The sequence below is a fragment of the Thalassovita taeanensis genome, assembly GCF_900110775.1.
Classification (GTDB): Bacteria; Pseudomonadota; Alphaproteobacteria; order Rhodobacterales; family Rhodobacteraceae; genus Litorimicrobium; species Litorimicrobium taeanense.
This window is the reverse complement of the sequence record NZ_FOEP01000002.1, coordinates 330957-442292: the sequence shown is the minus strand read 5'-3', so window position 1 is coordinate 442292 and position 111336 is coordinate 330957. Positions and strand designations below refer to the sequence as shown.

At 62.5% G+C, this 111336-nt stretch carries 111 protein-coding genes, 2 pseudogenes and 1 riboswitch (2 of these 114 running past the window's edge); of the genes and pseudogenes, 59 read left to right on the top strand and 54 right to left on the bottom strand.

Going from position 1 to position 111336, the window contains the following annotated elements; translation table 11 throughout:
- On the bottom strand, positions 1-101 hold the 5' portion of the coding sequence (locus BSF79_RS04595; RefSeq protein ID WP_090268650.1) for a hypothetical protein. 157 nt of this gene lie to the left of the window's left edge; the window shows 101 of its 258 coding nt (coding positions 1-101); the start codon lies at positions 99-101; its stop codon lies beyond the left edge, outside the window.
- Positions 102-210: 109 nt separating this feature from the next.
- Between BSF79_RS04595 and BSF79_RS04590 the strand changes: the two genes are divergently transcribed.
- From BSF79_RS04590 to BSF79_RS04565, 6 genes and pseudogenes are all read left to right on the top strand, one after another.
- Complete coding sequence (locus tag BSF79_RS04590; protein ID WP_090268732.1) at positions 211-903, top strand: M48 family metallopeptidase; 693 nt, start codon at positions 211-213, stop codon at positions 901-903.
- Positions 904-914: 11 nt separating this feature from the next.
- Positions 915-1266, top strand: a pseudogene (locus tag BSF79_RS04585) (YigZ family protein).
- Between the two features lie 77 nt (positions 1267-1343).
- Positions 1344-1616 carry a DUF6455 family protein gene (locus tag BSF79_RS04580; protein WP_090268649.1) on the top strand — a complete coding sequence of 91 codons (273 nt, stop codon included), beginning with the start codon at positions 1344-1346 and terminating at the stop codon, positions 1614-1616.
- 68 nt (positions 1617-1684) lie between these two features.
- Positions 1685-1954, top strand: a complete 270-nt coding sequence (locus tag BSF79_RS04575) for a DUF6455 family protein (RefSeq protein ID WP_090268648.1) — start codon at positions 1685-1687, stop codon at positions 1952-1954.
- Positions 1955-1956: 2 nt separating this feature from the next.
- Positions 1957-2220, top strand: a complete 264-nt coding sequence (locus BSF79_RS04570) for a DUF6455 family protein (protein ID WP_090268647.1) — start codon at positions 1957-1959, stop codon at positions 2218-2220.
- 20 nt (positions 2221-2240) lie between these two features.
- The gene (locus BSF79_RS04565) at positions 2241-2489 is read left to right on the top strand and encodes a DUF6455 family protein (RefSeq protein WP_090268646.1); all 249 of its coding nucleotides are present in this window, start codon (positions 2241-2243) and stop codon (positions 2487-2489) included.
- Positions 2490-2757: 268 nt separating this feature from the next.
- On the opposite strand, the gene BSF79_RS04560 is transcribed toward BSF79_RS04565, so the two are convergent.
- Positions 2758-3243, bottom strand: coding sequence for a DUF4405 domain-containing protein (locus tag BSF79_RS04560; RefSeq protein ID WP_090268645.1), 486 nt, complete (start codon positions 3241-3243; stop codon positions 2758-2760).
- Between the two features lie 128 nt (positions 3244-3371).
- On the bottom strand, positions 3372-3617 hold the full coding sequence (locus tag BSF79_RS04555; protein ID WP_090268644.1) for a CDGSH iron-sulfur domain-containing protein: 246 nt from the start codon (positions 3615-3617) through the stop codon (positions 3372-3374).
- On the opposite strand from BSF79_RS04555, the gene BSF79_RS19715 reads away from it, so the two are divergent.
- Positions 3616-3846, top strand: a complete 231-nt coding sequence (locus tag BSF79_RS19715; protein ID WP_175545257.1) for a hypothetical protein — start codon at positions 3616-3618, stop codon at positions 3844-3846. The genes BSF79_RS04555 and BSF79_RS19715 overlap by 2 nt on opposite strands.
- Positions 3847-3856: 10 nt before the next feature.
- A complete protein-coding gene (locus BSF79_RS04550) occupies positions 3857-4615 on the top strand; it encodes a FadR/GntR family transcriptional regulator (RefSeq protein ID WP_175545256.1) in 759 nt (252 codons plus the stop codon).
- Between the two features lie 30 nt (positions 4616-4645).
- On the opposite strand, the gene BSF79_RS04545 is transcribed toward BSF79_RS04550, so the two are convergent.
- Positions 4646-5437: a helix-turn-helix domain-containing protein gene (locus BSF79_RS04545; protein WP_175545255.1), complete on the bottom strand. Its 792-nt coding sequence runs from the start codon at positions 5435-5437 to the stop codon at positions 4646-4648.
- 301 nt (positions 5438-5738) lie between these two features.
- Between BSF79_RS04545 and BSF79_RS04540 the strand changes: the two genes are divergently transcribed.
- From BSF79_RS04540 to BSF79_RS04525, 4 genes are all read left to right on the top strand, one after another.
- Entirely contained in the window at positions 5739-7019 is a 1281-nt protein-coding gene (locus BSF79_RS04540) for an acyl-CoA dehydrogenase family protein (RefSeq protein WP_090268641.1), read from the top strand.
- Between the two features lie 88 nt (positions 7020-7107).
- Positions 7108-7764, top strand: coding sequence for a glutathione S-transferase family protein (locus BSF79_RS04535; protein WP_090268640.1), 657 nt, complete (start codon positions 7108-7110; stop codon positions 7762-7764).
- A 76-nt stretch (positions 7765-7840) separates the two neighbouring features.
- Complete coding sequence (locus BSF79_RS04530; protein WP_090268639.1) at positions 7841-8698, top strand: beta-keto acid cleavage family enzyme; 858 nt, start codon at positions 7841-7843, stop codon at positions 8696-8698.
- Between the two features lie 87 nt (positions 8699-8785).
- Positions 8786-10819 (top strand): NADPH-dependent 2,4-dienoyl-CoA reductase, encoded by a 2034-nt coding sequence (locus BSF79_RS04525; RefSeq protein WP_090268638.1) that lies wholly within the window; start codon positions 8786-8788, stop codon positions 10817-10819.
- Positions 10820-10894: 75 nt separating this feature from the next.
- On the opposite strand, the gene BSF79_RS04520 is transcribed toward BSF79_RS04525, so the two are convergent.
- Entirely contained in the window at positions 10895-12064 is a 1170-nt protein-coding gene (locus BSF79_RS04520; RefSeq protein ID WP_090268637.1) for an acyl-CoA dehydrogenase family protein, read from the bottom strand.
- 203 nt (positions 12065-12267) lie between these two features.
- Between BSF79_RS04520 and BSF79_RS04515 the strand changes: the two genes are divergently transcribed.
- Genes BSF79_RS04515 through BSF79_RS04505 form a run of 3 tightly spaced genes read left to right on the top strand, consistent with a single transcriptional unit; the run spans position 12268 to position 16644 of the window.
- Entirely contained in the window at positions 12268-13884 is a 1617-nt protein-coding gene (locus tag BSF79_RS04515) for an acyl-CoA carboxylase subunit beta (RefSeq protein WP_090268636.1), read from the top strand.
- Between the two features lie 22 nt (positions 13885-13906).
- Complete coding sequence (locus BSF79_RS04510; protein ID WP_090268635.1) at positions 13907-15871, top strand: acetyl-CoA carboxylase biotin carboxylase subunit; 1965 nt, start codon at positions 13907-13909, stop codon at positions 15869-15871.
- Positions 15868-16644: an enoyl-CoA hydratase/isomerase family protein gene (locus BSF79_RS04505; RefSeq protein WP_090268634.1), complete on the top strand. Its 777-nt coding sequence runs from the start codon at positions 15868-15870 to the stop codon at positions 16642-16644. Before BSF79_RS04510 ends, BSF79_RS04505 begins: the two co-directional genes overlap by 4 nt.
- Here BSF79_RS04505 and BSF79_RS04500 read toward each other — a convergent pair.
- The 8 genes from BSF79_RS04500 to rimO all read right to left on the bottom strand — a co-directional run bounded on the left by BSF79_RS04500 (position 16641) and on the right by rimO (position 25496).
- Complete coding sequence (locus tag BSF79_RS04500) at positions 16641-17423, bottom strand: SDR family oxidoreductase (RefSeq protein WP_090268633.1); 783 nt, start codon at positions 17421-17423, stop codon at positions 16641-16643. The genes BSF79_RS04505 and BSF79_RS04500 overlap by 4 nt on opposite strands.
- Positions 17424-17426: 3 nt before the next feature.
- On the bottom strand, positions 17427-18218 hold the full coding sequence (locus tag BSF79_RS04495) for an SDR family oxidoreductase (protein WP_090268632.1): 792 nt from the start codon (positions 18216-18218) through the stop codon (positions 17427-17429).
- On the bottom strand, positions 18211-18939 hold the full coding sequence (locus BSF79_RS04490) for a GntR family transcriptional regulator (RefSeq protein ID WP_090268631.1): 729 nt from the start codon (positions 18937-18939) through the stop codon (positions 18211-18213). The genes BSF79_RS04495 and BSF79_RS04490 overlap by 8 nt, the downstream gene beginning before the upstream one ends.
- A gap of 6 nt (positions 18940-18945) precedes the next feature.
- Positions 18946-19992 carry a phosphotransferase gene (locus BSF79_RS04485; protein ID WP_090268630.1) on the bottom strand — a complete coding sequence of 349 codons (1047 nt, stop codon included), beginning with the start codon at positions 19990-19992 and terminating at the stop codon, positions 18946-18948.
- A gap of 170 nt (positions 19993-20162) precedes the next feature.
- A complete protein-coding gene (locus tag BSF79_RS04480) occupies positions 20163-21035 on the bottom strand; it encodes an SDR family oxidoreductase (protein WP_090268629.1) in 873 nt (290 codons plus the stop codon).
- Between the two features lie 58 nt (positions 21036-21093).
- Positions 21094-22662 (bottom strand): class I adenylate-forming enzyme family protein, encoded by a 1569-nt coding sequence (locus BSF79_RS04475; protein WP_090268628.1) that lies wholly within the window; start codon positions 22660-22662, stop codon positions 21094-21096.
- 120 nt (positions 22663-22782) lie between these two features.
- Positions 22783-23937 carry an acyl-CoA dehydrogenase family protein gene (locus BSF79_RS04470; RefSeq protein WP_090268627.1) on the bottom strand — a complete coding sequence of 385 codons (1155 nt, stop codon included), beginning with the start codon at positions 23935-23937 and terminating at the stop codon, positions 22783-22785.
- Positions 23938-24113: 176 nt separating this feature from the next.
- The gene (gene rimO / locus BSF79_RS04465) at positions 24114-25496 is read right to left on the bottom strand and encodes a 30S ribosomal protein S12 methylthiotransferase RimO (protein ID WP_175545254.1); all 1383 of its coding nucleotides are present in this window, start codon (positions 25494-25496) and stop codon (positions 24114-24116) included.
- Positions 25497-25714: 218 nt separating this feature from the next.
- Between rimO and BSF79_RS04460 the strand changes: the two are divergent.
- Positions 25715-27268: pseudogene (locus BSF79_RS04460) on the top strand (AsmA family protein); the annotation flags it as partial.
- 586 nt (positions 27269-27854) lie between these two features.
- Here BSF79_RS04460 and BSF79_RS04455 read toward each other — a convergent pair.
- The 15 genes from BSF79_RS04455 to BSF79_RS04385 all read right to left on the bottom strand — a co-directional run bounded on the left by BSF79_RS04455 (position 27855) and on the right by BSF79_RS04385 (position 44159).
- On the bottom strand, positions 27855-28877 hold the full coding sequence (locus tag BSF79_RS04455) for an aspartate-semialdehyde dehydrogenase (RefSeq protein ID WP_090268625.1): 1023 nt from the start codon (positions 28875-28877) through the stop codon (positions 27855-27857).
- Positions 28878-28949: 72 nt separating this feature from the next.
- Entirely contained in the window at positions 28950-30128 is a 1179-nt protein-coding gene (locus tag BSF79_RS04450; protein ID WP_090268624.1) for an MFS transporter, read from the bottom strand.
- Between the two features lie 142 nt (positions 30129-30270).
- Positions 30271-31326, bottom strand: a complete 1056-nt coding sequence (locus tag BSF79_RS04445) for a branched-chain amino acid ABC transporter permease (protein ID WP_090268623.1) — start codon at positions 31324-31326, stop codon at positions 30271-30273.
- Position 31327: 1 nt separating this feature from the next.
- Positions 31328-32359: a branched-chain amino acid ABC transporter permease gene (locus BSF79_RS04440; RefSeq protein ID WP_090268622.1), complete on the bottom strand. Its 1032-nt coding sequence runs from the start codon at positions 32357-32359 to the stop codon at positions 31328-31330.
- On the bottom strand, positions 32356-33081 hold the full coding sequence (locus BSF79_RS04435) for an ABC transporter ATP-binding protein (protein WP_090268621.1): 726 nt from the start codon (positions 33079-33081) through the stop codon (positions 32356-32358). The genes BSF79_RS04440 and BSF79_RS04435 overlap by 4 nt, the downstream gene beginning before the upstream one ends.
- Complete coding sequence (locus BSF79_RS04430) at positions 33074-33838, bottom strand: ABC transporter ATP-binding protein (protein ID WP_090268620.1); 765 nt, start codon at positions 33836-33838, stop codon at positions 33074-33076. The genes BSF79_RS04435 and BSF79_RS04430 overlap by 8 nt, the downstream gene beginning before the upstream one ends.
- Positions 33839-33915: 77 nt before the next feature.
- Entirely contained in the window at positions 33916-35037 is a 1122-nt protein-coding gene (locus BSF79_RS04425) for a substrate-binding domain-containing protein (protein WP_090268730.1), read from the bottom strand.
- 194 nt (positions 35038-35231) lie between these two features.
- Positions 35232-35972 carry an SDR family oxidoreductase gene (locus BSF79_RS04420; protein ID WP_090268619.1) on the bottom strand — a complete coding sequence of 247 codons (741 nt, stop codon included), beginning with the start codon at positions 35970-35972 and terminating at the stop codon, positions 35232-35234.
- A complete protein-coding gene (locus BSF79_RS04415; RefSeq protein ID WP_139246377.1) occupies positions 35969-36421 on the bottom strand; it encodes a hypothetical protein in 453 nt (150 codons plus the stop codon). Before BSF79_RS04415 ends, BSF79_RS04420 begins: the two co-directional genes overlap by 4 nt.
- Before the next feature lie 4 nt (positions 36422-36425).
- The gene (locus BSF79_RS04410; RefSeq protein WP_090268617.1) at positions 36426-37880 is read right to left on the bottom strand and encodes an aldehyde dehydrogenase family protein; all 1455 of its coding nucleotides are present in this window, start codon (positions 37878-37880) and stop codon (positions 36426-36428) included.
- 11 nt (positions 37881-37891) lie between these two features.
- Positions 37892-39481: an ABC transporter ATP-binding protein gene (locus tag BSF79_RS04405; protein ID WP_090268616.1), complete on the bottom strand. Its 1590-nt coding sequence runs from the start codon at positions 39479-39481 to the stop codon at positions 37892-37894.
- Entirely contained in the window at positions 39478-40296 is an 819-nt protein-coding gene (locus BSF79_RS04400) for an ABC transporter permease (protein WP_090268615.1), read from the bottom strand. The genes BSF79_RS04405 and BSF79_RS04400 overlap by 4 nt, the downstream gene beginning before the upstream one ends.
- The gene (locus BSF79_RS04395; protein ID WP_090268614.1) at positions 40296-41243 is read right to left on the bottom strand and encodes an ABC transporter permease; all 948 of its coding nucleotides are present in this window, start codon (positions 41241-41243) and stop codon (positions 40296-40298) included. Before BSF79_RS04395 ends, BSF79_RS04400 begins: the two co-directional genes overlap by 1 nt.
- 118 nt (positions 41244-41361) lie before the next feature.
- Entirely contained in the window at positions 41362-42846 is a 1485-nt protein-coding gene (locus BSF79_RS04390; RefSeq protein ID WP_090268613.1) for an ABC transporter substrate-binding protein, read from the bottom strand.
- A gap of 17 nt (positions 42847-42863) precedes the next feature.
- On the bottom strand, positions 42864-44159 hold the full coding sequence (locus BSF79_RS04385) for an acetylornithine deacetylase/succinyl-diaminopimelate desuccinylase family protein (RefSeq protein ID WP_090268612.1): 1296 nt from the start codon (positions 44157-44159) through the stop codon (positions 42864-42866).
- A gap of 85 nt (positions 44160-44244) precedes the next feature.
- Between BSF79_RS04385 and BSF79_RS04380 the strand changes: the two genes are divergently transcribed.
- Positions 44245-44790 carry a PAS and helix-turn-helix domain-containing protein gene (locus BSF79_RS04380; RefSeq protein ID WP_090268611.1) on the top strand — a complete coding sequence of 182 codons (546 nt, stop codon included), beginning with the start codon at positions 44245-44247 and terminating at the stop codon, positions 44788-44790.
- Positions 44791-44859: 69 nt separating this feature from the next.
- Here BSF79_RS04380 and rpe read toward each other — a convergent pair whose 3' ends face one another.
- Positions 44860-45540: a ribulose-phosphate 3-epimerase gene (rpe, locus tag BSF79_RS04375; RefSeq protein ID WP_090268729.1), complete on the bottom strand. Its 681-nt coding sequence runs from the start codon at positions 45538-45540 to the stop codon at positions 44860-44862.
- 88 nt (positions 45541-45628) lie between these two features.
- Entirely contained in the window at positions 45629-46591 is a 963-nt protein-coding gene (locus BSF79_RS04370; RefSeq protein ID WP_090268610.1) for a class 1 fructose-bisphosphatase, read from the bottom strand.
- A gap of 208 nt (positions 46592-46799) precedes the next feature.
- On the opposite strand from BSF79_RS04370, the gene BSF79_RS04365 reads away from it, so the two are divergent.
- From BSF79_RS04365 to BSF79_RS04355, 3 genes are all read left to right on the top strand, one after another.
- Positions 46800-47579, top strand: coding sequence for an SDR family NAD(P)-dependent oxidoreductase (locus BSF79_RS04365; RefSeq protein WP_090268609.1), 780 nt, complete (start codon positions 46800-46802; stop codon positions 47577-47579).
- A 21-nt stretch (positions 47580-47600) separates the two neighbouring features.
- On the top strand, positions 47601-49292 hold the full coding sequence (locus BSF79_RS04360) for a long-chain-fatty-acid--CoA ligase (protein WP_090268608.1): 1692 nt from the start codon (positions 47601-47603) through the stop codon (positions 49290-49292).
- Between the two features lie 102 nt (positions 49293-49394).
- Positions 49395-50225: an IclR family transcriptional regulator gene (locus BSF79_RS04355; RefSeq protein ID WP_090268607.1), complete on the top strand. Its 831-nt coding sequence runs from the start codon at positions 49395-49397 to the stop codon at positions 50223-50225.
- Between the two features lie 12 nt (positions 50226-50237).
- Here the strand turns inward: BSF79_RS04355 and BSF79_RS04350 are convergent, their stop codons facing one another.
- Positions 50238-51206 (bottom strand): NADPH:quinone oxidoreductase family protein, encoded by a 969-nt coding sequence (locus tag BSF79_RS04350; RefSeq protein WP_090268606.1) that lies wholly within the window; start codon positions 51204-51206, stop codon positions 50238-50240.
- Between the two features lie 207 nt (positions 51207-51413).
- On the opposite strand from BSF79_RS04350, the gene BSF79_RS04345 reads away from it, so the two are divergent.
- The 7 genes from BSF79_RS04345 to BSF79_RS04315 all read left to right on the top strand — a co-directional run bounded on the left by BSF79_RS04345 (position 51414) and on the right by BSF79_RS04315 (position 58348).
- Positions 51414-53045: a long-chain fatty acid--CoA ligase gene (locus tag BSF79_RS04345; RefSeq protein WP_090268728.1), complete on the top strand. Its 1632-nt coding sequence runs from the start codon at positions 51414-51416 to the stop codon at positions 53043-53045.
- 254 nt (positions 53046-53299) lie between these two features.
- Positions 53300-53770 carry a MaoC family dehydratase gene (locus BSF79_RS04340; RefSeq protein WP_090268605.1) on the top strand — a complete coding sequence of 157 codons (471 nt, stop codon included), beginning with the start codon at positions 53300-53302 and terminating at the stop codon, positions 53768-53770.
- A 40-nt stretch (positions 53771-53810) separates the two neighbouring features.
- Positions 53811-55013 (top strand): acetyl-CoA C-acyltransferase, encoded by a 1203-nt coding sequence (locus BSF79_RS04335; RefSeq protein WP_090268604.1) that lies wholly within the window; start codon positions 53811-53813, stop codon positions 55011-55013.
- 98 nt (positions 55014-55111) lie between these two features.
- Positions 55112-55780, top strand: coding sequence for a histidine phosphatase family protein (locus BSF79_RS04330; protein WP_090268603.1), 669 nt, complete (start codon positions 55112-55114; stop codon positions 55778-55780).
- 10 nt (positions 55781-55790) lie between these two features.
- The gene (locus BSF79_RS04325) at positions 55791-56825 is read left to right on the top strand and encodes a phosphotransferase family protein (protein ID WP_090268602.1); all 1035 of its coding nucleotides are present in this window, start codon (positions 55791-55793) and stop codon (positions 56823-56825) included.
- 19 nt (positions 56826-56844) lie between these two features.
- Positions 56845-57267 (top strand): PaaI family thioesterase, encoded by a 423-nt coding sequence (locus BSF79_RS04320; protein WP_090268601.1) that lies wholly within the window; start codon positions 56845-56847, stop codon positions 57265-57267.
- Positions 57268-57307: 40 nt separating this feature from the next.
- On the top strand, positions 57308-58348 hold the full coding sequence (locus BSF79_RS04315) for an NADP-dependent oxidoreductase (protein WP_090268600.1): 1041 nt from the start codon (positions 57308-57310) through the stop codon (positions 58346-58348).
- A 184-nt stretch (positions 58349-58532) separates the two neighbouring features.
- Here BSF79_RS04315 and BSF79_RS04310 read toward each other — a convergent pair whose 3' ends face one another.
- The 6 genes from BSF79_RS04310 to cobN all read right to left on the bottom strand — a co-directional run bounded on the left by BSF79_RS04310 (position 58533) and on the right by cobN (position 69216).
- Complete coding sequence (locus BSF79_RS04310) at positions 58533-59606, bottom strand: acyl-CoA dehydrogenase family protein (protein ID WP_090268599.1); 1074 nt, start codon at positions 59604-59606, stop codon at positions 58533-58535.
- A 3-nt stretch (positions 59607-59609) separates the two neighbouring features.
- Positions 59610-60797 carry an acyl-CoA dehydrogenase family protein gene (locus BSF79_RS04305; RefSeq protein ID WP_090268598.1) on the bottom strand — a complete coding sequence of 396 codons (1188 nt, stop codon included), beginning with the start codon at positions 60795-60797 and terminating at the stop codon, positions 59610-59612.
- Between the two features lie 2 nt (positions 60798-60799).
- Positions 60800-62899, bottom strand: a complete 2100-nt coding sequence (locus BSF79_RS04300; protein ID WP_090268597.1) for a 3-hydroxyacyl-CoA dehydrogenase NAD-binding domain-containing protein — start codon at positions 62897-62899, stop codon at positions 60800-60802.
- 160 nt (positions 62900-63059) lie between these two features.
- Positions 63060-64754 (bottom strand): adenine deaminase, encoded by a 1695-nt coding sequence (ade, locus tag BSF79_RS04295; RefSeq protein WP_090268596.1) that lies wholly within the window; start codon positions 64752-64754, stop codon positions 63060-63062.
- A 71-nt stretch (positions 64755-64825) separates the two neighbouring features.
- Positions 64826-65344: a DUF2478 domain-containing protein gene (locus BSF79_RS04290; protein ID WP_090268595.1), complete on the bottom strand. Its 519-nt coding sequence runs from the start codon at positions 65342-65344 to the stop codon at positions 64826-64828.
- Positions 65345-65475: 131 nt separating this feature from the next.
- Positions 65476-69216, bottom strand: coding sequence for a cobaltochelatase subunit CobN (gene cobN, locus BSF79_RS04285; RefSeq protein WP_090268594.1), 3741 nt, complete (start codon positions 69214-69216; stop codon positions 65476-65478).
- 71 nt (positions 69217-69287) lie between these two features.
- Between cobN and BSF79_RS19710 the strand changes: the two genes are divergently transcribed.
- Entirely contained in the window at positions 69288-69458 is a 171-nt protein-coding gene (locus BSF79_RS19710) for a hypothetical protein (protein ID WP_175545252.1), read from the top strand.
- A gap of 5 nt (positions 69459-69463) precedes the next feature.
- Here BSF79_RS19710 and BSF79_RS04280 read toward each other — a convergent pair whose 3' ends face one another.
- The 3 genes from BSF79_RS04280 to BSF79_RS04270 form a co-directional block, all read right to left on the bottom strand.
- Positions 69464-69919: a GNAT family N-acetyltransferase gene (locus tag BSF79_RS04280; protein ID WP_090268593.1), complete on the bottom strand. Its 456-nt coding sequence runs from the start codon at positions 69917-69919 to the stop codon at positions 69464-69466.
- The gene (gene cobW / locus BSF79_RS04275) at positions 69916-70986 is read right to left on the bottom strand and encodes a cobalamin biosynthesis protein CobW (protein WP_090268592.1); all 1071 of its coding nucleotides are present in this window, start codon (positions 70984-70986) and stop codon (positions 69916-69918) included. The genes BSF79_RS04280 and cobW overlap by 4 nt, the downstream gene beginning before the upstream one ends.
- Positions 70987-71072: 86 nt before the next feature.
- Positions 71073-71750, bottom strand: coding sequence for an energy-coupling factor ABC transporter permease (locus BSF79_RS04270; protein WP_090268591.1), 678 nt, complete (start codon positions 71748-71750; stop codon positions 71073-71075).
- A gap of 36 nt (positions 71751-71786) precedes the next feature.
- Positions 71787-72006, bottom strand: a riboswitch (cobalamin riboswitch).
- Positions 72007-72209: 203 nt separating this feature from the next.
- Between BSF79_RS04270 and smc the strand changes: the two genes are divergently transcribed.
- Positions 72210-75665, top strand: a complete 3456-nt coding sequence (smc, locus tag BSF79_RS04265; protein WP_090268590.1) for a chromosome segregation protein SMC — start codon at positions 72210-72212, stop codon at positions 75663-75665.
- A gap of 79 nt (positions 75666-75744) precedes the next feature.
- Here smc and BSF79_RS04260 read toward each other — a convergent pair whose 3' ends face one another.
- The 5 genes from BSF79_RS04260 to BSF79_RS04240 all read right to left on the bottom strand — a co-directional run bounded on the left by BSF79_RS04260 (position 75745) and on the right by BSF79_RS04240 (position 79759).
- Entirely contained in the window at positions 75745-76293 is a 549-nt protein-coding gene (locus tag BSF79_RS04260) for an MOSC domain-containing protein (protein WP_090268589.1), read from the bottom strand.
- On the bottom strand, positions 76290-77468 hold the full coding sequence (locus BSF79_RS04255; protein WP_090268588.1) for a lytic murein transglycosylase: 1179 nt from the start codon (positions 77466-77468) through the stop codon (positions 76290-76292). The genes BSF79_RS04260 and BSF79_RS04255 overlap by 4 nt, the downstream gene beginning before the upstream one ends.
- A gap of 61 nt (positions 77469-77529) precedes the next feature.
- The gene (gene cbiB / locus BSF79_RS04250) at positions 77530-78426 is read right to left on the bottom strand and encodes an adenosylcobinamide-phosphate synthase CbiB (protein ID WP_090268587.1); all 897 of its coding nucleotides are present in this window, start codon (positions 78424-78426) and stop codon (positions 77530-77532) included.
- Positions 78423-79382, bottom strand: coding sequence for a threonine-phosphate decarboxylase CobD (gene cobD / locus BSF79_RS04245; protein ID WP_090268586.1), 960 nt, complete (start codon positions 79380-79382; stop codon positions 78423-78425). The genes cbiB and cobD overlap by 4 nt, the downstream gene beginning before the upstream one ends.
- 2 nt (positions 79383-79384) lie before the next feature.
- Entirely contained in the window at positions 79385-79759 is a 375-nt protein-coding gene (locus tag BSF79_RS04240) for a DUF1636 family protein (protein WP_090268585.1), read from the bottom strand.
- A gap of 167 nt (positions 79760-79926) precedes the next feature.
- Here BSF79_RS04240 and BSF79_RS04235 point away from each other — a divergent pair, with 167 nt between their 5' ends.
- The gene (locus BSF79_RS04235) at positions 79927-80289 is read left to right on the top strand and encodes a response regulator transcription factor (RefSeq protein ID WP_090268584.1); all 363 of its coding nucleotides are present in this window, start codon (positions 79927-79929) and stop codon (positions 80287-80289) included.
- A gap of 18 nt (positions 80290-80307) precedes the next feature.
- On the opposite strand, the gene BSF79_RS04230 is transcribed toward BSF79_RS04235, so the two are convergent.
- Positions 80308-81282 carry a glutathione S-transferase family protein gene (locus tag BSF79_RS04230; RefSeq protein WP_090268727.1) on the bottom strand — a complete coding sequence of 325 codons (975 nt, stop codon included), beginning with the start codon at positions 81280-81282 and terminating at the stop codon, positions 80308-80310.
- 307 nt (positions 81283-81589) lie between these two features.
- Between BSF79_RS04230 and BSF79_RS04225 the strand changes: the two genes are divergently transcribed.
- The 8 genes from BSF79_RS04225 to BSF79_RS04190 all read left to right on the top strand — a co-directional run bounded on the left by BSF79_RS04225 (position 81590) and on the right by BSF79_RS04190 (position 88769).
- Positions 81590-81826, top strand: a complete 237-nt coding sequence (locus BSF79_RS04225; RefSeq protein ID WP_090268583.1) for a DUF6732 family protein — start codon at positions 81590-81592, stop codon at positions 81824-81826.
- 3 nt (positions 81827-81829) lie between these two features.
- Positions 81830-82972 carry a sirohydrochlorin chelatase gene (locus tag BSF79_RS04220; RefSeq protein ID WP_090268582.1) on the top strand — a complete coding sequence of 381 codons (1143 nt, stop codon included), beginning with the start codon at positions 81830-81832 and terminating at the stop codon, positions 82970-82972.
- Between the two features lie 72 nt (positions 82973-83044).
- Positions 83045-83683, top strand: a complete 639-nt coding sequence (locus tag BSF79_RS04215; RefSeq protein ID WP_175545251.1) for a precorrin-8X methylmutase — start codon at positions 83045-83047, stop codon at positions 83681-83683.
- A 72-nt stretch (positions 83684-83755) separates the two neighbouring features.
- The gene (cbiE, locus tag BSF79_RS04210) at positions 83756-84958 is read left to right on the top strand and encodes a precorrin-6y C5,15-methyltransferase (decarboxylating) subunit CbiE (protein WP_090268580.1); all 1203 of its coding nucleotides are present in this window, start codon (positions 83756-83758) and stop codon (positions 84956-84958) included.
- Positions 84959-85012: 54 nt separating this feature from the next.
- Positions 85013-85714 (top strand): precorrin-2 C(20)-methyltransferase, encoded by a 702-nt coding sequence (cobI, locus tag BSF79_RS04205; protein WP_090268579.1) that lies wholly within the window; start codon positions 85013-85015, stop codon positions 85712-85714.
- Complete coding sequence (gene cobJ / locus BSF79_RS04200; protein ID WP_090268578.1) at positions 85705-87522, top strand: precorrin-3B C(17)-methyltransferase; 1818 nt, start codon at positions 85705-85707, stop codon at positions 87520-87522. The genes cobI and cobJ overlap by 10 nt, the downstream gene beginning before the upstream one ends.
- 35 nt (positions 87523-87557) lie before the next feature.
- On the top strand, positions 87558-88328 hold the full coding sequence (gene cobM, locus BSF79_RS04195; protein ID WP_090268577.1) for a precorrin-4 C(11)-methyltransferase: 771 nt from the start codon (positions 87558-87560) through the stop codon (positions 88326-88328).
- A gap of 93 nt (positions 88329-88421) precedes the next feature.
- Entirely contained in the window at positions 88422-88769 is a 348-nt protein-coding gene (locus BSF79_RS04190; RefSeq protein WP_090268576.1) for a hypothetical protein, read from the top strand.
- Positions 88770-88799: 30 nt separating this feature from the next.
- On the opposite strand, the gene BSF79_RS04185 is transcribed toward BSF79_RS04190, so the two are convergent.
- The gene (locus BSF79_RS04185; protein ID WP_090268575.1) at positions 88800-89969 is read right to left on the bottom strand and encodes a MalY/PatB family protein; all 1170 of its coding nucleotides are present in this window, start codon (positions 89967-89969) and stop codon (positions 88800-88802) included.
- A gap of 142 nt (positions 89970-90111) precedes the next feature.
- Between BSF79_RS04185 and def (BSF79_RS04180) the strand changes: the two genes are divergently transcribed.
- The 6 genes from def (BSF79_RS04180) (at position 90112) to BSF79_RS04155 (ending at position 93255) form a co-directional block, all read left to right on the top strand.
- On the top strand, positions 90112-90633 hold the full coding sequence (gene def / locus BSF79_RS04180; RefSeq protein WP_090268574.1) for a peptide deformylase: 522 nt from the start codon (positions 90112-90114) through the stop codon (positions 90631-90633).
- Positions 90630-91127: a peptide deformylase gene (gene def / locus BSF79_RS04175; RefSeq protein WP_090268573.1), complete on the top strand. Its 498-nt coding sequence runs from the start codon at positions 90630-90632 to the stop codon at positions 91125-91127. The genes def (BSF79_RS04180) and def (BSF79_RS04175) overlap by 4 nt, the downstream gene beginning before the upstream one ends.
- On the top strand, positions 91124-91618 hold the full coding sequence (gene def, locus BSF79_RS04170; RefSeq protein WP_090268572.1) for a peptide deformylase: 495 nt from the start codon (positions 91124-91126) through the stop codon (positions 91616-91618). The genes def (BSF79_RS04175) and def (BSF79_RS04170) overlap by 4 nt, the downstream gene beginning before the upstream one ends.
- Before the next feature lie 233 nt (positions 91619-91851).
- Entirely contained in the window at positions 91852-92757 is a 906-nt protein-coding gene (gene fmt / locus BSF79_RS04165; RefSeq protein ID WP_090268571.1) for a methionyl-tRNA formyltransferase, read from the top strand.
- A 15-nt stretch (positions 92758-92772) separates the two neighbouring features.
- Positions 92773-93009, top strand: coding sequence for a hypothetical protein (locus tag BSF79_RS04160; protein ID WP_090268570.1), 237 nt, complete (start codon positions 92773-92775; stop codon positions 93007-93009).
- Between the two features lie 9 nt (positions 93010-93018).
- Positions 93019-93255 (top strand): GlsB/YeaQ/YmgE family stress response membrane protein, encoded by a 237-nt coding sequence (locus BSF79_RS04155; RefSeq protein WP_090268569.1) that lies wholly within the window; start codon positions 93019-93021, stop codon positions 93253-93255.
- Positions 93256-93410: 155 nt separating this feature from the next.
- Here BSF79_RS04155 and rnhA read toward each other — a convergent pair whose 3' ends face one another.
- The 4 genes from rnhA to ispH form a co-directional block, all read right to left on the bottom strand.
- Positions 93411-93878 (bottom strand): ribonuclease HI, encoded by a 468-nt coding sequence (gene rnhA / locus BSF79_RS04150; protein ID WP_090268568.1) that lies wholly within the window; start codon positions 93876-93878, stop codon positions 93411-93413.
- On the bottom strand, positions 93871-94464 hold the full coding sequence (locus BSF79_RS04145) for a class I SAM-dependent DNA methyltransferase (protein ID WP_090268567.1): 594 nt from the start codon (positions 94462-94464) through the stop codon (positions 93871-93873). The genes rnhA and BSF79_RS04145 overlap by 8 nt, the downstream gene beginning before the upstream one ends.
- A gap of 20 nt (positions 94465-94484) precedes the next feature.
- Positions 94485-95093 (bottom strand): LysE family translocator, encoded by a 609-nt coding sequence (locus BSF79_RS04140; protein ID WP_090268726.1) that lies wholly within the window; start codon positions 95091-95093, stop codon positions 94485-94487.
- 84 nt (positions 95094-95177) lie between these two features.
- Positions 95178-96128 carry a 4-hydroxy-3-methylbut-2-enyl diphosphate reductase gene (gene ispH, locus BSF79_RS04135; RefSeq protein WP_090268566.1) on the bottom strand — a complete coding sequence of 317 codons (951 nt, stop codon included), beginning with the start codon at positions 96126-96128 and terminating at the stop codon, positions 95178-95180.
- A gap of 132 nt (positions 96129-96260) precedes the next feature.
- On the opposite strand from ispH, the gene BSF79_RS04130 reads away from it, so the two are divergent.
- The gene (locus BSF79_RS04130) at positions 96261-96758 is read left to right on the top strand and encodes a c-type cytochrome (RefSeq protein ID WP_245776311.1); all 498 of its coding nucleotides are present in this window, start codon (positions 96261-96263) and stop codon (positions 96756-96758) included.
- 56 nt (positions 96759-96814) lie between these two features.
- Here BSF79_RS04130 and BSF79_RS04125 read toward each other — a convergent pair whose 3' ends face one another.
- Positions 96815-97387, bottom strand: a complete 573-nt coding sequence (locus BSF79_RS04125) for a LabA-like NYN domain-containing protein (RefSeq protein WP_090268565.1) — start codon at positions 97385-97387, stop codon at positions 96815-96817.
- A gap of 140 nt (positions 97388-97527) precedes the next feature.
- Here BSF79_RS04125 and folK point away from each other — a divergent pair, with 140 nt between their 5' ends.
- The 11 genes from folK to recO all read left to right on the top strand — a co-directional run bounded on the left by folK (position 97528) and on the right by recO (position 106201).
- On the top strand, positions 97528-98094 hold the full coding sequence (gene folK / locus BSF79_RS04120; protein WP_090268564.1) for a 2-amino-4-hydroxy-6-hydroxymethyldihydropteridine diphosphokinase: 567 nt from the start codon (positions 97528-97530) through the stop codon (positions 98092-98094).
- Positions 98095-98171: 77 nt separating this feature from the next.
- On the top strand, positions 98172-98528 hold the full coding sequence (gene rpoZ, locus BSF79_RS04115) for a DNA-directed RNA polymerase subunit omega (RefSeq protein WP_090268563.1): 357 nt from the start codon (positions 98172-98174) through the stop codon (positions 98526-98528).
- 31 nt (positions 98529-98559) lie between these two features.
- Entirely contained in the window at positions 98560-100692 is a 2133-nt protein-coding gene (locus BSF79_RS04110) for a RelA/SpoT family protein (RefSeq protein ID WP_090268562.1), read from the top strand.
- Between the two features lie 17 nt (positions 100693-100709).
- Positions 100710-101372 carry a DUF2062 domain-containing protein gene (locus BSF79_RS04105; RefSeq protein ID WP_090268560.1) on the top strand — a complete coding sequence of 221 codons (663 nt, stop codon included), beginning with the start codon at positions 100710-100712 and terminating at the stop codon, positions 101370-101372.
- 47 nt (positions 101373-101419) lie between these two features.
- On the top strand, positions 101420-102187 hold the full coding sequence (locus BSF79_RS04100) for a pyridoxine 5'-phosphate synthase (RefSeq protein ID WP_090268558.1): 768 nt from the start codon (positions 101420-101422) through the stop codon (positions 102185-102187).
- A 1-nt stretch (position 102188) separates the two neighbouring features.
- Positions 102189-102590, top strand: a complete 402-nt coding sequence (gene acpS, locus BSF79_RS04095; protein WP_090268555.1) for a holo-ACP synthase — start codon at positions 102189-102191, stop codon at positions 102588-102590.
- 57 nt (positions 102591-102647) lie between these two features.
- Positions 102648-103478: a signal peptidase I gene (lepB, locus tag BSF79_RS04090; RefSeq protein WP_090268553.1), complete on the top strand. Its 831-nt coding sequence runs from the start codon at positions 102648-102650 to the stop codon at positions 103476-103478.
- Positions 103475-104158, top strand: coding sequence for a ribonuclease III (gene rnc, locus BSF79_RS04085; RefSeq protein WP_090268551.1), 684 nt, complete (start codon positions 103475-103477; stop codon positions 104156-104158). Before lepB ends, rnc begins: the two co-directional genes overlap by 4 nt.
- Positions 104155-105057: a GTPase Era gene (era, locus tag BSF79_RS04080; RefSeq protein ID WP_090268549.1), complete on the top strand. Its 903-nt coding sequence runs from the start codon at positions 104155-104157 to the stop codon at positions 105055-105057. The genes rnc and era overlap by 4 nt, the downstream gene beginning before the upstream one ends.
- A 4-nt stretch (positions 105058-105061) precedes the next feature.
- Positions 105062-105397 carry a DUF1491 family protein gene (locus BSF79_RS04075; protein WP_090268546.1) on the top strand — a complete coding sequence of 112 codons (336 nt, stop codon included), beginning with the start codon at positions 105062-105064 and terminating at the stop codon, positions 105395-105397.
- Between the two features lie 45 nt (positions 105398-105442).
- Positions 105443-106201 carry a DNA repair protein RecO gene (recO, locus tag BSF79_RS04070; RefSeq protein ID WP_090268544.1) on the top strand — a complete coding sequence of 253 codons (759 nt, stop codon included), beginning with the start codon at positions 105443-105445 and terminating at the stop codon, positions 106199-106201.
- On the opposite strand, the gene BSF79_RS04065 is transcribed toward recO, so the two are convergent.
- On the bottom strand, positions 106169-106699 hold the full coding sequence (locus BSF79_RS04065; protein WP_090268542.1) for a TetR/AcrR family transcriptional regulator: 531 nt from the start codon (positions 106697-106699) through the stop codon (positions 106169-106171). The genes recO and BSF79_RS04065 overlap by 33 nt on opposite strands.
- A 217-nt stretch (positions 106700-106916) precedes the next feature.
- Here BSF79_RS04065 and BSF79_RS04060 point away from each other — a divergent pair, with 217 nt between their 5' ends.
- Positions 106917-108248 (top strand): NAD(P)-dependent oxidoreductase, encoded by a 1332-nt coding sequence (locus BSF79_RS04060; RefSeq protein ID WP_090268539.1) that lies wholly within the window; start codon positions 106917-106919, stop codon positions 108246-108248.
- A 37-nt stretch (positions 108249-108285) separates the two neighbouring features.
- Positions 108286-109593: an NAD-dependent dihydropyrimidine dehydrogenase subunit PreA gene (preA, locus tag BSF79_RS04055; protein WP_090268536.1), complete on the top strand. Its 1308-nt coding sequence runs from the start codon at positions 108286-108288 to the stop codon at positions 109591-109593.
- Between the two features lie 80 nt (positions 109594-109673).
- Here preA and BSF79_RS04050 read toward each other — a convergent pair whose 3' ends face one another.
- Positions 109674-110300: a TetR family transcriptional regulator C-terminal domain-containing protein gene (locus tag BSF79_RS04050; protein WP_090268533.1), complete on the bottom strand. Its 627-nt coding sequence runs from the start codon at positions 110298-110300 to the stop codon at positions 109674-109676.
- 207 nt (positions 110301-110507) lie between these two features.
- Here BSF79_RS04050 and BSF79_RS04045 point away from each other — a divergent pair, with 207 nt between their 5' ends.
- A protein-coding gene (locus BSF79_RS04045) for a Zn-dependent hydrolase (RefSeq protein WP_090268529.1) crosses the window boundary here: on the top strand, positions 110508-111336 show its 5' portion. It continues 422 nt past the right edge of the window; the window shows 829 of its 1251 coding nt (coding positions 1-829); the start codon lies at positions 110508-110510; its stop codon lies beyond the right edge, outside the window.

Here is a 111336-nt window from a genome sequence, read left to right as displayed (position 1 = left end):
TCTTCGAACGCGTTTACGGTAATGTCCTCTTGCAAGGGGGACTGCCCCTCGTCCATCAGGGTGACCACGGTCGCGTCGAAGTCGTGCTCAATCGTAAACATACGGTGAGGATACGCTTTGTCGCACAGGGCGCAAGGGGTGAAAATCGTCGAAGCTCTGGCGCTTGTCGTTTGGCCTGCTACATTTACAGAAAAGATGCTGAGGATTGCGATGCGGTGGATTGTCTTGAGTGTGATGCTGGTGCTGGCGGGCTGTGCCGCGCCAATGCCCCAGTCGGCAGTGCAGCCAGCGGGGCGTTCCGTTGTTGCGAGCCCAGAGGAACTGGCGCGGCAATTCGTGCAGGTGGTCGACACCGTTGAGCCGGTGGCCGAACGAGAATGCAGGCAGCGCGCCCCGGCGGCCAATTGTGATTTCCGAATTCTGGTCGATGCACGCGAGGGGCAGCCCGCCAATGCCTATCAGTCGCTGGACGAGGGCGGGCGGCCGGTGATTGTCTTCACGCTTGCGCTGATCTCCGAGGTGGAGAACGCGGACGAGCTTGCCTTTGTCATGGGGCATGAGACTGCACACCATATTTCGGGCCATATCGCCCGCCAGCGTCAGAACGCAGCTGCAGGGGCCGAGATTTTCGCAGGATTGGCCACGCTGACCGGGGCAAACGCCAGCGGCGTTCGCTCGGCTCAGGAATTGGGGGCTGCGGTCGGTGCGCGGAGTTATTCCAAGGAATTCGAGCTGGAAGCTGATGCTTTGGGCACGATTATCACCAAGCGTGCAGGGTACGACCCGGTGCGCGGCGCGGCGTATTTCAGCCGCATCCCTGACCCCGGCAATCGGTTTCTGGGCACGCATCCGCCAAATGCACGGCGGATCGATGTGGTGCGGCGCACCGCGGCATCGCTTTAGGTGCAAGCCAGGTGTTGCAGCTTGAAAATGTCGTTTCGGATCGCGGGTCGCGCTATGCGGTGTCGGGCGGCGCGGTGGAAAGTGCGGCTGAGGTCGAGGCATTTCTGAAGGCGCTTTTGCGCGGCAAGAAGTACGCCAAAGCAACGCACAATACCTGGGCTGTGGTTTTGTCAGACGGCACGCAGATGAAAGGTGACGACGGCGAAAGCGGCGCGGGGAACGTGATTTTGCGGATGCTGGCGCGAGGGGATCACCGGGCAGATCGTTGTGGTGACCCGGTGGTACGGTGGAAAACACCTTGGAGGAGACCGGTTTCGCCATGTTCAGACCTGTGTACGGGCTTGCCTGAAGGCCATGGTTTGACGCAGGTCAAAGACGTGCGGTGACCCTTTGCTAGCCTGTTTGCCAAACGCAAACAGCGCAGTGAGAAAGGCCACAACATGCAAAGCCATGACAAGATACGCAAGCATGCAGACTTGGTGGACCGCATGGCCGGTGCCATGGGGCTGGACCTGGAAGAAGAGGCGATGAGCGGGCGGCTGGATATGGAAGAGCTGACCGACGTGGTGCTGAGTTGCACCAGTTGCAGCGCGTCGGAGGCCTGCAACGATTGGCTGGCAGAGGCGCGCGCAGAGGAGCCCTTGCCGCCGGTGTATTGCCGCAACAGCGCCTTCTTTCGGGTGCTGCGCGCGACATCCCGTTCTGGCGCTTGATCCGTGTCAAGGCCACCAGATGTGTGGCGCGGTATGATTCATAAAGATTGCAAGGAGGGATCGCCGCGATGAAACCTTTGGGCGACATGACCCGCCATTATTGGCTGGCGCAACGGATGGCCAAGACGACTGGAACCGATCTGGTTGCGGCGCAGGAGGTTGGCGCGCTGGATCAGAGTGCTTGGGCCGAGATGGTTCAGACCTGCCGCAGCTGCGATTGGACCGAAGGGTGTGAACGTTGGCTTACCACGCAAGCAGAGACCGCTGATGTGGTCGAGACCTGCCCGAATTGCAACAAATTCAGAGACTTGCAACAAACGCTGGCAAAGGATGAATAAGCATGGGTGTTGTCATTCGCTTGGGCAGTACGGAGCGCCATTTCTGGCTGACACGCTCGGTCGCGCGGACGATGGGGCTGAGCATGAGTGCCGCCATGAAAGAGGGGCGGCTGAGTGCGCAGGGGTATTCCGAGATGATTACGAAATGTCGGCGGTGCGAGTTTGTCGACCAATGTGAACAATGGCTGGCACACCGTGGTGATGGCGCACAAAGCGCGCCCGAGCCTTGCGTCAATGCGGCCATGTACGAGGCGCTGAAACCTTAGTTCAGACGATGGAGAGTTCTATGAGTATATTCGAAAAATTTGCCAGACAGGCCGATGTCATGCAACGCATGGCTGACACGGTTGGCGTTGATTTTGTTGAAAAAGTTCAGGCTGACGAGCGGGTAGCATATCGGTATCGCGAGGCGGTGATGCGGTGCGGGCACTGCGGACAGGCGGCGGCGTGCACCAGCTGGATGGACGCGCATCCCACTGCTGCTGAGACGCCGGATTACTGCCGGAACAAGGATCTTCTGGCAAGCCTGATCTAAGGCCACGCGGCAGAGTTTACCGCGGAAACCGGCGTGCACGTCCTATGCACAAAGCATGCACATACTGTGCATATCGGAGAGCCGTGATGCGGGGCAGAAGCTGTGCCGCCATCGCGTGAGAGACGCGCCGATGCCTGATCAATCGTGTGCTGCGGAGTGGCCTGAAACCCAGCCCTGTGCGGCAAGGCTTGCCGTGAAAACCGGCCTACACATCCCATGCACAACACATGCACATAGGATGCATATCGCGCGGCTGCGGCCTGAGGGATCAGGGCGCCGAGATGCGGACCAGAAGCTGGGCCGCCGCGCGCAGGTCATCGCCTGAAAGCTGCGCCAGTGTCTGATCGGCGGTGGCCTGAATGTCGGCGGCTTGCAGACGGGCGATCACCCCATCGGTATCGGTGCCCAGCATCGGCCCCAAGGTCGAGATCGGCGCGCCGGTCACAAGCTGAATGGCAACCAGATCGGGGCGGGGCTGCTCTTGCCCGGTGAGGGGCAGGAACGACAGCCCAAGCGCCAGCACAAACACCCCCATCACCCCCATGGCCAGCGGCCGCTTGAAGTAGAGGGTGAACGCGCGCCAGTTCAGAATCACGTGCAGGACCACGGCGGCAATCATCCCCAGCCCGATATATTCATGTGCGAATTTGTTCAGCGGGGTTTCGGCATGGAAAAACATCAACGTGCCAGTGGTGCCCATCAGCACAAAGGTGCCGATGGTCAGCGGGGTGGCGATCTTGCGAAGGGTGGACATGGGAAACCTTTCCTTGAGGACAAAACATGGCCTCGCCGACAAGGCGCTGGGCTGCGCCTGCGGGGGATGCCATGAAATATACGCGGGAAAGGCGGGGTTCTGTCGCGGAAAAAAGGGCGTTTTTCGGGTCAGCCAAGTTTGGCGTGGCTTCCGTCGCAGAGCGGTTGTTTGGCGGTGGCCTTGCAGCCGCAGAAAAACACCTTTTTGTCAGCCTCGGCGGTGTATTTGACGGGCGAGAAACCGGTGTCTTTGTGGCTGCCATCGCAAAAGGGTTGCTTGGCGGACAGGCCGCAGGCGCACCAAAAATAGGATTTCCCGGCCTCGACCTCGACGGGGAAGGGGGCGGTCTGGGCGATTTTGGGAAGGTCGGGCATGGCGCTGGCTCCTGTTGGCTGGCTGCTGCGAGCTTGCGGCACGAGGGCCGAGCGCGTCAAGTGGATCCGGGGGGCGACGGGGTATGCGGTGTATTCGGGGTTGGACGTTCCCTTGGCAGATGGGATAGAAATCGTAGAAACCGCAATTCAGCAGGTTTTCAAATCCGACGACGATGCCGAAGGTCTGGCAGGGATCGCGGAGAAGAGGCCGCCGAATTTCAACGATTAGGATCAGTGCCTTGAACGAGCCCGTCACGACCATTTCCATCAGCAAATCCGAGCAAGTTGCGCGGTTGCTGCTGGACCGTATCGTTGAAGCCGATCTGCAACCCGGCAGTATTTTCGGCACCGAGGCTGAGCTGCTGAAGCAAATTCAGGTCAGTCGACCGACGCTGCGCGAAAGCCTGCGCATTCTGGAATCGCACGGGGTGCTGACGCGCCGACCGGGGCCGCGTGGCGGGATCGTCGTAACCCGGCCAAGCGTGGATTTCGTGACCCATTCGCTGTCGGTCTTTTTGCGGCTGAACAACGTGCCGCTGGTTGATATCGTGCGGGCACGGCAGGCGATCGAGCCAAGTCAGGCCCGTCTGGCGGCCAAGCACGGCACCGAGGCCGAGTTTGACGAAATGGATGCCTCGATCGCGCGGATGGCTGAGATTGGCGATGATACAGCGGCGTTCGTGGGCGAAAACCGCGCGTTTCACAGCATCATCGCGCGGGCGGCCGGCAATCAGGTGTTGGAAACGTTTTGGGCGTCGATCAGCGCGCTGGCCAGTGGCGAACAGCACGGTTTGAGCTATTCCGAGAAGAACCGTCGTTACATTGTCGAGGCGCATCGCGAGATTGCGAAGGCCTGTCGGGACCGCGACGAGGTGCTGGCGTCGAAGCTGGCCTCGAGCCACGTGGACGATCTGGATACGCTGATGCAAAGCCGGTTCAAAGGCGGTCTTGATGAGCCGACAAAAATCACGCGGCAGCCGCATACGAAGCTGGGCTGAAGGTGGTTTGGCGCGGCAATCGCGCCAGAGTTATGCGGTCAGCATCTGGTTGGCGCTGTTGAAGTCGCGCCCGGCGTATACTTTCAGGTGGCGCGAGCCGTCGCGGATCGAGCGTGGCTTCAATCCATAGGTTTTGCGAATTGAGTGGCTGAAATGGCTGGAGTCCGGGTAGCCGAGGTCCAGCGCCACTGTGGTCAGGCTGCTGCTGAGGTTGGCGTATGCCAGAAACTGCCGGGCGCGTTTCCACATGCGAAAGCTGCGAAAGGACGCGCCTGTCGAATCCTTGAAAAGGTGCAGGAACCGCGAGGTCGAGAGCTGTATCGCCTCGGCGCAATCGCGCGCGGCAAGCCCGGTGTCGGTCATATCGTTTTCAAACATCGCGAGCACGGTTTCGATGCGGGGGTCGATTCGCTTGGTGCACAGCGCTTGGCCGAAGATCAGCCGGTCGAAATCACTTGCGGACAGGTCGCCGGAGCGGTCGGGGCACGAGAAGAAGTCGCGCGAGGCGATCAGGTTTTCGACAAGCGGGTCGGAGCGCGTGCTGACGGCGTTGACTTTGGTCTGAATGTCGCGAAGGCATTCAGCCGTGATACGCTCGGGTTCGATGCCGAAGGATATGATCGTGCCGCAATCCGACATGATCTGATGGCTGGCGTTCGCGGGCACGGCGATAACTGTGCGTTTCATCCATTCGCCAGAGCCGAATCTGATTTGGAAATGCGTTGTCGGCGCAAGATAGATGCCAAAAGCGCCCAGCGTGCGGGGCTTCATCCCGTCGCCTGAAAGGCCTTGATAGAAAAACCGATCTTTTCCCAAGAACATGGTTCTAGGGTTTTTTTCGCGATTTTTCATTCTGTCCCTCCCAAGACGAACTTCGTGCAAAGAGGCGCCTTCGAGCCTTGCCACGCGAAATTTTAGCGTACCGAAAAGGGCCGCGCGCGTGTGCCTGATGCTGGATCGGTGCCGTCCTTACTGTTTCGTTTAGACTTGGGGGGCGGGTGTGTCAATATATATCGTCTGACGATATTGCGCGGCGACGCTGGGTCCGCTAGGCTTTGGGCAATAATTGAATGCGCGGGTCCGGGGATGTGGGGCGGGCGCCAAAATTTTCGGAGGGCCATCAATGATACCAGAAAAGTCACCCAAGGTTGTCGAGTTGGAAGGCAGGCTTTTGAGCTTCATGGAGGAGCATATCTATCCGAACGAAGCCCGGTTTTACCGCGAATCCGAGGACCTTGGGCCTTGGGCCGTCACGCCGGTGGTCGAAGAACTGAAGGTCAAAGCCAAGGCGGCGGGGCTGTGGAATTTGTTTTTGCCCGCATCCGAACGCGGCGCGGGATTGAGCAATCTGGAATATGCGCCGCTGTGCGAAATCATGGGCCGCACCCATATGGCGCCGGAAGTGTTCAACTGCTCGGCGCCCGATACCGGCAACATGGAAGTGTTGGAGCGCTATGGCTCGGACGCGGATAAAGAGCGCTGGCTGAAACCGTTGCTGAATGGTGAAATCCGGTCGGCGTTTGCGATGACCGAACCGGCGGTTGCCTCGTCTGACGCGCGCAATATCGAAAGCTCGATCCGGCGCGAGGGCGATGAATACGTGATCAACGGCCGCAAATGGTATACGACCGGGGGCACTGACCCGCGCTGCAAGATCATCATTTTCATGGGAAAAACCGACCCTGAGGCGGAGACCTATAAGCAGCAGTCGATGATTCTGGTGCCAATGGACACGCCCGGCATCACAGTTGAACGCGCGCTGCCGGTGTTTGGGTTTTACGGCGTGCCGGACCGCGCGGCAGAGATCTTGTTTGAAAATGTGCGGGTTCCTGCCAGCAATATGTTGCTGGGCGAAGGGCGCGGGTTTGAGATTGCGCAGGGGCGGCTGGGGCCGGGACGGATTCACCATTGCATGCGGTTGATTGGCCTAGCGGAACGGACGCTGGAAAAGATGTGTGCCCGTGCCGAGGACCGCATGGCCTTTGGTAAATTGCTGTCGGAACAGTCGGTATCGCGCGAACGGATTGCGCAATCGCGGATCCTGATTGAACAGTCGCGCCTGCTGACGCTGCGGGCGGCGCATCTGATGGATACGGTCGGCAACAAACAGGCCCGCGCCGAGATTGCGATGATCAAGGTGGCGGTGCCGGACATGGCCTGCAAGGTGATCGACTGGGCGATCCAGATGTTTGGCGGCGGTGGCACCGGCAATGATTTCGGGCTGGCTGCGGCCTATGCCACGGCGCGTTTGCTGCGTCTGGCCGATGGCCCCGACGAGGTGCACCGCGATCAGATTGCGCGGCTGGAATTCAAGCGGCAAGCGGGGCGCAACGATACCGGCGGGGTGCGCAACTGGGCGCCGGCGGTCAGCGCGATGGCCTTGGGCACCGCGCCGCGGGCCTGAGGTGAAAAACCGATGAAATAACCAGATCACGCAAGTCAGCCTTGCGTGATTTTTCTATCCTGTCACACATACCGAGGGAGGAACCGGCATGATCGAATTGTGGCACTGCGCGGATGCGCGGTCATTTCGGGCGCTTTGGGCGCTTGAGGAACTGGGCTTGGAATACGAGCTGAAGATGCTGCAGTTTCCGCCGCGGGTGTTCAAGAAGGACTATTTGGCGGAAAATCCGTTGGGGACGATCCCGCTGTTGGTGGATGGCGACACGCGGATGACCGAATCTGCGGCGATCGCGCATTATCTGGCGATGCGCCACGGGGGCGGAAAATTTACGCCCGCGCCGCAGGATGCGACCTATGGCGCGTACCTCAACTGGCTTCATCATGGCGAGGCGACGCTGACGTTTCCGCAGACGATTTACCTGCGCTATACGTTTCTGGAGCAGGGCGAGCGCCGATCGCCGCAGGTTGCCGAGGATTACAAGAAGTGGTTTCTGGCCCGGTTGCGCCTGCTTGAGCAGACGCTGGGCGATGGGCGGATGTATCTGCTGGGGGATGAATTCTCGATGGCCGATATATCGGTCGGGTATGCGATTTTGCTGGCCCATAGCCTGCATATCGAGGATGAGCTGCCGCCTTTGACGGTGGCGTGGTATGCGCGCCTGACCCAGCGGCCCGCGTTTGTTGCGGCGCAGGCCAAGCAGCGCGAGGCCGCAGCGGCGCAAGGTGTCGAGATCGCAAAATTCTGACGGTGTAGCGTCTGGGCGCAAGCTGCTGGCGGTGGGAGCGTTTATTCCTCTGGCGAGCTGAAAACAACGAGGCCAAATGACCAAAGCGATTATCTGTTGCGCCATCAACGGCGTGCTGACGGACCCCAAGCAGCATAACGTGCCGGTAACGCCCGCCGAAATGGCGGCCGAGGCGCGCCGTGCCTATGATGCGGGGGCGTCGATCATCCATTTCCATCTGCGCCAGCAGGAAGAGGGCAAAGGCCATCTGATGTCGTGGGATGTTGATCTGTCGCGCGAGGTTCAGGCCGCGATCCGCGAGGCCTGCCCCGGTGTGATCCTGAACCACACCACCGGGGTTGTCGGGCCGGATTACAAAAAGGCGTTGGAGTGCGTGGCCGCGACCAAGCCCGAAATGGCCGCGTGCAATGCGGGGTCGCTGAATTACCTCAAGACGCGGGCAAATGGTGGCTGGGCCTGGCCGCCGATGATGTTCGATAACCCGGTTGAAAAGGTGCAGGAGTTTCTGGACGTGATCCTGGCGGCGGGGGCCATCCCCGAGTTTGAATGCTTTGACACCGGGATTGTACGCAGCATCGAGATGTATCGCAGCGCGGGCATGTTCACGGGCGTGCCGCAGATGAATTTTGTGATGGGGGTGGCCTCGGGGATGCCGGTCATGCCGGAGCTGCTGCCGATCTTGGTGGATCTGGCGCCTGACGATGCCCGTTGGCAGGTCACCGCGATTGGCCGAGGAGAGATTTGGCCGACGCATCAGAAGGCCGCCGATCTGGGCGGGATGCTGCGGGTCGGGCTTGAGGATACGTTTTATTTGCCGGGGGGCGAAAAAGTATCGTCGAACGGCCCGCTGATCGAACAGATGGCGATCTGCGCACGCAATGCGGGTCGTGATGTTGCCTCGGCGACCGAGGCCCGCGCGATGTTGGGGCTTTAGGGGCCTGCGCACCGTTGAGTTTTGCTTGGCCCGCCCGACGCGTACCGTTGGGCGGGTCGGGGTGTATTTAGTAAGGAGACCCGCACCATGACAGCCGCGCCGCATTACCCCGCGCTTTTCTCGCCGCTTGATATTGGGGTTACGCGCCTCAAGAACCGGATATTGATGGGGTCGATGCACACCGGGTTGGAAGAGGCCGAGGGCGGATTTGAGCGCATGGCGGAATTTTACGCCGAGCGGGCGCGCGGCGGTGTTGGTCTGATCATCACCGGCGGCATCTTTCCCAACCATGAGGGCGGGCGGGGCAGCAAATTGTCAACCGTGCAAGAGGTGGCGCAGCACCGGGTGGTCACCTCGGCCGTGCATGCAGCGGACCCGGACGTGAAGATCTGCATGCAAATCCTGCATATGGGGGCGCTGGCGGATACGCCCGATCTGGTCGCCCCCTCGGCGGTGAAATCGCGGATCTCGAAGCGGGTGCCACATGCGCTGGACGAGGCGGGCATTCAAAAGCAGCTGGATGACTTTGAGAATTGCGCGCTGAAGGCCAAGGAGGCGGGGTATGACGGGGTCGAAATCATCGGGTCCGCCGGATATTTGCTGAGCGCCTTTCTGGTTGAGAAAACCAACCAGCGGACCGACGCATGGGGCGGCCCGTTCGAGAACCGCATGCGCTTTGTTCTTGAGGTGGTGCGGCGCGTGCGTGCCGCCGTGGGTGATGACTTTGTGCTGATCTTTCGGATTGCGGCGATGGATATGTTGCAAGACGGCATGTCGTGGGACGAGGTTGTGACGCTGGCGAAGGCCGTCGAGGCCGCTGGCGTGACGATCGTCAGTACCCATTTTTGCTGGCACGAATCCTTTGTGCCGACGATCGCAACGATGGTCCCGCGCGCGGCTTTTGCCGTTGTGACGGGGCGTTTGCGCAAGCAGCTGAGCATTCCGGTCATCACCAGCAACCGGATCAACATGCCCGACGTGGCCGAGGATGTGCTGAACTGCGGTGATGCCGATATCATTTCAATGGCGCGTCCGATGCTGGCGGATGCCGATTTCGCGCGCAAAGCGCGTGAAGGCCGCGCGGATGAGATCAACACCTGTATTGCCTGCAATCAGGCCTGCCTTGACCATGCGTTCACCGGGCAGGAAGTCAGCTGTCTTGTGAACCCGCGCGCCTGTCACGAGACGGTCTTGCGGTACGAACCTGCGGCGGTGCCCAAGCGTATTGCCGTGGTCGGGGCGGGGCCTGCGGGGCTGTCATTCGCCGATGTCGCTGCGCAACGCGGTCACAAGGTGACGTTGTTTGACGCGGGCAGCGAGATTGGCGGTCAGTTCAATCTGGCCAAGCGGGTGCCGGGCAAGGAAGAGTTTTATGAAACGCTGCGCTATTTCGCCCGTATGATCGAGCTGCGCGATGTGGATCTGCGCCTGAATACCCGCGTCAGCGCCGAGATGCTGCGCGCGGGTGGCTATGACCAGATCGTGATTGCAACGGGCATTGTGCCGCGCACCCCAGACATTGACGGGATCGGGCACCCGAAGGCGATCAGCTATGTCGATGCGATCACCGGGGCCAAGCCGGTGGGGCAGAAGGTGGCGATCATCGGGGCGGGCGGTATCGGTTTTGACGTGGCCGAGCTGATCACCCATCAGGGCAAAAGCAGCGCACTGGATATTGATCTGTTTGCCAAGGAATGGGGGGTCGATTTTGCCAACCATCCGCGCGGCGGGGTGTCCGGGGTGGAGCCGGTTGTGCCAACGAACGGGCGCGAGGTGGTGTTGTTGCAGCGCAAGGAAAGCCCGGTTGGGGCGGGGCTTGGGCGCACGACCGGGTGGACCCATCGGTTGTCGTTGCAGCGGCGCGGGGTCGAGATGATGAACGGCGTGACCTATCTTGGGCTTGATGACGACGGGCTGAAGATCGCGGTCGGCGGCGCGCCGCGTGTGCTGGATGTGGATACGGTGATCGTCTGTGCGGGGCAAACACCGCTGCGCGGGCTTTTCGATGAACTGGCCGACACGGATGTGCTGGTGTGGCTGATTGGCGGGGCATTCGAGGCGGCCGAGCTTGATGCGAAAAAGGCGATCAATCAGGCGTGTTTTCTGGCGGCTGAGGTCTGACCGCCGCGTGAATGTCGCCACCAGCGGGCAGGGGATCCTGCCCGCGATTGGTGTCGCGATGTTTTGCCGGGCGGGTCAGATGCCCAGTTGGCTGGACGCAAGATTGCGCATGATTTCATCGGTGCCGCCGCCGATCGAAAGCACCTTGGTCTCGCGGTAAATCCTCTCGGATGCCGTGCCCTGCATATAGCCCATGCCGCCCAAAATCTGCACCGCGGCATCGGCACAGAACTGCATGGTGTCGGTTGCGGTGATCTTGGCCATGCTGGTGCGCGCGATGTGCACGTTCAGCGGATCCATCTTGTGGATGTGGCGATAGACGATGTCATAGGTCAGCGTTTTGGCGGCGTCGATTTTCATCGCCATATCCACCAGTTTATGCCGGATCACCTGCTGTTGCGACAGGGGCTTGCCAAAGGCCTGCCGGTCCTGCGCCCAGGCCAGCGCCTCGCGGTAGCAGACCTCGGCAAACGAGTAGGCCTGCGAGGCGATGGTCAGGCGTTCGGCGTTGAAGTTCATCATGGCGTTCTTGAAGCCTTCGCCCTCTTGCCCGATCAGGTTGGTCACCGGGACGCGGCAATTGTCAAAGGTCAGATGCGCGGTGTCAGAGGCCCACCAGCCCATTTTCTTGAGCTGGGTGCGGCCAAGGCCGGGTGTGTCGCCCTCGATCATCAGGAACGAGATGCCGCCGTGGCCCGCCTTCTGCGCGTCGGTGCGCACAGCGACGGTGAAGAAGTCAGCCTGCATCCCGGAGGTGATAAAGGTCTTTTCGCCGTTGACGATGAAGTGATCGCCATCGCGCACGGCGTTGGTGCGCAGGGCGCCCACGTCGGACCCGCCGCCGGGTTCGGTGATCGCCAGCGCCGATATCTTGTCGCCCGCAATGACAGGCATGGCGACGCGGGTTTTCAGGTCGTCGCTGCCGTGGTTGACGATGGGGGGATTGCCGATCGAATGGCTGCCCAGCGAGGCGCATACGCCGCCCGCGCCGCAGCGCGACAGTTCTTCCGAGACAACAATTTGCATGAAGAAATCGCCGTTCGAGCCGCCCAGGTTGGTGGGGCAGATCACGCCTTGCACGCCCATATCGCCGATCTTCTTGAAAATCTCGCGCGGCATTCGGCCTGCGTCCTCCCAGGCGGGGACGTTGGGGGTGATTTCCTTGTCCACAAAAGCCCGCAGCGCATGGCGAAAGGCGGTGTGATCTTCGGAAAAGTAGTGCGTATTCGGCGAAAGTTCGAACATCTGGGCGGCCTTTGTTGGTGGTCGTTGCGCAAGGGTTCCACGTTTTTGCGCGCGTTGGCTTGTCTTAAGGCGCTAGGGCGCAAGAAAACGCGGGGAGCTGGCGGCGGCGTAGCCGAAACACACAAGAAAATGCCGGGGTCACAAGGTAGCATCCGCTCAAGTGTCGGCTGTGGCCGGGCAAAACCTAACGATATGGATGCACAATGGCGAAAATTGAGACACGGGTATCGAACAGTTCCGACGGGTATGTTTCCAATCGCGATGGGATGCTGGGGCTGCTTGAGCAGATCAAGGAGGTCAGCGCGCGGGCGCGGATCGCCTCGGACAGCGCGCGGGAACGGTTTGAGAAGCGGGGGCAGTTGGTGCCGCGCGACCGTCTTGCCCTGCTGCTGGACCCCGATACGCCGTTTATCGAGCTTTCGGCGCTGGCGGGGTACGGGCTGGATCATCCTGATCCGGCCAGGTCGGTGCCCGGCGGCGGTGTGATCGCGGGGATCGGGTATGTGTCGGGGGTGCGCTGCATGGTTAACGCATCCGATTCCGGGATCGCGGCGGGCGCGCTTCAGCCGATGGGGTTGGACAAGCAGTTGCGGGTTCAGGAAATCGCGCTGGAAAACAAGCTGCCGTATATTCAGCTGGTGGAAAGTGCCGGCGCCAACCTGATGGCTTATAAGGTCGAAGACTTCGTGCGCGGTGGCAGCCTGTTTCGCAACCTTGCGCGGTTTTCGGCGGCGGGTCTGCCGGTTGTCACGATCACGCATGGCAGTTCGACCGCTGGAGGGGCCTATCAGACGGGTCTGTCGGATCATATCATCATGGTGCGCGGACGCACGCGCGCGTTTCTTGCCGGGCCGCCGCTGTTGAAGGCCGCCACCGGCGAGGTCGCAACCGAAGAGGATCTGGGCGGGGCCGAGATGCACACCGGCATTTCAGGTCTGGGCGATTATCTGGCCGAAGACGACGCCCACGCCATCGGTCTGGCGCGGGATGTGATGGCGAATATTGATTGGGACGGCATGAAGGTGGACGCGCGCGACTATGCGCCGCCCGCCTATGACACCGAGGAACTTCTGGGGGTCATGCCGTTGGATCACAGTCAGCCGGTGGATATGCACGAGATTATCGCGCGTCTGGTGGACGGGTCGGACTTCATTGATTTCGGCGAACGCTATGGCAGTGCCACGATCTGCGGCACGGCCAAGATCAAGGGCTGGCCGATCGGGATCGTCACCAACAACGGGCCGATTGACCCGGCAGGCGCCGCGAAGGCGACGCATTTCATTCAGGCTTGCTGTCAGGCGGGCACGCCGATCCTGTATCTGAACAACACCACCGGGTTCATGGTCGGACGGATTTACGAAGAGGCCGGGATCATCAAGCACGGCTCGAAAATGATTCAGGCGGTGACCAACGCGACGGTGCCGCAGTTCACCATCTATTGCGGGGCGTCGTTCGGGGCGGGGAATTACGGCATGTGCGGGCGCGGGTTTAATCCGCGGTTCTGCTTCTCGTGGCCGAATTCGAAAACGGCGGTGATGGGGGGCGAACAGGCCGCAGGCACGATGGCCATCGTGCAAGAGGCCCGCGCCGCACGCAAAGGCGAGACGGTGGACCAAGAGGCGCTGAATGCGCTGAAGACCAAGATCATCACCAACTTCAACAGCCAGATGAGCGCGTTGCACACCAGTGCGCGTATTCTGGATGACGGTATCATTGATCCGCGCCAGACCCGCGAAATCCTGGCCGAGGTCATGCAGATCAGTCGTGCTGCCGAAGGGCGCACGCCCAACAAGATGCAGTTCGCCGTCGCGCGCCCCTAACCTTTGCCGAGAAGTATTTGACATGAATAAGAGAACACCATTCACAAAGCTTCTGGTCGCCAATCGTGGCGAGATCGCAGTGCGGGTTTTGCGCAGCGCCCGGAACCTTGGGTATCAAACCGTCGCGGTCTATTCCGAACCTGATGCCGATGCCGTGCATGTGGCGATGGCCGATCAGTCGGTCTGCATCGGGTCGGCGGCCCCTGCCGAGTCGTATCTGCGGATCGACCGGATTATTGAAGCGGCCAAGCTGACGGGCGCGGATGCGATCCATCCCGGATATGGCTTTCTGGCCGAAAACCAAGCTTTGCCTGCGGCCTGTGCGGCGGCGGGTATCGTTTTTGTCGGCCCCAGCGCGGAGTCGATTGTTAAAATGGGCGACAAGGCCGGGGCGAAGGCGTTGATGATTGCCGCAGGCGTGCCCTGCGTGCCAGGGTATCAGGGCGACGATCAAAGCCTTACGACATTGCAGGCCGAGGCGGATCGCATCGGGTATCCGTTGATGATCAAGGCCACGGCAGGTGGCGGTGGGCGTGGGATGCGTCTGGTGCAAGGTGCCGCCGGGTTTGCCGATCATCTGAAGTCGGCGAAATCCGAAGCCAAATCGGCCTTTGGCAATGACATCGTTCTGTTGGAGCGCGCGATCATCAATCCGCGCCATGTCGAGATTCAGATCATGGCCGACCGGCACGGCAATGCCATCCATTGCGGCGAACGCGATTGTTCGGTCCAGCGCCGCCACCAAAAGGTGATCGAAGAGGCTCCGTCGCCCGCCGTGTCGCCCGCGTTGCGGGCGCGGATGGGCAAGGCTTCGACCGATGCGGTTCTGGCGATCGGATACGAGGGGGCGGGGACTTTCGAGTATCTGCTGGATGAGAACGGCGATTTCTTCTTCATGGAAATGAACACGCGGCTTCAGGTCGAACACCCGGTGACCGAGGCGATCACCGGTCTTGATCTGGTGGCGCTGCAACTGCGCGTGGCCAGTGGCGAGCTTTTGGGCCTGACGCAGGAGGACGTGCAGTTCAGCGGCCATGCGATCGAGGTGCGGCTGTGTGCCGAGGATCCGGGCAATGATTTCATGCCGCAAAGTGGTCGGTTGAACATGTGGAAGCCCGCCGCGTTTCTGCGTGTCGAACACGGGCTGCGCGACGGGTCGGATATTCCGCCGTTCTATGATTCCATGATCGCCAAGCTGATCGCCTTTGGCGACACCCGCGAGGATGCGCGGCGCAAGCTGATCTCGGGGGTTGAGGCGACGATTGCGCTGGGCGTTCGTACCAATCAGTCATTTCTTGCAAGCTGCCTGAAGCATCCGGTGTTCGGCGCAGGCGGCGCAACAACCGGTTTTATCGAGCAGAACCGCGACGCGCTTTTGCCCGACACCGAAACAGCCGAGCGGCAGGCGGCGATGCTGGTGGCGGCGTTGCTGCGCGCCTCGCCCAGCACGTCGCTGGCGCACGGGTATTCGGCGCCGATCCGTTTGAGCCGTGGCGCGGCGGAACATACCGTCAAGGTGATCGCGCGGGGGCTGGGCGAGTGTCTGGTCGAGTGTGACGGCGAAACGATGGCGCTGACGGTCAGATCGGTCACATCCGGCGTCTACGACTATGTTCTCAACGGGCTGGCGACGCGGGCCGCGCTTTCGCGCGATGGTAACGCGGTGTTTGCGCATATCGACGGGGCGCAGTGGGATTTCATCGACAATTCGCTGACGGCCAAATCCACGGGCGAGGTCGCCGGAAGCGATGGCAAAGTGCGGGCCTCGATGAATGGTGGTGTGGTTTCGGTGGATGTCGTCGTTGGCGATACGGTGACCAGGGGGCAGAAGCTGCTGGTCGTGGAAGCTATGAAGATGGAGCACACCCACGCGTCGGTGGTCAATGGCGTGGTGACGGCGGTTCATGTTGTGGTCGGGGGGCAGGTCACGGCGCACAGTCTGGTGGTCGAGGTCGAACCCGAAGCCATCACGGGGGATGCGGCATGAGCGCCCCGGCTGTTTTGCACGAAAAACGCGGGGCTGCGTTTTGGATCACGCTGAACCGTCCCGAAAAGCGCAATGCGATCAACAACGACGTGATCGCGGGCATCAGTGCCGGGATCAGTGCGGCCATTGCCGATGGTGAGGTGCGCGCGATTGTTCTGACCGGGGCGGGGGACAAAGCCTTTTGCGCGGGCGGGGATCTTGCGCCGGGTGGGGGCTTCAACTTTGACTTTTCGCAACCGCAGACGGCCTATGGCAACTTGATGCGGCAGGCGCAGAATTGCCCGCTACCGATCATCGCGGCGGTAAACGGCGTTTGTGTTGCGGGCGGCATGGGGCTGTTGGTGATGGTCGATATGGCCGTGGCGGCCGAGGGGGCGCGCTTTGGTCTGCCCGAGACGAAAATCGGGCTGTTCCCGATGCAGGTTCTGAGCCTGATGAAAGATCTGGTGCCGATGCGTATCCTGCGCGAGTGGGCGCTGAGCGGCGAGCCGTTCGATGCAGCCGAGGCGAAAGCGGCCGGGCTGCTGAACCATATCGTGCCGCAGGGCGACTTGATCGCCAAGGTCGATGACATGGTGGCCAAACTGGCGAGTTGTTCGCCCACGGCGCAGCGGCGCGGCAAATATGCGATGCGCGCGCTTCAGGGCATGAGCTTTGATCAGGCGATCGCCTTCACCGAAGGTCAGCTTGGCCTGATGACGCTGACAGAGGATGCCAACGAAGGCCTTGCCGCGTTCAATGAAAAACGCAAACCGCAGTTTTCGGGAAACTAGGCCTGCATCGCGCGTTGCAGTTTGACCATTCCGCCGATCCAGCGGTCATAGTCTTTGGTCTTGTTCTGCATATAGCCCAGAACCTGAGGGTGCGGCAGGGCCAGAAATTCCTCGTTTGAAATCGCTGTCAGGGCGCATTGCGCGACCTGTTCGGGCGACAATGCGCCGTCCAGAGATTGCGGGCCGTCGGGGATGTTGCGCAGCATATCAGTGTCGACCCCTTGCGGGCACAAAATGGTGACGCGAATACCGTCATCGCGGTGCGTGATCGCCAGATTTTCGGCAAACCCGACAGCCGCGTGTTTGGTCGTGGCATAGGTCGCACTGCCAACTTGCGACAGCAGCCCGGCCGCCGACAGCGTGTTCAGGAAATACCCGCCGCCGCGCGCCTTCATCCGGGGGATCAGCGCGCGCGCCGCATAGACATGGGCCATGACGTTGACCTGCCACGACAGCGCCCACAGGTCGTTTGACGCTTGGGCGGCATTGGTGAAGTCGGCGTCAAACCCAAGTGCCACGCCCGCGTTCGAGCAGAACAGCCCAATCGGGCCATGCGCCGCCTCGACGGCGTCGATCATGTCGGTGATTTCACGCTCTTGCGAGACATCCACACGGTAGGCGTCGCCATCAATGCGGCGGGCCACGGCTTGCGCGCCGGCAAGGTCAATGTCGGTGACGACAACCTTGCGCGCGCCCGCCTGATGGCAGGCGTCGCACAGCGCCTTGCCAATGCCGTTTGCGCCGCCAGTGACGACGACGACCTGATCGTGAATATCCATCGCTTAAATCCCCGTGATGGTGGTGCCGCCGTCCACGACAATCGTCTGCCCGGTGACGAAAGCCCCGGCTTTTGCGGCCAGAAATACGGCGGCTCCGGCGATTTCATCGGGCTGGCCGATCCGTGCCAGCGGCGTCTTTTCGACATAGGTCTGATAGGATTTGGGATCGTCCCACAGCGCCTTAGCGAAAGCGGTCTTGATCAGGCCGGGGGCGATGCAATTCACCCGAATGTTGCTGCCGCCGAACTCGACCGCGAGGTTGCGGGCCAGCTGCATATCGGCGGCTTTCGAGATGTTATAGGCACCGATGACCGGCGATCCGGCCAGCCCGCCAATCGACGAGACGATGATGATCGCGCCGTCCTTGGCCTTGATCATGTAGGGCGCCACCATCTGAACCAGCCAGTGATTGGCGATCACGTTGTTTTCCAGAATTTTGCGGAACTGATCGTCGTTGATGCCACTCATCGGGCCGAAATAGGGATTACTGGCCGCGTTGCAGACAAGGATATCGACCCGCCCCCATTTTTGAACCGTCCGGGCCACCAGATTTTCCAACGAGGCCTTGTCGGAAATATTGGCCGGGATTGCGATGGCGCGATCTTCGTCGATGTCGGAATTTATCTTTTCCACCGCGGCGGCGCAGCTGTCTGCCTTGCGCGAGGAAATGACCACTTTCGCCCCGGCTTTGGCCATCTGTTCCGCGATGGCCAGACCGATGCCGCGCGACGATCCGGTGATGATTGCGACTTTGTCGCGTAGTGAGAACAGCTGGTTTGAGGTATCGTTATTCATCGCTTTGTTTGCCCTGTTTCTTTTTCGGAGTTCCGACTTCTTCCTCGAAATAGGGCAGTGTGAAGCCCGCTATTTTCTGCACATATTCCCGCGTTGCGGTTTCGGCCCTTTCGCCGTTCCCCGACAGGATTTCCTGCGCCATCATCGAATACCCGGCTTCGCGCTCGGCCTTGGGAACAAGCAGGCGATTGCGAACAAGGTGAACCTGAAGCTTCGGGATGATCGTGTTCAGTTCGGTATTGCCGCTGATCTGCACGACCTTCTGGAAGAACCGATTGCGCAGCCGGATGAATTCGAACCGTTCGTTCCCGTCCTCATAGCCGCAAATTGCCGCGACGCAGTCCAGCAGTTCGTCCTTGGCGCCGGGCTGTTCGATGTTTTCAGCGGCCTGGCGTGCGGCAAGGCCAAGGATGACTTCGGTAATCGCAAAGATATTGGCCGCGTCCCGGCGCGTTAACCGGCGAATATGCGCGCCGCGAAACTGCACATAATTGGCGATGCCATCGGCGGTCAGCTGCTTGATGGTTTCGCGCACGGTGCTGCGGCTGACGCCGTATTCGCGCATCATATCGGGTTCGACCAGGCGCTGCCCCGGAACATAGCGCCCTTCATACAGGCCCCGCACGACATCGCGGACGATGGTATCGGACGTGCATTCGCGGTCGGGGCTGCTGTTCTTCTGAGGGGTGTAGAGTTTGAGTTTCTTGTTCTCTTCAGGCATGTCGTCTTATCCTTCTCGTGAGGCGATGATGCCCCACGCCAGTTCCGAGATGGGGACGGCCTTGGCGCCGACCTCGACCGCGTCGGCATTGGCGGCGGTGCCTGTAATCGCGCGTTTGGCAATGCCCTGGAGGATCGAGGCGAGCCTGAACATGCTGAGGATAACGTAGAACTCCCAGTCATCGGGCCTATCGAAGCCGGTGCGGCGCAGGTAGGTTTCCAGATATTCGGTCTCGTCAGGGATTCCGAGCGTTTTCAGGTCTTCCCCGCCCAGCCCCCGGAACAATTCGGGCGCGAACCGCCAGGTCATCACGTGATAGGCGAAATCCGCAAGCGGGTTGCCGATGGTCGAAAGTTCCCAATCAAGCACAGCAACGATACGCGGTTCTGACGGGTGGATCAGGACGTTGTCCAGCCGATAATCCCCGTGCACGATGCCCGAGATGTTATCTTGGGGCAGGTGTTTGGGCAGCCATTCGATGATCTTGTCCATCGCCGGGTTTTCGATGGTGGCCGAGGCGTGGTATTGCTTGGTCCACCGGGACACCTGCCGTTGCAGATAGTTTTCGCTGCGGCCAAACCCCTCCAGCCCGACCGATTTCGGATCAATGCTGTGGATGGCGGCGATAGTCTGGTTCATCCCGTCGAAAATCGCCGCGCGTTCCGCCTTGGTTTGATCGGGCAGGCGCGGGTCCCAGAAGGTGCGGCCGGGGATCATGTCCATCACGTAAAACATGCTGCCAAGGACCGCTTCATCAAGGCAGAGCGCGTGCACTTTGGGAACCGGAACAGCGGTTTCGGACAGGGCCGACAGGACGCGATATTCGCGGTCAACCGCATGGGCGCTGGGCAGCACCGGACCCGGCGGCTTGCGGCGCAAGACATAGTCGCCCGAGGCGGCGGCGATTTTGAACGTTGGGTTCGATTGCCCGCCTTCAAACTTTGTGATCTGCATCGGGCCTTGAAAACCGGCGACATTCTGCGACAGCCAAACGCGAAGCCGGTCCGTATCCATTTGACCGGACGCGCGCGCCGTATCGGTGTCGCCTTGCATTCCTCACCCCGTTTTGCTTTTTCGTCTGTATGCATAGCATGTTGGCGCGCAATTTAGTCAAGCAAAATCGCCTGACGAAATGTGCGCGGCTTGTTGGCGCGCGCCCAAAAAGAAAAACCGCGCCAGCTTGTGCGGCGCGGTTTTCGAGTGTCACAAAGGGGCGTGAGGGGTTATTTCACAGCGGCGAGCGTCGATCCTTTGGGGAAGGGGCGGCTGTTCTGCACGAACATGTCGATCTGCAACGGGCAGGACGGGTTCACGCGGTATGTGTCGAAATTGCTTACGCCTGCTTCGGCCAGAACTTCGTCGTCCAACACGAAATTGCCGGTAAAGGTCGACGCATCGCGGCAGAATATGGCATAGGCCGCATCGGCCATGATTTCGGGCGTTCTGCTGGAATTCATCAGCGCGCTACCGATGACATTCTGGACGGCAGAGGTTGCCACCGTGGTGCGCGGCCAAAGCGCATTTACCGCAATGCCATCGGCGCGCACCTCTTCTGCCAGACCCAGCACGCACATGCTCATGCCGAACTTGGCCATCGTATAGGCGATATGCGGCGCGAACCATTTTGCATCCATATCCAGGGGCGGCGACAGCATCAGGATATGCGCATTTGCAGACTTGCGAAGATAGGGCAGGGCGGTCTTGGACATCAGATAGGTGCCGCGCGTGTTGACCTGATGCATCAGGTCAAACCGTTTCATCTGCACATCGTCGGTGTTGGCCAGATTGATCGCGCTGGCGTTGTTGACCAGAATATCAATGCCACCAAAATGCTGCGCCGCCTGCGCCACCGCTTTTTCGACGGCTTTATCGTCGCGCACGTCCAGCTGAAGCGGCAGGGCTTTGCCGCCAAGCGCCTCGATTTCGTCGGCAGCGGTGAAAATGGTGCCGGGCAGCGTGGGGTGGGGTTCCATCGTCTTGGCGGCCACGACGATATTGGCACCGTCCCGCGCTGCGCGCTTTGCGATTTCAAGCCCGATGCCACGCGACGCGCCGGTGATGAACAGGGTTTGGTTTTCAAGGGGTGTCTGGGTCATTCTTCGGCTTTCGGTTGGGCATGGCGCGGATCGGGAACGCCCCGACCCGTGCGCATGCTCAGGCGGATTCATCCGCATAAAGGTCGGCGTATTGCTGGCGCATCTCGATCTTGCGCAGCTTCCCGGTGGCGGTTGTTGGAACGCTGTCCACAAAGATCAGCTTTTTCGGCATCTGGAATTTACCAAGATGCACGCTGATCTGCGCGAGAATGGCCTGCTCATCCGGTTCGGCGCCGTCATCAAGAACCACGAACCCGGTAATCGCTTCGCCCCAGCGCGCGTGGGGAATGCCGATCACGATGGCGGCCTTCACCTGCGGACAGGCCAAAAGCTGTTCTTCGATCTGAATGGACGAGACATTTTCGCCGCCGGTCTTGATCATGTCCTTGTTGCGATCAAGGAACAGGAATTCGTTGTCATCGGTGATCATCCCCAAGTCGCCGGTATGGTGCCAGCCATGGGCGCGCGCGGCCGCTGTCGCCTTGGGGTTCTTGTAATAGCCAAGCATCACGTTCGGGCCACGATGGACCAATTCGCCGATTTGGTTGCGCGCAACGAGGCTGCCGTCGTCGCCCATGATGGCCATGTCGTTGACGATGGTCGCCTCGCCCCAGTAGTTGCCAAAGCGGGCAAGCTGCCGGTCGGGCTGCGAGATGGTGGTGATCGGATACATTTCAGTCTGGCCAGAGGTCTGCATGAAGGTCGGGCAGAAGTCGGCGATCAGTTTCTTCAGCAGCGGCGCATCCATCGGCGCCATGGTGTGCAGGCAGAACCGCAGGCTTTCGACAGAATATTTTGCGCGCGACGGGTGGTTGATCATCGCCGCGTACATCATCGGCAGGCCAACACAGATCGTCAGTTGGTTGTCGTGGATCGTCTTCAGCGTCAATTCGGGATCGAACCCGCGCATCAGCCCGACTTTGGCCCCAACCATGATATGCGACAGCATCAGGCAATGCGCGCCGCAGTGAAACAGCGGCAGTTGCAGCGTGACGCCATCGGTCCGGTCCAGCTTCCATTCGACCGCATTGCTCATCATCGCCATGACGATGGATTGGTGGGTGTGCATCGCGCCCTTTGGTTTCGATGTTGTGCCGCTGGTATAGATAATCGCCGCAACATCGTCGCGGTCGATATCAACGTCCGGTTCGGTCGCAGGTTGGTCTTGGGCGGCCGGAAAGTCGGCTTCGGTTTCGACAAGGGGCAGGCCAAGGCTTTTGGCGACCTGGCCAAGATTGGGGTGATCGGCAAATGCCCGATCAACGATGACGCGCGAAACCTCGGCGTGGACCAGTGTGAACTGTACGTCTTCATCGTCCAGCATCAGGTTGATCGGAACCCAGATCAGCCCGGCACGGTGGATTGCGAAGATCGCCACCAGCAATTCGATCGAGTTCGCGCAGATCGTCGAGGTACGCTCGCCGGGTTTGGCCCCTTGCGACAGCAGGTGATTTGCCAGCCGGTTCGCTTGCTGATCCAGCGCGCGGTAGGTGATCGACCGTTCGCCATCGACGGCCGCGATATTGCCCGGCATGCGACTGGCGGATCTTCGCAGCAGATCGCCAACGGCGATTCTGGCGATCTGCTCCGGCCTGCCGATACCCGGATTAAAATTGTGCTGCGCCATTTTCTCCCCCACGACTTTGTTCAGCTGACTGAACGCTATGGCGGGCGGCGCATTTATTCTTGTGCGGACTTGCTATGGCGCCAAATTGAGCTGAAAACGCGGGGGGCTGCCCCCGCAGCGCTAGTGATTGCTGCCGAAAATGCCCATGTATTTCGTCAGGATTTGCAGCATGACCTCGTCTGCGCCGCCGCCAATCGCGGTCAGGCGCGCATCGCGGTAAAGGCGGGAAATCTCGCTTTCGTCGGAATAGCCCATGCCACCCCAGAATTGCAGGCAGCCATCCGGCAATGTCCGCGACAGTTTGCCCGCCATCAGCTTGGCCATGGTCGCGACTTTTGTGGCATCCTGTCCGGCCACGACCATCTCGACACCCTTCCAGTTGAGCGCGTTCAGGGCCTCGACCTCGGTCTGCATTTCCGCCAGCTTGAAGCCGATCCATTGGTTGTCGCTGAGCGACCGGCCAAAGGCCTTGCGCTCTTTGGTGTAGTCAACGGTGATATCAATGGCACGCTGAAAAACCGCAGCCGCGTTCAACGCGCACCAAAGCCGCTCGTACTGGAACTGCTGCATCTGATAGATGAAGCCCTTGTTTTCTTCGCCGATCCGGTTGCGCTGCGGCACCCGCACATCGTCAAAGAAAATCTGAGCGGTATCTGAGGAATTCATCCCGATCTTGGTGATCTTCTTGGTGACCTCGACGCCTTTGGTTTTCATCGGAACGATGATCAGCGATTTGTTCTGATGTATCGGCCCGTCGCCGGTATTGGCCAGAAGGCAGCAGAAATCGGCCTGCGTGCCATTGGTGATCCACAGCTTGGTGCCGTTGATTACGTAATCATCGCCGTCCTTGCGCGCCGTTGTCTTCAGCGCGGCCACGTCGGAGCCGCCCCCCGGTTCGGACACGCCGATACAGCCGACATATTCGCCCGCGATTGCCGGGCGCAGAAACTCTTCGCGTAGCGCGTCGCTGCCGTGCTGAGCCAAGGCGGGGGTGCACATATCGGTCTGAGCCCCGATCGCCATTGGAACGCCGCCCGCCTTGATGGCGGCCAGCGCTTCGGCCATCACTGCGGCGAAGGAGAAATCCAAGCCCATCCCGCCGAATTTTTCCGGCTTGTGAACCCCAAGCAGGCCGCGATCACCCAAGGATTTGAAGACCTCATGCGCCGGAAAAATGCCTGCGGCTTCCCATTCGTCGATATGCGGGTTGATCTCGTCTTCGACCCAGCGCGTGACGGTGCGGCGCAGTTCGTTGTGTTCGTGGGTAAGCAGCATGGGGTCCCCTCATGTTTTCCGGCCATGCGCCATGAGTATTGGCCGAAGGGGTTTTTGGCTTGTGTTTAGTCGCTAACATCATCCGCCCAACGGCAGGCCGCTGGTCGAAGGTATGGCCGCCCACGCGGCACTAAGATGCGGTCATGCCACCGTTGGGTGGCATGACGAGGTTTGGTTCAATCGGCGCGCTTGCCCCACAGGTCGTAATCGCCGGCCTCATCTACTTCGACCCGCACGATATCGCCCACGGACAGCGCTTCGGTTGCCTCGTCAATGAACAGGTTCCCGTCGATCTCTGGCGCGTCGGCCTTGGTGCGGCAGGTGGCGATGCCGTCCTCGTCGATGTCGTCCACGATCACGTCGATCACCTGACCGACTTTCGCTGCCAGCTTGGCCTCGGAAATCGCCTGTGATTTCTGCATGAAACGGTCCCAGCGGTCTTGCTTGATCTCGTCGGGCACATGGTCGGGCAGCGCGTTCGAGCGCGCGCCAGCGACGTTTTCGTATTGGAAGCAACCGACGCGGTCCAACTGGGCCTCGTCCAGCCAGTCCAGCAGGGTCTGAAACTCGGCCTCGGTTTCGCCGGGATAGCCGACGATGAAGGTCGAACGCAGGGTGATGTCAGGGCAGGTGGCGCGCCAGGCGGCGATTTCGTCCAGAGTTTTGGCGGCGGCGGCGGGGCGTGCCATACGTTTGAGCACATCCGGGTGCGCGTGCTGGAACGGAATGTCGAGATAGGGCAGCACGCCGTTTGCCGGGTCCGCCATCAGCGGGATCAGGTCGCGCACATGCGGGTAGGGATAGACATAGTGCAGGCGCACCCAAGCGCCGAGGCTGCCCAGATCACGGGCAAGGTCGGTGATATGGGCGCGGTGGCCCCGGTCGGTCGCGTGTTTGATGTCGAGACCGTAAGCAGAGGTGTCCTGAGAGATCACCAGCAGTTCCTTGACGCCGCTTTCAACAAGCTTTTCAGCCTCGCGCAGGATCGCGTGGGCAGGGCGCGAGGCAAGGCGGCCGCGCATGTCAGGAATGATGCAGAACTTGCACTTGTGGTTACAGCCCTCGGAAATCTTGAGGTAGCTGTAGTGGCGCGGCGTCAGTTTGACACCCGAGGCGGGCAGCAGGTCGATGAAGGGATCGGGATCAGGCGGAACGGCGGTGTGGACGGCATCAAGCACCTGTTCGTATTGGTGCGGGCCGGTGACCGCAAGGATCTTGGGGTGGTGTTCGCGGATATAGTCAGGCTCAGCGCCCAGACAGCCGGTGACGATGACGCGACCGTTTTCTTTCAGCGCTTCGCCGATGGCATCGAGGGATTCAGCCTTGGCGGAATCAAGGAAGCCGCAGGTGTTGACGATCACCGCATCGGCCCCGGAATAATCGGGCGAGATGCCATACCCTTCGGCGCGCAGGCGCGTGAGGATACGTTCGCTGTCGACCAGCGCTTTGGGGCAGCCGAGGCTGACCATGCCGATGGTGGGCTGGCCATGGCGGGGCGTGTCCGTGAGGCGGGCACGCGGGGCGAGGTCGGGGCGAAGATTCGGCGGGTTCTGGGACATGGGCGGGATATAGCGACGACATGGCGCGGTGGGAAGGGTGTTGCTGTTTTGCGGTGTCGGGCCTCCGGCGGGGATATTTGGAAAATGTGAATGGTTGGGGCGCCTTGCGTGTGGCGGGGGAATTTTGGGCGGATTTCGTCTTTGGCGGGGAAGGCGAGTTGAGCGTGGCAGCAAGCGGGCCTAGGGTGATTGCAAGCACAGCGGAGTGAGGGTTTGTGATGCGGTGGATTTTTCGGCTGATCGGGTTTGTGGTGGTGTTGATCGGGGTGGCGGCGGTGTCGCTGCTGCTGTTGCCGGGGGACCGGATTGCGCGGGTGGCGGTGGATCAGATCCGGGCGCAGACCGGGCGCGAGGTGGTTTTATCAGGCGAGACGCAGGTCAGTTATTATCCGGTGCTGGGCGTCAGCACGGGGGCGTTGACGATTGCCAACGCGGCGTGGTCCGGCGCGGGGCCGATGCTGGAGGCGGACAGTTTGAAGGTTGGGGTCGATCTGATGTCGCTGATCCGCGGCGCGGTGAAGATCACCGGGTTGGAGGCCGTGCGCCCCCGGATTTTGCTGGAGCGGGCCAAGGATGGGCGCGTCAACTGGGAGCTGGGCGTGGCTGGGGTGGCGCCCTCGGGGCAACCGGCGGGGGCGGGCAATGCGCTGGCGCTGTCGCTGGATCGCGCGCTGATTTCGAACGGCAGCCTGCGCTATGTTGATCACGAAACCGGGGCGCAAACGCAGGTCAGCGCGGTGGATTTCGATCTGCGCTGGCCGGAGTACCGCGGCGGGGCCGAGTTTTCCGGCAAGCTGAGCTATGGCGCGTCGCCGCTGAGCATTTCGGGCAAGCTGGGGGACTTGGGCGCATTGATTGATGGCGCGCTGAGCACGGTGACGGTGCTGGCCGAGGCGCGTGGCGGCAAGGCGACGTTTGAGGGCCGGATCGGGGCGCAGCCGCAGGCGCAGGGGCGGGTGAGTGCGGAGCTGTCCGATACGGCGGCATTTCTGGCAGCGCTGGGTGTGGGCGGGATCGATCTGCCTGCCGGGTTTGGGCGCAAGGCGGGGCTGACGGCGGATCTGACGCTGACCAGCGCGCTGGGGCTGAGCCTGCGGGATATGGCGGTGGTGCTGGATCAGAACCGCCTGAGTGGTGCTGCGGATGTGGCGCTGGGCGGGGCAAAACCTGTGGTGACCGCGCGGTTGGCCGCCGGGGTTCTGGACCTGTCGGGGCTGACGGACACGGGCGGCACGGCGCCCCCTGCGGCGGGCAGCGGATGGTCGCGCGACAAGATTGATGCAAGCGCACTGGGCGCGTTTGACGGTGAGGTGTCACTGAGCGCCGAGGGCGTGCGCGTGGCCGGGCTGAGCTTTGGTGCGGCGCAGGTGCTGGCGACGGTGGATCGGTCGCGCGCGGTGGTCAACCTGCGCCAGCTTGCGGGGTATCAGGGCACTGTCGCCGGGCAGGTCGTGGCCAACAATCGCAGCGGGCTGAGTGTGGGCGGCAACGTGACCGCCAGCGGTGTTGAGATGAAGGATTTGCTGGGCGATCTGATCGGCGTGCGGCGGTTTACCGGCAAGGCGCAGGGCGATTTGACATTTCTGGCTGTGGGCAATTCGGTCGATGCGATCATGCACAGTCTTGAGGGCAAGGGCGGGGTGTCGATGGGGCGCGGCACCATTGAAGGGATCGACCTGGACAGTTTGATGCGCTCGGGCGTGAACAGTGGCGGGACCACGGTGTTTGACAGTCTGGGGGCGACGTTCACCATGGCGGGCGGGAACCTGACCAACAAGGATCTGCTGCTGAGCCTGCCGTTGATAACGGCCACGGGCGAGGGGCGCGTGGGCTTGGGGGCGCAGGACATTGACTATCTGTTCACGCCCAAGGCGATCACCGCGCGGGATGGCAAAGGGTTGGCTATTCCGGTGCGCATTCGTGGCGGGTGGGGCAACCCAAAGATCTCGGCCGATCTTGAGAAGGCAATCGATCTGAACTTCAAGGAAGAGAAAGAGGCAGCGCAAGAGAAGGTCAAGGCGAAGGTGGCCGAGAAGATCGAGAAAGAGCTGGGCGTAAAGGTCGAAGACGGCGAGAAGGTCGAGGATGCCGTGAAGAAAAAGCTGGAGGATGAGGCGCTGAAGGGGCTGAAGAAGCTGTTTGAATAACGGCTCTTCGCCGGTCCACTGCGCCATCTTTGCGCCTTGCTGCACCGTCTTGCCATCCCGCAGCGCGAGCCCGCGCTACGGTCGTTTTTAACGCATCAGACCGGTGTCAGTTGCATATCCATTCTTCCGGTTTGGATATGCTTGGTCATTGATCCGATCAGGCAGGGACGGTCAGGGACCAGGCCAAAAGCACTGGCACCTGACATCACGATCAGCCCTTTTTCAGAACCTCACGGCCCAGAACTTCGGCGATCTGCACGGCATTCAGCGCGGCCCCCTTGCGAAGGTTATCGCTGACGCACCACAGGTTGATGCCATTCTCAACCGTGCTGTCCTGACGGATACGGCTGATGAAGGTGGCGTAATCGCCCACGCATTCAACCGGCGTCACGTATCCACCGTTTTCGCGCTTGTCGATCACCATCACGCCGGGGGCCTCGCGCAGGATATCGCGCGCCTCGTCCTCATCAAGGAAGTCTTCGAACTCGATGTTGAGCGATTCCGAATGGCCCACGAACACCGGCACCCGCACGCAAGTCGCGGTTACCTTGACCTTGGGATCAAGGATCTTCTTGGTCTCGGCGATCATCTTCCATTCTTCTTTGGTATCGCCGCTGTCCATGAAGACATCGATATGCGGGATCACGTTGAATGCGATCTGCTTGGTGAATTTCTTCGGCGCGACCTCCTGACCTGGCACATACATGCCTTTGGTCTGGTCCCACAGCTCGTCGATGCCTTCTTTGCCGGCACCCGAAACGGACTGATAGGTGCTGACGACCACACGCTTGATCGTTGCCCGATCATGCAGCGGCTTGAGCGCAACAACCATCTGCGCGGTCGAGCAGTTGGGGTTGGCGATGATGTTCTTCTTGGCATAGCCGTGGATCGCCTCGGCGTTTACTTCCGGCACGATCAGGGGCACGTCGGGATCATAGCGATAAAGCGAGCTGTTATCGATCACGATACAGCCAGCCGCCGCCGCCTTGGGCGCATAGATCTTGGTCGCGTCCGAGCCGACGGCAAACAGCGCCATATCCCAGCCGGTGAAATCAAAGGTGTCCAGATCCTTGGTCTTCAGGGTGGTGTCGCCAAACGTGACTTCCGTGCCCAGCGATTTACGGCTGGCCAGCACGGCAACTTCATCCGCCGGAAAGTGGCGCTCGGCCAGAATGTTCAGCATTTCACGACCCACGTTCCCCGTGGCGCCGACAACGACAACCCTATAGCCCATTTCGGACAACTCCTTATTTTCAGGACGCTGCGGTCTTACAGCAGGCCAAGCCCGGTTGAAAGGGGATTCCGTTCAGTCCAGCCGATCGCGGCAAAACACATAGGGCAGCAAACCCGCCACCAACACGGCCGCGAAAAACCCGAATACCACCTGATAGGGGCGCTCGACCGCGCCGCCTTGTGCCGCAACCGCCGTGTGCAACTGCCCGGTGACGACCTGAAACAGCCCCACGCCGCCGATCCCGAAAAGGTTCATCAGCGTCACCCCCCGTCCGGTCAGATGCGGCGGAATAAAGCTGCGCCCATGCGCCATGATCAGCGGGAAACACATCCCGAAAAAGCCGACCGCCGCACATAAGGCCACGGCAGAAATCACGCCATTGTCGGGCCACAGAACAAGCGCAAAGCAGATCAGCGCAACAATCACATTGCCGGTGAAGATCACCCATTTGCGGGTGCGAAACACCCGGTCCAACGGCCCATAGATCAGGGTGCCCGCAACCATCGCCACCCCCATCACCAGTGTCGCGCGCCCAATCGCAGCGGCATCGGCACCGAACACATCCGACAGATACGGCCCGATCCAAAGTCCCCTCAGCCCGGCGGCAGGCGCATAGCTGACAAACATCAACGGGAAGATCAGCCATAACTCGGGCCTGCGCAGCAGCTCCAGAACCGAACCGCTCAGATTCCCCTCCAGCTTCGGCGGGTCCTGCACCGTCAGCCACACGCCCGCCGCCAAAGCAACCGACACGCCCGCCAAACCGCCCAGCGTCGCGCGCCACCCGACCAGATCAACCGCCATTGCCAGCGGCACAGACCCCGCCAGATTTCCAAGCGTGCCAACCCCGATCATCACGGCGCCCAGCGTGGCGAACATCGCGGGCGGATACTCTCTGGCAAATATGTAATAGGATGCCATCAGCACCGGCGCACAGCCCACACCGATCAGCGCCATCGCCAACCCGATTTGCCCCGGCCCCTGCGCCATCGCAAACATCAACGCGCCGCCCCCGCCGCCAATGGCCAGCAACACCGCCGCCACCCGGCGCGGCCCGATCCGGTCCAACGCCCAACCCACCGGGATCTGCATCGCCGCAAAGGTCAAGAACCACAGCCCCGACGCAAAGGCCAAATCCTCCGGCCCCGCCGCGATATCGCGCTCCAAGGCCTGCGTCAGAACCGCAAGAAACGCGCGAAAAAACTGGCTCAGCACATAGGCCGCGCACAGAAATACCAATCCGGCCTTCATATCGCTCCTCCCACAAAGCCTCCCAGCCATTTCCCAAAACCAAAGGGCGCGCAACCCTTGTCGGTTCCGCGCCCTTCTTGTTTCTTTCTGACCCAAATACTCACTACGCCGCGCGGCAAACCTCTGACCGGCCCGTGTGGGCTCAATCGTCCTGCCGCAAACGCCCGACAATACCGGTCGGAAAGAAATAAACGCTCAGGATGAACAGGATCCCCAGCCACATCAGCCAGCGATCCGGGCTCAGCAGGTCAGGCAGCAGCGGCACGCTCTCCACCGCCCCCGAGGCCACCTGCATCAGCTCTTGCAGATAGTTTTGCGCCACCACAAACAGCGTCGCGCCGATGACCGCGCCATACATCGTGCCCATGCCGCCGATCACCACCATCAGCAGAATATCCACCATGATCTCAAAGCTCAGCACGGTGTCCGGCCCGACATAGCGCAGCCAGATCGCGTAAAGCGACCCGGCCAGCGCCGCGATTGCCGCAGAAATGCACGCCGCGCCTGTGCGATAGGCGATCACGCGGTATCCGACCGCCTCGGCCCGGAAATCATTCTCGCGGATGGCTTGCAGCACGCGGCCAAAGGGCGAATTGACGATCCGCAACAGCAACAGAAACAACATCAGCGCGCCAAAGAACACGACATAGTAGTTCAGCAACTTGCCGTTCAGCTTCACACCCAGAAGCTCTCCGCCGAATTTGAACGCCGGGGTCAGCTCGCGCGGGATCTTGTAATTCAGCCCGTCCTCGCCGCCTGTCAGCCCCGACAGCTGGCTCACCAGAACCGCCACGGCACTGGCCACCGCCAGTGTGATCATCGCAAAGAAAATCGCCCGCACCCGCAGACTGAACAGCCCGATCAGGAATGCCGCAAGCGCCGCGACCACGGCTCCGCTCAGGGTGCCGACAATCAGCGCGCCAAATCCGCGCTCCATATGCGAACATGCCAGCGCCACGCCATAGGCGCCGATGCCGAAAAACATCGTATGCGCAAAGCTGACAATCCCGGTGTATCCCAGCACAAGATCATACGAGGCCACCAGCAGGATAAAGATACAGATCCGCGCCGCCGTATCGACCGACCGGATGCCCGGAAACAGGAAGGGCGCGAAGGCCAGACAGATCAGGATCGCCACCAGAATGGCGGTCAGAAGTTTGCTGCGCGGCAGGTCGCCGGAAAGAAGTTTCACAAGCATCTCATTTCGCCTTCACTACCGGGATCATCCCCTGCGGGCGCCACATCAGGATCGCCACCATCAGGCCGATGTTTGAAATCAACGCCGCCTTGGGTTCAAGAAAGGCGATATAGTTCTGCAACAGCCCCACCATCAGCGCGCCGATGAAACAGCCCTCGACGCTGCCCAAGCCGCCAATGATCACGACGATGAAAATCATGATCATCATCTGCTGGCCCATGTGGGCGGTGATCACCTCTTGGTACAGGCCCCACATCACCCCGCCCAGACCGGCCAGCGCCGACCCGGCGACGAACACGCCGACAAACACCAGCCGCAGCCGGTATCCCAGCGCCTCGACCATCTCGCCGTTTTCCACGCCTGCGCGCACGATCAGCCCGATCTTGGTGCTGCGCAGCACATACCGCATCGCCAGAAACAGCGCCAAACCCATGCCCACGGCCACCAGCCGGTATTTTTCCAGCGCGGCCCCGGCAAAGGTCACGGCGCCTTTCAGCGCCTCGGGTCGGGTGATGTAAATCTCCTCGGGGCCCCACAGCACCACGATCAGCTGTTCAACAACGATCAAGCCGCCCATGGTCACCAGGATCTGCTTCAGATGCGCGCCATAGACGGGTTTGACAATCACCCGCTCAAAGGCCCACCCCAGCGCGCCGGTCGCAATCGTCGCCGCGATGACTGCCAGCAACATCGCCAACAGGTTCAGCACCAACGACGGCGCCGCCGTCATCTGCCCCAGCGCCAACAACACGCTGACCCCGACAAATGCCCCGACCGAGATGAACACCCCGTGGCCGAAATTGATCACATCCATCAGGCCGAACACCAATGTCATGCCGCTGGCCATGATAAAGATCATCATCCCCATCGCCAGCCCGCTGACCGTCAGCGTCAGCCAGCTGGACGTCGACGGGATCGCCGCCAGACCAACCAGCATGATGATCGGCACCAGCAGCACCGGCATCCACGGGGCCAGCCTGTCCAGCAGACCCGCCTGCGCCATTGTCGGCACATGTTTCGGTGCAGCACTCATTGATGCGCCTCCATACTTAATCCCATCAGCCGCTCTTGCAGCGCGGCATCACCAGCCAGTTCGGCCATCGCGCCGGACCAGATCACCCGGCCGTCATCCATCACCGCGCAGGTGTCGCCCAACGCCTTGGCAACGCTGAAATTTTGCTCGACCAGCAGAATGCTGGCCCCCTGCGCCTTCAGGTCGCGCAGCGCCCGCGCCATGGTCGAGATGATCGCCGGCGCCAGCCCCTTTGTCGGCTCGTCGATCAGATACAGCCGCCGTTCTTCCACCATCGCACGGGCGATGCTGAGCATCTGTTTCTGCCCGCCACTCAGGTTGCCCGCGTGGTTCTTCCAAAAGGTCTTCAGCGGCGGGAAGGCTTCGAAAATCCAATCCAGACGGGCTTGATCAATCGGGCCGGATACAGCGGCCAGCACCATGTTTTCCTCGACCGTCAGATCAGAGAAAATGCCCATGTTCTCAGGCACGAACCCAACGCCCGTTCGGGCGATCGCGGGCACCGGCAGGGCGGTGATATCCTGTCCATCCAGCATCACCTTGCCAGCGCGGGCGCGCCAATGGCCCATGATCGTGCGCAGCGTTGTGGTCTTGCCCACCCCGTTGCGCCCCAGCAGCATGGTCACACCGCCGCGCGGCACATCCAGATCCACACCTTGCAGAATGTGATACTGGGCGATGTCAGTATACACGCCTTCCAGCCGCAGCATCGGGTCAGACATCTTCCAGCTCCTTGCCCATATAGGCTTCCTGCACCACGTCGCTGGCCATGACCTCGGCCGGATCGCCGTCCGCCGCCAGCGCGCCGTTGTGCAGAACGATGATCCGGTCCGCGAGGGTACGGATCACATCCATCTTGTGTTCCACCAGCAGGATCGTGCGATCCTTCTCGGCTTTCAGTTCGGCAATCAGATCCAGCACCACAGGCGCTTCATCCACGCTCATGCCCGCCGTCGGCTCGTCAAACATATACACCAAAGGATCGAGCGCGATCAGCATCGCCACCTCCAGCTTGCGCTGATTGCCGTGGCTCAGCTCGGATACTTTTTGCTCGCGCAGATCATACAGCCTGACCTTTTCCAGCACGGAAATCGCGCGGTCTGTGACCTCGCTGTGGCTTTCGGCCATCGAAAACAGGTTGAACCCCATCTTTGCCTTCGCCTGAATAACCAGCCGTACATTTTCCAGCACGCTCAGGTTCGGGAACAGATTGGTCAACTGGAATGCGCGCCCGATCCCACGCTCGCAGCGCTGCGAGACCGACATGCGCGTGATGTCGCGCCCGTTCAGCTCGACCTTGCCTTCACTGGCAGGGATCTGACCGGAAATCAGGTTGAAATAGGTCGTCTTGCCCGCCCCGTTCGGCCCGACGATGGCCGTCAATTCGCCGGCGCGGAAACTGCAACTGACATGATCCACGGCCACGTGGCCGCCAAACCGCACGGTCAGATCGTGGGTTTGCAGCAGAACTCTGCTCATCTCGGTATCCTCGGGGTTTTCAAAAAGGGGAAACCCGCCGGGGCGCAGATGCGCGGCCCCGGCGGGTTCCTGTCAGATCACTTGCCGTTGCGGATCGGGATCGGCAGATCGTCGATCGTCAGCTCGCGCACCAGCTCGGGGATGGCCCAGGCCACACCGTCATCAACGCGGATCTTGAAGTGATACATGCTTTGCAGCGCCTGATGGTCCTCGGCGCGGAACACCATCTTGCCCTTGGGCGTGTCCCACTCCATGCCTTCCATCGCGGTGATCAGGTCTTCGGTGTCGGTGCCACCGGCCTTCTTGATCGCCGCAGCCGCGGCCAGACCCGCCGCCATGCCGCCTGCGGTGAAGAAATCCGGCGGGGTGCCGAAGCGCGCCATATGCTCTTTCACCAGCCAGTCGTTGATCTCGTTCTTCGGGCTTTCGTAGTAGTAATAGGTCGCCCCCTCCATGCCGGGGAATTCCTTATACGCCGCCAGCGCCGCCAGAATGTTGCCGCCCGTGGCGATCTCGATGCCGAAACGGCTGGGGTCCATTGCCTGGATCTTGCTCATCGGGTTGCCGCCACCGGCCCAGATCACGAACAGCTTCTTGTCGCCTTCAATGTCTTTCATCGCATTGAAAATACGCTCGGCTGCGGCGGTGAAATCGGTCGTGTCCGTGGGCACGTATTCCTCGGTCACGATCGTCGTGCCCGTGCCCTCCAGTGCCTCTTTGAAGGCAGAGATCCCGTCGCGGCCAAAGGCATAATCCTGTGCCAGCGTGGCGATTTTCACGTCCTTGCCGCCCAGCGCAATGGCGTTTGCCACCGCATCCTGAGAGCTGTTGCGCCCGGTGCGGAAAATATAGCGGTTCCATTCGGACCCAGTGATGCTGTCGGCCACGGCGGGCTCGACGATCAGGATCTTTTCATATTCCTCGGCGACGGGCAGCATCGCCAGCGCCACGCCCGAACTGACCGGCCCAACCGCCAGATCAACCTCGTCGTCACCGTATGCTTCGGCCAGCAGCGCCTTGCCGTTTTCCGGCTTCAGCTGGGTATCCTTTTCGATCACAACGATCTTTTCGCCGTCGATCTCCATGGTGCCGCCGGTGGCGTATTCCAGCCCCAGCATCAGCCCGTCGTGGCTTTGCTTGGCATAGGCCTCATAGGGGCCGGTCTTGCCATAGATATGGGCGATTTTGATATCGGCCATTGCGCCGCTGGCCAGCGCCAACCCTGACGCCAGACCCAAAATAATGGAACGTTTCACGATGATCCTCCCTGATCACTGACTTTGCACTCGTCTTGGTGCGGCCATGCTAGGGTCCGGGCTGTTTCACTGTCAATCAGTAGTAACGCGTATCCAGCCCGGAGAAAATCAACCATACGTAAGCGTATATATCTGACTCAGATACAGCGCCCGCCGTCCACTTCCATCGCCACGCCGGTGATCATGCTGGCCTCGTCCGAGCACAGGAAACACGCGGAGTTTCCCATGTCCTCGGGCGTGGAAAACCGGCCCAGCGGGATGGTGGACAGGAACTTGGCGCGCATCTCGGGCGTGTCCTCGCCCATGAAGCTGGCCAGCAGCGGCGTTTCCCCCGCCACCGGGCACAGCGCGTTGACCCGCACGCCAAACGGCGCCAGTTCGACCGCCATCGCCTTGGTCGCGGTGATCACCCACCCTTTCGAGGCGTTGTACCAGTTCAGCTTGGGCCGTGGGCTCAGCCCTGCGGTCGAGGCGACGTTCAGAATGCTGCCCGTGCCTGCGGCTTTCATCGCGGGCACCAGATGGCGCGCCATCAGATAAATCGACTTGGCATTCACCGCCAGAACCCGGTCAAACTCGTCCTCGTCGACCTCTTCCATCAGCTTGGGCAAATGGGTGATCCCGGCATTGTTGACCAGAATATCCACACCGCCCATCTGCTCCAGCGCGGCTGCGGCCATCGCCTGCACGCTGGCGTTCTGGGACACGTCAACCTGCACCGCGATCCCGCCCACTTCATCGGCCACCGTCCGGGCCAGTTCGATATTCAGATCCGCCACCATCACCCGTGCGCCTTCAGCTGCGAATTTCCGCACGATCCCCGCGCCAAAGCCCGAAGCCCCGCCGGTCACAATCGCTGTTTTGCCCTGCAATCTCATCCTGTTCTCCCTATTTGGTTCCGTGTCGTCCAAAGCGACATCAATTCCTTCACCGCTGCCTGCCGCACAGCGATAAACTGCGGTGCGGCAGTGTCACGGCCGCGGCCATAGCGGGGATCGTCCTGCCCCGTCACCAAAACGGGCTGCGCGCCAAACTGATCGGCGGTCACATCCAGGATCAGACCGCAGCTTTCCACCCAGGCATGGCCTTTCCAGCCCCAAGGGCTGCGAAATCCCTTGTTGCCCTCGGTCGGGCAACCTGCTGCGAACTCGGCCGCATAGCCTTCGTTGCGCAGCACATCGCGCAAGAACAAGCTGGACCGGCCACAGGTCCCCTGACTTTCTGTCACCAGATCGGGCGTGCCTGCGTGCAGGTGCCACATGCGCCACTGTGGCTCCAGAAACGCGCGAACATCCTGCGCAAGGAGTCGCAAATGCGCGTCGGTCATGTGTTCACCCATGCCAGGCGGCGACGGTCTTCAGCGTGGTAAAACCATACAGCGCCTCGAACCCTTTTTCGCGGCCATGCCCGGATTTCCCCATGCCGCCAAACGGCAGTTCAACCCCGCCCCCCGCGCCATAGTTGTTCAGGAACACCTGACCCGACCGGATCGCCTTGGCCAGCCGCATCTGTCGGCCGCCATCGCTGGTCCAAACGCTGGCGACCAGCCCGTAATCGGTGCCATTGGCGATCACCACCGCCTCGGCCTCATCGTCGAATGGGATCACCACCTGCACCGGGCCGAAAACCTCGTCGCGCGCCAGCGTGTGCGCGGCACTTACCCCCGCAAACAGCGTGGGGCAGACATAGTTCCCGCCTTCAGGCGCACCCTGCAATACGCCTTGGCCGACCGTCTCAAGATCAGCGCCCTGCGCCAGAAATCCGCTGACAATCGCCTTCTGCTTGCCCGAGATCAGCGGGCCAACATCCAGATCGTCCATCGCGGGGCCCACCCTGAGCGCACCATAGCGTTCAGCCATCTTCTCGACGACCTGATCGTAAATCCCGCGCTGCACCAGAATGCGGCTTGAGGCCGAACAGGTCTGCCCGGCGTTCTGCACACCGGCATTCACCAGAAATGGCAGCGCCCGGTCCAGATCGGCATCGTCGAACACCAGTTGCGGGCTTTTCCCGCCCAGCTCCAACGTCACCGGCACCACATTCTGCGCCGCTGCCATCTGCACCTGAATGCCGGTGCCCACCGACCCGGTAAAGCTGATGTGATGCACGCCGGGATGCGCGGTCAGCGCCGCTCCGGCCTCGCTGCCCAGCCCCGGCACGACGTTCAGCGCGCCGTCCGGCAATCCCGCCGCCCGCGCCATATCCGCAAAGGCCAGTGCTGTCAGACAGGCATCCTCGGCCGGTTTCAGCACGCAGGCATTGCCCGTCGCCAAAGCCGCACCAACGCTGCGCCCGATGATCTGCATCGGGTAATTCCACGGTACGATATGCCCGGTCACACCGTGCGGTTCGCGTAGGGTATAAACGGTATAGCCTTCCAGATACGGGATCGTCGCGCCGTGCAGTTTGTCCGCCGCTCCGCCGTAAAACTCCAGATACCGCGCCAGCGCCACCGCATCGGCCCGCGCCTGTTTCAGCGGCTTGCCCACGTCCATCGCCTCGATCCGCGCCAGATCGTCGACCCGCTCCAACACCAGCGCTGCCAGCCGGAACAACACCCGTCCGCGCTCGGCCGCAGGCATCCGGCCCCAAGGGCCTTGCCGTGCCGCCTCTGCCGCCGCCACCGCCGCATCAATATCCGCCGCGCCGCCGCGGGCGATCTGGCCGATTACCGCGCCGGTCGACGGGTTTTCCAACGGCAGCGTCTGCCCGCCCACCGGGGCCACCCATTCGCCGCCGATCAGACATTTCGATGGATCAAACCACAGGTTCAATTCCTTGCTCATGCTCCCCTCCCTCAGGCCGCATCCGCGGGCAACACAGGCGCCGCGGCAATCAATTCCTTGGTGTATTCATGCTGCGGCGTGCTAAACACTGCCTCTGTCGGCCCCTGCTCGACGATCTCGCCGGCCTTCATCACCAACACCCGGTCGGTGATCGAACGAACAACGCTCAGGTCATGGCTGATGAACAGATAGCTCAGCCCGAACCGGTCGCTCAGATCCGCCAGCAGATCCAGCACCTGCGCCCGAACCGAGACATCCAGCGCCGACACCGCCTCGTCGAGGATGATCAGCTCGGGCTTGATGATCAACGCCCGCGCAATCGCGATCCGCTGCCGCTGGCCGCCGCTGAACTCGTGGATGTATTTGTGCTGATCGTCCGACCTAAGCCCGACACTTTCCAACGCCTCGGCAATCGCATCAGCGCGCTGCGCGCCCTTCGGGGGATTGTCCAACAAATGAAACGGTTCGCAGATCAGCCGACCGACCTTCCAGCGCGGGTTGAAGCTGCTGTAGGGGTCCTGAAACACCACCTGCATACGCCTGCGTATGTCGCGGTTGGCGTGGTGCCCGGTAAAGACCGGTTTTCCGTCCAGCGCTATTTCGCCGCTCTGCACCTCTTCCAGCCCCAGAATGGCCCGCGTCAGCGTGGATTTCCCACAGCCGCTTTCGCCCACCAACCCAAGGCTCTCGCCGCGCTTGATGTCGAAACTCACGCCCTTCACCGCGCGGAACGTATGGGTCTTGCCCCACCACCCGCTGGCGTGAATGGTATAGTCCCGCACCACCTCGCGCACCTGCAACAGCGGCGCCTCCTGCGGCTCGGCCACACGGTCAGGCACATGGGTCGAGGCCGCAAGAAGCGCCTTGGAATAAGGATGCTGCATCTCGCGGAACAGCGTCTTTGCCGCGCCGCGCTCGACCACCTCGCCGCGCCGCATGATCACGATCTCGTCGGCCATATCCGCCACCACCGCCAAATCATGGCTGATCAGCAGCAATCCCATGCCATCCTCTTGCACCAACCGCTTCAGCAGCTGCAAAATCTGCGCCTGCGTCGTCACGTCCAGCGCCGTCGTCGGCTCGTCCGCGATCAACAGCTTGGGCCGCAGCGCAATCGCCATTGCGATCACCACCCGCTGCCGCTGCCCGCCGCTTAATTCATGCGGATACCGCGTCAGCGGAAACCGATCATTCGGCAGCTCGGCCCGGCGCAGCGCCTCCGCGGCCCGCGTCATCGCCTCGGCCCGGCTGACCCGCTCGTGTATCAGGATCGTTTCGGCCACCTGATCGCCGATTGTGCGGATCGGGTTCAGCGCCGTCATCGGCTCCTGAAATACCATCCCCACCTCGCGCCCGCGCATCTCGCGCAGATGCGCCTCGCTCAGGGTCAAAACCTCATGCCCACCCAGATCAATCCGCCCGGCACATTCGGCCCCATCCGGCAACAGCTGCATCACCGCAAAGGCGGTCATCGACTTGCCCGATCCGCTTTCGCCGATTACGCCCACGATCTGCCCCGCCGAAACCGACAACGAAACGCCCTTCAAAATTGGCGCCCCGTGGATTTCCAGATCCAGCCCCTCGATCACCAACAGGCTCATCCGCGCACCCTCCGCAATCGCGGGTCAAACATGTCGCGCAGCCCGTCACCCATCAGGTTCAACCCCAACACCGTCAGCAGGATCGCGAAGCCCGGAAACAGCGCCATATGCGGCGCAAACGAAATCATCGTCTGGCTGTCCGCCAACATCCGGCCCCAGCTGGCCGTGGGCGGCTGCGCCCCCAGCCCAACGTAACTCAGCCCGGCCTCGGCCAAAATCCCCAGAGAAAACTGAATGGTCCCCTGCACGATCAGCAGATTGGTCACGTTTGGCAGAATATGCTCGAATGAAATCCGGGCAGCGCCCTTGCCTGCCACCCGCGCGGCCAGCACATAATCGCGCGTCCACAGGCTCAGCGCCCCGCTGCGCGTCAGCCGCGCAAACACCGGAACGTTGAAAATCCCGATGGCGATGATCGCGTTCAGCGCCGACGCCCCGAACACCGCCGTGATCATGATCGCAATCAGCAGGCTGGGGAAGGCAAAGATCAGGTCATTGCCGCGCATGATCAGCTCGTCCAGCAGGCTGCCCTTGTGCGCCGCCGCCGTCAGCCCCAGCGGCACACCAAGCCCCATGCCGATGCCAACCGCCACCAACGCCACCGCGATCGAGGTCCGCGCCCCCGCCATGATCATGCTCAGGATATCGCGGCCAAAGTGGTCGGTTCCCAGAAGATGCGCCCCGCTCGGCCCCTTGATCTTGTTGGGGATGTCCAGAACCGTGATGTCATAGGGCACCCAGATCATACTGATCAGCGCCGCCCCGGTAAAAATCGCCGTCAATACCGCCCCAAGGATCAGGTTTCGGTTCCCCATCAGCGCCGCCCCCGCAACCGCGGATCAACAATGGCATAGGCCATGTCCACCGCGAAATTCACCACGATCACCGCAAAGACCAACAGCATCACCACCGACTCCACCACGATCAGATCGCGCGCTGAAATCGACTGGAACACCAGCCGCCCCAGCCCCGGCAGGAAAAACACATTCTCGATGATGATCGCCCCGGCCAGCAGGAACGAAAACTGCAACCCGATGATCGTCAGCACCGGGATCAATGCGTTGCGCAGCGCATGCCGCCACAACGCCTGCCGCTTGCTCAACCCCTTGGCCCGCGCCGTGCGAATGAAATCCTCACTCAGCGTATCCAACAGGCTTGACCGCATCACCCGCGCCAGAATGCTCGCCTGCGGCAAGGCCAGCGCCACGGCGGGCAGGGTTAGCGACTTCATCGCCAGCAAGAACCCCGCGTCCCATCCGACAAATCCCCCGGCGGAAAACCAACGCAGGTTAATCGCGAACACCAGAACCATCAGCATCGCGAACCAGAAATTCGGGATCGCAACGCCCAGCTGCGTCACCCCCATCACCACCACATCCACAACGGATCCTCGCTTCGATGCGGCCCAGATCCCCGCCGGAAACGCAATCACCGTGCTCAGGCACAGCGCAAACAGCGCCAGCGGCAGAGAGATCCACAACCGTTCGCCAATCATCTCGGCCACCGGGGTGCGATATGTGTATGAAATGCCAAAATCGCCGTGCAGCATCCCGCCTGCCCATCCGGCATAGCGTTCAATCAATGACCCGTTCAGGCCCAACTGCTCGCGCAGCGCCGCCAGCGTGTCCTCCTGCGCGTTGATCCCCAGCATATAGGCCGCCGGATCCCCCGGCACGACCTCCAGCGCCAGGAAAATCACGATCGAGGCCACCACCAGGCTCAGCGCCAAAGACAGCAATCGTTTCAGGAAATAGCGCAGCATTCGCCCCTCGGCTCACTTGCGAAGGCACCGCGCCCCCTTGTTTCTTTCTGACGGAAATACTCCCGCCGGAGGCGTCCGCGCTGTCACCCAACGCGAACGCCCATTTTTTCACACCAGATTATTCGGCCCAGTATACCGCCGTCATGTCGGTCGCCTGCGTCGGGGCATCTTTCCACAAGCCCATCACCTTGGCACTTGCCACGGTGGGGAAGGCCAGCTCGAACAGATAGCCGTTGACGTAATCGGCGCTGATGATCTTCTGCCCCAGCTTCAACAAGGCCGAACGCGCCGCCGGATCGGTGGTGGCATTCAGCTCTTCCATCAGCAGCTGGAACGATTTGTTGTCATACTGAAAATAGTAATCCGGCCGCGCATAGATGCCGACATCCATCGGTTCGGTATGGCTGACGATGCTCAGGCCGAAATCCTTGCCCTTGAACACCTGCTCCAACCACTGCGCCCATTCCAGATTGCTGATCTCGGCGTCGATCCCCACCGCGCGCAGCTGTGCCGCGATGATTTCACCACCCCGGCGCGCATAGGACGGCGGCGGCAGCTTCAGCGTGGTCTTGAACCCGTCGGGGAACCCGGCCTCGGCCAGCAGCTTCTTCGACAGCTCCGGATCATAGGCGCTCATCCCGGTCAGATCGACGTAGTCGGGGTTGTGCGGTGCAAAATGCGTGCCGATGGGGGTGCCGTAGCCAAACATTGCCCCGTCGATGATCGCCTGCCGGTCAATCGCATGCGCCAGCGCCTCGCGCACCTTCACATTGTCAAACGGTGGCATCTTGTTGTTGGTGCTCAGGATTGTCTCACCCTCGGTCGAACCGACCAAGACCTGAAACCGCGGATCGGCCTCGAACTGCGGCAGGTTCTCGGGGGCGGGGAAGCCGACAAAGGCATTCACATCCTCGGCCATCACGGCCGCGAACGCCGCTGTCGGGTCGCTGATGAACTTGAACGCCACCTTGTCCAGCTTGGCAGGCGTGCCCCAATAGGCATCGTTCTTCACCAGGTCGATCTTGTCGCCCTGCACCCAGTTGGCGAACTTGAACGCGCCGGTGCCCACAGGGTTGGTTTTGATATTCTCGATGCTCTCGGGTGCAACGATCACTGCATCGCCCCAGGCCAGATTGAACAGAAGGCTGCCGTTCGGCGCGCTCAGCGTGACCTTGACGGTCAACGGGTCCACGACCTCGACGCTCTCAATCCCGGCAAAAAGCGCCTTTTGCGCGTTCACGCTGTCTTCGGCCCGTGCGCGATCCAACGAAAATTTCACATCCTCGGCGTCCATCGTGCTGCCGTCATGGAACAGCACACCGCCATGCAGCTTGAAGGTATAGGCCAAGCCATCGCTGGAAATCTCCCAGCTTTCCGCCAGTCCGGGGTTGACCGCGCCATCAGCGCCGAACCGCGTCAGCCCCTCGAACACGTTCGAATACAGCACCGAGTCAATCGCACCGGCGGCGGCACTCGTCGGGTCCAGATGCGGCGGCTCAAGCTGCATCGCCACCACGATATCGCTTTTGGCCTGCGCCATGCCAACGCTTGCCGCCAGCGCCAGAACGCTGATCAGCCCGGTGCGGATATTGAGAAGTTTCATCGCCTTACTCCCTGTTATCAGGCCGCGTCACCCGGCTTCGCCAGAAGCTCGATCAACGAGCGGCCCATTACTTTCGCGGAATCAAGCATATCATCCACGCCGACATATTCGTCCGGTTTATGCGCCAGATCCAGAATACCCGGCCCATAGGCGATACAATTCTTCAGTTTGCCAATTCTGTCGATGTGCTTCTGATCATATGTGCCCGGGCTGACGACATATTGCGCCTCTTTTCCCATGGTGGCTTCGATCGCCCGCGCCACAACCTGCACCACCGGCGCGCTTTTTTCGGTCATCGTCGGCAGCACCCGGTGCAGCTCTTGCACGTTATACCGGAACGTCTCGCGCCGCCCTTCGACCGTGCGCAACAGGGCCATGACCTCTTCCTGCACGTCGTCGATATTTTCTTCGATCAGGAACCGCCGATCGATGATCATCCGGCAACTATCTGGCACGCAGGGGCTGGGCAGTCCGGTGAAATCCGCGTCCCCCTCGGCCTGACCACCGTGGATCGAATTGATATTCAGCGTCGATTGCTTGGCCCCCTCGGGCACCACCGGCATATCGGTGCGCTTCAGCGCCAGCGCCGGGAACAGGCTGTCCTCCATCTCGGACACGACCGCCCCCATGTGCCGCACCGCGCAATCGCCAAGGAACGGCATTGATCCGTGGGCGATCTCGCCGAATGTCTCGATCTCAGCCCACCACACGCCGCGATGGCCAAGGCAGATCCGGTCCTTGTTCAGTGGCTCGGGGATAATCACATGCTGCACACGTTCGGGCGTGAAATAGCCCTTTTCCGCCAAATAGGCCACGCCGCCGAAACCGCCCGATTCTTCGTCCGCAGTGCCGCTGATCTCGATCGCGCCGGCAAAATCGGGGCAGACCGCCAGAAACGCTTCTGCCGCCACGATGCTGGCCGCCAGCCCGCCCTTCATGTCGCACGCGCCGCGCCCGTAAATCTTGCCGTCTTTCAATACGCCACCGAATGGATCGACGGTCCAGCCAAGCCCGACATCGACCACATCGATATGGCTGTTGAAGTGCACACACTCGCCTGCAACACTGCCTTCGCGCCGCGCCACCATGTTCCAACGTGGGTATTTCTCGCAGTCACCGGGGCTGCCGATGGCGCGCACCAACTCGACCTCAAACCCCGAAGCCCTCAGCCGCTTTTCCAGAAACACGCAGATGTCGCGGTAGTTTTCACCGGGTGGGTTGAGCGTGGGAATACGGATCAGGTCCTGCGTCAGCGCGATCAGGTCATCACGGCGGGCATCGATCTCGTCGCAAAGGCGGTCTGTCACAGACATGGTCAGGCTCCGGCGGGTTGCAATCTTGTATGGAACTATGCTTGTGTTGCGCTACGGTGCCAAGACCGTATGAACACGGTGACAGATGACGAACCTTGATCAGCTTGCTTTTGACAACGCGCCGATGGGCATCGCCCTGACCGAACACCGCGTGATCCAATCGTGCAACGATACCTTCGCGCAGATGTTCGGCTATCCCAAATCCACCCTGATCGGGCAAAGCTTTCGCCTGCTGTACGGCACGGATCAGGAGTTCCATCAGGTGCGCGACATCGGCCTCGAACCGCTGCGCCGCTCGCATCCCTATACGGATGAACGCATCATGCGCCGCGCCGATGGCACCACCTTCTGGTGCCGTTTCCGCGCCCGCACGCTCAGCCCCGATGATCCGCTGGCCCGTATCGTGCTCAGCTTTGCGTTGATCGAAACAACCCCCACCGGCCCCACGCTGACCCCGCGCGAACGCGAGGTGCTGATGTGGCTGTCCCGTGGGCGCACCAGCAAGGAAATCGGTCAGGTGCTGGGCCTGTCACCGCGCACCATCGAAGACGTGCGCGCCCGCCTTCTGCGCAAGTTCAAGGTCAAGAATGTGGCCGTTTTGCTGTCGCGCCTGTCCGGGTTCGGGCAATAGGGCGCTGGCGGCACACCGCGTCGCCAGCCGACCGAACCGTTCATATCCAAGACGGCCGCGCTTGGGGCCTCAGCCCACGGCGGCGCGAATGGCCCGCATGTTTTCGCCATATGGCGCCGGGTTGCTGACCGATCCGCCTTTGAATACCGCCGACCCGGCCACCAGAACATCGGCCCCGGCTGCGGCCACCAAGGGCGCGGTTTCCGGCGTCACACCGCCATCAATCTCGATATGGATCGGACGGTCGCCGATCATGGCGCGCAGCTTGCCGACCTTCTCGACCTGCGAATGGATGAACTTCTGCCCGCCAAAACCGGGGTTCACCGTCATCACGCAGATCAGATCGACCATATCCAGCAGATAGTCGCAGGCCTCGGCAGGGGTGCCGGGGTTCAGCGCCAGCCCGGCCTTGGCCCCGGCGCCGCGGATCGCCTGCATTGTGCGGTGAATATGCGGCGTCGCCTCGACATGGGCGGTGATCACATCGGCTCCGGCCTGCGCGAAGGCGTCGATATACTGATCCACCGGCGAGATCATCAGATGCACATCCATCACTGTCTTGATATGCGGGCGGATCGCGGCGCACAGCGGCGGGCCAAAGGTCAGGTTGGGCACGAAATGCCCGTCCATCACATCCACATGCACCCAGTCGCAACCCTGCGCTTCGATCGCCTGAATTTCAGCGCCGAAATTGGCAAAATCTGCGGACAGGATCGAGGGCGCGATCTTCAGCGAACGGTCAAAGGACATCATCAACTCTCCGAAAAAGGGAACGGGCGCGGCAGCAACCACGCCCGTCCTATAGAACACCCGCGCGCGGGCGAAAACCCCGCCGGGCTTATTCTGACAATTCGTGATGCGCGGCCACGGCGGCCACCTTTTCGGCGCTGCCGAAAATCAGCGGCGTGCGTCCATGCAGCGTGTCAGCCGCCAGATCAAGGATCGGGGTTTCGCCATCGGTGGCCCCGCCCTGCGCCTGCTCGATCACAAACGCAATCGGCGCGCATTCATAGATCATCCGCAGGCGGCCATTCTCGTAACCGGGTCGCCCATCGCGCGGGTACAGGAAAATCCCGCCACGGGTCAGAATGCGGTGCGTTTCCGCAACCAGTGACCCGACCCAGCGCATGTTGAAATCCTTGCCGCGCGGCCCTTCTTTGCCCGCCAGACACTCGTCGATATAGGTGCGCACCGGCTTGGACCAGTGGCGATAGTTCGAGGCGTTGATCGCAAATTCCTTCGAGGTCGCAGGCACGCTCATCGCCTTCTCGACCAGAACGAATTGCTTGGTGTCGGGGTCCAGCACATATTGCTGCGTGCCCGACCCGAAGGTCACCACCAGACAGCAGGAGGGACCATAAAGGATGTATCCCCCCGTCAGTTGCTCGCGCGCCGGGCGCAGGAAACTGGCCTCGGCCTCATCCTTGGCGTCGAACACCGAAAAGATCGTCCCGATCGACACGTTCACGTCGATGTTGGATGACCCGTCCAGCGGGTCAATCGCCAGCGCATACTTCCCCGCAGGGTCCAGCGTCAGCACCGTTTCCTGCTCCTCCGACGCATACCAGCGCACATTCGCCTCGCGCAACGCGCCCTCGAACATCTCGTCGGCCAGCACATCCAGTGCCTTTTGCGCGTCGCCATCGGTGTTTTCGCCCACCTGACTGCCCAAGGATTGCCCAAGCGGGCCCTTGGCGATCACGGCGGCCACGTCAATCGACACGGCGCACAGCGCATTGATCACCGGGTAAAGCTCGGCTGGAATAAGGTCGGGGGAAATCACGCTAGGCTGACTGGGCATATCTCACATCCGTTAGGAGAGGCTGAAAATGGATATATATGCTATTTCAGACCTGAGCAGAAATTTGAATGCCAAAACGCCGTGTTGCGCGTTTACGTCCGCCATTCGCGCGGCAATTGCCACCTATTCCCGCCGTGCGGAATGATATTTCGCCATATTGATCGCGCATTGCCTTTGTGACAGTGTAACCCGCAATAGGGGGAGCATCATGGACAGATTTGGCGGAAAAATTGCCATCGTGACGGGTGCCTCCAGTGGAATCGGCAAAGCCACGGCGCAGCGGCTGGCCGACGAAGGCGCAGCCGTGGCACTGGTCGATATCAATGCCGAGGCGCTGAAACACGCCATTCCCACCAGCGGCGCCAACCACATGACCTTCACCTGCGACGTGTCCGACGAAGATGCGGTCAAAGCCTGCATCGCGCAGGTGCTTGACCGCTATGGCCGCCTCGATGTGATCTGCAACAATGCGGGCGTCACCTGCACCCCGGCACCGATCACAGAAATCGACACCGGCGAGCTGAACCGCGTCTTCGGCGTCAATCTGTTTGCGACGATGTATTTCATCAAACACGGCGCGCCCGCGATGATCGCGCAGGGCAGCGGTGCGATCGTCAATACCGCGTCGGTCGCGGGGATCCGGTCGGGGGCAGGGGGCAATATCTACTCGGCCTCCAAGGCCGGGGTGATCAACCTGACCCAGACAACCGCCTGCGATCTGGGCGGCCACGGCATTCGCGTCAACGCGGTCTGCCCCGGCCTGATCGAAACCGGCATGACCAAGCCGATTTTTGACATGGCCCGCAGCGCCGGCAAAGAGGACCGCCTGGGCGCGCGCGCCGAACTACGCCGCTATGGCCGCCCCGAAGAAATCGCTTCGGTCATCGCCTTTCTGGCCAGCGACGACGCCAGCTTCATGACCGGGCAAGCCCTGCCGGTGGATGGGGGCAACAGCGCATCGCTCAGCTTGCCGGGGATGAAATTTTGACACGCACAAGGCCGCACCCCCATGCTTGACCGCCATAAATCTGTTTGGCCCGAAGGGGTTCCGCATCACCTTGACCTGCCAGAGCAGACCCTGACGCAGAACCTGATCAATGCCGCCGCCCAATATGCTCAGCGGCCCGCCGTGATCTATCATGGCAACACCCTGACCTATGCGCAGCTTTCGCAACAGGTCGACGCGCTGGCCGGCTACCTGCAAAATGTCGCGGGCGTGACGCGCGGCGACCGGGTGCTGCTCTATATGCAAAACAGCGCGCATTTCGTGATCGGCTATTATGCCATCCTGCGCGCCGATGCGGTGGTGATCCCCGTCAACCCCATGAGCCGCCACGCCGAGTTGCAGCACTATGCCCGCGACGCAGGGGCCGATGTCATGCTGGCGGGGCAAGAGCTGACCAGCTTTGCCACGCCGCTGGTCGACGAAGGCCTGCTGAACACCATTATTGTCGGCCATTACGGCGAACTCGCCGATCCCGGCTATGACATTCCGTTGCCCGCGCCCATGGACACGCTTGATCCGGCTGCGATTGCAGGCCCCGGCGTTGTGCGCTGGTCCGACGCAGTGGCGCGCGGCGAAAGACCCGCCGCACCGCAGGCCACCCCTGACGACCTTGCCGTGATCCCCTACAGCTCGGGTACGACGGGGCAACCCAAGGGCTGCGTCCACACCCACCGGACGGTGCAGGTGACGCTTGTGGGCAGCTTGGTGTGGAACCCGATGACCGAACACGACATCAGCCTGACCGTGCTGCCGCTGTTCCACGTCACCGGCATGCAGGCCGCGATGAACAGCCCGCTGTATTCCGGCGGATGCCTTGTGATCATGACCCGCTGGAACCGCGTGGTCGCGGCCGAGCTGATAAAACGCTACCACGTCACCCGCTGGCGCTCGATCTCGACCATGGTGATTGATCTGCTCAACGATCCCGATTTCGCCCGCTATGACCTGTCCAGCCTTACCGCCGTCGGCGGCGGCGGCGCCCCCATGCCCGAGGCGATCGCCAAGCGCCTGAAAGGCATGACCGGCCTCGACTATATCGAAGGCTACGGCCTGTCCGAAACCATGGCCGCCCTCCACATGAACCCCCCTGCCGCCGCAAAGCGGCAATGCCTCGGGATTCCGATCTTCGACGTCGACAGCCGCATCCTCGGCGTCTCCGACGGTGCCCAGCTTGGCCCCAACGAAGTGGGCGAGATTGTCACCTCTGCCCCGCAGGTTTTTCTGGGCTACTGGCAGAACGAAGAGGCCACCAAACAGGCCTTCTTTCAGCTCGACGGCAAAACCTTCTTTCGCACCGGCGATCTGGGATATTACGATGAAGACGGCTATTTCTTCATGGTTGACCGGGTCAAGCGCATGATCAACGCCGCAGGCTTCAAGGTCTGGCCCGCCGAGGTCGAAGCCCTGATGCACCGCAACCCGGATATCGCCGAGGTCTGTATCATCGGCACGCCGGACCCACGCCGCGGCGAAACCGTCAAAGCCTATGTCGTGCTGACCGCAGCCGCCCAAAACCGGGTCACGGCGCAGGACATCATCGAGTGGTGCAAAACCGAAATGGCGGCTTATAAATGCCCGCGCGACATCGCCTTTGTCGATGCGCTGCCCAAATCCGCGTCGGGAAAGGTGCTTTGGCGGGCACTGCAGGATCAGGAACGCGCGAACCTCGCACAGGCCGAGGCCGCAGATGGATGATCCCGATACACCGCTTGACCTGTTTCACTGCTATACACTAGGTGCAGCCCATCCCGCGCAGGGGATCGCGCAGCCACTCACAACCAAGTCAGGGACACCCGCGTGAGGAAAAGGACAGCATCGGACACCGGCGAAGAGCCCGCCGAGAACGAACACAGCGGTGACCGCCAGTTCGTGACGGCCCTGCATCGCGGGTTGGATATTCTGCGCGCGTTTCGCCCCGCCGACATCGGCGGTCTGGGCAACCGCGAACTGGCTGAACGCACCGGCCTGCCCAACTCCACCGTCTCGCGGCTGACCTATACCCTGCTGAAGCTGGGGTATCTGGTCTATGACGAAGATACCGGACGCTACCGTATGGGGCTGCCGGTGCTCAGCCTTGGCTATGCCTGCCTTGACGGGATGAAGATCCGCGAAACCGCGCAACCCTACATGCAGCGCCTCGCCGACGATTGCGGCGATGGCGTGCTGGTGGCGCTTGGCGGCCGCGATGACATGTCGATGAGCTATATCGCCTGTGCCCGCTCGACTATGGGCATGGTGTCGCTTCAGCTCAATGTCGGCTCGCGCATTTCGCTGGCCCGGTCCGCCATGGGCCGCGCGTATATCGCGGGCACAACCGAAACCGAACGCGCCCAGATCATGGAGCGGATCCAGGACCGAACCCCACCCGCGGACTGGCCCCGCATGCGCGACGAAATCCTAGACGCCGCCGAGCAGATCCGCACCCAGGGATTTTACGTCAGTATGGGCAAATGGCAGCCCGATGTGCACGCGGTCTCGGTGCCCTATCGCTCGGTGCACGGCCATACGCCGATGCTGGCCTTCAACCTTGGTGGGCCGGGCTATATCCTGCCGCGCGAACGGCTGGTCAACGACCTGGGGCCGAAGCTGGTGCAGATGACGCAAATGATCGCCCGCACCGGCGTCTGACCCCCGCTTGCGTCAGGGCAGCAGAACCAACTTGCCTGTCGCCCCACGGCCCAACACGCGGGTCAGAACCTGCGCCGCATCGGACAACGGATACCGCCCCTCGATCACCGGCTTGATCTTGCCCGCGGCATACCAACCGATCAGCTCGGCCATGTTCTCGGCATAGGTCTTCGGCTCGTACCGGGTGAAGTTGCCCCAGAATACACCGACGACCGAGTATTCCTTGACCAGCGACAGATTGACCGGAAACTTCGGGATTTCACCGCTGGCAAAGCCGATGATCAACAATCGCCCGTTGCGCGCCATCGCGCGTGAACAGGCATCGAATGCCGCCCCGCCGACCACGTCAAAAACCACATCCGCGCCCTTGCCACCGGTCAACCGCTTGATGTCATCCTTCAGCGCGTCATATCCCACTGCCTCATCGGCTCCGGCCTCAAGCGCGAGCGCGCGCTTTGCTTCGGTTGAACACACGGCAATCACCCGCGCGCCCATGATCTTGCCGATTTGAATCGCCGCCACACCTGTCGCGCCCGCAGCCCCCAGAACCACCAGCGTTTCGCCCGCCTTAAGCTGCGCCCGCTGCTTCAGCGCGTGATGCGAGGTGCCATAGGCCACCAGCAAGGCACAGGTATCAGCCGCATCCATATCCGGCCCGATCGGGAAAACGCGCGCCTCGTCGGCCAGCACCTTCTCGGCGTATCCGCCCAGCGTGGTAATCGTTGCCACCCGGTCGCCCGGCTTCAGCGTTTTGACATCAGGCCCGACGCTTTCGATCACGCCCACGGCCTCCATGCCGGGGACAAACGGATGCTCGGGGCGCAGCTGATACAGCCCCTGCACCAGCAACCCGTCGGGATAATTCACTCCCGCAGCCTCGATCTGGATCACGACCTGATCGCCCGTGGCGACCGGATCGGCGACCTCGGTGTATTGCAACTTGTCGAGCGGCGCAAATTCAGTGCAGACAATGGCTTTCATCAAGGCTCCTCCGGTTGAAAACCCAGCCCCTCCTCGGGCCAAATACTGCGCCAGCCTAAACAGCCCTTCAGGCTTCAGCAACCGCCGCCGCCTCTGGTTGCGAAAAATGATGCTGCGGCCAAAACCCGGCGTGAAACCGCTTTGGATTGTGTCGAACGCAGGCTACGCTCCACGATGGGAGAACACACGACCATCAGGGAGGAGACCATGCAAGGCATGATGATGCAGCGCCCGCTGCTGATCAGCGATATTTTGACCTACGCGTCCGAGGCACACCCGGAAGCCGAGATCATTTCGGCCCGGACCGAAGGCGACCTGCACCGCCAGACCTATCCGCAAACCAGCCGCCGTGTGGCGCAGCTTGCGCATGCGCTGACCGCGATGGGGGTGCAGCTGGGCGACCGGATTGCCACGCTGGCGTGGAACGGCCACCGGCACTATGAACTCTATTTCGCGATTTCCGGCATTGGCGCCATCTGCCATACGATCAACCCGCGCCTGTCGGCCGAGCAGTTGATCTATATCGTCAACCACGCCGAAGACCGCGTGATCTTCGTGGACACAACCTTTGTTCCGATCCTCGAAGCGGTGCAGGCACAACTGCCGCAGGATCTGACCTATGTCGTGATGACGGATCGCGCGCACATGCCCGCCAACACCCTCAACGCGCTATGCTATGAAGAGCTGTTGGAGGGCCACCCCGAGCATTTCGACTGGCCCGAGTTCCCCGAAGATACCGCCGCAGGCCTGTGCTATACCTCCGGCACAACCGGCAATCCCAAGGGCGCGCTGTATTCGCACCGCTCAACCGTGTTGCAGGCGCTGATGGTGGTTCTGGCGCAGGGCTCGGCCTTTCCTGATGGCGCAAAGGTGCTGCCGGTCGTGCCGCTGTTCCACGTCAACGCCTGGGGTCTGCCCTATGTTGCGGCGCTGGCGGGTCTGTCGCTGGTGATGCCCGGCGCACATCTGGACGGCCCCAGCCTGTTCACGCTCATGGATGCCGAAAAGGTGTATTCCGCTTGGGGCGTCCCCACCGTCTGGATGGGCCTCCTGGCCGAGATCAAGGCCCAAGGCCGCACACCCGAAGGCTTTTCCGATGTTCTCGTCGGTGGCTCCGCCGCGCCGCGTTCAATGATCGAAACCTTCGAAAACCTCGGCGTCAACGTCGGCCACGCCTGGGGCATGACCGAGATGAGCCCGATCGGCACCCACGGCTCCATGCCCGCCTATGTCCGGCGGATGCCGTTCGAAAAGCGCGTCGATATGAAAGCCAAACAAGGCCGCCGCGTGTTCGGAGTCGAGATGAAGATTGTCGATGACACCGGCACCCGCCTGCCACATGACGGCAAAACCGCGGGCGAGCTGTTCGTGCGCGGCAACACCGTCATCTCCGGCTATTTCAGGAATCCTGATGCCTCGTCCGGTGCGATGGACGCCGAGGGGTGGTTTGGCACCGGGGATATTGCCACCATCGACCCCACCGGCTTTCTGTCGATTCAGGACCGCTCCAAGGACCTGATCAAGTCGGGCGGGGAATGGATCAGCTCGATCGACCTGGAAAACGCCGCCATGTCGCACCCGGCCATCGCCAATTGCGCCGCCATCGCCATGCCGCACCCGAAATGGGATGAACGCCCGGTCCTGATCGCCGTCGCCGCCACCGCAGATCGCCCCACGTTGGAAGAACTGCACGCCCACATGGCCGAACACTTCGCCAAATGGCAGATGCCCGATGATCTGATCTGGATCGAGTCGCTGCCGCTGACCGCAACCGGCAAAACCTCGAAACTAACGCTGCGTCAGAATTTCGAGGGCTATCAGCTCCCGGATCTGCGTTAAAAGTCCGGGCGGCCAACATGGCCGCCCGGCTGTGCCCCCAAAGGCCCGCATATTCGGCACCGCCAAAACCGGCACAGATGTCTTGTTAATCCGTTTGTGAAATCCTATTCTGCACTGCAAAATAATCGTCAGGGGAGGGGCGGCATGCGCGAAGAGACACGCGATCACTGGCTAATCAACGCTCACATGACCCGGACATTCTGCACCGCCGCGCCCCGCGCACCCAAGCAGACCTCCCAATCAAGGAGCCGCCAATGACCACAATCCCCCCCGAAGCGTCCAAGGCCATGGTCGGTCAGGACGTTGGCGTGTCGAAATGGTTCACCATTGATCAGAACATGATCGACACTTTCGCCGACGTGACCTTCGACCACCAATATATCCACGTGGATCCGGCTCGCGCCGCGGCATCGCCTTTCGGCGGCACCATCGCGCACGGCTTTCTGACGCTCTCACTGTTGCCCGCCATGGCCGCCGATGCCGTGCCCGCGATGGAGGGCGTCACGATGGGCGTCAACTATGGCTTCGACAAGCTGCGCTTCATCTCGCCGGTCCGGGTCAATTCCCGCGTCCGGGGCCGTTTTGTTCTGGCCGAGTATAAAGACATCCGCCCCGGCGAGGTGCAGACCAAGCTTGAGGTCACGGTCGAGACCGAGGGACAGGATAAGCCCGCCCTTGCCGGGCTCTGGCTGGCGCGCAGATATTTTGGCGACACCGCAGACTGACCGCCTGCGCCCACAACTGATTCAACCAAAGGAACATAAAATGCGTGACGCTGTCATCGTTTCAACTGCCCGTACTGCAATCGGCAAGGCCTATCGCGGAGCCTTCAATGACACTCAGGCTCAGGCGCTGGCAGGTCATGCCATTCAGAACGCCGTCGCGCGCGCCGGGCTCGAAGGGCACGAGGTCGAAGACGTGGTCTGCGGTGCCGCGCTGCAGCAGGGCTCCACCGGTGGCAACATCGCCCGTCAGGCCGCCATGCGCGCCGGGCTGCCAACCTCTGTGGCCGGACAGTCGATGGACCGGCAATGCGCCAGCGGCATGATGGCAATTGCCACCGCAGCCAAACAGGTGATCTGTGATGGCATGGATATCGCCGTCGGCGCCGGGGTCGAAAGCATCTCGCTGGTGCAGAACGACAAGATGAACCTCTTTCGTGCGCGTGACCCCTGGCTGAAACAGAACCTGCCCGCGCTTTATATGTCGATGCTGGAAACCGCCGAAAACGTGGCCCAGCGGTATGGCGTGACCCGCGAGGAACAGGACGAATATTCGCTCCGCTCGCAGCAACGCACCGCTGCGGCACAAGAGGCTGGCAAATTCGACGACGAAATCGTGCCCATGACCACCTCGATGAAGGTCATGGACAAGGCCACCAAAGAAGTCTCCGACGTCGAGATCACGATCGCCAAGGACGAGGGCAACCGCCCTTCGACCACGCTGGAGGGGCTGCAATCGCTGTCGCCGGTGCACAAGGGCGGGCTGTTTCTGGAACAGGGCAGCTTCATCACCGCAGGCAACGCCAGCCAGCTGTCTGACGGCGCATCCGCAAGTGTCATCATGGAGGCCAAGACCGCCGAAAAACGCGGCCTGACCCCGCTGGGCCGCTATGTCGGCATGGCCGTCGCCGGATGCAACCCCGATGAAATGGGCATCGGCCCGATCTATGCGGTGCCGAAGCTGCTGGAAAAGAACGGCCTGAAGATGGACGATATCGGCCTTTGGGAGTTGAACGAGGCCTTCGCCTGTCAGGTTCTGCAATCGGCCAAGGTTCTGGGCATCCCGCACGAGCTGCTGAACGTCAACGGCGGCGCGATTTCGGTCGGCCACCCCTATGGCATGTCAGGCGCGCGCATGGTCGGGCACGCATTGATCGAAGGCAAACGTCGCGGCGCCAAATATGTCGTCTGCACCATGTGCGTGGGCGGCGGTATGGGCGCGGCGGGCCTGTTCGAGGTGCTCTGACAACCGACTTGGCATCCTGTCTGTATACCGACGCAATACAGACAGGATACCGACGTAATACCGACGTGCATTTTCCCAACGCCAAAGGCCCCGTTTCAATGCCTGAACTTTATGTCGTCCGCCATGCGCAAGCCTCGTTCGGGGCTGCCAACTATGACGTGCTGTCCGATCTTGGGCACAAGCAATCCATCGCGTTGGGCCAAGCATTGGCCGCGCAGGGCGTGCGCCCCGACGCCTTTGTCATCGGCCAGCAACGCCGCCACCGCGAAACCTTCGAAGGCATCGCCAAGGGCATGGGGCTGGATCCGGAAGATGCCGAAATTCACAGTGGTCTCAATGAGTTCGACTTCAAATCACTGCTGAATGCCCGCTTCCGCCACGGCGCGGCACCCAAGAATATGCACACGGATCGGACGGCGCATTTCCGCACTTTGCGCGACACGGTTCTGGCTTGGCAACGCGACGAAATCACTGATCCGCCCGAAACCTGGGCGCAATTCACCGCCCGCGTCGAAGCCGCACGGCAGGCATTGGCCCGGCAAGGCACCAAACAACTGCTCGCCGTCAGCTCTGCCGGCGCCATTGGTCAGCTGGTCGCCTCAACCTTGCAAGCCCCTGATGCTCAACAAATAAAACTGCAACTTCAGATGAAAAACTGCGCTGTGAACCGCTTTGTCTATTCCGACCACAGCTTCTATCTGCATGGCTTCAACGAGACCCCCCATATCAACGCGGCCAATGCCGACGAGATGCTGACCTACAGCTGAGGAGAGAGACATGGCAACGAACCCCGCCGGGCAACTCGACACCGCCGCCGTCGCAAGCTGGCTACAAGATCGGATCGAAGGCTTTGAAGGCCCCATCGAGGCCGAGAAATTCGAGGTCGGGCAGTCAAACCCCACCTTCCGGCTGCGCACCCCCAAACGCACCTATGTCCTGCGCCGCAAGCCTCCGGGCGTTCTGCTGAAGTCGGCTCATGCGGTGGACCGCGAGTTTCGGGTGCAATCCGCGCTCCAGGGCACCGACGTCCCCGTCGCCAAAATGTTCGTGCTGTGCGAGGACGACAGCGTCATCGGGTCGGCCTTCTATGTCATGGAGGAAATCGTCGGTCGCCATTTCGACGACCCACGCCTGCCAGAACTCGCCATCGCCGATCGCCGCCCGATCGTGGACGAGATGAACCGGGTTCTGGCCGCGATCCACTCGGTGGATCTGACCGCCACCGGCCTGTCCGACTATGGTCCCGAGGGCAATTATTACCGTCGTCAGATTGACCGCTGGACCAAGCAATATCGCGCATCGGAAACTCGGTTGATCCCGGAAATGGAAGAGCTGATCAACTGGCTGGACAGCAACATCCCCGAGGAAGACGGGCAGCGCACGCTGGTGCATGGCGATTATCGCATCGACAATATGCTGTTTGCCAAGGACGCCCCGCGGTGTGCCGCCGTGCTGGATTGGGAGCTGTCCACCATCGGACACCCCTATGCCGATCTGGCCGCCGTGATCATGCAGTGGAAAATGCCGCCGGGAGGCGACGGCCGCGGCCTTGCGGGGGTGGATCGCACCGCCGAGGGGCTGATGTCGGATGAGGATTTCATCGCCGCCTATTGCACCCGGCGCGGGCTGGGCGGGATCGACAGGTTCGGCTTCTATCTTGCCTTTACCTTCTTCCGCATGGCCGCCATCATCCAAGGCGTGTTCAAACGCGCGTTGGACGGCAATGCCTCAAACCCCGAACGCGCCCGTATTCTGGGCGGGTACGTGCCGCGTTTCGCACAGAACGGGCTGACTGCGGCCCATAGCGTCTGAGTCAGGGAAAACGCCAAGCATGAACGACAAACAAGCCCCCACCGAGCCGGAACCGGAATTGATCGAGGCATCCTATGCGCTGCAAATTCATCTTGGATTTGAGGTGAAGGGATGGTCAACGGATTATGCCCGGGTCGAGCAGCCGCTGCATCCCTTTTTGATGAACCGAAACGGGATACCGCATGGTGGGATCTATGCCACGCTGTTGGATACGGCGATGGGGTTTGCGGGGTGTTATACTGGTGATCGCGACAATCCGCGCACCTGCCTGACGCTGACGCTGAACGTCAACTATCTTGCGCAGGCCAAGGGCAAGCTGCTGATCACAGAAGCCTTCCGCACAGGTGGCGGGCGCAAGATCTATTTCGCCGAAGGCCTTGTCACCGACGAACTGGGCACGAAAATCGCCTCGGCCACCGGGGCATTCCGATATCGGTCATGACGACCGACGATACCACATAGGAAAAATGGGAGAGCACACAATGGCCGACACAATGAAGCGTATCGTTCTGGCACGCAGACCGCAGGGTGAGCCGGTGGCCGAGGATTTCCGGCTGGAGGACGCCGCCATGCCAAACCCCGGTGAGGGAGAAGTTCTGGTGCGGGTCACTGACATCTCGCTGGACCCGTACATGCGGGGGCGTATGGATGATGCCAAATCCTATGCGAAGCCGGTCGAGATTGACCACACGATGGAAGGCGGCGCGGTTGGCGAAGTGATTGCCTCCAACCATGATCGGTTCAAGCCGGGTGACACGGTTTTTGGCATGTTCGGCTGGGCGAGCCATGGTTGTCTCAGCGGGCGTGAGCTGCGCAAGCTGGATCCGTCGCACGGGCCTGCGACCAATGCGCTGGGTGTTTTGGGGATGCCGGGGTTCACTGGGTGGTTTGGGTTGATGGAATATGGGCGCCCCAAAAAGGGGGAGACGCTGGTGGTTGCGGCGGCGACTGGGCCGGTTGGGTCGATGGTTGGGCAGATGGCAAAACTGCTGGGTCTGCGGGTCGTTGGCGTTGCGGGTGGTGCGGAAAAATGCGCGCTGGCGAAAGAGAAATTCGGCTTTGACGAATGCCTTGATCACCGCGCTTATGCCGATGCCAAAGAAATGCGCGCGGCCTTGGCTGCGGCGTGCCCGGACGGGGTGGATATCTATTTCGAAAACGTCGCGGGCAAGGTGATGGAGGGCGTGATGCCCTTGATGAATGTCGGCGGGCGTATTCCGCTATGTGGTTTGATTTCATGGTATAATGCCGGGGCGCTTGGCGGAAACATGACCGGCGAAAAGGACAATCTGCCCAAGCTGTGGCGGACGATTCTGGTGCAGCGGCTGCATGTGCATGGCTTCATCATTTCTGACCATTTTGACCGCTATGCAGAGTTTCTGGCCGACGCGGGCCCGCGGGTTGCGGCGGGTCAGATCAGCATTCAGGAAGACGTGGCCGAGGGGCTGGAGGCGGCACCGGCGGCGTTTATCAGGATGCTGAGCGGCGGCAATTTCGGCAAGCAGATCGTCAAGGTCGGCTGAGGCCGCGCGGCCGAGATCGACCCGAAAAAACCGGGTCGGTATCGCGTCGGTATTACGTCGGTATTTTGTCGGTGCCCCTGAACCCGCCTGAGGTTGGGACAGAGACCGAAACACAGAGCCTGAAACGCAATCGCGCCCGGTAGGAGACTACCGGGCGCGATTTGTTTTTGCGAAAGATCAGCGATCAGGCGGCGTCGAGCTGTGCCATGATGCGCGACAAGTGGTAATCAGTATCGCCCAGTTGCGGGTCAATCATCACCAGACGCTTGGCGTAATGCGACACCGGGTATTCCCATGTCATCGCAATGCCGCCGTGCATCTGGATCGCTTCTTCGGCGATCAGACGCGCGGCGCGCCCGATCATGTTCTTCGCCATCGAGGCATAGCGCGAGGCCTCGTTTCCGCCCAGCTCAGCCGCTGCTTTGATGGTGATCGAGCGGGCCTGCTCGATCTCGGTCAGCATGTCGACGGCGCGGTGTTGCAGCACCTGGAATTTGCCGATCGGAACGCCGAACTGCTTGCGCTGTTTCAGATAGTCGACGGTGATCGCGTGGGTCACATCCATCGCGCCGACAGCTTCTGCGCACAGGGCGACGATACCGGCGTCGATGGCATCTTGCAGGGCGGCGGTCGCATCGGCCAGCAGCAGGCGCGCGGGGGTATCATCCAGCAGCACCTCGGCGGCACCGCCGCCTTCCATCATCGCATAGCCGGTGATGTTGGCGTCGGTTGCTTTGACCTCGAACAGGGCCAGTTTGCCGTTCAGCTGCGCGGCAACCAGAATGACATCGGCGACATGTCCGCCATAGACCGTGCTTTTGCGGCCCGACAGGGTATAGCCGTCGCCTTTGGCGGCGGCCTGTGCGGCGATCTGGTCCAGTTCATACGGCGCGTCGATTTCGGTGAAACCGACGGCATATTTGGTGGCGCCGGACAGCAGGGCCTCTTGATCCTCGTCAGCGGCGCTGAGCAGGCGGCTGGCCAGCAGCGCGGCCAGAACCGGTTCGGGGTTGAGGGTGCGGCCCATTGCTTCGAACACGACGGAGATGTCGAAGCCGGTGCCGCCAAAGCCGCCTGCGGCCTCGGGGGCTAGGGCGAACAGCGCGCCCAGTTCGGCCAGTTGCTCCCACTTGGCGGGATCATGGAACGGCGCGTCATAGGCCACTTTGTTGCGGTGCTCGACGGGGTATTGGTCAGCCAGAAAGCGGTTCAGCGTGTCCGCCAGCATCCGGCGATCTTCGGTCAGATTGAAATCCATCGGTTACAGCTCCAGCATGGTCTTGGTCAGGATGTTACGCTGGATCTCGTTCGAGCCACCGTAGATCGAGGTTTTGCGGTAGTTGAAATACTGTGCCGCGTTGTGGGCGGAATCCGCCGGGCCGAACATCAGGTTTCCGTCGGTCACATGGCCGGGGAAGGGGGCCGCAGCCGGGCCGAGGGCACGACGGGCGAGGTCCTTGAGTTCCTGATGGATCACGGTGCCCTTGATCTTGAGGATCGAGGTTTCGGGGCCCGGTGCGCCCTGCTGCTGCGCCTTGAACAGCATCCGCAGGTTGGTGATTTTCATCGCCTCGAGGTCAATCTCGGCCTGTGCGACGCGGGCGGCGAAAAGCGGGTCTTGGATCAGGGGTTTGCCGTTGCGACGGACCTTGCGGGCCAGTGCTTTGACTTCTTCAAGTGCCTGCATCGAGAAGCCGACGCCGGCGATGCCGGTACGTTCATGGGTCAGCAGATATTTGGCGATGGTCCAGCCTTTGTTTTCCTGTCCCACGAGGTTGCCGTAAGGCACGCGCACGTCGGTGAAGAAGACCTCGTTCACCTCGTGGCCGCCTTCGATCAGCTTGATCGGGCGCAGTTCAATGCCGGGGGTTTTCATGTCAACGAGGATGAAGCTGATGCCTTCTTGGGCCTTTGCCTCGGGGTTGGTGCGGCACAGGCAGAAGATCCAGTCGGCGTGCTGGCCCAGCGTGGTCCAGGTTTTCTGACCGTTGATGACCCATTCATCGCCGTCACGGACGGCGCGGGTTTTGAGGTTGGCAAGGTCCGACCCGGCGCCGGGTTCGGAATAGCCCTGGCACCACCAATCGGTGCCGTCCAGAATGCGCGGCAGATAGTGGTCTTGCTGTTCTTTGGTGCCGAATTTCTGCAGCACCGGGCCCAGCATCGACAGGCCGAAGGGCAGGATGCGCGGGGCGTAGGCGCGGCAGCATTCCTCTTCGAAGATGTGCTTTTGCACCGGCGACCAGCCCGGCCCGCCGAATTCAACCGGCCAGATCGTGGCCAGCCAGCCGCGGGAATTCAGGATAGCGTGCCATTCCTCCATCATCGCTTTGGTCAGGTCGCCGCCCGACCGCACGGTATCGGAGATATGCTTTGGCATGTTGTCAGCCAGAAAGCTGCGCACTTCGTCCCGAAATGCGATATCCTCGGCAGAGTAGCTCAGGTCCATTGTCAGGCCCCCTTGTTAAGATCAGCAAAAGTTGTTCCGTCAGCCGCCATTTTTTCCAGCAGGGCGGGCGCCTGCCAGTAATTGGCGTCTTCGACGGCATAGGTCTTGATCCGGGTCAGCAGTTCAGCCGCCCCGATCGTATCAGCATAGTGCAGCGGCCCGCCCCGGTGGCGCGGAAAGCCGTAGCCAAAGAGGAACACCATATCCACGTCCACGGGGCGGCGGGCGGTGCCGTCTTCGACCACGCGGGCGGCCTCGCAGATCATCGCGGTCATGTAGCGGTCGATGATGTCCTGATCGGTGAAGGTTCTTGGCGTGATGCCTTTTTCGGCGCGCACGGCGTCGATGATATTGGCGACCTCGGGGTTGGGGATCGGGGCGCCGGCGTTGTAGATGTAGTACCCCTGTCCCGTCTTGCGGCCGAACCAGCCGTGTTCGCAAATGCGGTCGGCGACGTCCCCGGCGTAGCGTTCGTTGGGGTCGCGGGTTTCGGCTTTGCGCTTGCGGGTCATCCAGCCGATGTCCAGTCCGGCCAAATCGCCGACCTTATGCGGGCCCATGGCGAAGCCGAATCCTTCCAGTGCCGCATCCACCTGTTGCGGCGTGGCGCCGTCCAGCACCAGATAGCTGGCGGTTTTCGAATAGTGTGCCAGAATGCGGTTGCCGATGAAGCCGTCGCAGACGCCAGCGCGCACGCCGACTTTCTTCAGCCGCTTTGCCAGGGCGAACCCGCTGGCGACAACATCGGGGGCGGTCTTGTCGGCCACGACGATTTCCAGCAGGCGCATCACATGCGCCGGGCTGAAGAAATGCAGCCCGATGACGTCCTGCGCGCGAGTGGTGGCCGCAGCGATTTCGTTCACATCCAGATAGGAGGTGTTGGAGGCCAGAATCGCGCCGGGTTTGCAGATCGTGTTCAGCTTTCCGAAGATGTCTTTCTTGACGTCCATGTTTTCGAACACGGCCTCGATCACCAGATCGACATCGGCCAGATCGTCCATCACAAGCGAGGGGGTCAGCATTGCCAGGGTGGCATCACGTTTCTCGGGGCTGAGCTTGCCGCGCGACACGGCACCGTCGAGGTTCTTTGTGACCGTGGCAATGCCCCGGTCCAGCCCGTCCTGAGCGACTTCGATCAAGCGCACCGGAATGCCCGCCAGCAGGCAGGAGGTGGCGATGCCAGAGCCCATGGTGCCGCCGCCGATCACGCCGATCTTGGCGATTTCGCGGGCGGGGCCTTTGGCTTCGGGGATGTTCGACACGGCGCGTTCGCCAAAAAAGGCGTGGATCATGCCGGCACGTTGCGGGGTGTTCATCGAGTCGATGAAGGCCTGTCGTTCGACCTTCAGCCCGTCCGCCAGCGGCCCGGTCGAGGCGGCAATCGCCTCGACGATCTTGTGGGGCGAAAACATATGCGGCTGTTTCGCTTTCAGCATCGCCGCGGTTTCGGCCAGCGCATTGTCGTCGGGTTGGGTTTCGACTTCGCTGGTGCGGCGGGTCGGAAGCGTGCCATCGAGCACCTGCTGCGCGGCGGTCAGCGCCACGTCGCGCGGATCGCCCGACACCAACAGGTCGATGATGCCGTTCTCCAGCGCCTCTTTCGCGCCGACCTGACGGCCCGAAAGGCACATGTCGAGCGCGAAGGGAATGCCGGTCAGGCGCGGCAGCCGCTGGGTGCCACCGGCACCGGGCAGCAGGCCAAGGTTGATTTCGGGCAGGCCAACACGCAAGCCTTCGATCCCGACGCGGGCGTGCGTGGCCAGCCCAAGCTCCAGCCCGCCACCAAGGGCGGTGCCGTGGATGACCGAGATCAGCGGAATGGTGCTTGCTTCCATCACGTTGAACACATCGGGCAGGGCGGGCGGCTGTGGCGGTTTGCCAAATTCGGTGATGTCTGCGCCTGCCACGAAGGTGCGGCCCGCCGCATAGATGGCGATGACCCGCGCGGTATTTTCCGCGTTCAGCCGCGTCACCGCGTCTTGCAGGCCTTGGCGCACGATCTGACCGGACGCGTTCACAGGTGGATTATTGATACAGATCAGGGCGATATCGCCCTGCCGTTCAATCGAAATTTGATCGTTGATCTGTTCAATGTCGGGCATGTCTGTGCTTTCCGTCAAATTACTATTTCAAACAGGAAAGCAGTCCGCGGCTTGTACGCCGTTGATCCTCCTTCCCTCGGGTAAAAACTAAAGCGTCGGGGGGTATGCGTCAATGCGCGGAATTCCCGTTTGCATTGCAGAATATTTCCGTGACGTGAGGTTACGATATGATCTCGAACCGGTTCACATCGACCAGCCCGCGATCAGTGATCTTGAGATTGGGGATCACCGGCAGCGCCAGAAAGGCCAGTTGCAGAAAGGGTTCTTCCAGTGTCACGCCCAGATCGCGGGCGGCGGCGCGCAGGTTGATCAGCCGGTCGCGGACCGTCTCGAAGGGATCGAGGCTCATCAACCCGGCGACGGGCAGCGGCAGTTCGGCCAGAACCTTGCCGCCTTGGGTGACGACAAAGCCGCCTTCGATCTGGCCCAAGCGGTTAGCGGCCAGCGCCATATCGTCGTAATCCGCGCCGACAACGGCGATGTTATGGTGGTCGTGGCAGACGGTCGAGGCGATGGCACCGGATTGCAGGCCGAAGCCACGCACAAAGCCGGTGGCCATGTTGCCGTTCTTGCCGTGGCGTTCGATCACCGCGATCTTGATCAGGTCGCGCGTGATGTCGGGGCGTTTGTCGCCGTCAACGATCGGGATCACCTCATGCAGGTGGTCGGTGATGATCTTGCCCTCGATGATGCCGATCACGTCGGTGTCTTCGCGGTTGCCGGAAGTGCGGAAGTGCTGCGCCGAAACGGTGGGCGCCTTGACCGAGTTGCGGCCCACGGGCGGAATGGTCTGACGTGCGGCAAAGGCGGCATCGGTGACTTCCACGCCGCCGCAGAGCACCAGTTGGGCATCGCAGTCTTCAAGGCTGCGCAGGGCGACGATATCGGCGCGTTTGCCCGGCGCGATCTGGCCGCGATCCTTGAGGCCGAAGGCCTCGGCTGCGGACAGGCTGGCGGCGCGGTACGCGGCCAGCGCGGGCGTGCCGAGGGCGATCAGGGTGCGGATCATGTAATCCAGGTGGCCGTATTCGGCGATATCGAGCGGATTGCGATCGTCGGTGCACAGCGCGACATAGGGCGAGGTGCGTTCGGTCAGGATCGGGGCCAGTGCGTGCAGGTCCTTGGAGACCGAGCCTTCGCGGATCAGGATGCGCATGCCTTTGCGCAGTTTTTCAAGCGCCTCTTCGGCGGTCGTGGCCTCGTGTTCGGTGCGGATGCCTGCGGCGATATAGCCGTTGAGGTCGCGGCCCGACAGCATGGGGGCGTGGCCGTCGATATGCTGACCGCGAAACAGCGCGAGTTTGTCCAGCACGCCGGGGTCTTTGAAAAGCACGCCGGGGAAGTTCATGAACTCGGCCAACCCGATGCCGGTGGGGTGGCCCATCAGCGGTGCCAGATCGGCGGCGTCGATGCGGGCGCCTGCGGTTTCCATCTCGGTGGAGGGCACGCAGGAGCTGAGCTGTACCTTGATGCTCATCACGGTGCGCTCTGCGGCCTCTTGGAAATAGCGGATGCCGTCGGTGCCGATGACATTGGCAATCTCGTGCGGGTCACAGATGGCGGTGGTGACGCCGCGCGGGGCGACGCAGCGGTCGAATTCAAACGGGGTGACCAGCGAGCTTTCGATATGCAGGTGGGTGTCAATGAAGCCGGGCACGAGGATCAGCCCGGTCACGTCGATCACGCGGATGCCCTCGTAGGTGTCGCAGGTGCCGACGATGGTATCGCCGCAGATGGCGATATCGCCCTCCAGCAGATCGCCGGTGATCAGGTCAAGCATCCGGCCGCCGCGCAGGACGATATCGGCGGGGGCGATGCCGCGGCCCTGATCAATCAGATGTTCGAGCTCGGTCATGCTGTGCCCCTTTGTGATCGGTTGGGCACAGAGTGCCACAGGGTGCGGCGGGATGCGAGGGGGAGCCTGCGTCAGATCGGGTTTGGTGGACAGACCTGTGCGGCCCAGCGGAGCAATGCCTCGGGCGTGTGGTCAGCATCGTGGGCTTCGCCGTGGCAAAAGGCGAAAAACGCGTCCTGATTGAGTTTGTTCACGCCGACCAGTACCGGAATGTCGCGCGCCAGCGCTTCGGCGATGGCATTGCGAAAGCCGCGGCCTTCGGCCTCGTGCTTGCCGAATTTGTTGACGATCAGCAGATCAACGCCGCCTTCGGCGATCCGCGCCTCGGTCAGGGCGACGGCCTGTTCCAGCGCGTCGGGGTCGAGGCGGCAGCCGTGCGATTGGGCGCCCAGTGATTGCGAGATGCGGATCACCGGGCCGTTGGGCAGCACACGGATATCCATGTCGCATCTGGGGTCGGTTTCACAGCCGGTGTCGGTCTGAAGCGTTCCGGCCAAGGCCAGCCCGCGCGCGGCGAGGGTCGCGGCGACGCTGCTCAGCAGAATATTGGTCTGTCCGCGCCCCGGCGCGATCGCATAGGCAAGTTGCATCAGGCTCTACTCAGGTTTGAATGGCTTGCATGGCAGCAGAGCCTGACAGGCCGACCAAGGCAAGCCCCGACATTGGTCGGGGGGGCGATATGTTGAGCGGCGAGGGCGGTGGCCGGGATTGGATCTGGGGATCATACCAGAAGGTCAGCGATCCGGGTGCGGGCGGAGTTGGAGCGCGGGGTCCAGAGGCCGCGCGAGATGGCCTCGGACAGGCGCTCGGCGATTTCGCGCAGGGCGGGGGCGTTGTGGGCTTCGATGAAGTCGCGGGTGTCGTCATCTTCGAGGAAGGCGGCATGCACGAGGTCGAAGTGGTGGTTTTTCACCGCCCCCGTGGTGGCGGCGAAGGCAAAGAGGTAATCGACCGTGGCGGCGATTTCAAATGCGCCTTTGTAGCCGTGGCGCTTGACCCCATCGATCCATTTCGGGTTGACGACGCGCGAGCGCAGGACGCGGGATATTTCTTCGTCCAAGGTACGGATCACCGGACGTTCGGGGCGCGAGTGGTCGTTGTGATAGATCGGGCGATCACGGCCTTGCAGGGTTGAAATGGCTGCTGCGGCACCGCCTTCGAACTGATAATAATCGTCGCTGTCGAGCAGGTCGTGTTCGCGGTTGTCCTGATTTTGAACGATGGCCTCGGCTTGCCCAAGGCGGGTCTCAAATGCGTTGCGGTCTTTGCGGCCTTCCTCGCCCGCGCCATAGGCGTAGCTGCCCCATTCAAGATAGGCCTCGGCCAGATCGGATTTATCGGACCACAGGCGTTCGTCGATCATCGCTTGCAGGCCCGCGCCGTAGGCGCCGGGTTTGGAGCCGAACACGCGGGATTGGCTGTTTTCGGTGCGGGCGCGGACGGCTGCGGGGTTGATGTCGTCGGGTTCGTCCAGCGCCATAACGGCGCGGGCGGCTGAATCGACAAGCGCGATCAGCTGCGGGAAGGCGTCGCGGAAGAAGCCCGAGATGCGCAGGGTGACATCGACGCGGGGGCGGCCAAGGGCGGTGTGGGGGATGATCTCGAACCCGGTGACGCGGCGGTTGGCGCTGTCCCATTTCGGTTTGACGCCCATCAGGGCAAGGCATTGGGCGATGTCATCGCCCCCGGTGCGCATGTTGGCGGTGCCCCAGGCGGTCAGCAGAAGGGTGCGAGGCCAGTCACCGTGGGTTTGCAGGTGCCTTTCCAGCAGCAGATTGGCGGATTTCCACCCCAGCGCCCAAGCGGTGGGGGTGGGCACGGCGCGGCTGTCGACGCTGAAGAAATTCCTGCCGGTTGGAAGGGTGTCGAGCCGTCCCCGCGTGGGCGCGCCGGAGGGCGCCGGGGCGACGAACTGCCCCGCAAGGGCGGTGAGGAGGCCCGCGCCTTCGGCCGGGCCGCAGGCGGCGACGGTGGGGCGGATGCTCTGGCCGATATGGCTCAGGACGGTTGCACTGTTGGGGCCGGGGGCTTCTGCTTGCCCGTCCAGCGCGGCGATGGCCAGCAGCTCAATCCGCTCGACCGTGTCGCCAGTCGAGCGCCACGGATCGGTGGTGAGGCGGGTCAGCGCGTTGGGGCGCGGGCCGGTCCAGGGGGCTGCCATATCGGCATCGAGCGGGTCGAAGTCGAGCGCGAAGTCGCTGGCCAGTGCGCGGATCAGCGAGGCGTCTTCGCCCTTGCCGTCGCCGCGCGGCACGCGGGTGAGGGCGATGGCGAGGTCACGTTCCTGCACGCCGGTGGGGGATTGGCCGAAGATATGCAGCCCGTCGCGGATCTGCGCCTCTTTCAACTCGCACAGGTAGGCGTCGAGTTTGGCCAGATCGGTATCTTCGTCGGTGCCCTGCATGCCGACGTCCTGATCAAGGCCGGTGGCGGCGGTGAGGGTCAGGATCTCGCGGCGCAGGTGGGCGATGCGGCGGGGGTCGACGCCTGCGGCCTCGTAATATTCATCCACCAGCGCTTCGAGGTCGCGCAGGGGGCCGTAGGTTTCGGCACGGGTCAGCGGCGGGGTCAGGTGATCGATGATCACGGCTTGGGCGCGGCGTTTGGCCTGGGTGCCTTCGCCGGGGTCGTTGACGATGAAGGGATAGAGATGCGGGGTGGGGCCGAACACCGCCTCGGGCCAGCAGGTTTCGGACAGGGCCAGCGCCTTGCCGGGCAGCCATTCGAGGTTGCCGTGTTTGCCCATATGTACGAGGGCATGGGCGCCGAAGCTGTGCCGGAGCCAGAAGTAGAACGCGAGGTAGTTGTGTGGCGGCACGAGGTCCGGCGAATGGTAGGTGTCGGTCGGGTCGATGTTATAGCCGCGGGCGGGCTGGATGCCGATCACGGCGTTGCCGTGCGGCAGGATCGACAGGGCGAAGCCTGCGCCGGTGTTGGCGTCTGTGGTGCCGTCGGAATTGAGTATTTCGGTCAGAAAGAAGGGGTCTTGTTCGGGCTTCCCCCAGCGGGTTTCGATCTGTTCGCGCAGCTCCCACGGCAATTGGGCGTAGTGGGTCAGGTAATCGGCGAGCGGCATGTGGGTGCCGCCGGTGCGTTGGGCGCGGTCGGTGAGCCAGTTGGTGGGGCCGGACAGGATCGACTGCATCAGCGTGTCGCTGTCTTGTGGGGCGTCCGCGATGGTGTAGCCATTTTGCGCCAGCAGGTTGAGGGTGTGGACCGTGGCGGCGGGGGTGTCGAGGCCGACGCCATTGGCGAGGCGGCCGTCCTTGTTGGGATAGTTGGCGAGGATCAGTGCGACGCGGCGGTCGGGGGCCGGGGTGTGGCGCAGTTTGGCCCAGTTGGCGGCGAGGCGCGCCACGAAGTCGATCCGGTTACCCTGAGCGCGGTAGGTGGCGATGGGGCATTCGGTGGCGTCGTCAAAGTACGCTTCGTCCTTGAACGAGATCGCGCGGCTGAGGATGCGGCCATCGACCTCTGGCAGAGCGACGTTCATCGCGATGTCGCGGGCCGAGAGCCCGGTGAGGCCGGTGGCCCAGGTTTCCTCGGTCGAGGAGGCGAGGACGGTTTGGAACACTGGCGCGGCGTTGGCGGCGGGCATGGTCAGCGGATTTTTCGGGCTGTCGTCGCCTGCGTGGGGGCTGCCGACGGCGAAGGAGGTGGCGTTGAGGATCAGGGTTGGCGGCGCCGCAGTGAAGAGGGTTTCGAGGGTGGCGGTCGAGACTGGGTCTTTCAGCGAGGCCACGAAGATCGGCAGCGGGTTCAGCCCCTGACGCAGCAGGGATTTCACCAGCCGGTTGATCGGGTTCAGCCCGGCGCCCTGCACCAGCGCGCGGTAAAAGATGATCGGCACGACGGGGGCACCTGCGGACCAGCCGGATTGGGCGGCGGCGAGGTCGGACACCCCGGCGCCGGGCCAGTAGACCCCGGCGCGCAGAAGCGGTTTGGCGGCTTGCGGGCGGCTGTCCTCGGCGCGGTGGTCGGTGAGCATCCAGCGGGCATGGGCGAGGAAGTTGCTGGCATTTTGCGGGCCGCCTTCGACCATGTAGGACCACAGGGCGTCGTAATCGTCGGTCGACACGGTGGAGAGGCCGCGCAGGTCGGCGTCGGGTTTGTCGTCGCCGGGCAGGGCGGCGAAGGGGATGCCGCATTCGGCCAGCCGGGCGGCGTATTGCTCGAATCCGTATTTCCAATAGCCCGCGCCACCGAGGATGCGGGCGATCACCAGTCGGGATTTGGTGGCGCAATTGTCCAGATGCAGGTCCACCGACATCGGGTGTTGCAGGTGGGTGAGATTGGCCAGCCGCAGGCTTGGCGGGTCGGTCATTTCGGTGCGGGCCTGCGACAGGGCGGCAAGCTCGGTATCGGCGGCGGAGATGAAGACCACGTCGGCGGGGCTTTGGCCCAGATCGACCGGTTCTTTGCCATCGTCGATGGATCCGGGGGTAGCGGCGAGCAGGTGCATCAGCAGGCTCCTTCTTGTGCCGGGGCGTGGATTCGGGCAAGAGCGGCATCAGAGCCAGGAAAGGCACGATCATGGATTACGGCAAGTCGGGCGCCCCCAAGGGCCCCAAGAATCAACCCCGCCACAATGAGCATGTTGAGCGCGGCGGCGGAAAATCCGGCGCGGGCAACCGTTCGACCAAGGCGGAGCTGCTGGAGCGGATGAAGGCGGCAGCAGCGGCCAAGGCGAAAACCGAGGACTGAGCACATCATGCCAGCTGTTTTCCCATGAAAAGGCTGGCGGGGTGTTCAGGATAGGCACCGAAAGGACCGCGCTTGGTATATCCGAGCGCGGTATAGAGCGCCACGGCGGCGATCAGCGCGTCGCCGGTTTCCAGCAAGATCGCGTTTTTGCCCATGGCGCGGGCAGTCTTTTCCAGTGCCTGCATCAGGGCGCGGGCGATGCCCTGACCTCGCCCGGCAGCAGGCACATAGAGGCGTTTGACCTCGGCGTAATCACCGCAATCCACCAGAGCCACACAGCCCAGTGCCGCGCCGCCCTTGCGGGCGACGAGGAAGGTTGTGCCGGGGGTGGTCAGTTCCTCGGCGGTGAAGGAAAAGATGTCTTCGGGGGGGAAGACATCAAGCAGCGCCCTTTGGCTGCCCGCGACGAGGGCGCGGCCCGCGTCGGTGAGCGGGCTTTCGGGGGCGATGCTCAGGGTCATGCCTGAAGGGCTGCCTCGATCGCGGCGCGGTCAAGGCCCGCCTGGCCAATCACCACCAGTTTGGTTTCGCGCGGTTGGCTGCCGAAGGGTTGGTCGAAGTAGCTGTCGACACGCGGCCCGACGGCTTGCACCGTCAGGCGCATCGGTTTGCCGGTGACGGCGGCAAAGCCCTTGAGGCGGAGGATGTCATGGGCGCGGATCACCTCGGACAGCTGCGCGGCGAAGGCTTTGGGATCGACGATTTCGGCGCGGGTGACGACGAAGGAATCGAATTCGTCGTGGCCGTGCTCGTGGTGGTGATCATCCTCGTGATCGTGGTCTTCGTCATCATGGTGGTGATGGTGGTGGTGGATTTCGTGCCGGGCGGACAGGTCATTTTCGGCGCCGACGCCCTGACCCAGCAACACATCAATTGGCAGCGCGCCCATGGTGGATTTGACCACCTGCACACCTTTGCGGCTGTCGGATTTCAGCTGAGCGGTAAGGGCGTCGATCTCGGCCTCGGTCAGCAGGTCTGATTTGTTGACGACGATCATGTCAGCACAGGCGATCTGATCTTCGAAGAGTTCGGACAGCGGGGTTTCGTGGTCGAGGTTTTCATCCAGCGCGCGCTGTGCATCGACGGCGGCGACATTGTGGGCGAAACGGCCTTCGGTCACGGCTTTGCCGTCAACGACGGTTACGACACCATCGACGGTGACGCGGGTGCTGATTTCGGGCCAGTTGAAGGCGCGGATCAGCGGCTGCGGCAGCGCGAGGCCGGAGGTTTCGATCACGATGTGGTCGGGGCGGTTGGGCCGGTCCAGCAGTTTTTGCAGGGTGGGGATGAAATCATCGGCCACGGTGCAGCAGATGCATCCGTTGGACAGTTCCATGATATCATCCTCGGTGCAGGTTTCATCGCCGCAGCCTTTGAGGATGTCGCCATCGACGCCGAGATCGCCGAATTCATTGATGATCAGGGCGATGCGTTTGCCGCTGGCGTTGGCCAGCATGTGGCGGATCAGAGTGGTTTTACCGGCACCAAGAAATCCGGTGACGACGGTGGCGGGGATTTTTGTGGGCATGGGGGCCTCCTATAAACCGGAAAAGACGACCGGCGTGTGCCGGTCGTCCATGCGCCGACCCTGAAGGATCGGTGAGGTTCGTTTGATCAGGCGGCGTTCAGCAGACGCGGCGTGACAAGGCCCGAACCGGACAGGCCACGCAGCGATTTTGCGGCGGCAAGAACGGCAAGATCTGCCAGAGGCTCGATCAGGACAACCATCATGTAGGCGGCGCCAAAGGACGACACGGCCGCGATGTTGGCCGCACCAAAGCCCTGACCATAGAAGGCCCAGAAGGCAACCCAGGCAACGACGCCGCCCTGATAGGCGGTCGAAAGGGCCAGGGCCTGTGTGTACTTCAGGTCAACATAGGCGGTGTCCGGCGCGATGATTTTCTTGGCCAGCATGTTCAGTGCGAAGAGCGGCACCAGAATGGTGGTCAGGTTCATGCCGTATTGCGGCAGATCGAAGGGCGCGAAGAACATCCCTTGCAGCAGCAGACCCAGCGCCAGACCGAAGGCGGCAGGCGCCGCACCGAGCAGCAGGAAGAGGGTCGAGCCAAGGATAAAGTGCACCTCGGAAACGCCGACGGGAAAGTGCGGCAGGATCTGGAAAAAGGTGAAAACCGCAGCGGTGGCCATGGCAGCGCGGGTGGCCAGCGCGCCCAGGCCCTGCTGTTTGGCTGTGTCCCAGCCCTGTTTCAGGCCGTAGACGCCTGCGGCGGCGGCGGTGCCATAGCTCAGGATCAGTTTGGCGCCGTTAACGATTCCGGGTTCGATATGCATTTGTCTGTCTCTCCTTTTCCGTCATCCCCGACGGAAGGTTTCTGTTCATGCATGGCAGGTCTCCTGGCTGGCGGGTCGGTGCATCTGTCGCCTTCCCGGACAAAAGCCCAGTGGCGTAAGTGACAGACGCTCGCCGCTGACAGTCGCGGGGGCGGCTACGGCTGCGGGCCCCGGCATGGGTCGCCCGTTCCGCATTCCCTTTTGATCCTTGGGCGCTTTGCGCCGTGGTAAAGGAACCATGCCCTTCATTCATCGCCGGGAAAGGGGCGCAAGGTCAAGCCGCAATTGCGACGCCGTTGGGGTGAAAAACGGCTTGGGCCGCGCGCGAGATCGGCAAGAGTTCGCAATATCTTGTGGATAAGTCGGCGGATTTCCCCAGATTGTGGGTGTTTTCGTTGACACACCGGGCCCGAGGGCGACACAGTTCAGGTCAGCTTGGACAAATAGGGTGCCCCGCTTTTGCGCTTTTCGAAACTCAGACTTACCGGATTCAAAAGCTTTGTCGACCCGACGGACCTGTTGATCAAGGACGGGTTGACCGGGGTTGTCGGGCCAAATGGCTGCGGAAAATCGAATCTGTTGGAGGCCCTGCGCTGGGTCATGGGCGAGAATCGCCCCACCGCGATGCGCGGCGGCGGGATGGAGGATGTGATCTTTGCCGGGGCAGCGACGCGGCCCGCGCGCAACTTTGCCGAGGTCAGCCTGCATCTGGACAACAGCGAACGCTTGGCGCCCGCAGGGTTTAACGAGGACGATCAGCTGGATATCGTGCGGCGGATCACCCGCGATGTCGGCAGCGCCTATAAGGTGAATGCCAAGGATGTGCGGGCGCGCGATGTGCAGATGCTGTTTGCCGATGCCTCGACGGGATCGCACAGCCCGGCATTGGTGCGGCAGGGGCAGATCAGCGAGTTGATCAACGCCAAGCCGAAGAACCGGCGGCGGATTTTGGAAGAGGCGGCGGGGATTTCGGGCCTGTATCAGCGGCGGCACGAGGCCGAGTTGAAGCTGAAGGGCGCCGAGCAGAACCTTGCGCGGGTCGATGACGTGGTCGAGCAGTTGGCGGCGCAGTTGGCGCAGCTGGAGCGGCAGGCACGGCAGGCCGCGCGGTATCGCGCCATCGGGCAGGAGTTGCGGCAGGCGGAGGGCTTGTTGCTGTACCGGCGCTGGCGCGAGGCGGATGAGGCACGGTTGCAGGCCGAGGGTGAACTGCGCGAGCGGGTTTCGGCGGCGGCCGCAGCTGAGCTGGCGGCGCGGCAGGCGGGCAAGGCGCGGGTGGCGCGCGACGATGCGTTGCCGCCGCTGCGCGAGGAAGAGGCGATTGCCGCTGCGGTATTGCAGCGCCTGCAGGTGCAGCGCGACACGCTGAGCGATCAGGAAGCGCGGGCGCTTCAGACCATCGAGACCTTGCAGAACCGGATTGCGCAGCTGGCCAAGGATATCGAGCGCGAGGCCGGGTTGAACCGCGATGCGATTGAGACCATCGAGCGGCTGGATTGGGAAGCGCGTGAGTTGTCGAAGGCGGGCGAGGGCCATTCCGAGCGGCTGGAGGTGGCGGCAGAGGTTGCGAGTGACGCGGCGGGCGTGTTGCACGAGCGCGAGGCCGATCTGTCGCAGCGCACCGAGGATGTGGCGCGGCTGGCGGCGCGGCATCAGTCGGCGCATCGGCTGTTGGAGGATCATCGCAAGACGCTGACCCGGTCCGAGGCCGAGGCCGAGAAGGCGCGCGTGGCGGTGCAGGCCTCGCGGCAGGCATTGGCGCAGGCGGCCGAAGACTTCACCCGCGCCGGAGAAGAAGAGGCGCGCGCGGTGGAGACGGCGGCGCGGGCCGATGAGGCGCTGCTGGCGACCGAGGCCGCGCGGGCGGACACGCAAAGCCGCGAGGCTGATGTGCGCGGCGAGCGGTCCGAGGCCGAGGGCGAGCTGAATGCGCTGCGCGCCGAGGTGACGGCTTTGGCCAAGCTGTTGCAGCGCGACACGGCTGAAGGCGGGCAGATTCTGGACCGGCTGCAAGTCGAGCAGGGGTTTGAAAAGGCTTTGGGCGCGGCGCTGGCGGATGACCTGCGCGCGCCCGAGGTCGAGGCCGATGGGCCGTCTGGCTGGACGGTGTTGCCCACGTATGACGTGGTGGTGCCGCTGCCCGGTGGAGTGACCGCGCTGAGCAATCACGTTTCGGTGCCGGACGTCCTGATCCGGCGGATGGGACAGATCGGGCTGGTGGACCCGGACGATGGCGCACGGTTGCAGGCGCAGTTGCAGCCCGGTCAGCGGCTGGTCAGTCTTGAGGGTGATTTGTGGCGCTGGGACGGGTTCCGGGCCTGGGCTGAAGATGCGCCCTCGGCGGCGGCGCTGCGGTTGCAGCAGTTGAACCGGCTGGAGGATCTGAAGCAGCAAAGCGAGCATGCCACCTCGCGCGCGGAGGCGGCGCGGCAGGCACATGAGGCGCTGACGGCGCTGCTGGCGGAGTTGACGCGCGCCGATCAGGTGGCGCGGGAGGCGCGGCGCGATGCCGATCGTTTGGTGAACGAGGCCAACCGCAAGCTGAGCCGGGCCGAGGCGGATCGCAATCTGGCCGAGTCGCGGTTGGAGTCGCTGGGGTTGGCGGTGACGCGGCACGAGGATGAGGCGATGGCCGCACGGGTGCAGGCAACCGAGGCCGAGCGGGGGTTGTCAGGTCTGGAGGATCTGGAGGAGGCGCGCGCGGCGGTCGAGGACATTCGAATGACGGTCGAGGCCGCGCGGATCACGATGATGTCGCGGCGTTCGGCGCATGACGAGCTGCGCCGTGAAGGCGAGGCGCGCACACGGCGATCGCAGGAGGTGACCAAGGAGGTCAGCGGCTGGCGGCACCGGTTGGAGACCGCCAAGACCCGCAGTGCCGAGTTGGCGGAGCGCAAGGCGCAATCCGAGGGCGAGCTGAAAGAGGCCAGCGCCGCGCCCGAGGAGATCGCAGCCAAGCGGGCCGAGTTGAGCGATGCGATTGCCACGGCAGAGGAGCGTCGGCGTTTGGCGGCGGATGCGTTGGCCGAGGCGGACAGTGCCTCGCGTGCCGCCGAGCAGGCCGAGCGCGAGGCGGAGCGTGCGGCCTCGGAAGCGCGCGAGGCGCGGGCGCGGTCCGAAGCGCGGGCGGAAGCGGCGCGGGGCACGGTGGCCTATGCCGCCGAGCGGATCGCCGAGGAGCAGGAAGTCAGCCCGGCGCAATTGCTGGAAAGTCTGGGCGCGGACCCGGATCAGATGCCGGCCTCGGACGCGATCGAGGCGGATGTGAACCGGTTGAAGCGGCAGCGCGATGCGCTGGGCGCGGTCAACCTGCGGGCCGAGGAAGATGCCAAGGGGGTGCAGGAAGAGCACGATACGTTGGTGTCGGAAAAGGCCGATCTGGAAGAGGCGATCAAGGCGCTGCGCAGCGGGATTGCCAGCCTGAACCGCGAGGGACGCGAGCGGTTGCTGACCGCGTTCGAGCAGGTGAACAGCAATTTCACCTTGCTGTTCCGGCATCTGTTCGGCGGCGGCGAGGCCAATCTGGTGCTGGTGGAAAGCGACGACCCATTGGAGGCGGGGCTGGAGATCATGTGCCAGCCGCCCGGCAAGAAGCTGTCGACGCTGTCGCTGTTGTCGGGGGGCGAGCAGACGCTGACGGCGCTGGCGCTGATCTTTGGGGTGTTTCTGGCCAACCCGGCGCCGATCTGTGTGCTGGACGAGGTGGACGCGCCGTTGGATGACGCCAACGTGACGCGGTTCTGCGATCTTCTGGACGAGATGTGCCGCCGGACGAACACACGGTTCCTGATCATCACCCACCATGCGGTGACGATGGCGCGGATGGACCGGCTGTTTGGTGTGACGATGCAGGAGCAGGGGGTCAGTCAGCTGGTCTCGGTCGATTTGAAGAAGGCGGCTGCGATGGTGGCGTGAGGGCCTCTGCTGTGGTTGAGGCGGACGTGCGCCGCTTGTCGCCGCTGCGCGGCAACATCGCCCCGCCCGCCGTCCCGTGTTACAGCTTGATCAGCCGGTCGGACAGGGTGACTGTGCCGTCCTGCACCACGCTGCACAGTAGTCCGCGCAGGCGCAGGTGGACGTTTTCGCGCGCGGTGATCCAGTCTTTGGCAGGGGCGCCGTAGCGGGCTTTCCATTTCACGCAGCCGTCGTTGAAGACGTCAGAGACCTCGAGCACTGCGGTGCCTGCTTGCAGCCGGGTGCCGATGGGCAGGTTGCCATAGGAGGTTTCAAGGTCGGCCACGATTGGGTCGCCGGGGTGCGCCGTGCCCTCGCGGTCCAGCCAGACGGCATCCATCACGCGTTTGGGCAGGATCGAGACCTGAATGCGCGGATCGGGCGTGCCATCGGCAAGTTTCATCCAGGGCGCAGTCAGCCAGCGTTCGCCGGGCGTGCCTTGGGCACGGGTCAGGGTGATCTGGTCGACCATCTGGCGTTGGCCGTATCCGGGGCGCAGGCACAGCATTTCAATCGGGGCATTATCAGTGGGGGCCTGCCGGACGTGGGGCAAGGCGGCAGAGAGCTGATCGGTGGTGGCGTGGGTCATTTCAGGGCTTTCAGCAGCGTTGTGGTGGGCCAAGCGTCGGCAGGCAGCCCGAGGCGTTTTTGTTCGGCCTGTACGGCGGCGCGGGTGCCCGCGCCAAGGATGCCGTCAACCTTGCCGACGTCATAGCCGCGTTTGGCCAGTTTGCGTTGCAGCTGTTTCATCTGCGCGCCGGACAGGCCGGGATCGGGGTTGCCTGCGTCGAATATCGGAGCGCCCATCAGGCGAGTGGCGAAATACGAGGCGGTCAGCACGTAGGTGAAGCTTTGGTTCCACTCGAAATAGGTGCTGAAATTGGGATAGGCGAGGAAGGCGGGGCCGTTGTGTCCTTGGGGCAGGATCACGCTGGCTGGCAGGTTGGTTGCCTGCCACTGACCCGAGCGGGGTTTGACGCCCATCGCGGCCCAGTCGGAAATCGGGCGGGGGCTTTCGGTGCCGGTCAGGGACCAGTCCATGCGGGCGGGAACGGTGATTTCCTGCATCCAGGGCTGGCCCTTGCGCCAGCCAAGGTGGCTGAGCATTTTACCGCCAGACATAAGCGCATCGGGGGGCGAGGTTTTCAGGCTGACATGGCCGTCGCCATCGCCATCGACGCCGTTATCAAGGATGTCCTGTGGCAGCATCTGCACCATGCCGATCTCGCCCGCCCAGGCGCCGGTGGTGGTGGCGGGGTCGAAATCGCCGTGCTCGTACAGGGTCAGCGCCGCCATGATCTGTGGCCGGAACAGGTGCGGGCGGCGGCAGTCATGCGCCAGTGTCACCAGCGCGTTGGCGGTGTTGAAATCCCCCTGGAAGGCGCCGTAGTCAGTCTCGAACGCCCAGAAGGCCAGCAGCACGCCGCGCGGCACGCCGTAGTCACGCTCGATCCGGTCAAAGGTGCTGTCGTATTTGCGGGCGTTGGACTGGCCACGGTTCATCCGGTCCTGCGAGATCAGGCGGCGGGCGAAGGTGGTGAAATCCAGCTGAAACACGCCTTGGGCGCGGTCGGCGCGCAGCACTTTGGGGTCTTGCCTTACGCTGGCAAAGAAGCGGTCAACCGTGGCGGGGGCGTGGCCTGCGGCGGTCGCCTCGGCCTTGAGGCCATTCACGAAGCCGGAAAAGCTGCCACCGCAGGGAGGCGCGGCAAGGGCGGCGGTGGCGGTCAGGAAAAGGGCGGTGAGGGGGCTGAACAGGCGCATGAAATCCTCTGGGCTGAAATGGCTGTGGCGAGCCTAGCAGGATCGCCCGGTGCTGCAACTGTCAGACCAGTACGATGACGCCTGCAAGCACCAGTGCTGCGGCCCATGTCCGCCAGAGTGTGCGCACGGCGGCGTCGATGTCATCGGGGCCGGGGGTCCGCTGGCCGGTCGGGTGAACCCACGCGAAATCGCGCATCTGACCGTCATAGCTGCGCGGGCCGGACAGGGCGACATCAAGCGCGCGGGCCATGGCGGCCTCGGGCCAGCCGGCGTTGGGCGAGCGGTGCAGCTGTGCTTCGGACCGGATGGCGCGCCACTGTGTCAGTTGCCCGTGGGTGGCGGCGATCAGCAGGGCGGTCAGGCGGGCGGGGATCAGGTTGAGCAGGTCGTCGAACCGGGCGGCGGCCCAGCCGAAGTCCTGATGTCGCGGGGTGCGATAGCCGATCATGCTGTCGGCGGTGTTGGTGATCTTATACAGCAGCAGCCCCGGCAGGCCGAAGATGGCGAACCACAGTACCGGGGCAATTACCCCGTCAGACAGGTTTTCAGCCGCGCTTTCGATCGCGGCGCGGGTGACGGCGGGGGTGTCCATCGTGGCGGTATCGCGCCCGACGATCATCGCCACGGCGCGGCGGCCATCGCCCAGCGACAGGCGCAGGGCATTGCCGACTGCCTGCACGTGATCGACCAGCGAGCGTTGCGCCAGCAGGACGGCAACGACGAGGAGTTCAACCAGCGGTCCGAAGGCGGACAGCAGCGCGCCAAGCATGATCGCGCCTAGCCCGAGTGCGATCATGGTCAGGGTGCCATTGCGGCGCTGGTTGGGGCCGATGTTGAACCGCGTGTCGGCCCAGCCAATCAGCTGTCCCATCAGGATTGCGGGGTGCTGCACGCGGGACCAGAGCCATTTCGGCTCGCCCAGGGCGGCATCCAGCAGCATGGCGAGGATCAGGATCATAGGGCGGCCTCCAGCCGGGCCCAGTGCTGCGGCGCAGGAAGGCCGAGGCGCAGGAAGGTGTTGGAATAGGGGAAGATACGGCTCCAGACGTGATGCCGCGCCAGGCGTTCCTGCCAATGGGCGGGGTCTGAGACCTCGTAGAGCCGGAACAGCGGCGTGCCGCTGCTGACGCTGACGCGGGCGCCTGCGCGGACCATCAGTGCATCCAGCCGGGCGGCATCTTCGTTCAGGCGGATGCGGGTTTTGCGTGCCCAATCGGGGTCGGTCAGCGCATGGGTGCCGATGATAAGCGCTGGGCCCGAGACCGGCCACGGCCCCAGCATCTGCGCCAGCCTGTCGATCAAGGCGGGATCGCCGATGGCAAAGCCAAGGCGCAGCCCGGCCAGCCCCCAGAACTTGCCAAAGCTTTTCAGGACAATTCGGCCCGGCTGTGTGGCGTGGGCGATTAGCGAGCGTTCGGGGGCGATGTCGCAGAAGCTTTCATCGATCACGGTCAGCGGCGCGGTCAGATCCTGCGCGGTCCAGAACCGCCCGGTGGGGTTGTTCGGATGCACCAGAACGCGGGCCTGAGGGGCGGCGGCTTGCGGCGCGGTGCCGGACAGGGCCCAGCCCTGAGCGGTGAAGGCCGCCGCGTGTTCGTTATAGGTTGGCGTTGGGATGTCCACTGTGCCGGGCATCGTCAGTGCCGGAATGCGCGCGATCAACGACGAGGCACCGGGTGCGGCCAGCACGGCAGCACCTTCGGGCACGGACCAGAAGCGGCGGGCGGCCTGTTCCAATGCGGTTTGCGCAGCGGCGTCGGGCAGGGCGGTCCATGCGTCTGCGGGCAGGGCGGGCAGCGGGTAGGGTACCGGGTTGATGCCGGTGGACAGGTCGATCCAATCCGACCGTGTGCCCCCGAACCGGGCAGCTGCGGCGTCAACACCGCCACCGTGATCGCGGGGCGTGTCGGGCATGCTCAGTCGTCCTGTGGCAGGGGCGGGTGACGGGTGATGAAGTGGCCTTTGACGCCCAGCGGCCATTGGCGAAACGGCACCTGTCCGCTGTCGCTGGCGGCGTGAAGGGTGGCATAGTCGACGATGGCTTGGGCGGAGTCGGCATCGGCGGTGAATTTGCCAAGGGTATAGGCCAGTTTGCCCGCCCCCTGCACCGCGATGTTGCAGCCGTGGGTGCACCCCATCAGGCACGATACGCGCCGTGCGCGCACGTCTGGGGCGTCGGCCGCCGCCTGTTCGACCAGTGCGGCCAGCGATTCGCCGTCGGTCAAAGTTGCCGTCGCGGCATCCCAGCCCTCGCGCTTGCAGGTGTCGCAGATGGTGATCCAGGTGGTCATGTCATTCGCCTCATTTTGCGCACAGAAAGCGGATTCACGCCGAAAGCACAAGGGGTGTGAGCGGCGGAACGCAGGCTTCCGAAGGCGTTAACCTTTTGTTAGGGAAAAGGGCAGAATACGGGGGAGTTAACAAGGGCGTTGAATAAATCAAGCGCCCGGAGGTGGCCATGAAAGTGTTGATTGTAGAACCCGAGCCGGAGCTTGGCCGGTTGTGGAAGCGGCATTTGCAGCGTCTTGGGGGCAATGTTACCCTTGTTCAAACGCAGTATGATGCGATTGAAGCATTGCGCGCCGATGCGGTCGAGATCATCGTTCTGGACCTGGTGGTCGCAGGCGGAAGTTCGCTTGCGATCGCGGATTACGCCAGTTACCGTCGCCCCGAGGCGCGCATTGTGTTTGTCACCAACACGACGTTTTTTTCCGATGGATCGATCTTTCGTCACAGCGCCAATGCCTGTGCGTATCTGCCCACGGGGGTGCCGCCAGAGGATCTGGCGGCGATGGTCGAGCATTACGCCCGACCGTCCTGAGCCGCAGGTTGGCGCTGCTTAGCTGCGCCCGTGCGGTTTCGCATAATCAAGAACAGGGTTGATCGGGATGATCCGGTTCGGATTGATCGTGTCGTGGCTGTAGTGGTAGTGCCGCACGATATGGTTCATCTCGGTTGTCTCGGCCACGCCCGGATGTTGATACAGCTCGCGGGTGAAGCCCCACAGGTTGGGATAGTCGATGATCCGCCGCCGGTTACATTTGAAATGCAGGTGATACACCGGGTCAAACCGGATCAGCGTGGTGAACAGCCGCCAGTCAGCCTCGGTCAGGGTGTCGCCCAACAGATAGCGGTTCGATGACAGGTGGGCTTCCAGCCAGTCGAGGCTGTCAAACAGCGGTCCAACGGCATCGTCATAGGCAGATTGCGACGTGGCGAACCCGGCCTTGTAGACGCCGTTGTTGATGGTGTCGTAAATCCGGGTGTTCATTTGCTCGATCTGGTCGCGCAGGGGGGCGGGCCAGTAATCGTCGTGATTGCCAGTGATCCCGTCAAAGGCGGAATTCAGCATCCGGATGATTTCCGAGGATTCGTTCGACACGATTGTGTTGCGCTGCTTGTCCCACAGGATCGGCACGGTGACGCGCCCTGAGATCTGAGGGTCGGCCCGCAGGTAGATGTCGCGCAGGAATTGCAGGCCGAACAACGTGTCGCCGGTGGTGCCGGGGAGATCCGTTGCAAAGGTCCAGCCGTCGGACAGCATGTCGGGGTGCACGACCGACAGGGTGATATGTTCGCTCAGGCCCTTGATGGCGCGAAAGATCAGCGTGCGGTGGGCCCAGGGGCAGGCATAGGAGACATAGAGGTGATAGCGCCCACTTTCAGCTTTGAAGCCATCTGTGCCCGAGGGGCCTGCGCTGCCGTCCGCCGTGATCCAGTTGCGAAACCCGGCTGTCGAGCGCACGAATTTGCCGCCCGAAGCTTTGGTGTCGTACCAGCGGTCATCCCATTTTCCGTCGATCAGTTGGCCCATGTTCATGTCTCCTCTTTGCGCCCTTGGTAACGTGCGGCAACGTTTCAGGAAACCGGGGCTGGCGCGCATCGGGGGTGCGTCAGTGCACAAAACGGCGGGCCTCGTGTCGCAAAGCTCGGCAAGCGCGCCGTTTCTGCAATTGCTCTTGAGCGGTGCTGCGCCTATACCAATCCTCGACGAAGCCCATATGGGCCGGAGAGGTGTGCTGGCGGGATCGACCCAATCAGGGGATCGCGCGACCAGCGTCGTCAGGTGCCGCTTTCCGCGGTGCCCTCTCTTCATATTTTGGTGGTCGAAGGAGAGAGACATGAGATATTTCCATGCAATTCTGGCGGGGCTTTTGCCTGCGGTCTGGGCCGGTCAAGCGGCGGCGCATCCCGGTCATCTGGCCGAGGTTGCCGGTCACGGTCATTGGCTGGCCGGTGTTGCCATCGGCGCGGCCATTGCGATCGGGCTGTGGCAAGGGCTGAAGGGCAAAGGCAAGGACGAGGCAGCCTCGGACGAGGCCGAAGCGCCTTGCGACGAAGAATTGCAGGACGCCTGAGATATGACAAAAATCGGTGTGATGATTTGCGGGCATGGCTCTCGTAGCCAGTCGGCAGTGGATGAATTCAGCGTTTTGGCGCGCAAGCTGCCAGCCTATCTGCCACAGGGGTGGGAGATGGATTACGGCTATCTCGAGTTTGCCAATCCGGTGATCCGCGACGGGCTGGATCGGCTGCGCAACAAGGGCTGTGATCGTATTCTGGCGGTGCCGGGCATGTTGTTCGCGGCGATGCATTCCAAGAACGATATCCCCACGGTGCTGAATACCTATGCCGCGACCCACGGGATCGAGGTGTCGTATGGCCGCGAGTTGGGGGTGGACCCCAAGATGATCGCCGCCGCAGGTGCCCGTGTCCAAGAGGCGGTGGAGCACGCCAACGCCGATCTGGGCGAGGTGGCGCTGCACGAAACCTGTCTGGTGGTGATCGGGCGCGGGGCCTCTGACCCGGATGCCAACGGCAATGTCGCCAAGGTCGCGCGGATGCTGCAGGAAGGCATGGGATTCGGTTGGTTGGAGGTCGGATATTCCGGCGTGACCTTCCCGCTTGTAGAGCCCTGCCTGACCCACGCGGCCAAGCTGGGGTATAAGCGGATCATCGTGTTCCCGTATTTCCTGTTCACCGGCATCCTGATTGACCGCATCTATGGCTTCACCGATCAGGTGGCGGCGCAAAACCCCGACATTCAGTTTGTCAAAGCCGGGTATCTGAATGATCACCCCAAGGTCCTGGAAACCTTTGCCGAACGCGTGACCGAACAGGTCGGCGAGGTGGTTCCGCCAACCTGCGGCACCTGCAAATATCGCACTCAGGTTCTGGGGTTCGAGGCCGAGGTTGGCGCGGTACAGGAAAGCCATCACCACCACGTCGAAGGCCAGGGCGCCAGCGCGCCGGGGTCAAACGTGGCCGATTGCGCGCTGTGCGACACGTTCTGCACGGGCGAGTGCCGACTGGAGGCTGAGGATCATCACAGCCACGACCATGGTCATTCCCACAGCCACAGCCACGGGCACGATCACAGTCACGACCACAGCCACGCCCACGGGCATGATCACCATCATCACGACAACGATCATTCCCACCCCGAATACCCGCACGCGGACCACCCGCACGGACCGGAAAGCGCGCGCAAGCACAGGCGCTGACCTGCGCGTTTCACATTTTTCAAATATCCCCGCCGGAGGCTCCATCGCTCTCCGCTCAAGCAAGGCCTGCCGATGCGTCCTTACGAAAAAGACCCCAGCGCGATCTATGCCGCCAGTTTTGCCACCGTGCGCGAAGAGGCGCGGCTGGAGCGGTTCGGGCCGGGGATGGAAGCACTTGCGATCCGCCTGATTCATGCCTGTGGCATGGTCGAGGTGGCGGACCGGCTGGCGTTCTCGCGAGGGGCGTATGAGGCTGGCCACGCTGCGTTGCAGCGTGGCGCCCCGGTTTTGTGCGATTGCGAAATGGTGGGGGCGGGGATCATCCGGCGCTATCTTCCGGCGGGCAACGATGTGGTGGTGACGCTGAATGATCCGTCTGTGCCCGAGCGGGCGAAGAGGATCGGCAATACGCGGTCGGCGGCGGCGGTGGAGTTGTGGGCCGATCGGCTGGAGGGCGCCGTGGTGGCGATCGGCAATGCCCCCACCGCGCTGTTTCATCTGCTTGAGCTGCTTGAGGCAGGCGCCCCGAAGCCTGCGGTGATCCTTGGCTTCCCGGTGGGGTTCGTCGGCGCGGCAGAAAGCAAGGCGGAACTGGCCGAACGCCCGCAGGGGTGCGAATTCGTAGCCTTGCGCGGGCGGCGCGGCGGGTCGGCGATTGCCTCGGCTGCGGTGAACGCACTGGCGGCAGGATTGCCGGAGATCGCGGGATGAGCCTTGGGCGTGGTGCCTTAGGTGGGGGCGCGCAGTTTGAGTATTTACATCAGAAAGAAACGGGGTGTGATCATGTCTGATCCGTGGGTGCATATTGTCGGCATTGGCGAGGACGGGATGGAGGGGCTGGTGCCCGCCACCCGCGCTGTGGTCGAGGCTGCCGATGTGATCATTGGCGGTGATCGGCATCATCTGCTGTCGGGCGGGGTGAAGGCCGAGCGTTTGGCCTGGCCCTCGCCCTTCAACGCGTTGATCGAGGTGTTGAAGGGGCTGAAAGGGCGGCGCGTGGTGGTTTTGGCCACGGGCGATCCGCTGTGGTTTTCGGTTGGCGCACGGATTGGTCGCGAGATCGATCCGCAGGAGATTGTCTATCATCCGCAGTTGAGCGCGTTTCAGCTGGCCGCCGCCCGGATGGGGTGGAGCATGGCGGATGTTGAGACGCTGACGGTGCACGGTCGCCCGGTGGAGCAGATGATCGCGTTCATTCAGCCGGATGTGCGGTTGCTGATTCTGACCACTGGGGCCGAAACGCCGGGGCAGATTGCGCGGTTCCTGACCGAGCGCGGGTTCGGTGGGTCGCGGATGGTGGTGTTGGCGGCCATGGGCGGCAAGGATGAAGCGCGGTTCGAGGGCGTGGCGGAAAGCTGGAACCATGACGTTCCGGCGTTCAACACGCTGGCGGTCGAGTGTTTGGCAGCGCCGGGGGCGGCGTTGCTGCCTCGGGTGCCGGGGTTGGCGGATGATTTGTTTCAGCATGATGGCACGATGACCAAGCAAGAGGTTCGCGCGGCGACTTTGGCCAAGCTGATGCCGATGCGCGGGGCGTTGCTGTGGGACATTGGCACTGGCTGTGGTTCGGTCGCGGTGGAATGGATGCGCGGTGCGCGCTATGCTCGTGCGATCGGGATTGAACCGCGGGCGGACCGCCGGGCGATGGCGGCGGCGAATGCGCTGGCGCTTGGGGTGCCGAAGCTGGAGCTTGTGGACGGCGTGGTGCCTGCGGCATTGGCGGGGCTGGAGGCGCCGGATGCGGTGTTCATCGGTGGCGGGCTGAGCCGTGAGGTGTTCGAGGCGGCGTGGGGCGCGTTGCGGCCTTTGGGGCGGCTGGTGGCCAATGCGGTGACGCTGGAAAGCGAGGCGGTTCTGGTGGCGCTGCACAAGGAGTTTGGCGGGCAGTTGGTAAAGATCCAGGTCAGCAGGGCCGAGCCGATCGGGCCGCGCACCGGGTGGCGGCCATTGATGCCGGTGACGCAGTGGAGCCTGATCAAACGATGACGGTTTGGCGCGGGCGGGATGTGTATGTTTTGGGAAAGATGAAAGGGGCGGCGCATGGCGGGTAAACTGTTTGGTGTGGGCCTTGGACCGGGGGACCCCGATCTGATGACGCTGCGGGCGCATCGGCTGATTTCGGGGGCCTCGGTCGTGGCCTATCCGGCGTTGGCGGGGGGCGAAAGCTTTGCCCGCTCGATCGCGGCTGCGGTGATCCCGGCGGGGTGCCGCGAGATCGTGATGGACGTGCCGATGACCGTGGAGCGCGCGCCTGCGCAGGCGGCCTATGACAAGGGTGCGGCCGAGATCGCGGCGGTGTTGCAGGCGGGCGAGGATGTGGTGTGCCTGTGCGAGGGCGATCCTTTTTTCTATGGCTCGTTCATGTATCTGTTTGCGCGGCTGAGCGCGCGGTTCGAGGTGGAGGTGGTGCCGGGCGTGACCAGCATCACCACCTGTGCGGCGCGGGCCGGAATGCCTTTGGCGGCGCGCAACGAGCGGCTGACGGTGCTGCCGGGCCCCTTGCCCGAGGACGAGCTGCGCAGCCGAATCGAGGGGGCCGAGAGCGTTGTCATCATGAAGGTGGGGCGGCATCTGGCCAAGATCCGGGGTGTGATCGAGGGGTTGGGCCTGACGGATCGCGCGATGTATGTGGAGCGGGCCAGCCTGCCGGACGAGGTGGTTTGTCCGCTGGCGGAAGCGCCGGAGCGCGCGCCGTATTTTTCAATGATTTTGCTGACAAAAGGGGCCGATCCATGGTTGTGAACGGAACTGCGAAACCTGTGGTTCTGGCGCTGAGCGCGTCGGGTGAAGGCGTGGCGCGGCGCGTGGCTGACGCCTTGGGCGCGCAGATGCATGGGCGCGAGGGACGGGTGAGCGCGGCGGACGCGTTTTTCCCCAATGCGTTGGATCATGCGCGTGATCTGTTTGCCGCCGGGGTGCCGGTGGTTGGGGTCTGTGCCAGCGGGATTCTGATCCGGGCGGTGGCGCCTTTACTGGCCGACAAGCGGGCCGAGCCGCCGGTTGTTTCGGTCTCCGACGATGGTGCGGTGGTTGTGCCGCTGCTGGGCGGGCACCGGGGGGCGAACCGTTTGGTGCGCGAGATTGCACAGGCTTTGGGCGGGGTCGCTGCGGTGACCACAGCGGGCGATGTGGCGATGGGCGTGGCGCTGGATGAGCCACCGGCGGGGTATCGGCTGGCCAATCCTGCGGATGCCAAGGGCGCGATGGCGGCTTTGCTGTCAGGTAAGGGGCTGCGTGTCAGCGGCGAGAATATCTTTGGCGTCGAGGAGACGGGCGGCGCGGTGGAGTTGCTGGTAAGCGAAGCGCCCGCGCAGGGCGGCGAAGCGCGGCTGGTCTATCATCCGCAGCGGTTTGCGCTGGGGCTGGGCTGTGCGCGCAATGCCGACCCTGAGGAGCTGTGGGCACTGGTCAGCGACACGCTGGACAAGGCCGGGATTGCGCCGGGGGCAGTGGCCTGCGTCGCCTCGATCGATCTGAAGGCGGACGAACCCGCGATGAACGAGGTGGCGCGGCGTCTGGACGTGCCGCTGCGGTTGTTCACGGCGGCGGAGCTGGAGGTATTTGCGGGGCAATTGGCGCATCCCTCAGAAGTGGTTTTTGCCGAAGTGGGGTGTCACGGGGTGAGCGAAGGCGCGGCCTTGGCCTGTGGTGGGGTATTGGTGGTCGAGAAGGTGAAGACCGCCACCTGTACCTGTGCGGTCGCGCGGGCAGAGCAGCCGATGACGCAAATGCCGGGGCGGTCTCGCGGGCGGTTGTCTGTGGTGGGGATCGGGCCGGGTCAGGCGGCTTGGCGCACGCCTGAGGTCAGCCGATTGGTGGCCGAGGCTGAGGAGCTGGTGGGCTATGGGCTGTATATCGACCTGCTGGGGCCTTTGGCGACCGGCAAGGCGCGCAGCGATTTCCCGTTGGGTGGCGAGGAGGCGCGGTGCCGCTATGCGCTGGAGCAAGCGGCCAAGGGCAAAAACGTGGCGCTGGTGTGTTCCGGAGATGCGGGAATTTACGCGATGGGCGCGCTGGTGTTCGAACTTCTGGATCGCGGGCCGGACGAGCATGGGGTTTCTGATGCGGCGCACCGGGTAGAGGTTGTCTGCTCGCCCGGCGTTTCGGCGCTTCAGGGGGCCGCTGCGCGGGCCGGGGCGCCGTTGGGGCATGATTTCTGCACGATTTCGCTGAGTGACCTGTTGACGCCACGGGATGATATCTTGCGGCGGCTGAAGGCGGCGGCAGAGGGCGATTTTGTGATCGCGTTCTATAACCCGGTATCCAAGACCCGGCGGACGTTGTTGGCGGAGGCGCGTGATATTCTGTTGCAGCACCGTCCGGGGGATACGCCGGTCATGTTGGCCAGCTCGTTGGGGCGGCCCGAGGAGCATGTGCGCTATCGCCGGTTGGATCAATTGGAGGTTGATGAGGTGGACATGCTGACCGTGGTTCTGATCGGGTCGAGCAACAGCCGGTTGGCGCAGTTGGGCGAGGGGCCGCGGATGTTCACGCCGCGCGGCTATGCGCGCAAGATCGACGGTGATCTGGCGGCGGGGGTGGCGCAGTGAGTATTTTTATCAGAAAGAAACAGGGGGCCTGAGCCATGACAGTTTATTTCATTGGGGCGGGGCCGGGTGATCCGGAGTTGTTGACGCTGAAGGCGCAGCGGTTGATTGGGGCGTGTCCGGTGTGTCTTTATGCCGGGTCTTTGGTGCCCGCCGAGGTGGTGGCCGGGGCACCGGAGGGGGCGCGGGTTCTGGATACGGCGCCGATGACGCTGGATGACACGCATGCCGAGATCGTTGCGGCGCATGGCCGGGGCGAGGATGTGGCGCGGGTGCATTCGGGCGATCCGTCGCTTTATGGCGCGATTGCCGAGCAGATCCGGCGGCTGAGGGCGGATGGGATTGACTATCAGGTGATCCCCGGCGTGCCCGCGTATGCAGCGGCGGCGGCGGCCTTGGGGCAGGAGTTGACGGTGCCGGAGGTGGCGCAGTCGATCGTGCTGACACGGGTGTCGATGAAATCGACCTCGATGCCTGCCGGTGAGACGCTGGAGAATTTTGCCCGCACCGGGGCGACGCTGGCGATTCATCTGGGGGTGCGGAACCTGCGTGAGATCGAGCGGCAGCTGAGCCCGTACTATGGCGCAGATTGCCCGGTGGTGGTGGCGTACCGTGTGGGCTGGCCGGATCAATTGTTCATTCGTGGCACGCTGGCGGATATGCACGCCAAGGTGCGGGCCGAAAAGATCACCCGCACGGCGCTGATTCTGGTGGGGCCGGTGTTGGGCGAAGTGGGCGATTTTAAGGATTCGGCGCTGTATGATCCTGCGATGCCGCATGTACTGAGGCCCAAAGTTGCTGTGAAATAAGGGGCATTCGGATAGAATATCAGTGTTGCCAAAGCTTTACTTGACGGTAATGCCTTTTGCGTCATCCTGAGGGCCGGGAATAGGAGGCGCGCGATGACGACATTTTTGCCCAAGGAGGTTCAGGATGGGCTGGACGCGGCACGCAAGCGTGCACTGAAGCAGTCCAGTCGGATGCTGATCGAGGCCGATGGCAAGACCTATCGCGTGTTGCGCTTTTGGGAGCACGGCTTTGCGCTGGAGGCTGAAGGGGCGCCGCATTTGCGCGGATTGGTCGATCTGTATGATCGAGGATACCACCTGTATCAGGGGCTGATCGTCGCATCGTCCGAGGAAAATGGCGAAATGTGCTATGAGTTCAAGCGCCTGACCCTTGCTCACGACAAGGTGCCGCTGGATTTCGCACAGGACGAAACAGTCGCCGTGGCGTTTCTGGGCCGGTAGTCTTGGCGACTGCCCGGCCCTGTTGATGGGTTATTGCAGATCAGCGAAGGCGGCTTGCAAACGCTCGATTGCCTGTTCCACCAAGGCGCGCGGTGTGGCGAGGTTGAAGCGCAGGAAGTTTTCCCCGCCTGTGCCAAACGTCGGCCCGTGATTGATGGCGATTTTGGCGTCACGCTCGACCCGGGAGGTAAACTCTTCGCGGGTCATGCCGGTACCTGAACAATCGACCCATGCCAGATACGTTGCTTCAAGCTGCATTGATTTCAGGCCGGGAATGGCATTCACGCCAGCGTCGAAAATGCGGCGATTGCCATCAAGATACACCATCAGGTCATCGACCCAGGCGGCCCCTTCCGGGGAATACGCAGCCTCGGCCATGTGCAGACCAAAGGCGTTGGGTGACAGGCCCAGCCCCATCATCCGGTCAGCAAATTTTTGCCGCAGGATCGGATCGGAGATGATGACATTGCCAGCGTGGCAGCCTGCGATGTTGAAGGTCTTGGTGGTGGCGGTCATCATGATCAGCCGGTCCTCGATCCCGTCGATCAGCGGCATTGGCGTGTGTTGGGCGCCGGGAAAGACCAGATCGTGGTGGATCTCGTCCGATACCAAGATCAGATCGTGGCGTTTGGCGAAATCGGCGACGCCCTGCAATTCCGCACGGGTCCAGACGCGCCCGCCGGGATTGTGCGGCGAGCACAGGATGAGCATCTTTTCCGAGCCGTCCATCTGCGCGTCATAGGCCGCGAAATCCATCTCGTACCGGCCATCATTGTTTACGAGGCTGCATTCAACCACGCGGCGGTTGTTGGCGCGGATCACCTTGGCGAAGGCGTGATAAACTGGGGTGAACAGCACAACGCCATCACCGGGTTGCGTGAAGGTGTCGACGCAAACCGCAGTGCCGTTGACCAGCCCATGGGTGGTGAAGATCGCGGCGGGATCCACAGTCCAGCCGTGGCGGGTGTCCATCCACCGGCAGATCGCCTGACGGTACGCGGTATCGTCGCCGTAATAGCCATAGATGCCGTGGTCATGCAGTTTGGCGACGGCATTTTGTATACATTCCGGCGCGCGAAAATCCATATCGGCCACCCACATGGCGATGCCGTCCTGCGCGGGGACGCCATAGATCGGCTCCATCATGTCCCATTTCGCGGAATGGGTGCCGTGCCGGTTGATAATATCGTCAAAGCTCATGCAGGTCTCCTGTTTTTGCGCAGGTTAGCGGGATCGCGGCGAGGTGCAATGGGCTGTGACATGCGGCGTATCCGCCCTGTGGGCCGTTTTTGTTCGGGTTTGCACCATTGCACGGGGCGGGGGCATGCCCTAAATCGGGCATATGACATTACGCCCTATTCTGATCCACCCCGACCCGCGCCTGAAAAAACTGTGCGCCCCCGTGCCCGATCTGTCGGACGCGCTGCGCAAGCTGGCGGATGATATGCTGGAAACCATGTATGACGCCCCCGGCATCGGGCTGGCGGCGCCGCAGATCGGCACGCTGGAGCGGCTGATTGTGCTGGATTGCGTCAAGGAAACCGGCGAGGCGCCACGGCCTTTGATCATGTTCAACCCCGAGGTTGTTGCATCGTCGGATGACAAGAGCGTGTACGAGGAAGGCTGTTTGTCGATCCCCGAGCAATACGCCGACGTTGAACGCCCCGCCGAGGTCAGCGTGCGGTGGATCGACCGGGACGGCAACGAGCAGCAGGAAGATTTCGCCGGGCTGTGGGCGACCTGCGTGCAGCACGAGATCGATCATCTGAACGGCAAGTTGTTCATCGATTATCTGACTCCGTTGAAGCGGCAGCTGATCACCCGCAAGATGCAGAAACTGAAGCGTGACAGGGCCCGGGTTTGAGCGTTCTGCCGATCCTGATCTGGCCTGACCCGCGCTTGTCGCAGGTCTGTGTACCGGTGGGAGCCGAGGATCTGTCTGGGCTGATCACCGACATGTTTGAAACGATGTATGACGCGCCGGGGCGCGGTTTGGCGGCGCCGCAAGTGGGCGTGCTGAAGCGGGTTTTCGTAATGGACTGCGGTTGGAAAGATGGCGAGATGATGCCGCTGGCCTGCATAGATCCCGAAATTATTGAGGCCTCGGAAGAGGTTGCTGTCGGGCCGGAGGGGTGTCTTTCGATCCCGGATGCCCCCGCAGAGGTGGCGCGGCCTGCTTGGGTGGTGCTGCGCTGGACCGGGTTGGATGGCGCGGTACAACAGCGTCGGCTGGACGGGTTCGAGGCGAAATGCGCGCTGCACGAGCTGGACCATCTGGATGGCAAGGTGATTTTTGATCGGATTTCGACCGAGGATCGGGCGCGGATCGAGGGTGCTTATCTGGAGGCGCGTCAGTGACTGTTCGCAAATGTATTCCCTGGCCGGACAAGCGGTTGCGCACCGCTGCGGCGCCGGTTGAGGCGATCACCGACGAGGTGCGCGCAATCTGGGCCGACATGATTGATACGATGGAGGCCATGCCGGGTGTGGGGCTGGCGGCGGTGCAGATTGGCGTTATGCAGCGGCTGGCGGTGGTGGATGCCAGCACCGAGCGCGGGCAGGTGGTGCGGATGGCCAATCCGGAGGTTCTGCATGCCAGCGTGCAACCCCGCGCGCATGATGAGGCCAGCCCGAACCTGCCCGGTGTCCACGCCAATATCAGCCGACCGCGAGCGGTGACAGTGCGGTTTCTCAACGAGGCCGGAGCGGTGGAAGAGCGCGACTTTGTCGGGCTTTGGGCGACCAGCGTGCAGCACCAGATCGACCACCTGAATGGCCGGATGTATTTCGATCATCTGTCGAAGGTGAAGCGCGATATGCTGATCCGCCGGGCGCGCAAGGCGCAGTAAAGGTTAACGTGATCCGTGCCGGAGTGGCGCGGAGCGGTAAATATCTTGGAAAGCTTTGTAAACAAGGGCGGCGGGCCGGATTTGGCGATGTGATTCACATGCACACCCGATGCACAATAGATGCATATGGTAAGCGTGTGTCGACGGGTTAAGGCAGCGTGCGTTAACGTTTTGTTGGGCGAAGACGTGCAGGATGCTCGGGCGGTCGGATCGCCCGAAGGAAGGAAGCAGGGATGCGGATCGTATTTATGGGCACGCCCGAATTTTCGGTGCCGGTGCTGGAGGCTTTGGTCGCGGCGGGGCATGAAATTGCTGCGGTGTATTGCCAGCCGCCGCGCCCGGCGGGGCGGGGCAAGAAGGACCGTCCGACGCCGGTGCACGCCCGCGCGTTGGAGCTGGGGTTGGAGGTGCGGTATCCGGTCTCGCTAAAAGGGGCAGAGGCGCAGGCGGAGTTTGCCGCGTTGCAGGCGGATGTGGCGGTGGTGGTGGCCTATGGCTTGATCCTGCCGCAGGCGATTTTGGACGCGCCCGCGAAGGGGTGTTTGAACATTCACGCCAGCCTGTTGCCGCGCTGGCGCGGGGCGGCGCCCATTCACCGCGCGATCATGGCGGGCGATGCCGAAACCGGCATTTGCATCATGCAGATGGAGGCGGGGCTGGATACCGGGCCGGTGTTGCTGCGCAAGGCGGTGGCGATCGGGGCGCAGGAGACCACGGCGCAACTGCATGACCGGTTGTCGGCGCTGGGGGCTGCGTTGATTGTCGAGGCTCTGGCGCGGCTGGACGCGTTGCAGCCCGAGGTGCAGCCTGAGGATGGCGTGAGCTATGCCCATAAGATCGACAAGGCCGAGGCGGCGGTGGATTGGGCCGCACCTGCGGCAGAGGTCGATCGCAAGATACGCGGGCTTTCGCCGTTTCCCGGTGCCTGGGTCGAGATCGGCGGGCAGCGGGTGAAGCTGCTGGCCTCGTCCCTGGCAGAGGGCGCCGGGGCGCCGGGTGAGGTTCTGGATGACGCGCTGACGGTGGCGTGCGGCACCGGCGCGGTGCGGCTTTTGCGCTTGCAACGCGCCGGGCGGGCGGCGCAGGATGCGGGTGAGTTTCTGCGCGGGATGCCTTTGCCCAAGGGCACGCGGTTGTAAGGTGGAGGTGCGCCCATGTTTCCCACGATGATCGGAACGGTCGTGATTGCGGGCATTGTCGGCTATGCGGCGGAGCGGTCGGGGTTCACGCGCAATGGCTATGTCTCGTCTATCATCATCTGTGTGGGCGGGGCGTTTCTGTTCTATTTCGTGCGGATCATGTTCGGGCTGCGATTTGGCAGTGCCGGGTTCGATGCGATTTTGTCGTCGATCGGGGCGCTGATCATCGTGCCGACGCATTACCGAAAATAGGAGGCTGGAATGACTGTGGTCTGGTTACTGATCGTGGGGGCGGCGGCGGGATTTCTGGCGACGCGTCTGATGAAGATCGAGGCGGATATCATCACCACGGTGGTGATTGGCATGGCGGGCGCATTGGTTGGTGGTTTGGTGTTGCGGGTGTTGTTGTCGGTCATGGGCATGGCGGCCGGATTTTTGGGCGCACTGCTGGGGGCGTTGGTGTTGATCTGGCTTTGGCAGACCTATGTCAACAAGTGACCGGGGTGCCGGTGGATGCTGAGGAGCCTCCGGCGGGGATATTTGGAAAATGTGAAGCCTATTTAGGTGGGCGGCTTTTGTAGACGGGCAGGCGGCGAGCGCGCCGGTGAGGGCAAAGATCACGACGGAGGCATAATCCAGCAGCGCGAGCGCTGTCATCTGGCGGCGGCGCCGGGTTTGAACGGGGCCATTCCGGCGCGGGCCAGTTCGTCGGCGCGTTCGTTTTCGGGGTGGCCTGCGTGGCCCTTGATCCATTCCCACGTCACGGTGTGGCGGGCCTGGGCCTGTTCGAGGCGCTGCCAGAGTTCGACGTTTTTCACCGGCTTTTTGTTCGAGGTTTTCCAGCCGTTGCGTTTCCAGCCGTGGATCCAGCCGGTGACGCCGTTTTTGACATAGGCGCTGTCGGTGACCACGGTGAGGGTCGAGGGGCGTTCGAGGGCTTCGAGCACGTTGATCGCGGCCAGAAGCTCCATCCGGTTGTTGGTGGTGTGGGCCTCGCCGCCCTTGATCTCGCGTTCCTTGATCACGCGGTCGCCATCCATGGCGCGCAGCAGGGCACCCCAGCCACCGGGGCCGGGATTACCGGAGCATGCTCCGTCAGTATATGCGAATAGCTTAGCCATGGGCGGCCAGCGATACCCAATCTGCCATGCTGCCGTCCAGCCCTTTATCGCGGCCGGTGGTGGTTTTTGTTACGGTGAAGCCGGTTTCGGTCAGCAAGGCAGTCAGCGCGTCCGGGGTGTAGTAGGTATAGAGCCGCCCCAGGCTGTCGCGGGCCTCGTCTGTGCCGGTTTTGAGGGCGATGTGGAACTGTCCGCCGGGGCGCAGGGCGCGGTGGATCGCGGCAAGGTGGCCGGGCATGTCGGCGCGCGGGGCGTGCAGCAAGCTGAAGTTGGCCCAGATGCCATCATAGAGCGCGGTGGCGTCAAGGTCGTCGAAGCTGGCTTGCCATGCGGTGACGCCGGGGTGGGCGGCGGCGAGGGCGACCATTTCGGCCGAGGCATCCACGGCGTCGGCTTTCAGTCCGACCTTGGCCATCCACGCGGCGGACAGGCCGGGGCCGCAGCCCAGATCCAGCACGCGCCCGCCTGCGGGGATCGCCGCGATGAAGGCAGAAAGCAGCGCGCCCGGTGTTGATGTTGCCACCACGCGGGCATAGTCCGCGGCGCGGGTGTCGTAGATGCGGATGGTTTCGGGATCAGGGCACATGGGGTTCCTTGGGAGGTGGATCAGGCGCGTTCGAACGCGAGGCGCAGGCCGAGGGCCGCAAAGGAGGCCGCGAAGGCGCGGCGCAGCCAGGCCATGGCGCGGGGGCTGTTTAGGACGGCGCGGCGCATGGTGCCCGCCAGCAGCGCATAGATCACGAAGACGGCGAAGGTCATGCTGGTAAAGCCCAGCCCCAGGGTGATCAGTTGCTGCGTGGCCTGCGGGCCGGTTTCGGTAACGAATTGCGGCAGGAAGGCCACGAAAAACAGCGGCAGTTTCGGGTTCAGCAGGTTGAGCAGGATACCGCGCCAGACGATGCGGGCGGCGCTGGCGGGGCGTTCGGTTTCAACCTGCAGGGCACTGGTGCCGCGCAGGGTGCCCCACGCCATCCACAGCAGGTAGGCGACGCCGAGCCATTTGATGGTCTGGAACAAAAGCGCGCTGGCGTGCAGGACGGCGGCCAGCCCGGCCAGCGCAAAGCTGAGATGCGCGGCGGTGGCCAATGTGCAGCCCAGCACCGCCAGAAGCCCGGCCCGCCATCCGCTGCTGAGGCTGACGGAGAGGGTATAGATCACGCCGATCCCCGGAGCGAGGCAGACGATGAAGGCGGTGAGGAGAAATTCAGGCGACATCTGGACCTCGGGCAGTTTGATGGCGGGGTATGATAGGGGCAGAGTGCCCGCGCCGCCGCGCCCGGTCAAACCCTTTGTCCGGGATCAGGCCGGTGTGCGCAGGATGCGGGGCACTTTGAATTCGATATTTTCCTTGGCGGTTTCGACCTCGGAAATGGTCACGTCATAGCGGGCGCGCAGGGCATCGAGGACCTCGTCGACCAGCAGCTCGGGCGCCGAGGCGCCGGCGGTGATGCCGATCGAGGTGATGCCATCAAGGGCACGCCAGTCAATGTCGGCAGCGCGCTGCACCAGTTGCGCATAGGCGCAGCCCGCGCGGCTTGCGACTTCGACCAGACGGCGGGAGTTGGACGAGTTGGGCGCGCCGACCACAAGCATGGCGTCGATCTTGTCGGCCATGGCTTTGACAGCTTCCTGCCGGTTGGTGGTGGCGTAGCAGATGTCCTCTTTGTGGGGGCCGCGAATGGCGGGAAAGCGGGCGTTCAGGGCCGCGACAATCCCGGCGGTGTCATCAACCGAGAGGGTGGTCTGGGTGACAAAGGCCAGGCGTTCGGGGTCGCGCACGGACACGTGCGCCACGTCTTCGACGGTTTCGACCAGAAGCACCTCGCCCTGAGGCAGTTGGCCCATGGTGCCGATGGTTTCGGGGTGGCCCGCGTGACCGATCATGATGATCTGAAGGCCCGCGTCGGAGTGGCGCTCGGCCTCGATATGGACTTTGGAGACCAGCGGGCAGGTGGCATCGACAAAGACCATCTGCCGGGCGCTGGCAGCGGCGGGCACGGATTTGGGCACGCCGTGGGCGGAAAAGATCACCGGGCGGTCATCGGGGCAATCGTCCAGTTCCTCGACAAACACGGCACCTTGGTCGCGCAGGCTGTCGACGACGAATTTGTTGTGCACAATTTCGTGGCGGACATAGACAGGGGCCCCCCATTTCTGGATCGCCAGTTCGACGATCTTGATGGCGCGATCAACGCCGGCGCAGAAGCCGCGCGGCGCGGCGAGGTAGAGGGTGAGGGGCGGTTTGGTCATCGGCGTCTCCTGTTACAGGTACAGGTAGGGCTTGTGGCGCGGTGGGTCCAGCCCCGAGGTGGCATGTGCCCTGTATCACCCGTTTGTGTGGGGTGCGTACATTGTCGCGGCGGTGGCATTGTGGTGAGGTGGATGGATGATTGGCATATGGGGGCTGGTATGAAGGCAAGAGGTGTTGCGGTGGTGGGTGTTGCGGCTGCTTTGATTATTGGTGGCGGGGTGCTGTGGAGCCAGCGGGCCAGCGCCGAGGCCGGGCTGTTTCCCTATGACGATCCGGTTGCGGTCGCCAAGGGGGAGGTTCTTTATGCCGAAAATTGCGCGGCGTGTCATGGGGCGGCGCTTGAGGGGCAGGGCAATTGGCGCGAGCGCGATGCAGATGGGTATCTGCCCGCGCCGCCGCATGATCGGTCGGGGCACACTTGGCATCACCCGGATCAGCAGCTGTTTGCGATCACCAAATATGGCAGTGCTGCGCTTGTCGGGAATGGGTATCAAAGCCGCATGGGTGGCTTCGGCGAGGTTCTGAGCGACGCGGATATCCTGCGGGTGCTGGCTTATATCAAGAGCACATGGCCGGGGCCTGTGGTCGAGCGTCACAATCAGATCAACGCAGCCGCAGCGAAAAGCTGAAATTGTGCTTTGACGCCGCGGCCGGAGGAAGCCGGGGCACGGGCCCCGGCTTGGTTTTATTCGCCCGCTGACATGGCGGCTTCGCGGTCGGGCATAGGGTCGCGCGCGGGGCGACCGATGACCTCTTTCAGCTCGTCCAGCTCGATGAAGTTGTCAGCCTGACGGCGCAGTTCGTCGGCGATCATTGGTGGCTGGCTGCGAATGGTTGATACAACCGAAACGCGAACGCCGTGCCGTTGCAGGCTTTCGACCAATGGGCGGAAATCCCCGTCGCCTGAGAACAGAACGATATGATCCACGCGCGGGGCCAGTTCCATGGCGTCCACTGCGAGTTCAATGTCCATATTGCCCTTGACCTTACGTCGGCCTTGGCTGTCGGTATATTCCTTGGCGGGTTTGGTCACCATGGTAAAACCATTATAGTTCAGCCAGTCGACAAGTGGTCGAATTGGGGAGTATTCGTCATTCTCCAGCAAGGCGGTGTAATAGAAGGCGCGGAGCAATTTGCCACGACGCATAAATTCCTGCCGCAACAATTTATAGTCGATATCAAACCCAAGCGCCTTCGCTGCAGCGTATAGATTCGACCCATCGATGAACAGCGCCAGCCGTTCGTCTTTATAAAACATTAATTTCCCTTCCGATGGTCAGTCCTAGGCTCCTGTCCGTGAGTGGGTAAAATTAATTAGGAGTAGAACTGGAATATGAAAATAGGACTGCTGATCGAGCGGTGCAAGAGAGTAAATACACGCAAAAGGATAGGGCTGATATGAATACCGATCAAGAAGTGTTGATAGCATTGGGGGCCAATCTGCCGTCCAAAGCAGGGGGGCCTGCCCAATCTCTGAGCATGTCCTTGCAACTATTGGAAGAAAAAGGGCTGGTCGTGGCTGCGGTGAGTCGATTCTATCAGACCCCGTGCTTTCCGGTCGGGGCCGGGCCGGATTATATAAATGCGGCTGCTCGGGTCACGACAACGCTGTCGCCGGAGCAAGTATTGGCGGTGCTGCACGGGGTCGAGGCCGAATTTGGCCGCGAAAGAGAGGTGCGCTGGGGGCGGCGCACGCTGGATCTGGACCTGCTTGCCTATGGAGATCTGGTGCTGCCTGACCGGGAAACACAGAAGGCGTGGATGGATCTGCCCGCAGAGCGGCAGAGGCTTGAGGCGCCGGAACAGCTGATTCTGCCGCACCCGCGCCTGCACGAGCGCGCCTTTGTTTTGGTGCCGCTGTCAGACGTGGCGCCGGGCTGGGTTCACCCGGTTCTGGGCCGCACAGTCACGCAGATGTGCGCCGATTTGCCCGCTTCTGCACGGGCCGAGGTGATTTCTGTTTGAATATCGACTTGTCAATAGAGGGTTTCCGCCGTAAACACACGCCTTCTAAACTGACCACCCGATGATTGGAGTGTCCCATGGCCCGCGTTACCGTTGAAGACTGCGTAGACAAGGTTCCGAACCGGTTCGAACTGGTGATGCTTGCCGCGCATCGTGCGCGTGAAATCGCATCCGGTGCCAGCCTAACCGTGGATCGTGACAACGATAAAAACCCCGTTGTCGCCCTGCGCGAGATTGCGGAAGAGACCCAATCGGCCGACGATCTGCGCGAGCGCCTGATCGAAAGCAACCAGACCCAGATCGAAGTTGATGAGCCCGAAGATGATTCGATGGCGCTTCTGATGGGGGGCGGCGAGCAGGACAAGCCGGCGGTCGACGACATGTCGGAAGAAATGCTGCTGCGTCAGCTTATGGAAGCACAGGGGCAGGGCTGACCCTGTTTCGATTGCACGGGATGCGGATGGAATGATCGCGGTTGATGACCTGATCGCTCTGGTCCGCAACTATAACCCCAAGACCAACGAAGCGCTTTTGCGCGATGCGTATGCATTTGGTCTTGCCATGCACGAGGGGCAGGTCCGGCATTCGGGCGAGCCCTATTTTTCCCACCCCGTTGCGGTTGCCGCCATCCTGACCGAACAGCGGCTGGACGACGCCACGATCATCACCGCACTGCTGCACGACACGATCGAGGACACCAAAGCCTCGTACCCTGAGGTCGAGCGGCGGTTTGGCCGCGAGGTGGCCGATCTGGTGGATGGGGTCACCAAGTTGACCAATCTGCAACTGTCGAGTTCGGAAACCAAGCAGGCCGAGAATTTCCGCAAGCTGTTCATGGCAATGTCCAAGGACCTGCGGGTGATTCTGGTCAAGTTGGCGGACCGGCTGCACAATATGCGCACGATCAAGGCGATGCGGCCGGAAAAGCAGGCCCAGAAGGCCCGCGAGACCATGGAAATTTTCGCCCCTCTGGCTGGCCGGATGGGGATGCAGTGGATGCGTGAAGAGCTGGAAGATCTGGCCTTCAAGGTGCTGAACCCCGAGGGACGCGCCAGCATCATGCGCCGTTTCGTGATGTTGCAGAAGGAAACCGGCGATGTGATCCACCGCATCACCGGCGACATGCGGCACGAGATGGAAAAGGCGGGGATCGAGGCGCAGGTGTTTGGCCGCGCCAAGAAGCCCTATTCGATCTGGCGCAAGATGGAGGAGAAGGACATCGGGTTTTCCCGGCTGTCCGATATCTATGGGTTTCGGGTGATCACGGGCAGCGAGGAAGATTGCTACCGCGCGCTGGGGGCGATCCACCAGCGGTGGCGTGCGGTGCCGGGGCGGTTCAAGGATTACATCAGCCAGCCGAAATCCAATGGCTATCGCTCGATCCACACGACGGTGTCAGGGCGCGATGGCAAGCGGGTCGAGGTGCAGATCCGCACGGGGCAGATGCATGATGTCGCTGAAACCGGGGTGGCGGCGCATTGGTCATACCGCGACGGGGTGCGCAGCCAGAACCCGTTTGCCGTTGATCCGGCAAAGTGGATTTCCAGTCTGACCGAGCAGATGGGCGCGGAAGAGGATCACGACGAGTTCCTCGAAGCGGTCAAGCTTGAGATGTATTCCGACAAGGTGTTTTGCTTCACGCCCAAGGGCGAAGTTGTGAAGCTGCCGAAAGGCGCCACGCCGATTGATTTCGCCTATGCGATCCATACGCGGATCGGCAACGCCTGCGTGGGCGCCAAGATCGACGGGATGCGGGTGCCGCTGTGGACGCGGGTCAAGAACGGCCAATCGGTCGAGATCATCACCGCCGAAGGGCAGGTGCCGCAGGCGACCTGGCTTGAGATTGCCACCACCGGCAAGGCCAAGGCGGCGATCCGCCGGGCGCTGCGCGAGGTCGATCGTGGGCGGTTTGTCAAACTGGGCCGCGAGCTGGCGCGATCTGCCTTTGATCATGTTGGCAAGAAGGCGACGGACAAGGCGCTGGAAACCGCGGCGCGGAACCTGAGGCTGGATGGGCGCGACACGTTGCTGGCGCGGATGGGCAGTGCCGAATTGACGGCACGCGAAGTGGTTCATGCGGTGTACCCCGAGCTGACCGACGGTGGCTCGGACGCGATCGAGATGACCCGCGCGGTGGTCGGGCTTTCGCCGGACCAGAAATTCAACATGGCCAAATGTTGCCAGCCGCTGCCGGGCGAACGGATCGTCGGCATCACCTATCGCGGCAAGGGCGTGGTTGTGCATGCCATCGACTGCGAGGCGCTGACGGCGTATGAGGATCAGCCGCAGCGCTGGATGGATCTGCATTGGCATTCGGGCAAGCACCCGCCGATCCATACCGCGACGCTGGATTTGACGATTGGGAACGACGCAGGTGTGCTGGGGCGAATTTGCACATTGATTGGCGAGCAAAAGGCCAATATCTCGGACTTGCAATTTCTTGATCGAAAACCTGATTTTTACCGGTTGCTGGTTGATGTTGATTTGCGCGACGCCGAACATCTTCATTCGGTTATGTCCGCGCTGGAAGCGGAAAGCGATGTGGCCGCCATTCGTCGGCACCGGGACCCATCCCGGCATGGCACTCATACTGGGTAGCAGGAGGGGGGAGACCCTTGGTCTTCAAAAGGCGCGACAGACGGCCGATCTGGCAGATCGTGCTGGAGTTCTTCTGGCCGCGTGGCGGTTGGGGGCGTGCGGCGCGTTACGTCAAGCACCGGCTGCACCGGCTGCCTGATCCACCTGAAAAGATCGCGCGCGGGATTTTCGCCGGCGTCTTCACCACCTTCACCCCGTTTTACGGCATACATTTTGTGGTCGCGGGCGGCTTGGCGCTGATCATGCGGGGCAATGTTCTGGCGGCGCTGCTGGGAACGTTTTTTGGTAATCCGCTGACCTATTTGCCGATCGGCGTGATTTCGATGCGGATGGGGTATTTCCTGTTGGGGCGTGGCCCGCACGACGGCGAAGAGGTGCATCGCTCGTTGGGGGGGAAGTTTCTGGATGCCGGGGCGGACCTGAAGGATAATTTCGTCGCGATGTTCACAGATCGCGACATGGATTGGCACAATCTGGGTGTGTTTTATCACGAGGTGTTTTTCCCCTACATGATTGGCGGGATCATTCCGGGCCTTATCGCCGGGTTGATCGCCTATTACCTGAGTGTGCCGTTGATCCGCGCCTATCAGAAGCGCCGCAAGGGGGTGCTGAAAGCCAAGCTGGCGGCGCTGAAGAAAAAAGCGCATCGACAGGCTGACGGCGGGCCGAAAGCCGACTAGGGTCGCCCGCGACGGGGATGATGCACACTTGTTCAAAGGAGAAGGCGATGCAGCCTTTGGGAAAACTGCGCCTTGGTATAAATATCGACCATGTGGCAACGGTGCGCAATGCACGCGGCGGGGCCTATCCCGATCCGCTGCGCGCGGCGAAGCTGGCCGAAGAGGCCGGGGCGGATGGCATTACGGCGCATTTGCGCGAGGATAGGCGGCATATTTCGGATGCCGATATCGAAGGCTTGATGCAGGTGCTGTCGGTGCCGCTGAACTTCGAGATGGCGGCGACGGACGAGATGCAGAAGATCGCCCTGCGCCACCAGCCGCATGCGGTGTGTATCGTGCCGGAAAAGCGCGAGGAACGCACCACCGAAGGCGGGCTGGAAGTGGCGCGTGAGGAAAACAAGCTGGCGCATTTCATCGCGCCGCTGCGCGAGGCGGGATGCCGCGTATCGATCTTCATCGCGGCGGATTTGCGGCAGATCGAGGCGGCGGCGCGGATCGGTGCGCAGGTGATCGAGCTGCACACCGGGGCCTATTGCGATGCGCATGCCGAAGCGCGGTTTGACGAGCGCGACGCGGAGTTGGAGAAACTGCGCGAGATGGCGGCATTGGGCCATGCGCTGGGGCTGGAGGTGCACGCGGGTCATGGGTTGACCTATGACACGGTGCAGCCGGTCGCCGAGTTCCCCGAGGTGATGGAGCTGAATATCGGCCATTTCATCATCGGCGAGGCGATTTTCCGCGGGCTGGTGCCAGCGATTACCGAAATGCGCCGGTTGATGGACGCGGCGCGGGCGGTCACGGCTGAAAGGGTGTGACGTGATTTTGGGGATCGGCACCGATCTGGCCAATATCGAACGGATCGCCGGCACGCTGGAGCGGTTCGGCGATCGGTTTCGCAACCGGGTGTTCACCGAGGTCGAGCAGCGCAAGGCTGATCGGCGCAAGGATGTGGCGGGGACCTATGCCAAACGCTGGGCCGCGAAAGAGGCGTGCTCCAAGGCGCTTGGGACCGGGTTGCGCATGGGGATTTCATGGCGCGACATGGCGGTCAGCAACCTGCGCAGCGGCCAGCCGGTGATGGAGGTCACGGGCTGGGCCAAAGAGCGTCTGGAGACGATGACACCACCGGGGCACGAGGCGATCATCCACGTGACCCTGACCGACGATCACCCTTGGGCACAGGCCTTTGTGGTGATCGAAGCGCGGCCATTGGCTTGACACCCTTTGCCCTGCCCCTCATGTAGCCAATCAACAGGTATTCAGGAGAAACGCCCGATGGCATCTGACGCCAAAAAAGGTAATGCAGTGGTCGAGACCATCAAGACGGTGGTTTATGCCCTGCTGATCGCGGGCGTTTTCCGCACGCTGTTCTTTCAGCCGTTCTGGATTCCGTCCGGGTCGATGAAGGACACGCTGTTGATCGGGGATTTCCTGTTCGTCAACAAGATGGCCTATGGCTATTCCTATGCGTCGTGCCCGACGGTTCGGCTGGGCGGGTTCGTGATAGATGCCAAGAATATTTGCGGTGTCATTGATGGCGACAATACCCGTATTCTGGGTGGCGAACCCGAGCGCGGCGATGTTGTGGTGTTCCGTCATCCGGTGACGGGTCTGGATTACATCAAGCGGCTGATCGGTCTGCCCGGCGATACGGTGCAGGTGAAGAACGGGGTGCTGATCATCAACGGCACGCCGGTTAAGCTTGAGGACGCCGGAGTATTCGAAGAGATCGCCAAGGCGCAGGGGCCGCAAGGCCTGCGGCCGCGCTGTGAAAACGGCCCGGTGGGTACCGGCGGCACCTGCATGAAGTCGCGCCAGATAGAAACGCTGCCGAATGGCGTGAAACATGATATCCTGAACATCGGACGGCAGGCGTTGGATGACACGCCGATCTATACCGTGCCGCAGGAGCATTATTTCTTCATGGGTGACAACCGCGACAATTCCACCGACAGCCGGGTACCGCAACAGGCGGGCGGGGTCGGCTTTGTGCCCTATGAAAACCTGATCGGTCGTGCGGATCGCATCATGTTCTCGTCTGCGGGTCGGTCGATGCTGGCGTTCTGGACCTGGCGCAGCGATCGCTTTTTCCGGGCGGTTGAGTGAAGCTGTCGGCCGATCTGAAGGCCTTTGAAGGCCGGATCGGGTATCGGTTCACCCGCCCTGAGTTGCTGGTCCGCGCGGTCACTCATTCGTCGATGTCGTCCGCCACACGAGACGACAATCAGCGGCTGGAGTTTCTGGGCGACCGGGTTCTGGGGCTGGTGATGGCCGATGCCCTGCTGAAGCATGACCGGGGCGCCAGCGAGGGCCAGCTTGCGCCGCGTTTCAATGCGCTGGTGCGCAAGGAAACCTGTGCGGATGTGGCCCGGCAGATCGCTTTGGGGGATGTGCTGAAGCTGGGGCGGTCGGAGATGCTGTCAGGCGGGCGGCGCAAGCTGGCGCTGCTGGGCGACGCGATGGAGGCGGTGATTGCCGCGGTCTATCTGGATGGCGGGTTCGAGGCGGCGCGCGAGATGGTGTTGCAGCTTTGGGGCAAGCGGATCCTGAAGGTCGAGGAAGACGCTCGCGACGCCAAGACAGCACTTCAGGAATGGGCGCAGGGGCGCGGTTTTCCGCCGCCGAAATACATCGAGGTGAAGCGCAGCGGGCCGGATCATGCGCCCGTCTTCACCATTTCCGCAGAATTGGCCAATGGCGAGCATGCTCAGGCCGAGGCCGGGTCGAAGCGGCAGGCCGAACAGGCCGCCGCCAAGGCTCTTTTGGATAGATTGGAGAGCGCATGACACGCGCCGGATTCGTGGCCCTTATCGGTGAGCCGAACGCAGGGAAATCGACATTGTTGAACCGGATGGTGGGGGCCAAGGTCTCGATCGTGACGCATAAGGTTCAGACCACGCGCGCCCGTATTCGCGGGGTGGCGATCGAGGGTGAGACGCAGATCGTGTTCGTGGACACGCCCGGCCTGTTCGCGCCGAAACGCCGGTTGGACCGTGCGATGGTGGCGGCGGCCTGGGGCGGGGCAGCGGATGCGGATGTGGTGGTGCTGATGGTCGAAGCGCATCGCGGCATCACCGACGGGGTGACGCGGATTCTGGAAGGTCTGGAAGACATCGGGAAGGGCCGCAAGGTGGCCTTGGCGATCAACAAGATCGACCGGGTCAAGGCCGAGGTTCTGTTGGGTCTGTCGAAAGAGCTGAACGAGCGGTTCACCTTTGCCAACACGTTCATGATCTCTGCCGAGAAGGGATACGGCGTGGCCGATCTGCGCGAATGGTTGGCGGGCGAGCTGCCCGAGGGGCCGTGGTTGTACCCCGAGGATCAGATCGCCGATTTGCCGATGCGGATGATTGCCGCCGAAATGACCCGCGAAAAGCTGACGCTGCGGCTGCATCAGGAGCTGCCCTATCAGTTGACGGTCGAGACCGAGAACTGGGAAGAGCGCCCGGATGGCTCGGCCCGGATTGATCAGGTGATCTATGTCATGCGCGATGGCCACAAGGGCATCGTGCTGGGCAACAAGGGCGAGACGATCAAGGGCGTGAGCAAGGCCGCGCGCGAGGAGCTGGAAGAGTTTCTGGGGCGGCGTGTGCATCTGTTCCTTCAGGTGAAGGTGCGGACCGGCTGGCAGGACGAGGCCGAGCGGTATTCCGAGATGGGGCTGGATTTCAAGGACGGGAACTGAGCTCGTGACGACCCGGCTGACGGCGCGGTTCTGGGTTGATGCCTATCTGTCGCGGCTGAGGCTGGCGGATATTCCGGCGTTTGTCGTGGCGCATGGCGACGATTCCGCAGGGACCGTTCTGGTCAAGTTGAACACGCTGGACGGTCAGGCCCGTGCATATCAGCGCAGTTTCGATCTGATGAGCGGCGCGCGGACGTGGGTTGTGCTGACCGAGGGGGACGAGCCGCAGGTGGATGCCGCCATTCGCAGGCAGCGCGGGTTTGATCCTGATCTGTGGGTGATCGAGGTCGAGGATCGCGCCGGGCGGCATTTGCTGGAACAGCCGGGCCTGTCGGACTGACGCGCCGGGGCTTGCAAGCGATCCCTGTGCGTGAATAGTGGCAGGATGGAATGGCGCGACGAAGGTATTCTGCTGGGGATCAGGCGGCACGGTGAAAGTGCCGCTATTCTTGAGCTGTTCACGCCAAGCCGTGGCCGACATGTCGGTGTGCTGCGCGGGGCGACCAGCCGCAAGATCGCGCCGATCCTGCAACCCGGTGCGCAGCTGTCTGTCAGTTGGCGTGCGCGGCTTGAGGATCATATCGGCAGTTTCACCGTTGAACCGCTGCGCAGCCGATCCGCAATTGTGATGTCGGACCGGCAGGCGCTGGAGGGGATGAGCGCGGTGACGTCACTGCTGATCCATGCGCTGCCCGAACGCGAGGCGCATCTGTCACTGTACCGCCGAACCGAGGCTTTGCTGGATATTCTTGATGAATATTCGGTCTGGCCGCTGGCCTATCTTAGGTGGGAATTGGCGCTGCTGGAGGAGCTTGGGTACGGGCTGGACCTGAGCCGCTGCGCCGTGACCGGGGTGAACGAGCGGCTTGACTTTGTCTCGCCGCGCAGTGGGCGGGCGGTGTCGGCTGAGGGCGCGGGGGAGTGGGTGGACCGATTGTTGCCGCTGCCGCCGTGTTTTCTGGGCGGGACCGAGGCGCCGGACAGCGAGGTCGCGGCGGGGCTGGTGACAACGGGGCATTTCTTGCGACAGCATCTGACGGATCAGACCGGCCAGCGGCCTTTTCCAGGCGCGCGGCAAAGGTTTGTGGATGGGCTTTCGCGGCGTGGCGGCTTAGCGCAGCGCCAGCACCAGATCGATCAGTGATCCCAGCGGGCCGGTGCTGTCGTGGCCATCGCGCAGCGCCAGATCTTCGGCGCCGATGGCAGCGGCATAGATGATCCGCGCCCAATCGGGGTTGGTGATGCCGGTATCGTGCAACAGATCGGAAAGCCGTGCCAGACGCAGCACATCGACCTGCGCCAGACGGTCGGCGACGCCCGGATTGCCCCGCGCCCAAGCGCGAATCGCCGGGTCGACGCCGTCTTGTCCGGCGATGATCTGGCTGAGTTTGCGCAGCTTGGCAGCGGGGGTTGGTTCGGCGTCCAATGCCGCAGGAGGAGGGGCGGTTTGTTCCTGCCACTGGTCCAGCATCGCGGTGTGAAAGGCCGGGACATCGGCGAAATGCCAATAAAACGAACCCTTTGTGGTGTTCAGGCGTCGCGCCAATGGTTCTGCCTTCAAGGCTTCGGGGCCGTCCTGTGTCAGGGCGGTGAAACCGGCATGCAACCAGTCGGTTTTGGAAAGGCGGGGCTTGTTTGTCATGGCTTATCCATACGTCTGCGTATTTAGGGGCGCAAACGCAGATCCGCCGCAGGGCGTAAATGTCACATCCCGGCGCGGGCTGGATACCCCCGTTTGCCACTTTTTCGGGCAGAACCGGATCTGCGCCGCAGTTTATCTGCGGGATGTTTTTTTACCAGTTGATAAAAAATGGAATCGTGGAATACTGCCTTCAACAAATAAAACTGTGGAGGTTGGAATGACTGAAAGCGCACTGACGCCGGGGATTGTGGCCGGTCGAATGGGGGCGGATCAATACGCCGCAAATTTCTCGGACCTGCATCCGCCGCTGGACCATCACGAGGCGTTGGTGGCAGCGGATCGGTGCTATTTCTGCCATGACGCACCCTGTGCGACGGCCTGTCCAACGGATATTGATATCCCGCTGTTCATCCGGCAGATCGCCACGGGCACGCCCGATGCGGCGGCCAAAACGATCCTGACGCAGAATATCATGGGCGGCATGTGTGCCCGCGTTTGCCCGACCGAGACCCTGTGCGAAGAGGTTTGCGTGCGCGAAACCGCCGAGGGCAAGCCGGTCGAGATCGGCAATCTGCAACGTTATGCCACCGATGTTCTGATGGCCAAGGATGTGCATCCGTTCACCCGTGCCGCCGCGACCGGCAAGCGGGTGGCAGTGGTTGGCGCGGGGCCTGCGGGCCTGTCTTGTGCGCACCGTTTGGCGATGCTGGGCCATGAGGTGACGGTTTATGATGCGCGCGCGAAGGCGGGGGGGCTGAACGAATTTGGGATCGCCGCCTATAAATCCGCGGGCGACTTTGCCGAGAAAGAAGTGCAATGGCTGCTGAAGATCGGCGGCATCACGATTGAGACCGGCAAGGCGCTTGGAATGGGGCTGGAGATGAGCCAGCTACAGGCCGATTTTGATGCGGTGTTTCTTGGCATCGGCCTGGGCGGGGTGAACGCGCTTGGGGTTGTGGGCGAGGACAAGGATGGCGTGTTGGATGCGGTCGATTTCATCGCCGAATTGCGCCAGTCCAGCGATCTGTCCGGGCTGCCGGTGGGCCGCGATGTCGTGGTGATCGGTGGGGGCATGACGGCCGTGGATGCGGCAGTGCAAGCCAAGCTGCTGGGCGCGCTGAATGTCAGTCTGGTGTATCGCCGGGGTCGCGATCGGATGAACGCCAGCCAGTTCGAGCAGGATTTGGCGGCCTCTAAGGGAGTGCGGATCATCACAAATGCGTCGCCGGTAGCTGTGCATGGAAATGGTTCGGTGCGCGAGATCGAGTTTGAGTATTCCGACGATGATCTGACCCCGACCGGGCAGACGTTCCGGCTTCCGGCTGATCAGGTGTTCAAGGCGATTGGTCAGACGCTGGAGGGCAGCAACCTGCCTGCTTTGGAAGGCCGCAAGATTGCGGTGACTGAGACCGGGCGCACCAGCGTTTCGGGGGTCTGGGCCGGGGGCGATTGCGCCAGCGGTGGTGATGACCTGACGGTGACAGCCGTGGCCGAGGGCCGCGATGCGGCGATGGATATGCATGCGCAATTGATGACGGCGGCGGGCTGAGCCTCGTCCTTCTGACACACAACACGGAGACCAGCTGATGGCCAATCTCACCACTGATTTTATCGGGATCAAATCCCCAAATCCATTCTGGCTGGCCTCGGCGCCGCCAACCGACAAGGAATACAACGTCCGCCGCGCTTTCGAGGCCGGTTGGGGCGGCGTGGTCTGGAAAACGCTGGGGTCCGAAGGGCCGCCCGTCGTCAACGTCAATGGCCCGCGGTATGGCGCGATCTGGGGGGCGGATCGCCGTCTTCTGGGTTTGAACAACATCGAGCTGATCACCGACCGGCCGCTGGAGGTGAACCTGCGTGAAATCAAGCAGGTCAAGCGCGACTATAAGGATCGGGCGCTGATCATTAGCCTGATGGTGCCCTGCGACGAAGAAAGCTGGCGTGATATCCTCAAGCGGATCGAGGATACCGAGGCGGACGGCGTCGAGCTGAACTTTGGCTGCCCGCATGGCATGGCCGAGCGCGGCATGGGCAGTGCCGTCGGGCAGGTGCCGGAATATATCGAGATGGTTACGCGCTGGGTGAAAAAATACAGCCGGATGCCGTGTATCGTCAAACTGACGCCGAACATCAGCGATGTCCGCAAGCCCGCAGAGGCGGCAAAGCGTGGCGGAGCAGATGCGGTGAGCTTGATCAACACGATCAACTCGATCACATCGGTCGATCTGGATGATTACGCACCCGAGCCGATGATTGACGGCAAGGGCACACATGGCGGGTATTGCGGCCCGGCGGTCAAGCCGATCGCGCTGAACATGGTGGCCGAGATAGCCCGCAACCCGGAAACGCATGGCCTGCCGATTTCCGGCATTGGCGGCGTGACCACCTGGCGCGATGCGGCAGAGTTCATGACGCTGGGCGCGGGCAATGTGCAGGTCTGTACAGCGGCCATGACCTATGGCTTCAAAGTGGTGCAGGAGATGATTTCGGGCCTGAGCGATTACATGGATCGCAAGGAAATGACCTCGACCTCGGAACTGATCGGGCGGGCGGTGCCAAACGTGACCGATTGGCAGTATCTGAACCTGAACTATGTCGCCAAGGCCAAGATCAATCAGGATGATTGCATCAGTTGTGGGCGTTGCTATGCCGCGTGCGAAGACACCAGCCATCAGGCGATCGAGATGTCGGATGACCGGGTGTTCACCGTCAAGGACGACGAATGCGTGGCCTGCAACCTGTGTGTGAATGTCTGCCCGGTTGAGGACTGCATCACCATGGAACGCGTCGCACCGGGCAAGCTGGACGAGCGTACCGGCGCGGTTGTGTCGGAAGAATATGCCAACTGGACAACCCACCCCAACAACCCCGGCGCGACCTGCGCCGCAGAATAACCCCGGCGCGTTTGTCGGATTGCAGGAAAGGCCCCGGAGCGCTCCGGGGCCTTTTCATTTTGCGGGGAACTGCGCGGGAATCAGGGCTCCAGCACCTTGCGGAACAGCGTGTCGAGATAGGCCTCGGCCCCCGGAAAAACCGCCTTGTCGCCCTTGGTCAGGACCGAGACCTGCGCCTCGAAATCGGCATAGTGCTGGGTCGTGGCCCAGATCGAGAAAATCAGGTGGCGGGGGTCGGAAGCGGCCAGTTTTCCATCGTCCATCCACGACTGGATCAGCGCGACTTTTTCCTCGAACAGAGGCTTTAATCCGCTTTCAAGATGCGGCCCCATGCGCGGCGCGCCTTGCAGGATTTCATTCGCGAAGAGCCTGCTTTCACGGGGGAATTTGCGGCTCATCTGCATTTTTCGATGCATGTATCCAAGGATTTCGTCCAAGGGATCGCCGTCGGGATCCATCTTGGCCAGCGGGTCCAGCCAGGTTTCCATCAGCTTGTTCAGCAAGGTGACGTGGATCGCTTCCTTGCCGTCGAAGTAATACAGGATATTTGGCTTCGACAGCCCGGCCTGCTCGGCGATCTGATCCAGCGTTGCGCCGCGATACCCATGCTGCGAAAACACCTCGAGTGCGGCGTCGATGATCCGCTTGCGATTGCGCAGCTGAATGCGGCTGTGTTTCTTCTCGGGGACGGGGCTGTAACTGGTCATGCACTGGCCTTTTTCTAAAGTGATGCGAAATTCATCGCTCAATAAATACGGCGTCGTGGCTGGCAGGTCGATCCAAGACTTGGCTTGACAGTCGGCATTGTGTTCGCAATCGTCACTTTACCAAATGGTAAAAAAGCAGCAAGGGGGCATCGCTCTCCAGCCGATGCGCAAAAGGCCCCTTGCTTGGACTAAGATGAGGGGATCCGCATGTCTGCGCCGGGTGAAAATCTGAAAATCAATGGTGACCGTCTGTGGGACAGCCTGATGGAAATGGCCTTGATCGGGCCGGGCGTGGCCGGGGGATGCAATCGGCAGACCTTGACCGACGAAGACGCCGAGGGGCGCGCGCTGTTTCAGACATGGTGCGAAGCGGCGGGATGTTCAATGGGCGTGGACACGATGGGCAACATGTTTGCCATGCGTCCGGGCACCGACCCTGAGGCGCTGCCGGTCTATGTCGGCAGCCATTTGGACACCCAGCCGACCGGGGGCAAATACGATGGTGTGTTGGGCGTTCTGGCAGGGCTGGAATTGATCCGCACGCTGAACGATCTTGGGATCAAGACCAAACATCCGATCGTGGCCACCAACTGGACCAACGAAGAGGGCACGCGGTTTGCGCCTGCGATGTTGGCCTCGGGCGTATTCGCCGGGGTGCATACGCAGGATTGGGCCTATGCACGCGAGGATGCCGAGGGCAAAAGCTTCGGCGACGAGTTGGCGCGGATCGGCTGGAAGGGCGACGAAGTTGTCGGCGCCCGCAAGATGCACGCGTTTTTCGAACTGCACATCGAGCAGGGGCCGATTCTGGAGGCTGAGGGCAAGGATATCGGTGTTGTCACGCATGGTCAGGGGCTGAGTTGGACCCAGGTGACGATCACCGGCAAGGACGCTCACACCGGATCAACCCCGATGCCGATGCGCAAAAACGCCGGGCTGGGCATGGCCAAAGTGCTTGAGCTGGTGGACGAGATTGCATGGGGTCACGCGCCGCATGCGGTGGGGGCAGCGGGGCATATTGATGTCTATCCCAACT

Coding starts and splice junctions, on each gene's coding strand:
- BSF79_RS04590 (WP_090268732.1), top strand. CDS start 211: ATGCGGTGGATTGTCTTGAGTGTGATGCTGGTGCTGGCGGGCTGTGCC.
- BSF79_RS04580 (WP_090268649.1), top strand. CDS start 1,344: ATGCAAAGCCATGACAAGATACGCAAGCATGCAGACTTGGTGGACCGC.
- BSF79_RS04575 (WP_090268648.1), top strand. CDS start 1,685: ATGAAACCTTTGGGCGACATGACCCGCCATTATTGGCTGGCGCAACGG.
- BSF79_RS04570 (WP_090268647.1), top strand. CDS start 1,957: ATGGGTGTTGTCATTCGCTTGGGCAGTACGGAGCGCCATTTCTGGCTG.
- BSF79_RS04565 (WP_090268646.1), top strand. CDS start 2,241: ATGAGTATATTCGAAAAATTTGCCAGACAGGCCGATGTCATGCAACGC.
- BSF79_RS04560 (WP_090268645.1), bottom strand. CDS start 3,243: ATGTCCACCCTTCGCAAGATCGCCACCCCGCTGACCATCGGCACCTTT.
- BSF79_RS19715 (WP_175545257.1), top strand. CDS start 3,616: ATGGCGCTGGCTCCTGTTGGCTGGCTGCTGCGAGCTTGCGGCACGAGG.
- BSF79_RS04555 (WP_090268644.1), bottom strand. CDS start 3,617: ATGCCCGACCTTCCCAAAATCGCCCAGACCGCCCCCTTCCCCGTCGAG.
- BSF79_RS04545 (WP_175545255.1), bottom strand. CDS start 5,437: ATGTTCTTGGGAAAAGATCGGTTTTTCTATCAAGGCCTTTCAGGCGAC.
- BSF79_RS04540 (WP_090268641.1), top strand. CDS start 5,739: ATGATACCAGAAAAGTCACCCAAGGTTGTCGAGTTGGAAGGCAGGCTT.
- BSF79_RS04535 (WP_090268640.1), top strand. CDS start 7,108: ATGATCGAATTGTGGCACTGCGCGGATGCGCGGTCATTTCGGGCGCTT.
- BSF79_RS04530 (WP_090268639.1), top strand. CDS start 7,841: ATGACCAAAGCGATTATCTGTTGCGCCATCAACGGCGTGCTGACGGAC.
- BSF79_RS04525 (WP_090268638.1), top strand. CDS start 8,786: ATGACAGCCGCGCCGCATTACCCCGCGCTTTTCTCGCCGCTTGATATT.
- BSF79_RS04520 (WP_090268637.1), bottom strand. CDS start 12,064: ATGTTCGAACTTTCGCCGAATACGCACTACTTTTCCGAAGATCACACC.
- BSF79_RS04515 (WP_090268636.1), top strand. CDS start 12,268: ATGGCGAAAATTGAGACACGGGTATCGAACAGTTCCGACGGGTATGTT.
- BSF79_RS04510 (WP_090268635.1), top strand. CDS start 13,907: ATGAATAAGAGAACACCATTCACAAAGCTTCTGGTCGCCAATCGTGGC.
- BSF79_RS04505 (WP_090268634.1), top strand. CDS start 15,868: ATGAGCGCCCCGGCTGTTTTGCACGAAAAACGCGGGGCTGCGTTTTGG.
- BSF79_RS04500 (WP_090268633.1), bottom strand. CDS start 17,423: ATGGATATTCACGATCAGGTCGTCGTCGTCACTGGCGGCGCAAACGGC.
- BSF79_RS04495 (WP_090268632.1), bottom strand. CDS start 18,218: ATGAATAACGATACCTCAAACCAGCTGTTCTCACTACGCGACAAAGTC.
- BSF79_RS04490 (WP_090268631.1), bottom strand. CDS start 18,939: ATGCCTGAAGAGAACAAGAAACTCAAACTCTACACCCCTCAGAAGAAC.
- BSF79_RS04485 (WP_090268630.1), bottom strand. CDS start 19,992: ATGCAAGGCGACACCGATACGGCGCGCGCGTCCGGTCAAATGGATACG.
- BSF79_RS04480 (WP_090268629.1), bottom strand. CDS start 21,035: ATGACCCAGACACCCCTTGAAAACCAAACCCTGTTCATCACCGGCGCG.
- BSF79_RS04475 (WP_090268628.1), bottom strand. CDS start 22,662: ATGGCGCAGCACAATTTTAATCCGGGTATCGGCAGGCCGGAGCAGATC.
- BSF79_RS04470 (WP_090268627.1), bottom strand. CDS start 23,937: ATGCTGCTTACCCACGAACACAACGAACTGCGCCGCACCGTCACGCGC.
- rimO (WP_175545254.1), bottom strand. CDS start 25,496: ATGTCCCAGAACCCGCCGAATCTTCGCCCCGACCTCGCCCCGCGTGCC.
- BSF79_RS04455 (WP_090268625.1), bottom strand. CDS start 28,877: ATGGGCTATAGGGTTGTCGTTGTCGGCGCCACGGGGAACGTGGGTCGT.
- BSF79_RS04450 (WP_090268624.1), bottom strand. CDS start 30,128: ATGAAGGCCGGATTGGTATTTCTGTGCGCGGCCTATGTGCTGAGCCAG.
- BSF79_RS04445 (WP_090268623.1), bottom strand. CDS start 31,326: ATGCTTGTGAAACTTCTTTCCGGCGACCTGCCGCGCAGCAAACTTCTG.
- BSF79_RS04440 (WP_090268622.1), bottom strand. CDS start 32,359: ATGAGTGCTGCACCGAAACATGTGCCGACAATGGCGCAGGCGGGTCTG.
- BSF79_RS04435 (WP_090268621.1), bottom strand. CDS start 33,081: ATGTCTGACCCGATGCTGCGGCTGGAAGGCGTGTATACTGACATCGCC.
- BSF79_RS04430 (WP_090268620.1), bottom strand. CDS start 33,838: ATGAGCAGAGTTCTGCTGCAAACCCACGATCTGACCGTGCGGTTTGGC.
- BSF79_RS04425 (WP_090268730.1), bottom strand. CDS start 35,037: ATGGCCGATATCAAAATCGCCCATATCTATGGCAAGACCGGCCCCTAT.
- BSF79_RS04420 (WP_090268619.1), bottom strand. CDS start 35,972: ATGAGATTGCAGGGCAAAACAGCGATTGTGACCGGCGGGGCTTCGGGC.
- BSF79_RS04415 (WP_139246377.1), bottom strand. CDS start 36,421: ATGACCGACGCGCATTTGCGACTCCTTGCGCAGGATGTTCGCGCGTTT.
- BSF79_RS04410 (WP_090268617.1), bottom strand. CDS start 37,880: ATGAGCAAGGAATTGAACCTGTGGTTTGATCCATCGAAATGTCTGATC.
- BSF79_RS04405 (WP_090268616.1), bottom strand. CDS start 39,481: ATGAGCCTGTTGGTGATCGAGGGGCTGGATCTGGAAATCCACGGGGCG.
- BSF79_RS04400 (WP_090268615.1), bottom strand. CDS start 40,296: ATGGGGAACCGAAACCTGATCCTTGGGGCGGTATTGACGGCGATTTTT.
- BSF79_RS04395 (WP_090268614.1), bottom strand. CDS start 41,243: ATGCTGCGCTATTTCCTGAAACGATTGCTGTCTTTGGCGCTGAGCCTG.
- BSF79_RS04390 (WP_090268613.1), bottom strand. CDS start 42,846: ATGAAACTTCTCAATATCCGCACCGGGCTGATCAGCGTTCTGGCGCTG.
- BSF79_RS04385 (WP_090268612.1), bottom strand. CDS start 44,159: ATGTCTGTGACAGACCGCCTTTGCGACGAGATCGATGCCCGCCGTGAT.
- BSF79_RS04380 (WP_090268611.1), top strand. CDS start 44,245: ATGACGAACCTTGATCAGCTTGCTTTTGACAACGCGCCGATGGGCATC.
- rpe (WP_090268729.1), bottom strand. CDS start 45,540: ATGTCCTTTGACCGTTCGCTGAAGATCGCGCCCTCGATCCTGTCCGCA.
- BSF79_RS04370 (WP_090268610.1), bottom strand. CDS start 46,591: ATGCCCAGTCAGCCTAGCGTGATTTCCCCCGACCTTATTCCAGCCGAG.
- BSF79_RS04365 (WP_090268609.1), top strand. CDS start 46,800: ATGGACAGATTTGGCGGAAAAATTGCCATCGTGACGGGTGCCTCCAGT.
- BSF79_RS04360 (WP_090268608.1), top strand. CDS start 47,601: ATGCTTGACCGCCATAAATCTGTTTGGCCCGAAGGGGTTCCGCATCAC.
- BSF79_RS04350 (WP_090268606.1), bottom strand. CDS start 51,206: ATGAAAGCCATTGTCTGCACTGAATTTGCGCCGCTCGACAAGTTGCAA.
- BSF79_RS04345 (WP_090268728.1), top strand. CDS start 51,414: ATGCAAGGCATGATGATGCAGCGCCCGCTGCTGATCAGCGATATTTTG.
- BSF79_RS04340 (WP_090268605.1), top strand. CDS start 53,300: ATGACCACAATCCCCCCCGAAGCGTCCAAGGCCATGGTCGGTCAGGAC.
- BSF79_RS04335 (WP_090268604.1), top strand. CDS start 53,811: ATGCGTGACGCTGTCATCGTTTCAACTGCCCGTACTGCAATCGGCAAG.
- BSF79_RS04330 (WP_090268603.1), top strand. CDS start 55,112: ATGCCTGAACTTTATGTCGTCCGCCATGCGCAAGCCTCGTTCGGGGCT.
- BSF79_RS04325 (WP_090268602.1), top strand. CDS start 55,791: ATGGCAACGAACCCCGCCGGGCAACTCGACACCGCCGCCGTCGCAAGC.
- BSF79_RS04320 (WP_090268601.1), top strand. CDS start 56,845: ATGAACGACAAACAAGCCCCCACCGAGCCGGAACCGGAATTGATCGAG.
- BSF79_RS04315 (WP_090268600.1), top strand. CDS start 57,308: ATGGCCGACACAATGAAGCGTATCGTTCTGGCACGCAGACCGCAGGGT.
- BSF79_RS04310 (WP_090268599.1), bottom strand. CDS start 59,606: ATGGATTTCAATCTGACCGAAGATCGCCGGATGCTGGCGGACACGCTG.
- BSF79_RS04305 (WP_090268598.1), bottom strand. CDS start 60,797: ATGGACCTGAGCTACTCTGCCGAGGATATCGCATTTCGGGACGAAGTG.
- BSF79_RS04300 (WP_090268597.1), bottom strand. CDS start 62,899: ATGCCCGACATTGAACAGATCAACGATCAAATTTCGATTGAACGGCAG.
- ade (WP_090268596.1), bottom strand. CDS start 64,754: ATGACCGAGCTCGAACATCTGATTGATCAGGGCCGCGGCATCGCCCCC.
- BSF79_RS04290 (WP_090268595.1), bottom strand. CDS start 65,344: ATGCAACTTGCCTATGCGATCGCGCCGGGGCGCGGACAGACCAATATT.
- cobN (WP_090268594.1), bottom strand. CDS start 69,216: ATGCACCTGCTCGCCGCTACCCCCGGATCCATCGACGATGGCAAAGAA.
- BSF79_RS19710 (WP_175545252.1), top strand. CDS start 69,288: ATGGATTACGGCAAGTCGGGCGCCCCCAAGGGCCCCAAGAATCAACCC.
- BSF79_RS04280 (WP_090268593.1), bottom strand. CDS start 69,919: ATGACCCTGAGCATCGCCCCCGAAAGCCCGCTCACCGACGCGGGCCGC.
- cobW (WP_090268592.1), bottom strand. CDS start 70,986: ATGCCCACAAAAATCCCCGCCACCGTCGTCACCGGATTTCTTGGTGCC.
- BSF79_RS04270 (WP_090268591.1), bottom strand. CDS start 71,750: ATGCATATCGAACCCGGAATCGTTAACGGCGCCAAACTGATCCTGAGC.
- BSF79_RS04260 (WP_090268589.1), bottom strand. CDS start 76,293: ATGACCCACGCCACCACCGATCAGCTCTCTGCCGCCTTGCCCCACGTC.
- BSF79_RS04255 (WP_090268588.1), bottom strand. CDS start 77,468: ATGCGCCTGTTCAGCCCCCTCACCGCCCTTTTCCTGACCGCCACCGCC.
- cbiB (WP_090268587.1), bottom strand. CDS start 78,426: ATGATCCTGATCCTCGCCATGCTGCTGGATGCCGCCCTGGGCGAGCCG.
- cobD (WP_090268586.1), bottom strand. CDS start 79,382: ATGCCCGACACGCCCCGCGATCACGGTGGCGGTGTTGACGCCGCAGCT.
- BSF79_RS04240 (WP_090268585.1), bottom strand. CDS start 79,759: ATGACCACCTGGATCACCATCTGCGACACCTGCAAGCGCGAGGGCTGG.
- BSF79_RS04235 (WP_090268584.1), top strand. CDS start 79,927: ATGAAAGTGTTGATTGTAGAACCCGAGCCGGAGCTTGGCCGGTTGTGG.
- BSF79_RS04230 (WP_090268727.1), bottom strand. CDS start 81,282: ATGGGCCAACTGATCGACGGAAAATGGGATGACCGCTGGTACGACACC.
- BSF79_RS04225 (WP_090268583.1), top strand. CDS start 81,590: ATGAGATATTTCCATGCAATTCTGGCGGGGCTTTTGCCTGCGGTCTGG.
- BSF79_RS04220 (WP_090268582.1), top strand. CDS start 81,830: ATGACAAAAATCGGTGTGATGATTTGCGGGCATGGCTCTCGTAGCCAG.
- BSF79_RS04215 (WP_175545251.1), top strand. CDS start 83,045: ATGCGTCCTTACGAAAAAGACCCCAGCGCGATCTATGCCGCCAGTTTT.
- cbiE (WP_090268580.1), top strand. CDS start 83,756: ATGTCTGATCCGTGGGTGCATATTGTCGGCATTGGCGAGGACGGGATG.
- cobI (WP_090268579.1), top strand. CDS start 85,013: ATGGCGGGTAAACTGTTTGGTGTGGGCCTTGGACCGGGGGACCCCGAT.
- cobJ (WP_090268578.1), top strand. CDS start 85,705: ATGGTTGTGAACGGAACTGCGAAACCTGTGGTTCTGGCGCTGAGCGCG.
- cobM (WP_090268577.1), top strand. CDS start 87,558: ATGACAGTTTATTTCATTGGGGCGGGGCCGGGTGATCCGGAGTTGTTG.
- BSF79_RS04190 (WP_090268576.1), top strand. CDS start 88,422: ATGACGACATTTTTGCCCAAGGAGGTTCAGGATGGGCTGGACGCGGCA.
- BSF79_RS04185 (WP_090268575.1), bottom strand. CDS start 89,969: ATGAGCTTTGACGATATTATCAACCGGCACGGCACCCATTCCGCGAAA.
- def (WP_090268574.1), top strand. CDS start 90,112: ATGACATTACGCCCTATTCTGATCCACCCCGACCCGCGCCTGAAAAAA.
- fmt (WP_090268571.1), top strand. CDS start 91,852: ATGCGGATCGTATTTATGGGCACGCCCGAATTTTCGGTGCCGGTGCTG.
- BSF79_RS04160 (WP_090268570.1), top strand. CDS start 92,773: ATGTTTCCCACGATGATCGGAACGGTCGTGATTGCGGGCATTGTCGGC.
- BSF79_RS04155 (WP_090268569.1), top strand. CDS start 93,019: ATGACTGTGGTCTGGTTACTGATCGTGGGGGCGGCGGCGGGATTTCTG.
- rnhA (WP_090268568.1), bottom strand. CDS start 93,878: ATGGCTAAGCTATTCGCATATACTGACGGAGCATGCTCCGGTAATCCC.
- BSF79_RS04145 (WP_090268567.1), bottom strand. CDS start 94,464: ATGTGCCCTGATCCCGAAACCATCCGCATCTACGACACCCGCGCCGCG.
- BSF79_RS04140 (WP_090268726.1), bottom strand. CDS start 95,093: ATGTCGCCTGAATTTCTCCTCACCGCCTTCATCGTCTGCCTCGCTCCG.
- ispH (WP_090268566.1), bottom strand. CDS start 96,128: ATGACCAAACCGCCCCTCACCCTCTACCTCGCCGCGCCGCGCGGCTTC.
- BSF79_RS04130 (WP_245776311.1), top strand. CDS start 96,261: ATGGATGATTGGCATATGGGGGCTGGTATGAAGGCAAGAGGTGTTGCG.
- BSF79_RS04125 (WP_090268565.1), bottom strand. CDS start 97,387: ATGTTTTATAAAGACGAACGGCTGGCGCTGTTCATCGATGGGTCGAAT.
- folK (WP_090268564.1), top strand. CDS start 97,528: ATGAATACCGATCAAGAAGTGTTGATAGCATTGGGGGCCAATCTGCCG.
- rpoZ (WP_090268563.1), top strand. CDS start 98,172: ATGGCCCGCGTTACCGTTGAAGACTGCGTAGACAAGGTTCCGAACCGG.
- BSF79_RS04110 (WP_090268562.1), top strand. CDS start 98,560: ATGATCGCGGTTGATGACCTGATCGCTCTGGTCCGCAACTATAACCCC.
- BSF79_RS04100 (WP_090268558.1), top strand. CDS start 101,420: ATGCAGCCTTTGGGAAAACTGCGCCTTGGTATAAATATCGACCATGTG.
- lepB (WP_090268553.1), top strand. CDS start 102,648: ATGGCATCTGACGCCAAAAAAGGTAATGCAGTGGTCGAGACCATCAAG.
- era (WP_090268549.1), top strand. CDS start 104,155: ATGACACGCGCCGGATTCGTGGCCCTTATCGGTGAGCCGAACGCAGGG.
- recO (WP_090268544.1), top strand. CDS start 105,443: ATGGAATGGCGCGACGAAGGTATTCTGCTGGGGATCAGGCGGCACGGT.
- BSF79_RS04065 (WP_090268542.1), bottom strand. CDS start 106,699: ATGACAAACAAGCCCCGCCTTTCCAAAACCGACTGGTTGCATGCCGGT.
- BSF79_RS04060 (WP_090268539.1), top strand. CDS start 106,917: ATGACTGAAAGCGCACTGACGCCGGGGATTGTGGCCGGTCGAATGGGG.
- preA (WP_090268536.1), top strand. CDS start 108,286: ATGGCCAATCTCACCACTGATTTTATCGGGATCAAATCCCCAAATCCA.
- BSF79_RS04050 (WP_090268533.1), bottom strand. CDS start 110,300: ATGACCAGTTACAGCCCCGTCCCCGAGAAGAAACACAGCCGCATTCAG.